This is a genomic window from Catenulispora sp. GAS73, from assembly GCF_041262085.1.
Taxonomy (GTDB): domain Bacteria; phylum Actinomycetota; class Actinomycetes; order Streptomycetales; family Catenulisporaceae; genus Catenulispora.
Map to the genome: position 1 here is coordinate 1 of NZ_JBGCCM010000013.1, position 115,343 is coordinate 115,343.

Annotated in this window: 99 protein-coding genes, 5 tRNA genes, 1 rRNA gene and 1 pseudogene (1 of these 106 running past the window's edge); 53 read left to right on the top strand and 53 right to left on the bottom strand. The window is 67.4% G+C overall.

The window, feature by feature from the left end; genetic code table 11:
- Positions 1 to 98: ribosomal RNA gene (rrf, locus tag ABH935_RS20395) — 5S ribosomal RNA — on the top strand; the annotation flags it as partial.
- Between the two features lie 61 nt (positions 99 to 159).
- Here the strand turns inward: rrf and ABH935_RS20400 are convergent.
- Positions 160 to 1,323 (bottom strand): serine hydrolase domain-containing protein, encoded by a 1,164-nt coding sequence (locus ABH935_RS20400; RefSeq protein ID WP_370379499.1) that lies wholly within the window; start codon positions 1,321 to 1,323, stop codon positions 160 to 162.
- A 976-nt stretch (positions 1,324 to 2,299) separates the two neighbouring features.
- On the opposite strand from ABH935_RS20400, the gene ABH935_RS20405 reads away from it, so the two are divergent.
- Together ABH935_RS20405 and ABH935_RS20410 are read left to right on the top strand one after the other, a co-directional pair.
- Positions 2,300 to 3,556 (top strand): tyrosine-type recombinase/integrase, encoded by a 1,257-nt coding sequence (locus tag ABH935_RS20405; protein WP_370379500.1) that lies wholly within the window; start codon positions 2,300 to 2,302, stop codon positions 3,554 to 3,556.
- 149 nt (positions 3,557 to 3,705) lie between these two features.
- Positions 3,706 to 4,065: an SUKH-3 domain-containing protein gene (locus tag ABH935_RS20410; protein WP_370379501.1), complete on the top strand. Its 360-nt coding sequence runs from the start codon at positions 3,706 to 3,708 to the stop codon at positions 4,063 to 4,065.
- A 986-nt stretch (positions 4,066 to 5,051) separates the two neighbouring features.
- Here ABH935_RS20410 and ABH935_RS20415 read toward each other — a convergent pair.
- Together ABH935_RS20415 and ABH935_RS20420 are read right to left on the bottom strand one after the other, a co-directional pair.
- On the bottom strand, positions 5,052 to 5,636 hold the full coding sequence (locus tag ABH935_RS20415) for an ImmA/IrrE family metallo-endopeptidase (RefSeq protein ID WP_370379502.1): 585 nt from the start codon (positions 5,634 to 5,636) through the stop codon (positions 5,052 to 5,054).
- Positions 5,633 to 6,166: a helix-turn-helix domain-containing protein gene (locus ABH935_RS20420; RefSeq protein WP_370379503.1), complete on the bottom strand. Its 534-nt coding sequence runs from the start codon at positions 6,164 to 6,166 to the stop codon at positions 5,633 to 5,635. The genes ABH935_RS20415 and ABH935_RS20420 overlap by 4 nt, the downstream gene beginning before the upstream one ends.
- Before the next feature lie 138 nt (positions 6,167 to 6,304).
- Between ABH935_RS20420 and ABH935_RS20425 the strand changes: the two genes are divergently transcribed.
- From ABH935_RS20425 to ABH935_RS20440, 4 genes are read left to right on the top strand one after another with little or no spacing between them, the layout of a single operon-like run.
- The gene (locus ABH935_RS20425; protein WP_370379504.1) at positions 6,305 to 6,763 is read left to right on the top strand and encodes a hypothetical protein; all 459 of its coding nucleotides are present in this window, start codon (positions 6,305 to 6,307) and stop codon (positions 6,761 to 6,763) included.
- Between the two features lie 5 nt (positions 6,764 to 6,768).
- Positions 6,769 to 7,251, top strand: a complete 483-nt coding sequence (locus ABH935_RS20430; RefSeq protein WP_370379505.1) for a hypothetical protein — start codon at positions 6,769 to 6,771, stop codon at positions 7,249 to 7,251.
- On the top strand, positions 7,248 to 7,820 hold the full coding sequence (locus ABH935_RS20435; RefSeq protein WP_370379506.1) for a hypothetical protein: 573 nt from the start codon (positions 7,248 to 7,250) through the stop codon (positions 7,818 to 7,820). Before ABH935_RS20430 ends, ABH935_RS20435 begins: the two co-directional genes overlap by 4 nt.
- On the top strand, positions 7,817 to 9,190 hold the full coding sequence (locus ABH935_RS20440; protein WP_370379507.1) for a hypothetical protein: 1,374 nt from the start codon (positions 7,817 to 7,819) through the stop codon (positions 9,188 to 9,190). Before ABH935_RS20435 ends, ABH935_RS20440 begins: the two co-directional genes overlap by 4 nt.
- Positions 9,191 to 9,826: 636 nt before the next feature.
- On the opposite strand, the gene ABH935_RS20445 is transcribed toward ABH935_RS20440, so the two are convergent.
- Positions 9,827 to 10,123: a hypothetical protein gene (locus ABH935_RS20445; protein ID WP_370379508.1), complete on the bottom strand. Its 297-nt coding sequence runs from the start codon at positions 10,121 to 10,123 to the stop codon at positions 9,827 to 9,829.
- Between the two features lie 847 nt (positions 10,124 to 10,970).
- Between ABH935_RS20445 and ABH935_RS20450 the strand changes: the two genes are divergently transcribed.
- The 5 genes from ABH935_RS20450 to ABH935_RS20470 are packed head-to-tail and all read left to right on the top strand — an operon-like array spanning position 10,971 to position 26,190.
- Complete coding sequence (locus ABH935_RS20450) at positions 10,971 to 16,199, top strand: DEAD/DEAH box helicase (protein WP_370379509.1); 5,229 nt, start codon at positions 10,971 to 10,973, stop codon at positions 16,197 to 16,199.
- A 14-nt stretch (positions 16,200 to 16,213) separates the two neighbouring features.
- Positions 16,214 to 19,057, top strand: a complete 2,844-nt coding sequence (locus ABH935_RS20455; protein WP_370379510.1) for a helicase-related protein — start codon at positions 16,214 to 16,216, stop codon at positions 19,055 to 19,057.
- A 5-nt stretch (positions 19,058 to 19,062) separates the two neighbouring features.
- Positions 19,063 to 23,040, top strand: a complete 3,978-nt coding sequence (locus tag ABH935_RS20460; RefSeq protein ID WP_370379511.1) for an N-6 DNA methylase — start codon at positions 19,063 to 19,065, stop codon at positions 23,038 to 23,040.
- Positions 23,041 to 23,065: 25 nt separating this feature from the next.
- Positions 23,066 to 24,937 carry an AAA family ATPase gene (locus ABH935_RS20465; protein ID WP_370379512.1) on the top strand — a complete coding sequence of 624 codons (1,872 nt, stop codon included), beginning with the start codon at positions 23,066 to 23,068 and terminating at the stop codon, positions 24,935 to 24,937.
- Positions 24,934 to 26,190: an McrC family protein gene (locus ABH935_RS20470; RefSeq protein ID WP_370379513.1), complete on the top strand. Its 1,257-nt coding sequence runs from the start codon at positions 24,934 to 24,936 to the stop codon at positions 26,188 to 26,190. Before ABH935_RS20465 ends, ABH935_RS20470 begins: the two co-directional genes overlap by 4 nt.
- A gap of 8 nt (positions 26,191 to 26,198) precedes the next feature.
- Here ABH935_RS20470 and ABH935_RS20475 read toward each other — a convergent pair whose 3' ends face one another.
- Both ABH935_RS20475 and ABH935_RS20480 read right to left on the bottom strand, forming a co-directional pair.
- The gene (locus ABH935_RS20475) at positions 26,199 to 28,316 is read right to left on the bottom strand and encodes a UvrD-helicase domain-containing protein (RefSeq protein WP_370379514.1); all 2,118 of its coding nucleotides are present in this window, start codon (positions 28,314 to 28,316) and stop codon (positions 26,199 to 26,201) included.
- Positions 28,316 to 31,717: a DEAD/DEAH box helicase gene (locus ABH935_RS20480; protein WP_370379712.1), complete on the bottom strand. Its 3,402-nt coding sequence runs from the start codon at positions 31,715 to 31,717 to the stop codon at positions 28,316 to 28,318. The genes ABH935_RS20475 and ABH935_RS20480 overlap by 1 nt, the downstream gene beginning before the upstream one ends.
- A gap of 494 nt (positions 31,718 to 32,211) precedes the next feature.
- Between ABH935_RS20480 and ABH935_RS20485 the strand changes: the two genes are divergently transcribed.
- A complete protein-coding gene (locus ABH935_RS20485; protein ID WP_370379515.1) occupies positions 32,212 to 32,940 on the top strand; it encodes a prepilin peptidase in 729 nt (242 codons plus the stop codon).
- Positions 32,941 to 33,243: 303 nt separating this feature from the next.
- Positions 33,244 to 33,765 (top strand): NUDIX domain-containing protein, encoded by a 522-nt coding sequence (locus ABH935_RS20490; RefSeq protein WP_370379516.1) that lies wholly within the window; start codon positions 33,244 to 33,246, stop codon positions 33,763 to 33,765.
- 68 nt (positions 33,766 to 33,833) lie between these two features.
- Here ABH935_RS20490 and ABH935_RS20495 read toward each other — a convergent pair.
- Together ABH935_RS20495 and ABH935_RS20500 are read right to left on the bottom strand one after the other, a co-directional pair.
- Positions 33,834 to 34,682: pseudogene (locus tag ABH935_RS20495) on the bottom strand (NB-ARC domain-containing protein); the annotation flags it as partial.
- A 119-nt stretch (positions 34,683 to 34,801) separates the two neighbouring features.
- On the bottom strand, positions 34,802 to 35,194 hold the full coding sequence (locus ABH935_RS20500; RefSeq protein WP_370379517.1) for a hypothetical protein: 393 nt from the start codon (positions 35,192 to 35,194) through the stop codon (positions 34,802 to 34,804).
- 361 nt (positions 35,195 to 35,555) lie between these two features.
- On the opposite strand from ABH935_RS20500, the gene ABH935_RS20505 reads away from it, so the two are divergent.
- Together ABH935_RS20505 and ABH935_RS20510 are read left to right on the top strand one after the other, a co-directional pair.
- Entirely contained in the window at positions 35,556 to 40,037 is a 4,482-nt protein-coding gene (locus tag ABH935_RS20505; protein ID WP_370379518.1) for an RHS repeat-associated core domain-containing protein, read from the top strand.
- Positions 40,037 to 40,660: a hypothetical protein gene (locus ABH935_RS20510; protein WP_370379519.1), complete on the top strand. Its 624-nt coding sequence runs from the start codon at positions 40,037 to 40,039 to the stop codon at positions 40,658 to 40,660. The genes ABH935_RS20505 and ABH935_RS20510 overlap by 1 nt, the downstream gene beginning before the upstream one ends.
- Before the next feature lie 157 nt (positions 40,661 to 40,817).
- On the opposite strand, the gene ABH935_RS20515 is transcribed toward ABH935_RS20510, so the two are convergent.
- Positions 40,818 to 41,714 (bottom strand): phosphotransferase family protein, encoded by an 897-nt coding sequence (locus ABH935_RS20515; protein WP_370379520.1) that lies wholly within the window; start codon positions 41,712 to 41,714, stop codon positions 40,818 to 40,820.
- Between the two features lie 43 nt (positions 41,715 to 41,757).
- Positions 41,758 to 43,149 (bottom strand): hypothetical protein, encoded by a 1,392-nt coding sequence (locus ABH935_RS20520; protein ID WP_370379521.1) that lies wholly within the window; start codon positions 43,147 to 43,149, stop codon positions 41,758 to 41,760.
- A gap of 254 nt (positions 43,150 to 43,403) precedes the next feature.
- Between ABH935_RS20520 and ABH935_RS20525 the strand changes: the two genes are divergently transcribed.
- The 17 genes from ABH935_RS20525 to ABH935_RS20605 all read left to right on the top strand — a co-directional run bounded on the left by ABH935_RS20525 (position 43,404) and on the right by ABH935_RS20605 (position 60,845).
- Positions 43,404 to 43,715, top strand: a complete 312-nt coding sequence (locus tag ABH935_RS20525; RefSeq protein ID WP_370379522.1) for a hypothetical protein — start codon at positions 43,404 to 43,406, stop codon at positions 43,713 to 43,715.
- 47 nt (positions 43,716 to 43,762) lie between these two features.
- On the top strand, positions 43,763 to 44,143 hold the full coding sequence (locus tag ABH935_RS20530) for an ATP-binding protein (RefSeq protein WP_370379713.1): 381 nt from the start codon (positions 43,763 to 43,765) through the stop codon (positions 44,141 to 44,143).
- Positions 44,144 to 44,246: 103 nt separating this feature from the next.
- Entirely contained in the window at positions 44,247 to 44,792 is a 546-nt protein-coding gene (locus ABH935_RS20535; RefSeq protein ID WP_370379714.1) for a helix-turn-helix domain-containing protein, read from the top strand.
- A gap of 262 nt (positions 44,793 to 45,054) precedes the next feature.
- On the top strand, positions 45,055 to 47,718 hold the full coding sequence (locus ABH935_RS20540; protein ID WP_370379523.1) for a cell wall-binding repeat-containing protein: 2,664 nt from the start codon (positions 45,055 to 45,057) through the stop codon (positions 47,716 to 47,718).
- A 271-nt stretch (positions 47,719 to 47,989) separates the two neighbouring features.
- Complete coding sequence (locus ABH935_RS20545) at positions 47,990 to 48,514, top strand: hypothetical protein (RefSeq protein ID WP_370379524.1); 525 nt, start codon at positions 47,990 to 47,992, stop codon at positions 48,512 to 48,514.
- Complete coding sequence (locus tag ABH935_RS20550) at positions 48,508 to 49,404, top strand: hypothetical protein (protein ID WP_370379525.1); 897 nt, start codon at positions 48,508 to 48,510, stop codon at positions 49,402 to 49,404. The genes ABH935_RS20545 and ABH935_RS20550 overlap by 7 nt, the downstream gene beginning before the upstream one ends.
- Positions 49,405 to 49,570: 166 nt before the next feature.
- Complete coding sequence (locus ABH935_RS20555; RefSeq protein ID WP_370379526.1) at positions 49,571 to 50,140, top strand: SAF domain-containing protein; 570 nt, start codon at positions 49,571 to 49,573, stop codon at positions 50,138 to 50,140.
- Positions 50,141 to 50,454: 314 nt separating this feature from the next.
- Complete coding sequence (locus ABH935_RS20560; RefSeq protein WP_370379527.1) at positions 50,455 to 50,871, top strand: hypothetical protein; 417 nt, start codon at positions 50,455 to 50,457, stop codon at positions 50,869 to 50,871.
- Positions 50,868 to 52,259, top strand: a complete 1,392-nt coding sequence (locus tag ABH935_RS20565) for a CpaF family protein (RefSeq protein ID WP_370379528.1) — start codon at positions 50,868 to 50,870, stop codon at positions 52,257 to 52,259. The genes ABH935_RS20560 and ABH935_RS20565 overlap by 4 nt, the downstream gene beginning before the upstream one ends.
- Positions 52,256 to 53,131, top strand: coding sequence for a type II secretion system F family protein (locus tag ABH935_RS20570; protein WP_370379529.1), 876 nt, complete (start codon positions 52,256 to 52,258; stop codon positions 53,129 to 53,131). Before ABH935_RS20565 ends, ABH935_RS20570 begins: the two co-directional genes overlap by 4 nt.
- On the top strand, positions 53,132 to 54,028 hold the full coding sequence (locus tag ABH935_RS20575; RefSeq protein ID WP_370379530.1) for a type II secretion system F family protein: 897 nt from the start codon (positions 53,132 to 53,134) through the stop codon (positions 54,026 to 54,028).
- Between the two features lie 45 nt (positions 54,029 to 54,073).
- On the top strand, positions 54,074 to 54,265 hold the full coding sequence (locus tag ABH935_RS20580; RefSeq protein WP_370379531.1) for a hypothetical protein: 192 nt from the start codon (positions 54,074 to 54,076) through the stop codon (positions 54,263 to 54,265).
- A 15-nt stretch (positions 54,266 to 54,280) separates the two neighbouring features.
- A complete protein-coding gene (locus ABH935_RS20585; RefSeq protein WP_370379532.1) occupies positions 54,281 to 54,667 on the top strand; it encodes a hypothetical protein in 387 nt (128 codons plus the stop codon).
- On the top strand, positions 54,660 to 55,091 hold the full coding sequence (locus ABH935_RS20590; protein ID WP_370379533.1) for a TadE/TadG family type IV pilus assembly protein: 432 nt from the start codon (positions 54,660 to 54,662) through the stop codon (positions 55,089 to 55,091). The genes ABH935_RS20585 and ABH935_RS20590 overlap by 8 nt, the downstream gene beginning before the upstream one ends.
- Positions 55,091 to 55,567, top strand: coding sequence for a hypothetical protein (locus ABH935_RS20595; RefSeq protein WP_370379534.1), 477 nt, complete (start codon positions 55,091 to 55,093; stop codon positions 55,565 to 55,567). Before ABH935_RS20590 ends, ABH935_RS20595 begins: the two co-directional genes overlap by 1 nt.
- A complete protein-coding gene (locus ABH935_RS20600; RefSeq protein ID WP_370379535.1) occupies positions 55,564 to 58,464 on the top strand; it encodes a BTAD domain-containing putative transcriptional regulator in 2,901 nt (966 codons plus the stop codon). Before ABH935_RS20595 ends, ABH935_RS20600 begins: the two co-directional genes overlap by 4 nt.
- Positions 58,465 to 58,904: 440 nt before the next feature.
- Entirely contained in the window at positions 58,905 to 60,845 is a 1,941-nt protein-coding gene (locus ABH935_RS20605) for a cell wall-binding repeat-containing protein (protein ID WP_370379536.1), read from the top strand.
- A 273-nt stretch (positions 60,846 to 61,118) separates the two neighbouring features.
- Here ABH935_RS20605 and ABH935_RS20610 read toward each other — a convergent pair whose 3' ends face one another.
- Positions 61,119 to 61,388 (bottom strand): hypothetical protein, encoded by a 270-nt coding sequence (locus tag ABH935_RS20610; protein WP_370379537.1) that lies wholly within the window; start codon positions 61,386 to 61,388, stop codon positions 61,119 to 61,121.
- Between the two features lie 597 nt (positions 61,389 to 61,985).
- Complete coding sequence (locus ABH935_RS20615; RefSeq protein ID WP_370379538.1) at positions 61,986 to 62,627, bottom strand: hypothetical protein; 642 nt, start codon at positions 62,625 to 62,627, stop codon at positions 61,986 to 61,988.
- Positions 62,628 to 62,929: 302 nt separating this feature from the next.
- Between ABH935_RS20615 and ABH935_RS20620 the strand changes: the two genes are divergently transcribed.
- The 4 genes from ABH935_RS20620 (at position 62,930) to ABH935_RS20635 (ending at position 65,803) form a co-directional block, all read left to right on the top strand.
- On the top strand, positions 62,930 to 63,571 hold the full coding sequence (locus ABH935_RS20620) for a MarR family transcriptional regulator (protein WP_370379539.1): 642 nt from the start codon (positions 62,930 to 62,932) through the stop codon (positions 63,569 to 63,571).
- Positions 63,572 to 63,589: 18 nt separating this feature from the next.
- On the top strand, positions 63,590 to 64,096 hold the full coding sequence (locus ABH935_RS20625) for an ATP-binding protein (RefSeq protein WP_370379540.1): 507 nt from the start codon (positions 63,590 to 63,592) through the stop codon (positions 64,094 to 64,096).
- 137 nt (positions 64,097 to 64,233) lie between these two features.
- Positions 64,234 to 65,124, top strand: a complete 891-nt coding sequence (locus tag ABH935_RS20630) for a hypothetical protein (protein ID WP_370379541.1) — start codon at positions 64,234 to 64,236, stop codon at positions 65,122 to 65,124.
- 115 nt (positions 65,125 to 65,239) lie between these two features.
- On the top strand, positions 65,240 to 65,803 hold the full coding sequence (locus ABH935_RS20635) for a hypothetical protein (RefSeq protein WP_370379542.1): 564 nt from the start codon (positions 65,240 to 65,242) through the stop codon (positions 65,801 to 65,803).
- Between the two features lie 35 nt (positions 65,804 to 65,838).
- Here the strand turns inward: ABH935_RS20635 and ABH935_RS20640 are convergent, their stop codons facing one another.
- The 18 genes from ABH935_RS20640 to ABH935_RS20725 form a co-directional block, all read right to left on the bottom strand.
- Positions 65,839 to 66,894, bottom strand: coding sequence for a hypothetical protein (locus tag ABH935_RS20640; RefSeq protein WP_370379543.1), 1,056 nt, complete (start codon positions 66,892 to 66,894; stop codon positions 65,839 to 65,841).
- Between the two features lie 211 nt (positions 66,895 to 67,105).
- Positions 67,106 to 67,852 carry a DUF2637 domain-containing protein gene (locus ABH935_RS20645; protein WP_370379544.1) on the bottom strand — a complete coding sequence of 249 codons (747 nt, stop codon included), beginning with the start codon at positions 67,850 to 67,852 and terminating at the stop codon, positions 67,106 to 67,108.
- Between the two features lie 146 nt (positions 67,853 to 67,998).
- The gene (locus tag ABH935_RS20650; RefSeq protein ID WP_370379545.1) at positions 67,999 to 68,139 is read right to left on the bottom strand and encodes a hypothetical protein; all 141 of its coding nucleotides are present in this window, start codon (positions 68,137 to 68,139) and stop codon (positions 67,999 to 68,001) included.
- A 75-nt stretch (positions 68,140 to 68,214) separates the two neighbouring features.
- Entirely contained in the window at positions 68,215 to 68,841 is a 627-nt protein-coding gene (locus tag ABH935_RS20655; protein ID WP_370379546.1) for a hypothetical protein, read from the bottom strand.
- Positions 68,842 to 68,918: 77 nt separating this feature from the next.
- Positions 68,919 to 69,245: a DUF317 domain-containing protein gene (locus ABH935_RS20660; protein ID WP_370379547.1), complete on the bottom strand. Its 327-nt coding sequence runs from the start codon at positions 69,243 to 69,245 to the stop codon at positions 68,919 to 68,921.
- Positions 69,242 to 69,658 (bottom strand): hypothetical protein, encoded by a 417-nt coding sequence (locus ABH935_RS20665; protein WP_370379548.1) that lies wholly within the window; start codon positions 69,656 to 69,658, stop codon positions 69,242 to 69,244. The genes ABH935_RS20660 and ABH935_RS20665 overlap by 4 nt, the downstream gene beginning before the upstream one ends.
- A gap of 96 nt (positions 69,659 to 69,754) precedes the next feature.
- The gene (locus tag ABH935_RS20670; RefSeq protein WP_370379549.1) at positions 69,755 to 70,165 is read right to left on the bottom strand and encodes a hypothetical protein; all 411 of its coding nucleotides are present in this window, start codon (positions 70,163 to 70,165) and stop codon (positions 69,755 to 69,757) included.
- A 173-nt stretch (positions 70,166 to 70,338) separates the two neighbouring features.
- Entirely contained in the window at positions 70,339 to 70,575 is a 237-nt protein-coding gene (locus ABH935_RS20675; protein ID WP_370379550.1) for a hypothetical protein, read from the bottom strand.
- A 90-nt stretch (positions 70,576 to 70,665) separates the two neighbouring features.
- On the bottom strand, positions 70,666 to 70,908 hold the full coding sequence (locus tag ABH935_RS20680) for a hypothetical protein (protein ID WP_370379551.1): 243 nt from the start codon (positions 70,906 to 70,908) through the stop codon (positions 70,666 to 70,668).
- Between the two features lie 396 nt (positions 70,909 to 71,304).
- Entirely contained in the window at positions 71,305 to 72,228 is a 924-nt protein-coding gene (locus tag ABH935_RS20685) for an NlpC/P60 family protein (RefSeq protein WP_370379552.1), read from the bottom strand.
- A 109-nt stretch (positions 72,229 to 72,337) separates the two neighbouring features.
- The gene (locus tag ABH935_RS20690; protein WP_370379553.1) at positions 72,338 to 73,198 is read right to left on the bottom strand and encodes a replication-relaxation family protein; all 861 of its coding nucleotides are present in this window, start codon (positions 73,196 to 73,198) and stop codon (positions 72,338 to 72,340) included.
- Positions 73,195 to 75,774: a type IV secretory system conjugative DNA transfer family protein gene (locus ABH935_RS20695; protein ID WP_370379554.1), complete on the bottom strand. Its 2,580-nt coding sequence runs from the start codon at positions 75,772 to 75,774 to the stop codon at positions 73,195 to 73,197. Before ABH935_RS20695 ends, ABH935_RS20690 begins: the two co-directional genes overlap by 4 nt.
- Positions 75,771 to 77,528, bottom strand: coding sequence for a VirB4 family type IV secretion system protein (locus ABH935_RS20700; RefSeq protein ID WP_370379555.1), 1,758 nt, complete (start codon positions 77,526 to 77,528; stop codon positions 75,771 to 75,773). Before ABH935_RS20700 ends, ABH935_RS20695 begins: the two co-directional genes overlap by 4 nt.
- A gap of 2 nt (positions 77,529 to 77,530) precedes the next feature.
- Positions 77,531 to 78,430 carry a PrgI family protein gene (locus ABH935_RS20705; RefSeq protein ID WP_370379556.1) on the bottom strand — a complete coding sequence of 300 codons (900 nt, stop codon included), beginning with the start codon at positions 78,428 to 78,430 and terminating at the stop codon, positions 77,531 to 77,533.
- Positions 78,431 to 80,155: a hypothetical protein gene (locus ABH935_RS20710; protein ID WP_370379557.1), complete on the bottom strand. Its 1,725-nt coding sequence runs from the start codon at positions 80,153 to 80,155 to the stop codon at positions 78,431 to 78,433.
- Position 80,156: 1 nt separating this feature from the next.
- On the bottom strand, positions 80,157 to 80,462 hold the full coding sequence (locus tag ABH935_RS20715; RefSeq protein WP_370379558.1) for a hypothetical protein: 306 nt from the start codon (positions 80,460 to 80,462) through the stop codon (positions 80,157 to 80,159).
- Positions 80,463 to 80,523: 61 nt separating this feature from the next.
- Positions 80,524 to 80,922, bottom strand: a complete 399-nt coding sequence (locus ABH935_RS20720; protein WP_370379715.1) for a pilin — start codon at positions 80,920 to 80,922, stop codon at positions 80,524 to 80,526.
- A 75-nt stretch (positions 80,923 to 80,997) separates the two neighbouring features.
- Entirely contained in the window at positions 80,998 to 81,819 is an 822-nt protein-coding gene (locus ABH935_RS20725) for a sigma-70 family RNA polymerase sigma factor (protein WP_370379559.1), read from the bottom strand.
- A 215-nt stretch (positions 81,820 to 82,034) separates the two neighbouring features.
- Between ABH935_RS20725 and ABH935_RS20730 the strand changes: the two genes are divergently transcribed.
- Together ABH935_RS20730 and ABH935_RS20735 are read left to right on the top strand one after the other, a co-directional pair.
- Entirely contained in the window at positions 82,035 to 82,364 is a 330-nt protein-coding gene (locus tag ABH935_RS20730) for a glyoxalase/bleomycin resistance/dioxygenase family protein (protein ID WP_370379560.1), read from the top strand.
- Positions 82,365 to 82,927: 563 nt separating this feature from the next.
- Entirely contained in the window at positions 82,928 to 84,979 is a 2,052-nt protein-coding gene (locus ABH935_RS20735; protein WP_370379561.1) for an NACHT domain-containing NTPase, read from the top strand.
- A 38-nt stretch (positions 84,980 to 85,017) separates the two neighbouring features.
- Here ABH935_RS20735 and ABH935_RS20740 read toward each other — a convergent pair whose 3' ends face one another.
- Complete coding sequence (locus ABH935_RS20740) at positions 85,018 to 85,788, bottom strand: hypothetical protein (RefSeq protein ID WP_370379562.1); 771 nt, start codon at positions 85,786 to 85,788, stop codon at positions 85,018 to 85,020.
- Between the two features lie 77 nt (positions 85,789 to 85,865).
- On the opposite strand from ABH935_RS20740, the gene ABH935_RS20745 reads away from it, so the two are divergent.
- The 4 genes from ABH935_RS20745 to ABH935_RS20760 all read left to right on the top strand — a co-directional run bounded on the left by ABH935_RS20745 (position 85,866) and on the right by ABH935_RS20760 (position 89,983).
- Entirely contained in the window at positions 85,866 to 86,834 is a 969-nt protein-coding gene (locus ABH935_RS20745) for a hypothetical protein (protein ID WP_370379563.1), read from the top strand.
- A gap of 456 nt (positions 86,835 to 87,290) precedes the next feature.
- Complete coding sequence (locus tag ABH935_RS20750; protein ID WP_370379564.1) at positions 87,291 to 88,187, top strand: TRM11 family methyltransferase; 897 nt, start codon at positions 87,291 to 87,293, stop codon at positions 88,185 to 88,187.
- Between the two features lie 56 nt (positions 88,188 to 88,243).
- Positions 88,244 to 88,516, top strand: coding sequence for a helix-turn-helix transcriptional regulator (locus tag ABH935_RS20755; RefSeq protein ID WP_370379565.1), 273 nt, complete (start codon positions 88,244 to 88,246; stop codon positions 88,514 to 88,516).
- A 63-nt stretch (positions 88,517 to 88,579) separates the two neighbouring features.
- Positions 88,580 to 89,983 carry a tyrosine-type recombinase/integrase gene (locus ABH935_RS20760; protein ID WP_370379566.1) on the top strand — a complete coding sequence of 468 codons (1,404 nt, stop codon included), beginning with the start codon at positions 88,580 to 88,582 and terminating at the stop codon, positions 89,981 to 89,983.
- Between the two features lie 171 nt (positions 89,984 to 90,154).
- Here ABH935_RS20760 and ABH935_RS20765 read toward each other — a convergent pair.
- From ABH935_RS20765 to ABH935_RS20800, 8 genes are all read right to left on the bottom strand, one after another.
- Positions 90,155 to 90,228 (bottom strand) — tRNA-Ala (locus ABH935_RS20765).
- 59 nt (positions 90,229 to 90,287) lie between these two features.
- Positions 90,288 to 91,142, bottom strand: a complete 855-nt coding sequence (locus tag ABH935_RS20770) for a hypothetical protein (protein ID WP_370379567.1) — start codon at positions 91,140 to 91,142, stop codon at positions 90,288 to 90,290.
- 150 nt (positions 91,143 to 91,292) lie between these two features.
- Entirely contained in the window at positions 91,293 to 92,015 is a 723-nt protein-coding gene (locus tag ABH935_RS20775) for a GNAT family N-acetyltransferase (RefSeq protein ID WP_370379568.1), read from the bottom strand.
- 35 nt (positions 92,016 to 92,050) lie between these two features.
- Positions 92,051 to 92,521, bottom strand: a complete 471-nt coding sequence (locus tag ABH935_RS20780; protein ID WP_370379569.1) for a molybdenum cofactor biosynthesis protein B — start codon at positions 92,519 to 92,521, stop codon at positions 92,051 to 92,053.
- A gap of 122 nt (positions 92,522 to 92,643) precedes the next feature.
- Positions 92,644 to 92,717: transfer RNA gene (locus ABH935_RS20785), tRNA-Phe, on the bottom strand.
- 102 nt (positions 92,718 to 92,819) lie between these two features.
- Positions 92,820 to 93,221 carry a YccF domain-containing protein gene (locus ABH935_RS20790; RefSeq protein ID WP_370379570.1) on the bottom strand — a complete coding sequence of 134 codons (402 nt, stop codon included), beginning with the start codon at positions 93,219 to 93,221 and terminating at the stop codon, positions 92,820 to 92,822.
- 165 nt (positions 93,222 to 93,386) lie between these two features.
- A tRNA-Asp gene (locus tag ABH935_RS20795) sits at positions 93,387 to 93,461 on the bottom strand.
- A gap of 118 nt (positions 93,462 to 93,579) precedes the next feature.
- Positions 93,580 to 93,652 (bottom strand) — tRNA-Glu (locus ABH935_RS20800).
- A 196-nt stretch (positions 93,653 to 93,848) separates the two neighbouring features.
- Here ABH935_RS20800 and ABH935_RS20805 point away from each other — a divergent pair.
- Positions 93,849 to 93,921, top strand: a tRNA-Lys gene (locus ABH935_RS20805).
- Positions 93,922 to 94,114: 193 nt separating this feature from the next.
- Positions 94,115 to 94,711, top strand: a complete 597-nt coding sequence (locus ABH935_RS20810; RefSeq protein ID WP_370379571.1) for a hypothetical protein — start codon at positions 94,115 to 94,117, stop codon at positions 94,709 to 94,711.
- Between the two features lie 46 nt (positions 94,712 to 94,757).
- Here ABH935_RS20810 and ABH935_RS20815 read toward each other — a convergent pair whose 3' ends face one another.
- Together ABH935_RS20815 and ABH935_RS20820 are read right to left on the bottom strand one after the other, a co-directional pair.
- A complete protein-coding gene (locus ABH935_RS20815) occupies positions 94,758 to 95,096 on the bottom strand; it encodes a hypothetical protein (protein ID WP_370379572.1) in 339 nt (112 codons plus the stop codon).
- Positions 95,096 to 95,896: a helix-turn-helix transcriptional regulator gene (locus tag ABH935_RS20820; RefSeq protein WP_370379573.1), complete on the bottom strand. Its 801-nt coding sequence runs from the start codon at positions 95,894 to 95,896 to the stop codon at positions 95,096 to 95,098. The genes ABH935_RS20815 and ABH935_RS20820 overlap by 1 nt, the downstream gene beginning before the upstream one ends.
- 117 nt (positions 95,897 to 96,013) lie before the next feature.
- Between ABH935_RS20820 and ABH935_RS20825 the strand changes: the two genes are divergently transcribed.
- The gene (locus tag ABH935_RS20825; protein WP_370379574.1) at positions 96,014 to 96,721 is read left to right on the top strand and encodes an SDR family NAD(P)-dependent oxidoreductase; all 708 of its coding nucleotides are present in this window, start codon (positions 96,014 to 96,016) and stop codon (positions 96,719 to 96,721) included.
- 13 nt (positions 96,722 to 96,734) lie between these two features.
- Here ABH935_RS20825 and ABH935_RS20830 read toward each other — a convergent pair whose 3' ends face one another.
- Complete coding sequence (locus ABH935_RS20830) at positions 96,735 to 98,351, bottom strand: MFS transporter (RefSeq protein WP_370379575.1); 1,617 nt, start codon at positions 98,349 to 98,351, stop codon at positions 96,735 to 96,737.
- 81 nt (positions 98,352 to 98,432) lie between these two features.
- Between ABH935_RS20830 and ABH935_RS20835 the strand changes: the two genes are divergently transcribed.
- Complete coding sequence (locus ABH935_RS20835; protein ID WP_370379716.1) at positions 98,433 to 99,086, top strand: helix-turn-helix domain-containing protein; 654 nt, start codon at positions 98,433 to 98,435, stop codon at positions 99,084 to 99,086.
- Between the two features lie 92 nt (positions 99,087 to 99,178).
- Here the strand turns inward: ABH935_RS20835 and ABH935_RS20840 are convergent, their stop codons facing one another.
- Together ABH935_RS20840 and ABH935_RS20845 are read right to left on the bottom strand one after the other, a co-directional pair.
- Entirely contained in the window at positions 99,179 to 99,982 is an 804-nt protein-coding gene (locus ABH935_RS20840; protein ID WP_370379576.1) for an SAM-dependent methyltransferase, read from the bottom strand.
- Between the two features lie 115 nt (positions 99,983 to 100,097).
- Positions 100,098 to 100,712 carry an LUD domain-containing protein gene (locus ABH935_RS20845; RefSeq protein WP_370379577.1) on the bottom strand — a complete coding sequence of 205 codons (615 nt, stop codon included), beginning with the start codon at positions 100,710 to 100,712 and terminating at the stop codon, positions 100,098 to 100,100.
- Between the two features lie 151 nt (positions 100,713 to 100,863).
- Between ABH935_RS20845 and sigJ the strand changes: the two genes are divergently transcribed.
- A complete protein-coding gene (gene sigJ / locus ABH935_RS20850; protein ID WP_370379578.1) occupies positions 100,864 to 101,814 on the top strand; it encodes an RNA polymerase sigma factor SigJ in 951 nt (316 codons plus the stop codon).
- A 7-nt stretch (positions 101,815 to 101,821) separates the two neighbouring features.
- On the opposite strand, the gene ABH935_RS20855 is transcribed toward sigJ, so the two are convergent.
- Together ABH935_RS20855 and ABH935_RS20860 are read right to left on the bottom strand one after the other, a co-directional pair.
- A complete protein-coding gene (locus ABH935_RS20855) occupies positions 101,822 to 102,040 on the bottom strand; it encodes a hypothetical protein (protein WP_370379579.1) in 219 nt (72 codons plus the stop codon).
- Positions 102,041 to 102,072: 32 nt separating this feature from the next.
- Positions 102,073 to 102,645: a helix-turn-helix domain-containing protein gene (locus tag ABH935_RS20860; RefSeq protein ID WP_370379580.1), complete on the bottom strand. Its 573-nt coding sequence runs from the start codon at positions 102,643 to 102,645 to the stop codon at positions 102,073 to 102,075.
- Positions 102,646 to 102,743: 98 nt separating this feature from the next.
- On the opposite strand from ABH935_RS20860, the gene ABH935_RS20865 reads away from it, so the two are divergent.
- Complete coding sequence (locus tag ABH935_RS20865; RefSeq protein ID WP_370379581.1) at positions 102,744 to 103,403, top strand: class I SAM-dependent methyltransferase; 660 nt, start codon at positions 102,744 to 102,746, stop codon at positions 103,401 to 103,403.
- 8 nt (positions 103,404 to 103,411) lie between these two features.
- On the opposite strand, the gene ABH935_RS20870 is transcribed toward ABH935_RS20865, so the two are convergent.
- The 6 genes from ABH935_RS20870 to ABH935_RS20895 form a co-directional block, all read right to left on the bottom strand.
- On the bottom strand, positions 103,412 to 104,263 hold the full coding sequence (locus ABH935_RS20870) for a hypothetical protein (protein WP_370379582.1): 852 nt from the start codon (positions 104,261 to 104,263) through the stop codon (positions 103,412 to 103,414).
- A gap of 272 nt (positions 104,264 to 104,535) precedes the next feature.
- Positions 104,536 to 106,587, bottom strand: a complete 2,052-nt coding sequence (locus ABH935_RS20875; RefSeq protein WP_370379583.1) for a cell wall-binding repeat-containing protein — start codon at positions 106,585 to 106,587, stop codon at positions 104,536 to 104,538.
- A 42-nt stretch (positions 106,588 to 106,629) separates the two neighbouring features.
- Complete coding sequence (locus ABH935_RS20880; RefSeq protein ID WP_370379584.1) at positions 106,630 to 108,636, bottom strand: cell wall-binding repeat-containing protein; 2,007 nt, start codon at positions 108,634 to 108,636, stop codon at positions 106,630 to 106,632.
- Positions 108,637 to 108,755: 119 nt separating this feature from the next.
- Positions 108,756 to 110,459 (bottom strand): LCP family protein, encoded by a 1,704-nt coding sequence (locus tag ABH935_RS20885; protein ID WP_370379585.1) that lies wholly within the window; start codon positions 110,457 to 110,459, stop codon positions 108,756 to 108,758.
- The gene (locus ABH935_RS20890; RefSeq protein WP_370379586.1) at positions 110,452 to 110,865 is read right to left on the bottom strand and encodes a DUF6542 domain-containing protein; all 414 of its coding nucleotides are present in this window, start codon (positions 110,863 to 110,865) and stop codon (positions 110,452 to 110,454) included. Before ABH935_RS20890 ends, ABH935_RS20885 begins: the two co-directional genes overlap by 8 nt.
- A gap of 101 nt (positions 110,866 to 110,966) precedes the next feature.
- A complete protein-coding gene (locus ABH935_RS20895; protein WP_370379587.1) occupies positions 110,967 to 111,905 on the bottom strand; it encodes a zinc-binding dehydrogenase in 939 nt (312 codons plus the stop codon).
- A 66-nt stretch (positions 111,906 to 111,971) separates the two neighbouring features.
- Between ABH935_RS20895 and ABH935_RS20900 the strand changes: the two genes are divergently transcribed.
- Entirely contained in the window at positions 111,972 to 112,355 is a 384-nt protein-coding gene (locus ABH935_RS20900; protein WP_370379588.1) for a winged helix-turn-helix transcriptional regulator, read from the top strand.
- Here ABH935_RS20900 and ABH935_RS20905 read toward each other — a convergent pair.
- Positions 112,345 to 112,893 carry a MarR family winged helix-turn-helix transcriptional regulator gene (locus ABH935_RS20905; protein WP_370379589.1) on the bottom strand — a complete coding sequence of 183 codons (549 nt, stop codon included), beginning with the start codon at positions 112,891 to 112,893 and terminating at the stop codon, positions 112,345 to 112,347. The two genes, ABH935_RS20900 and ABH935_RS20905, sit on opposite strands and share 11 nt — an antisense overlap.
- Before the next feature lie 64 nt (positions 112,894 to 112,957).
- Here ABH935_RS20905 and ABH935_RS20910 point away from each other — a divergent pair, with 64 nt between their 5' ends.
- The 3 genes from ABH935_RS20910 to ABH935_RS20920 all read left to right on the top strand — a co-directional run.
- Entirely contained in the window at positions 112,958 to 114,265 is a 1,308-nt protein-coding gene (locus tag ABH935_RS20910; RefSeq protein WP_370379590.1) for an amidohydrolase family protein, read from the top strand.
- Between the two features lie 56 nt (positions 114,266 to 114,321).
- Complete coding sequence (locus ABH935_RS20915) at positions 114,322 to 114,609, top strand: hypothetical protein (RefSeq protein WP_370379591.1); 288 nt, start codon at positions 114,322 to 114,324, stop codon at positions 114,607 to 114,609.
- A gap of 144 nt (positions 114,610 to 114,753) precedes the next feature.
- On the top strand, positions 114,754 to 115,343 hold the 5' portion of the coding sequence (locus ABH935_RS20920) for a hypothetical protein (protein ID WP_370379592.1). Its footprint extends 163 nt past the window's final position; only the first 590 of its 753 coding nucleotides appear in the window; its start codon is at positions 114,754 to 114,756; its stop codon lies beyond the right edge, outside the window.

Here is a 115,343-nt window from a genome sequence, read left to right on the forward strand (position 1 = left end):
GGGAAACGCCCGGTCCCATTCCGAACCCGGAAGCTAAGCCCGCCAGCGCCGATGGTACTGCCAGGGGGACCTGGTGGGAGAGTAGGACGCGGCCGGACTAAATTTAGAACTCAGGCCCCGAACCATACGGTTCGGGGCCTGAGTCGTTTTGGCGTGCCGTCACTTGCTGAGTAGTGCGCAGACCGCGTCTTCCTCGACCTTCCGCATCTGGTCGAAGACCATCTGATCGCTGTTCGGAGTGATCTGCGCGTTCACCGAGAACGTCATCGAGCGCGTGCCGTCCGGTGAGGCCGCGGCGAACTGCGTGTATCCCGACGTGTTGCCGGTGTGTCCGTAGACGACGCCGCACCGGGTCGAGTAGCGGAAGAGTCCGAGCCCGGCTGCGTTCGTGCCGGGCCCCGGAGGTTCGGACCCGCCGGGGATGAACGTCAGCTGCGCCTGGCGCACGCGCTCTGGAAGCAGCCGAGGGCCTGCGTAGGCCGCGAAGAAGGCGTTCAGCTCGCTCGGCGTCGACACGATGGCTCCGGACGCCCAGGAGGCCGATGCGCTGAACTCCGTGCTCACGTCCTTCAGCTGGCCGTCCCGGACCCCATAGCCGTGCATGTAGTGGGCCGGCATCTTGTAGCCCTTTGGAAGGGTCGTTCTGTAGAGCCCGAGGCGTGTGGAGAGCAGAGCACTCAGCAGCTGCTCGTACGTCCGACCGGTGGCAGCCGCGGTCATGAGCGCGACGGCGATGTTGTCGGAGTTGGAGTACTGATATCGCGTACCTGGTGCGAACCGCAGCGGCTCTGAGGCGACGAATGACAGCAGCTGGTTCGGCGCGAACACGTGATGGGGATCCGCGCTGAGCACGTCGTGGAACGCCGGCTCCGCCGAGTAGTCCGGGAGCCCGCTGGTGTGCTGCAACAGCTGGCGGAGCGTGACGGCGCCCCAGGCGGCCGGCAGCGTCGGGAGCCGGCGTGCGATGGTGTCGTCGAGCCCGAGCACTCCCCACCCGGCCAGCGTCAGCGCCACGGCGCCGCTGTAGGCCTTGGAGACGCTGGCGGTTCGCATGGCGTCGTACTGATCCGGACGCCGTCCTGTTGCGAGGTCGGCGACCCCTGCGCGGTAGACGCTGATGGCGTCGTGACTCTTGAAGGTCACGATGACCCCGGGTGGGCCGCCGGGCTCGTGCACCAGCGCTTCCAGCTCCTGCTGGAGACCGGGATCGTGGGTTGCCGGTCTCGCGGCGCCGGCCGCTGTCTCCGTCGCTGTCGTGGCGGAGACCGCCAGCAGGCCGGCGACGGCTGCGCAGGCCGCCACGAAACGTAGGTGTCCGAACATGGAGCAGATCTAGCCGGACGACTCCCGGGACAAACGCACCGGTCCGGGCATGCAGTCATATGCAGTAGCGCAGAGAAACGTATTGGGGCCTTCCAGACTTCTCTGGAAGGCCCCAATACGTTGTGTGGACCTGAGGAGCTATGAAAAAGCCTTGATACATGATCCCTGTGACCTGCGCCGCAGCCACAAGCTCCGGTACTGTTTACCGACCTGCCACGCCCATCCCCCGCGCGGTGAATCCGCACGGCGTCCGGTCGGCAGTCTGGCAGTGCAGGGGCGTCGCTGGCGCTGGTGGACGTCCCGGACGCGACGCTGCTGGACGTGTTCTCACCGGCTGCGTGGACCGCGGGAAGGCGTTGCCGCGCATCTCGGCAGGGGTCGCCCGCTGGTAGCGTCACGATATTCCGCCGCGTTCGGTGACGGTGGCCGAGACCCGCTGGCACAAGGTGCGTCGTGGCTGCGCGTTCGTCACGGCCGCTGCTGGCCCGGTGCCATCTGCGCCAGGCCGAACGCTGGTTCAACCTCGACCGGATCCTAGCCATCGAACCGGTGGAAGCCTCCGAGACCTGACCGCAGCCGGCGCGGCCGTAGGCCAGCATGGGTAGTCGTTTGGCTCAGGAGTCGTGGCGCCCGAGCGCGTCACCCACCTCGCTGTTGCCGATCAGATGGTCTTCCCCGGACGTAACCATGTCGGAGTCGGGCTCAGCCCCCAGTCGGGACCGGGCGCAGCCACAGGTAGGGATGAGGCGTAACGACCTACACCTCGAACAGCCAGGCGCGAACTGCCCGTTGACGCGGCCGCCGATAGAAGACACACAGATCATATCCAAGAAGCCTGTCACAGAATCCTACGATCAGGATTCTTCGCCTGAAGGTTCGGGGTCAGCATGTGCCACGCTGCCTAGCAGTCCCCGTTTGGCCTACTTATGTCACGCGCACCTTGCTTCGAATACTTACGAACGTCATGGTTTCGCCCATGACAAAGCAAGAGATCACCTCGTGGCCAGCCTCGACGCGTTCCAGAGCTGCCACGAGCACCTACTTCGACACAGTCATCAGCGCACCCGTGTCCCAACCGGTCGAGGAGCGGGAGCTGACGTGGTACCAGCACGCGATCGAGTTCAACGACATGAAGTGGCCATTCCTACAGTGCGGTTCGCGTCGCAGCTATGCGGAGTGCCTGGCCACCGTCACTACGGGCATCGTCACGAGCGAGGTCGGCGCACCCAACCCCAGGACGCTGTTCCGTGCGCTGGCGAGCTGGTCATTCAACAAGACCGCCAGGGAAGCCGGACCTCCACCAAGTAAGTACACCGACGCGATCGCCTGGATCGAAAAACACTCACGCCCGCTGACCGACCTGCTAGATCCCCGGATTGCTCGCGCGGCGTTTGCGACGACCTTGACCTCGCTGGATGGTCGGCCGTATTCATCGAAGACCCGCCGGAACAAGCGCTCGGTGCTCGTCTCCGCGCTCAACTACGCCGTGGAGCTGGAGCTACTCGACCGCAATCCGATGGACCGGATCAAAGAAGCCATCACCTGGCGCACAGCGGGCGTCGACCGGCGCTGCGTGGTCAACCCAGAGCAGGCCAGGGCTCTTCTGGACGCTGTCACCGCTCAAGGGTCTGAGGGTAAGCGACTGGTCGCGTTCTTCGCAACCATGTACTTTGCGGCCTTGCGGCCCAGCGAAATCATGGCCCTCCGGATCGACGACTGCTTGCTGCCGGAATCGGGATGGGGATGGCTGACCCTGGATGGCGCCACGCCTTACACAGGACCAGCGTGGACTGACAATGGGACCGGGCACCAACGCAAATCTCTCAAGCACCGCGAGGACGGCGACGAACGCCACGTTCCGGCCCATCCCGAACTGGTCAGGCACCTGCAGGCGCACATCGCCGCGTTCGGCGTCACCGATGATGGCCGGCTGTTCCGTAACACTCGGGACGAGCCATACATCTACTCCTCGTACAACAAGGTCTGGCACGCCGCACGGAACGTAGCTCTCACCCCGCCTCAAGTCCGGTCGCCACTGGGCAGGCGGCCTTACGATCTGCGACATGCTGCAGTTTCCACTTGGCTGAACGCCGGGGTGGCAGCTGCACAGGTTGCGGAATGGGCCGGCCACAGCGTCAAGATGCTGCTGGATGTCTATGCGAAGTGCTTAGACGGTCAGGAAGAAGCTGCGATGGCACTAATCGAGACACGGCTGGGCCCCGCCGGCCCGTAGCCTCGGACCTCCCGGCCCGAAACCATCTCGATCACCACACCGGTGTTCATCCTTGCTGCAACTGAGTGAGGCCACGGTGTCCGCCTTCTCCCCCCCCGAAACGCTGGCCACGCTGACTGACGCCAGTTGGCGGCCACGGCGCTCCGTCGATGTCGAAGCCTGGCGCGCACTTCGAGTCCTCGGACTGCATCATGAGTCCGGCTACGGAGGAATTCCTATCAAGATTCGGTGGGCTCGACGTAGGGAACAACGGCCCTGGACTGGAGCGAACTCGTGAACGGTTCGATCTGGAGCCGATGCTGTGCAGTGGGGAAGAGGATCGGTTCGTCGAGCTGAGCGGGCTGATGGAACGCGACCTGTTTCCCATCGGCACGTTCGGCGGACTCAGGTACTTCCTCGCCATCGACGGGAACGCAGAGGTCTACCTGATCGAAGCTGACCTCCAGACCATCGGTCACATGCCTGACGCGCTGGACGCGAAGGTTCTGGTCGAATCCCGTGCGGGCTGAGGCGGCGTGGCAGCAGGGCGGCAGTTGAGTGTGTACGCCTCGTCGCCTCGAGGATCGCAAGTCGACCGTGAGCCCGACGTCAGGCAGCCAGACCACGCTGTGCCCATGGACCATGTCGCCTCCCTTGGGGACGAGCGACCCAGAAGCGACCCCGAACCCAGCACCAGCGTCGATAGGCGTCACCACCGCGACACAGACCTCGGCGCGGATCCCCGGCCGGCCGTAGGCGGCTGTGCGGACGACGCAGTCATCGATGCGCTGGTGGTTGGGCGCACCGTGTTGTTCGGTCTCCACGCTCATCGCCAGAGTCAGTATCGCGACGGCCGATATGGGTCGCGGGGATCACCCTGAACCGCCGCGACCAGTCTGCTTGCAGATGCTGGAACTGCCTGGTGGACCGCGGCCGCCTTTGTCTGTGCTCGTTCGTCGGGCCGCGCGGGCCGCCCTGTCGGCCGCCGTTCGCGGTTCGCAGTTATACCGATCGCGCCTGTCGGCCCGCACGCGCCGCGGCCGAACGCCACCGGGACCCACGGGGTGCGACGTGCACGACCGGCCCTGTCGGTGTCACCGTACCGCCGCCCTGACGGTCGTCGGGCCTGACCCCGGTCGACGCAGCCCGCGCGGGTGGCCTGTCGGGCTGCTGGGCCGACACCGACCATGATCAGCTCGGGTATAGCTCGTGATCACGGAAAGACCTAGATCAACAACAGCGCAGAGTGAGACAGAGCCCTTCATCGAGTCTTGCCAGACGACTGGCCCGAGCTGCGCCGCGACGCCTCGACCAGCGGAAAGGCGCCCCCGAGTTGGAGGTTTCGAAAACGTGTTCGTGAGCGCGTGGGACTCGACATTAACAAGTTGCGAAACTATAACGAGGTTAGAGTGTTGAATCAAACATTGCATGTCGAGTCAATGTCGGTGGATGACGACCCGTGCGGCAATTTGCCGCACGGATGATCTTGCGACAGGCTGTCCGGCTATCCCGTTCTCTACGCCTTCGCACCCCAGGTGTTGGTGGTCCGGGAGCCGCGCACTTGTTGTTTGGCGACGCCGGTCGTGTTGTACCGGAAGCGCGCCATCTCGTCGGTCACTCCGTACTGGGCGGCGATCTGTTCGGGATTCAGCTTGCGACGGGCCGCGTCGAGTAGCAGGGTGCGGGGCAGCAGGATCGTCCCGCCGAAGGCGGTCGCCTGTTCTTCCTCGTCGGGCCGACAGGTGCGGAACGGCATTCCGTTGACCTCTCGGACCTCGGTCAGGTCGTGGCCGAGCATGATGTGGGACAGCTCGTGGGCCACATCGCTGGTTTGCCGTTCAGGTGCGCGAAGCGGGTTGGTCACAACGTAGCTCTGGTTGTTGATCTGGAAGGTCGCGGCGGAGAACGCATATGCCTGGACCCGTTCGAGATCCTCCAGCCGGGTCCGGTCGATGAGCCGGTCGGCGCTGACGACCTTGACGCCGAGATGTTCGGCGAGGGCTTCGACCTTGAGGGCATCGGTATCGCGTAGCCCGAGTTCATTGCGGAGGCGCAGCGCCTCGCGTTCTGCTTTGGCCTTGAAGCCTCGCGGCAGGGTCACAGCTCTCCCGCCTCCACCTGTCGTCGGAGTTCATCGTTCATGTCGGTGAGGATCTCGGCGAGTCTTTGGGGGACACCTGGGCGCATGACCGAGGCTGCGCGCAGGTGACAGGCAACCAGGGGCCGCGCAGGTGTGTCGTCGCGCGCAAGCGCGTTGTACATGTCGCGCATCACCGACGTGATCTTCGCGGCGGCATCCTCAGTCAGGCGCGGGTCGGTGTATAGGTGGGTGATCGCCTGGTCCAGCTGCGAGACCTCGCGCTCGACGACCTGGGTGAAGAAGCGACTGGCCGGCACTCCCAGCCACGCGCACAGCCGGGTAAACGTGGCCAGGTCCGGCTGGGCCCCCGCCTCGACCCTGGAGAAGGTGCTGAAGCTGACGTCGGCCTCGGCGGCGGCCTGCCTCAGGGACAGCGGGCCGCGGCGCTCCTTCAGGAGCCGGCCGAGCGCAGCGGCGTCGAACTGCTCCACAACCTCCGAATCACCCTGTTCGAGCTCGGGAAACGGCAGCAAAGGGCTGTCTGGGCTCATGTCGACACCGTACCGCGCAGCGAAAGAGCTTTGAAGCTTGACTGCAACACGTGCCACACCTCACACTTGAGCCACTGACACTTTGATGAAACAAGGGGTGTCAGCCTTCTATTCCCAAAAACGAGGGGTGAGCAGGCAATGCGAATCCACACGTACGCGGCGGGCAACGGCGGAGCACAGACCCGGGAGACCGAGCCGCAGACACGGCTTCGCGAGATCGTGGACGTAGAGGCAGAGGAGCACGCCTACCGCGTCGGTGACGAGGTCGAGCTCGACATCGACCTCACAGTGACCGAGCTTTTCGGTGCGGAGCCCGGCCACGTCGTCGTCCACAAGTGTCATGTGATCGCGGTTACCGTCTCCTACGGCGGCGTGGAGAAGGTCATCGAGGCACACCCGGCGACTCATCTCCGGAAGGTGCGCGCGAAGGCCATCGACGCGTTCAACATCCCGCCGGGAGATGCCGCCGATCTGGTTCTGCGTCTCCCGGAAGCCGAGCAGGACCTGAACCTGGCCGAGCCGGTTGGCGCAGTGGTCCCACTGCATTCGTGCGCCGTCACCGTCGACCTCGTCCACACGGTCCGGCCACAGGGATGACGACCATGCCCGAACCTGACAGCAACCCTTGCCTGACGCGTCTACGTTGCGACCTTGAGGCCGCGGATGTCGACGGCGGGGTCACTGCCGGACAGTGGCGCATCGTCGACCTAGCCTGGCCGACGCTGACAGTCGCGATACGCCTCGACAACGGCGCGGAGGTAGGCCTGCGGCTCACCGTCGACGACTACCCAGTGGCCGCGCCGGCGGGACAGCCGTGGGACCTGGCGGCGAACGCCCCGTTGCCGGTATCCCGGTGGCCCGTCTCTGGCCGGAACCCGGAAGTGTTCCGCCCCGACTGGTCGCCGGGCAACCAGAACGCCCCCTACATGGCCTGCGACCGGATCGGCCTGTCCACTCACCCCCATTGGGCCGACCAACATCGGGACCGAGCTTGGAACAGGAGCCGGACCATCGGGTTCTATCTGCGCGAGATGCACAAGGAACTCGCCCCCGCGCGTCTAGAGCCGATCAGCGGTGTCCAGTGAGGGCGCCACTGCTGACCTTCGACGCCGCGACCTTCAAGGAAATGATCAGAGAGCTCGCCGACCGCAGCCAGGGCAAGCGGGAGTCCGGGGCGTTCCTGCTCACCGACCGGCACCATCCCACAGACGCTCTGCCGCAGCCGGTGACCACCGTCGCGTACTACGACGACCTCGACCCGGACTGTCTGACCGGCGGGATCACGTTCCACGCAAACGGCTACACCGCACTCAACGCCCTGTGCCGCAGCAACGCCCTCCGCGTCGTTGGCGACATCCACACCCACCCGTATCGCAGCGTCGGGCAAAGCCACACCGACTCCGCCCACCCGATGGTCGCCCTCGACGACCACATAGCGCTCATCGCGCCGTTCTTCGCGGTCGATCTCACCAGCGCCGTCGACCTTGGCGTGCACATCCGCCAAGGAGGAGGTTGGGCGTCCTTCTATGGAGGGCAAGCCGCCGCGATCGTCCACGTCGAGGAGGTCCGTCCTCTCGCGGCGCGAGTTCCTTGGTGGCGCAGGTTGCTCACCCGCCTGGCCGTGCCACGGCTTCGATACCCGAGGAAGAAATGAGCATCACAAACATTGACTCGATTAGCCGCACCGCCCTGATCGGCGTCCACGACGGCACCCAACCGACATTGGAAGCAGCACTCGCCACCCACGCCTCCAGCGGCATCGTCATCGTCGCCGACCGCGACATCTGTCGCCGGGTCACGGGCCAGGCCGCCCTGTGTACGGCGATCGCCACCGCTGCGCGCGCCTTCGGCACCATCACTGTCATCACCGACGGCGACACGCTGATCTCGGCCGGCCCCTATCGCGGCCGCAGTATCGCCGCATTCGTTGCCGCCGAACGTGCCAACCTGGCAGGTGACCTGCGCAATGTGCCGAAGCACTGGCCGGTGGTGGTCATCGGCCCAGTCGCAGTTGAGCTGAGCAACGGTCTCGCGCAGCGCGCGGTCGTGCTCCGCATCGGCTGGAGCGGCTGGACCTCCTACGTCGGCCCTGCGACCGTTGCGATACCCACGCTGAACGACTCGACAAGGAACGTCATCGCCGCGATAAGCGCAGGCGCGATCGGGGTACACGAGGCGTTCGGAGCGGTACAGGCCCGACCGGGAAGCGACATCGGCTACCGCTCATACCGCATCAACCTATGGCGACCCGGAACCGACATCGATGACGGTCCAGAACTGACTCACGCACCGGCCGACTGGTGGCTGGTCGGACTGGGACACCTCGGCCAGGCGTACGCATGGGTCATCTCATGGCTCACGTATGCCAACCCGTCCAACGTCTCGATCGTCCTCCAAGACGTCGACAAGACTGTGGACGCCAACCACAGCACCGGCGTGCTCACGCCCCACCACCCCGGCCCACTCCGCAAGACCCGCATCGTCGCAGCAGCCCTCGACCCTCTCGGCTTCAGCACTTACATCCTCGAACAACGACTGGACGCAAACACCCGCATCACTACCGACGACGCCCACGTCGCCCTCATCGGTGTCGACAACCTCCCCACCCGCCGGGCCATCTCAGCGATCAGATGGCCACTCGCGATCGACACAGGCCTCGGCGCCGGGCCAGCTGACTTCAACGCGATACTGCTGCGCCGCTTCCCCGCCGACCAGAACAGCGACCAAGTCCCCGGATGGGCCGACTCGTCGCAGCACAGCACCGATCTGCCCGACAGCCCCGCCTTCGATGACCTGAAGCACCGCGACCCGTGCGGCGTGGTCCAAGTGGCCGGCACCGCTGTCGGCGCTGCCTTCGTCGGCGTGATCGCTGCATGCCTCGCAGTCTCGGAGGCATCCCGCGAACTGCTCGGCGGTTCCGGTTTCGACATCGTCAACATGCACCTACAGTCCGCAGACGTCGACACGGCACCGGCGAGCCGCACAGTAGACATCGTGCCTGCCCGGTTGTCCATTGACCTTTGATGGACACGTTTTGAGCGCCCAGCCGTCTCGACCCTGATGGCCCTCTGAGACCTAGACCTTCCCAGCCTCAATCTGACGTGGCGAGAAGAGTGCTGTGTCTGGCGGCGCCAATTCCGGATGGACCAACCGGTGATGCCGAGCATCTCGGCAACCTGCTTATCGGACAGCCGGTCTCGACTGACCAGGTCCAGGACCCTCCGGTGAAACTCGGAGGATATTAGCGACGAGCGAGGACGCCCAGTGGCGCCGGATGGACGGTTGTCCAGCGTGCAGACTCCACCAATTCCGGGGAACATCCCCTTAAGGAGGACCGGCTTCCGATGGCCGAGGCTACCGATACGCCGCCCGACGGGGTCCCAAGGTGCCAGCTTGCCTTCCGCCGTTATCGGCGACTTCTCGATCGCGAGGGATCCGCATCCCCAGCAGCGGCCTCGGACTAACAGAAACACATCCAGGACGATCGCCCGTGGTGACCGACAGGATGGTCGGTGCACCAGATATCAGCCGGACACGCTTCGTACGCTGGGCCTTGGCTGCACACCACCGTCGGAAATCGGCGCGGTCCGCTTTGGCCAGGAAGTTGGGCCCAGGAGCTGTAGAGCGGCGGCATAGCTGGCTGCGATGACACCGATCCCCCTACGTGACCCGGCACTTCTCGGCCCACCCGAAGCCGCGCACGACAAACTCACTCCCCTCGGTGCGTCCTGTGACGACGTACATGAATCCCTGGTAGACACGGCTACTCCCCGGCCGCACAACTCCGACACGTTTCAGGCCCGCCTCGCCTTCCTCGCGGTCCTTCTCCAAGACGTTGAAGGCGGAAGCGAGCGTGTTGCATTCGAGGCCCAGCGCGTCCTCGATGTCGCGCACCGCGAATCCAATGCCCTCGTATCTCTTCAGAAACTCCAGGCCGGCCTGCACCTTCTCGTTCATGCGCTCCCCCCTTTCACGAAAGTCAGTGGTCTGAAGGTACGCGCGCGCCGCGGTGATTGGTAGGTAGCCCCGTTGCTCTTGGCCCAGCTCCCCTGCTGGGCTTGGTGACTGCCTGGGCCGACCAGGAACTCGAATCCTGGCCCACTCAAGAAGAGACTGATCTTCTCCAGGTCCCGGCTCAGCTCAGTGGGGACGGCCAAGACCGCCGGGCTCCTCGTTACCGCCGCGTTCCTGATCTTCTAGGTGCCGTCAACGGGGCGTCGCGGCTGTCCTGCGTCTGACGGCGCTGTTCTACTCCGAACCCGTCGCCTACTCGGCAACCACACAGCCTTCCGCCTACGCCAAGGCCCTCAGCGAGATCTCTCAGGGAACAAGGACACCTCTGCTGCGCTTCGCCTCGTCACGGACGTCGACGACCAGCCGGCGTCGTCGGTTCTCGCCGATGTCGGCGTGGCCACTTGGAGCAGGTGCCCTACCCTGCTGGTCAACGAGGTCTCCAGAGACAGGCGATGCCAAGGTCATGATAATCGGCTTTGAATGCCTGCTCAGGAAAGTGGTACGACCGAACCCTCAGCGGGCTGAGTAGTCCGTCCCCCGACCCTCACGAAGATCTGCTCGGCCTGAACGATTGCTGGGCGGGCAACATCGCAGAACCTTTATCACCCCTACCGCGCCACTACCAGGTCGTGGCAGGATTACCGACAGCAAGGGGGGTCTTGCCTAGGGTGTCATTTTCCACCCGACTGGCCCCTGTCGATCACCCACTCGGTCGGCTCCTGATGGTCGCAGGTCGGGACTTCCCGCCCAGGCTCCTGATGATCGAGCGGGCAGGCGAGACAGGAGTGGTGTGGACATCTTTGGCGTGCGTGAGCGGCTGATCGACGACTACCGTGCATTCACGTCCGGGTCTGTCGTGATCCGTGACCAGAGGATCAACTCGGCGGTGCAGTCCGACCTCGATCTGGGCACGCAATGGCCGGATCCGTGGCTTTCGCTCAATCCGTCCTTCGCCTCCGGTGGCACTGTCTCAGAGCTGGTGTGTGAGGGCATTTTGCATCCGGAATGCGAGCGGATCTTCCGGATCGGCAAGTCCGCGTCCGATCCCGGCCAGCCGTTGACATTCCACCGGCACCAACGTGACGCGATCGCGGCAGCGGCCTCGGGCGGCAGTTACCTGCTGACGACCGGCACCGGCTCCGGCAAGTCACTGGCCTACATTGTTCCGATCGTCGATCAGGTGTTGCGGGCCCGCGAGCACGATGCGGGCCGCAAGGTCCGGGCGATCGTGGTGTATCCGATGAACGCTCTGGCGAACTCGCAGTTGAACGAGCTGTCGAAGTTCCTACGCGACGGGTACGGCGAGGGCCGCGAGCCGGTGACGTTCGCCCGCTACACCGGTCAGGAGTCCCAGGACGACCGCAAGGCGATCCTGTCGCAGCCGCCAGACATCCTTCTGACCAACTACGTCATGCTTGAGTTGATGCTTACCCGCCCGGAGGAGCGGCGCGGTCTGATCCGGGCGGCGCAGGGCCTGAGTTTCCTGGTCTTCGACGAGCTACACACGTACCGCGGTCGGCAGGGCGCGGATGTGGCGATGCTGATCCGCCGGGTCCGTGACGCCTGTCAGTCCCCGGACGTCCAGTGCGTAGGGACGTCAGCGACGATGTCCAGCGAGGGAACCATCGCCGACCGCAAGGTCGTCGTGGCGGACGTCGCGTCTCGCCTGTTCGGCACGCCCATCCCAGCCGAACGCGTCATCGGCGAGACCTTGGTCCGCGCGACGGCCGATCCCACGGCGGTGACCACCGACCGAATACGCCGCACCCCACCCACTTCCTTCGAGGATCTGGTGGCCGATCCGCTGGCTGCCTGGATCGAGTCGACATTCGGTCTGGACACCGAGCCGGAATCGCGGGCGCTGATCCGCAAGGCGCCGACCACCGTGGCGCGTGCTGCCGCTCAGCTGGCCGTCGCGAGCGGCGCGGCCCCGGACGAGTGCGAGCGGGCGATCCGATCGACGCTGCACGCTGGGTCGGAGGCGCGCGATGCCGCCGGCCGCACACTGTTCGCCTTCCGTCTGCACCAGTTCTTGTCCAAAGGCGACAACGTCTACGTCACCCTCCAGACGCCAGCCGAACGCGCAATCACCCGCACCTACCAGGTCACAGTCCCGGACGGATCGAATCGGGTGCTGATCCCGGTGGCATTCTGCCGGCAGTGCGGCCAGGAGTACCTGGTGGTGTGGCGGGAGGAGCACCACGGTGACGTGGTCTACCGGCCGCGCCGCACCGTCGACTCGCCCAACAACGCCGATGACGGGTACCTCTACGTCGCAGACGCCGACGACAAGCCCTGGCCGGACGATCTCGCGCAGATACTGACTGATCAGTGGCTGCCGGAGTCGTGGCTGACCCGTGACGGCGACGGCCAGGACGATATCGTTCCCAGCCGCCGCAAATACCTGCCGCGAACCACATGGGTGGACGAGTTCGGCACCGAGTTGAACCGGGGTTCCGGTCTGCGTGCGGCGTTCCTGCCGTCGTTCCAGTTCTGCCTGCGCTGCGGCGTCTCGTATGAGTCCCCACGCCAGCGTGACTATGGCAAGCTCGCCTCCCTCAACCAGGAGGGCCGCTCGTCGGCGACCACCATCATCAGCTCCTCGATCGTGCGGACGCTGAAGTCGATGCCACTGACCGAGCTGCCGCGTGATGCCCGCAAGCTGCTGACGTTCGTCGACAACCGCCAGGACGCGTCGCTGCAGGCCGGACACTTCAACGACTTCGTGCAGGTCACGCAGATCCGCGGGGCGCTGTATCAGGCGATGGCAAACGCCGGCGGCGAGGGGCTGCGCTACGAGCAGGTGGCCCGCGACGTGGCCTCTGCGCTCGGACTCCAGACCGAGGAGTACGCCGCCAACCCCGGCGAGATGTTCGGCGAGCGGGACCGCACGGCCAAGGCGCTGCGGGACGTCATCGAGTACCGCCTGTTCGTGGATCTGCAGCGCGGCTGGCGCGTGACCATGCCGAACCTGGAGCAAACCGGACTGCTGAAGGTCGGGTACGCCGACCTGGAGCAGATCGCCGCCTACGAGCCGATCTGGGAATCCGCCGCGCCGCAGCTGCGGGAAGCCGAGCCTGGGAACCGGGCCGCGGTGGCGGCCATCCTGCTCGACGAGCTGCGCAAGGGCCTGGCCATCGACGTGTCCTGCCTGACCACGGACGGCTTCGATTCCCTGGTCCGTAGTTCCCGTCGCCTCAACGACGCCTGGGCCATCGGCGACAAGGAACAGGTCGCGCTGGTCGGCACCGCCTTCGCCCGAAGCGGCCGCCCCGGCGGCTCGCGGGCCGATCTGCTGATGTCGGGCCGAGCCCGTTTCGGCAAGTACCTGAGCCGCCGCACTACCTTCCCGGCCTGGCCGGATCGGGTGGCTGTCGACGACGCTCAGCAGATCATCAGCTCTCTCATGCGGGTACTGGCCGAAGTCGGCCTGCTGTCGGTCGTGGTGCCGCCGGAGCACGGCGGCCCCGGCTACCGGATCAACGCGGAGAAGTTCATCTGGCAGGCCGCGGACGGCCAGAGCGGCGCGCCCGAGCCGCTGACCCGCACCCACGGTGCGGACGCCGCCCCGCGGGTGAACCCGTTCTTCCGCGACCTTTACAGCGGCGTGGCGCGGACACTCGGCGGTCTGCACGCCGCCGAGCACACCGCGCAAGTCCCGGCGAAGGTCCGTGAGGAACGGGAGGCACGCTTCCGCGGCAATCCGGATAAGGGGGTGACGCTACCGCTGCTGTATTGCTCACCGACCATGGAACTCGGAGTGGACATCTCCTCGCTCAACGCGGTGTCCATGCGCAACGTCCCGCCGACGCCGGCTAACTACGCGCAGCGCTCGGGACGCGCTGGCCGGTCGGGACAGCCGGCGCTGGTCACGGCGTACTGCGCGACCGGCAACAGCCACGACCAGTACTACTTTCGCCGCTCCGAGCGCATGGTCGCTGGCTCGGTGGCCGCACCGCGGCTGGACTTGGCCAATGAGGACCTAGTCCGTTCGCACGTCCACGCTGTCTGGCTGGCCGAAGTCGGGGAGAAGCTCGGCAGCGCCATGCCCGACGTCCTGGACATCTCATCGAATCCGGGAGGCGGTGCGCCGAGCCTTCCACTGCTACCGAAGATCTCGGACGCGATCGGCGACGTCAGGTATCAGGACCGAGCGGTCGTCCGGGCCACGGCGTTCCTGGCTGGTGTCCGAAAGGTGCTAGAGGAGACGTCCTGGTGGGAGGACGCATGGATCGAGCGCGCGGTCAGCCAGGCGCCGATCCGATTCGACGCGGCCTGTGACCGCTGGCGAGACCTCTATCGCGCGGCACTGGCCGAGCGGGAGATCCAGCATCGGCGCGTCGTGGACCATGCGTTGCCGGTCCGGGAGCAGCAGTCGGCCAAGCGCCGGCGGCAGGATGCCGAGGCGCAGCTATCGCTGTTGAAGAACGACGCTACGGACCAGGTGCTGTCCGACTTCAACCCCTACCGCTATTTCGCCTCCGAAGGCTTCCTTCCTGGCTATTCGTTCCCGAGGTTGCCGCTGGCCGCGTTCATCCCGGGGAGTGGACGCGGTGGAACCCTGGAGGGCGACTACCTCCAGCGTTCCAGGTTCTTGGCGATCCGGGAGTTCGGCCCCAAAGCCTTGATCTACCATGAGGGTGCCCGCTACCAGGTCACCCGCATTCAGGTGCCCAGCGAGGGCGGCGAGCTGACCACCACCGAGGCGTACCGGTGCGAGCAGTGCGGTTACCACCAGACACCCCGCCCCGGGCTTGACCTGTGCGAGTTCTGCGACACTCGCCTGGGCGCGAAGACCCGCAACCTGCTTCAGCTCTCGACGGTGTTCACCACGCGCCGGGAGCGGATCTCCTCCGACGAGGAGGAACGCCGCAGGGCTGGCTTCCGGCTGCGGACCTCGTTCCGCTTCACCGCGCACGGCGATCGCGCGGGCCGGATCGACGCCGAGGCCGCCGACAGCTCCGGGCCACTCGCGCGCATGTCCTACGGCGATTCGGCGACCATCCGGATCGCCAACGTCGGATACTCTCGCACCGCCGAGGAGGAGTCCGATGGCTTCCACCTCAACCCGCTGGACGGCCGCTGGCTGTCCACCAAGCAAGCCGACGAGCTGGCACGCGGCGGATCCGACGACGACGCGGACGGGTTCGTCGACGAGTCCCGCGGTATCAAGGTGATCCCGTTCGTGGAGGACCGCCGCAACATCCTCGTGCTGAAGCTTCACGAGGCATTGGAGCGTCCGGTGGCGTTGTCGCTGATGTACGCGTTGGAGCGCGGCATCGAGGCGGTGTTCCAGCTGGAGGACTCCGAACTGGTCACCGAGCTCCTGCCGCCGGACGCCGGACCGCGCGACCGGATTCTGTTCCAGGAGGCCTCCGAGGGCGGGGCCGGAGTGCTGCGCCGGTTCCAGGGTCTGCACGAGAACGACGCGCTGCGCCGCGCTGCGCGCGAAGCGCTGCGCATCGCGCACTACGATCCCGATACCGGCGCCGACGTCGGCGGCCCCATCGATGCGGACGGCCGCGTTACCGCTGCCTGCGAGCGCGGCTGCTATGACTGCCTGCTCTCCTACGGCAACCAGCTCGTCCATGACGAGATCGACCGCCGCTCGGTACGGGACCTGCTGCTGCGCTTCGCCTCCGCGACCGTCACGCCGGCCGGCCCCGGTACCACCCGCGACGAACACGCGGACACGTTGGTCTCGCAAGCCGAATCCAGCCTGGAGAGCGACTTCGTCGCGTTCCTACGGGCCGGCGGCTACCGGCTCCCTGACACCGCGCAGACCTCGATGCCCGACCTTCACACCCGACCCGACTACCTCTACCGGCTGCCGTCGATCAACGCCGCGGTCTTCGTCGACGGCCCGCACCACGACTACGAATCAGTATCCTTACGCGATGCCGACGCCCGCGAGCGCCTGGAGGACGCGGGCTGGCTGGTGATCAGCGTCCGCTACGACGACGACTGGTCGCAGCTGGTCGGCAAGTTTCCGTCCGTATTCGGCACCCCGGCTCGATAGGAAGGCACTCGATCGTGAGGTTCGAGATCGGCTCGCTGGTCACCGTGCGCAACCGGGACTGGGTGGTGCTTCCGGGGTCGGTCGAGGACTTCCTGGTGTTGCGTCCGCTGGGCGGCTCCGACGACGACGTCGCCGCGGTCTTCCCTGCACTGGAGCAGGTCCGGGCCGCGGAGTTCCAGCGGCCGAGCGCCGACGATCTCGGCGACTCGCATGCCGCGGGCCTGTTGAGGACCGCGCTGCGCATCGGGTTCCGGTCCGGCGCCGGGCCGTTCCGCTCGCTGGCCGGGATCGCCGTCGAACCTCGGCCCTACCAGCTGGTGCCGCTGCTGATGGCGCTGCGTCAGGAGACCGTGCGGCTGCTGATATCCGATGACGTCGGCATCGGCAAGACCATCGAGGCCGGGCTCATCGCCTCGGAGCTTCTGGCCCAGGGCGACGCGAACGGCTTGGCCGTGTTGTGCTCCCCGGCCCTGGCCGAGCAGTGGCAGGGCGAGCTGCGGACCAAGTTCGGGATCGACGCCGAGCTGATCCTGGCCTCGACGGTTCCAGGTTTGGAGCGCGGCCTGGACCTCGGCCAGTCGCTGTTCGACAAGTACCGGAACGTCGTGGTCTCCACCGACTTCATCAAGTCTCACCGGCACCGCGACGAGTTCATCCGCCACTGCCCCGACCTGGTGATCGTCGACGAGGCCCACACCAGTGTCGCCGCCGACTCCGCGCAGGGAAACCAGCAGGGCCAGCTGCGCTACCAGCTCCTGCAGAACCTGGCCGCCGCACCGAACCGGCACCTGGTGCTGGTCACCGCCACGCCGCACTCGGGCAAGGAAGAGGCCTTCCAGAACCTGCTCGGGCTGCTGGACCCGAAGCTCGCAGGCGTCGACCGCAGCGCGCAGGCCGGTCGGCAACTGGTCGCGCAGCACTTCATCCAGCGCCGCCGCGCGGACATCCGCCACTACCTGAACGAGGACACCGAGTTCCCCGACGACCGGTTCTTCAAGGACGAGCCCTACAAACTCACCGGCGAATACCGCGCCCTGTTCGACCACTGCCTGGACTACTCGCGCGAACGCCTGCGCACCGCCAGCGGGCAGCGCGAGGTGCGGACCAACTGGTGGTCGGCACTGGCGCTGCTGCGCAGTCTCGCCTCATCCCCTCGTGCCGCCGCCGCGACGCTGACGACCCGGGCCGCCACGGTCGCGGCCGGCACCGAAGCCGAGGTCGACGCGGTGGCTCGACCGGCGATCCTGGACTCCGGCGAAGGCGATCAGCTGGAAGGCGTGGACGCCGTCCCAGGAACGGCCGAAGGCGGTGACCCGACGCTGCTCGGGCTAGCGAAGTCGGCGAAGGCCCTGGAGAGCCCGGAGAAGGACGCAAAACTCAAACTGCTGATTAAGCAAGTCAAGGCCCTCACGGCCGACGGCTACCATCCGATCGTGTTCTGCCGCTTCATCCCGACGGCCGAATACGTCGCCGAGCACCTGGGGGCGGCCCTGGGACGAAACTCCACGGTCGAGGCCGTCACCGGAACCCTGTCCCCGCAGCAGCGCATCGACCGCATCGAGTCCTTGCACGCAGCCACCGAGGACGATCCCGCCGCCCGGCGCGTGCTGGTGGCCACCGACTGCCTGTCGGAGGGCGTGAACCTCCAGCACAGCTTCAACGCCGTGATCCACTACGACCTGGCGTGGAACCCGGTCCGGCACGAGCAGCGGGAAGGCCGCGTGGACCGCTTCGGGCAGCGCTCGCCCGACGTCCGCGTCATCACCATCTTCGGCGACGACAACGGCATCGACGGCAAGGTGCTGGAGATCCTGGTCAAGAAGCACCGGGAGATCCGCAAGGCCACCGGCGTCTCCGTGCCGGTGCCGGACGAGACCTCGGAGTCGGTGACCAACGCCATCTTTGAGTGGCTGCTGATGCGCGACCAGGCTGAGCAGCCGATGCTGGAGCTCGAATTCGACAACCAGGCCGCTCAACTCGACATCGACTGGAACTCCACCGCCGAACGTGAGACCCAGTCTCGCTCCCGCTATGCGCAGGGCACCATCCGCCCCGACGACGTCGCCCGCGAGGTGAAGGAAGTCCGGGACGCCCTCGGCACAACACGCGAGGTACGCGGCTTCGTCCGCGAAGCACTGACAGCCCTGCGTGCGGACGTCACCGGCGCCGAGACCGAGGGCGACTTCACCGCCACGACGTCCCCGCTGCCGATGGGGCTTCGGGACTCCCTGCGCGCGGTCCTGGGCGACCGCCGCGGCGAGGAGCGCCCGGATGTCCAGCTGCGGACCAACCCGGCCGTCCCGCGCGGAGAGATCGCGCTGGTCCGCACCGACCCCGCGGTCGGAGCCGTCGCACGCTTCGTCCTGGACTCGGCGCTAGACAAGGCGCTGCCGGAATGGCAGCGTCCCGCCCGCCGCAGCGGTGTCATCACCACTCGGGACGTCACGACGCGCACCACGCTGCTGCTGGTCCGATACCGATTCCACCTGACGCTGCCCTCGCGTGGCGAGGAACAGCAGCTGGTCGCCGAGGACGCCCGTCTGTTGGCCTTCGAAGGCAGCCCGGCGAAGGCCGTGTGGCTGGACGATGCGCAAGCCGCCGCGCTGCTGGACGCCAAACCCAGCGGCAACACCGCCGCCGAACTCGCCGAGACTGCCAGTAGCCGCGTCATCGACAACCTGGCCGACCTGGTTCCCCACCTGGAACAACGCGGCGATCAGCTCGCCGCGGAGCTGCGCGAGTCGCACCGCCGGGTCCGCGAGGCCGTCCGCGGCCGGCTCGGCGGCATCAAGGTCATCGCGCAGAAACCCGCCGACGTGCTGGGCGCGTACGTGTACCTGCCGGGCGGAGGGGCCTGACCACCATGACCACTCGAAATGCTGTGACCACGGCCGTCCACACCGTCGGCGGCCTGCTCCCGGCCGACATGCTCCGGCGAATAGCTGACAGCCGCGACCGCGATCTCAAGGGCACGACTGCCGGTGACTACCACATCGCGCTACGCGGGGTTACGGTCCAAGACGAAGCCGCGCGACACTGGTCCTACCTCAAGGGCGTCTGGCAGGCGCTGCGCGACCAGCTCGGCCGAGACGCCGCCGACCCCACTGGCATCGCGATCCAACAGTGGCTGCTGCCGCTGTTCACCGAACTCGGCTACGGTCGCTTGACCCCGCTCGGCGCCACCAACCTGATCTCGAACGACACCACACGCGTCTTTCAGATCTCCCACCGCTGGGAACACGTCCCCATCCAGCTGATCGGCTGGGGTACCGACGCGGACCGCCGGATCGACGGAGTCACCGGAGCAGCCGGCACCGCGCCGCAATCGCAGATGCAGGAACTACTGAACCGCTCCTCGGCCCACCTGTGGGGACTGCTGAGCAACGGCAAGGTCCTGCGACTCCTGCGCGACTCCACCTCCCTGATCGGTGCCTCCTACGTCGAATTCGACCTCGAAGCCATCTTCGACGGCGAACTGTTCAGTGACTTCGTGCTGCTCTATCGGCTGCTGCACGTCTCGCGCTTCGAACTGCGGGAGAATTCCGAATCAGCCGCCTCCTGCTGGCTGGAAACCTGGCGCAACGCCGCGATCAACGACGGCACCCGGGCTTTGGAGCAGCTGCGCGTCGGCGTCAAGAAGGCGATTGAGGCCCTGGGAACTGGTTTTCTGTCCGATCCGGACAACACCGACCTGCGCGACAACCTGAACGTCCGCGACTTCCACCACGCGCTGTTGCGCCTGGTCTACCGCCTGCTATTCCTGTTCGTCGCCGAGGACCGCGACGTCCTCATCCCCGCCGACGCCGACCCGGTCGCCCGGCAGCGCTACGAGAAGTACTACTCCACCGCGCGACTGCGCCGCACCGCACGGCGCGTGCGCGGCAGCGCGCACAGCGACCTGTGGGAGGCGCTGCTGCTGGTACTGCGCGGCGTCGGCCAGGAGGGCGGACTCCCGCAGCTCGGCCTGCCGGCCCTCGGCGGCATCTTCGAGGACACCGAAGACGATCGGCCCCTGACCAATGCATGGCTGGGCAACGAACCACTGCTGGAGGCGATACGTGCCCTGTCGGTCGTGCACGACACCACGGCCAAGCGCAACCGCGTCGTCGACTACCGGCACCTCGGCGCCGAGGAACTCGGCTCGGTCTATGAATCCCTGCTGGAATCCGTCCCGCGGCACGACCCCAGCTCCCGCGAGTTCACCCTCGCCGAACTGGCCGGCAACGCCCGCAAGATCACCGGCTCCTACTACACCCCGTCGGCGCTAATCGAGGTGCTGCTGGAATCGGCGCTTGACCCGGTCCTCGATGCTGCCCAGAAATGCGGCGAGCAGAACGGCGACATCGAAGCCGAACTACTGAAGGTCACGGTCTGCGACCCGGCCTGCGGCTCCGGACACTTCCTCGTCGCCGCCGCCCGTCGCATCGCCAAACGCCTCGCCGCCGTGCGGGAGGGCAGCCCCGAGCCCACGATCGAGGCCACGCGGCACGCGCTGCGCGAAGTCGCCGCGCGAAGCATCTACGGAGTAGATCTCAACCCGATGGCCGTGGAGCTGGCCAAGGTATCGCTGTGGCTCGAGGCGCTGGAGCCGGGCAAACCCCTGGGCTTCCTCGACGCGCACATCAAGCACGGCAACTCCCTGCTAGGGGTGACGCCGAAACTGTTGGCCGACGGGATCCCGGACACGGCGTTCACCGCGATCGAAGGCGACGACAAGAAGTTCGTCACCCAGTTGAAGAAGCTCAACGCCCGCGAACGCAGCGGACAGCACACGCTGTTCGACATTGACGAGGGCATCAAGGTCACCAATGCCGGTTTCGCGCGCGGATTCCGGAGCATCACCGGCGGACCGGCTGAGACGCTGCGGGATGTGCACCTGCAGTCGTCGAAGTTCCGCGCGCTGGAGCAGTCGCCGGAGTACCTGCACGCGCGCAACGTCGCCGACGCCTGGTGCGCGGCGTTCGTGTGGAAGAAGACGCCCGACGCACCGGAGCCGATCACCCACGGCAAGCTAATGGCATTGGAGGACGTCGAATCGGTCGGCATCCCCCAGGCCAGCAGCGACGAGGTCGTGCGGCTCAGCGAGGAGTACAAATTCTTCCACTGGCACCTCGAATTCCCGGAGATCTTCGAGGTCAGCGGGAGCAGTGAGGTCGATCCGCAAACCGGCTGGTCCGGCGGGTTCTCCTGTGTGCTCGGCAACCCGCCCTGGGAGCGGATCAAGCTTCAGGAACAGGAGTTCTTCGCCACGCGCGACGTGGAGGTCGCCACAGCACCAAACGCGGCGGCCCGACAGCGGCTCATTGCCGGGCTGGCGAACGACCGGCCCGAGCTCTTTGGCGAGTTCAGCGCTGCGAAGCGGCGGGCTGAGGGCGAGAGCCATGTCGTGCGGAAATCCGATAGATATCCGCTGACGGGTCGAGGTGATATTAACACCTACGCGATATTCGGTGAGGTTGCTAGAAGCGTAATATGCCCTACAGGGCGATGTGGGATGGTTCTCCCGAGTGGCATCGCGACGGATGCTACTACAGCACCCTTCATTGAGAAAATCATTGCCAGCAGTCAGCTTATCCACGTCTACGGCTTCAGAAATAATAAGGGCCTCTTTAGGGGCGTCGGGCATGGTGATGTGAGGTTTTGTCTATTTGCCTTTGCTGGACTAGATTCACCAATACCGGAGGCGCGATTCGCATTTGATATCGGAATTCCCGATGAACTGTCGCAAGGCGATCGGGTTTACAGCCTATCACCTCGCGAGATCCGACTCCTCAATCCGAATACCGGGACCTGCCCGACATTTAAAACCCGACGCGACGCGGACATCACTCTCGATATCTACAGGCGTTTCCCAGTCCTGTTTCGAGAGTCTGACCATAGCAATCCATGGGGCATCGCTTTCTTGCGAATGTTCGATATGTCCACGGACTCCAGCAGGTTTCGAACTCGTGATGAACTCGAGCGCGATGGCTGGGATCTCTCCGGAAGCGCTTTCATTCGAGATGTCGAAGAAATGATACCTCTATACGAAGCGAAGATGGTGAGCATTTTCGACTTCCGATTTGGCGACTATCGAAACCGGTCTACCGAAAGGGTGGATAGTGTACTGCCTCGGGCAAGTGCTGCGGAGAAGTCCGATCCCGAATTTTCGGTCCTTCCCCGCTACTGGATCCCGAAGGCCGACCTCGATCTGAGGCTGGCCGAGAAGGGCTGGCTTGATCCGTGGTTCTTGGGATGGCGGGATGTCTGTCGAGCCACGGATGAGCGCACCTTGATTACCATGGCCGTTCCGCGAGTCGCCGTCGGCCACAAGTTCATGCTGATAACCACCAAGGACAGAGCGCATTTCCTTCAGTCCGTTTTGTCGTCATTCGCCTGTGACTACGTTGTGCGGCAGAAGATCAGCGGGCTCTCGCTCGGCTATTTTATATTCAACCAAATAGCGGCGCCTCCGCCTGAAGAAATAGACGCCATATTTGTCACCCCTCGCGTGCTCGAGCTTGTGTACACCGCTTTCGCCATGGAGCCCTTCGCCAACGATCTAGGCGATACCGGAGCTCCGTTCCGCTGGGACGAGGAACGGCGCTTCAGGCTCCGCGCCGAACTCGATGCCGGGTTCTTCCACCTGTACGGGATCAAGCGCGACGACGTGAACTACATCATGGAGACATTCCCACTCGTCAAGCGCAACGACGAGGCCACCTACGGCACCTTCCGCACCAAGGACCTGATCCTCGAGGTCTACGACGCCATGGCAGCGTCGATCGCGACCGGCACCGTATACCAGACGATCCTCGACCCACCGCCCGGGGAAGGCCCTCGCCACCCCGTCCGTCATTAGCTCAAGTCCAAGGGGAAGCCAAGCAGTGCCCGAATATCCAGAGTTTCAGCTGCGCCTGCCGAACAACGGTCCGATTGCGCTCGGCCGTCTCCTCGACGAGCGCGGCACCAATGGAAGCAAGAGGTTCATCCTCACGGCTCACTCGCCGGTCCGCCACATGGGACTGGCGCTGCCTACCTATGAGACCGAGATGCTCGTCATCGACGCCGACGAGGACCTCTTCACACGTGACCTCGTGGAGTCCGGCACATATCCAGGCTGTCTAGAGACGACGCGAGATCTTGACTTCGGATCGCCGGGCGCCGCCGCAGAGTTCGTCACCGGAAGTGCGGCCAATAGTCTGGCTCGCTGGCAGACGGCGGACGGCCGACCACTCCAAGACTTCATGGATGTCTCCTGGCAGGGGCCGAGGACGGCCGCGTGGTTGGTCCGCGGTTCGAACGTCAACGGCCTCGACCTTGTCACGCGGATGTGGCTGCCGGACGGGTTCGTCTCGCTGTCGGCGTCGCGCCTCCGCTCGGGGATCGATGGGTTCCCTTCCAAGGAGATGATCCGTTCCTGCATCGAGGAGGACTATGACACCTCGGCGACCTACAACCAGAAGGTCGATCTCACCGAGGCGATCCACGCCTTCCTAGCTCGGATGAAGCCGGGCCACACCGTCGTCACCATCTCCGGCGGCCAGGTGTGGATGGGCACGATCTCCAGCGACGCGATCCAGATGGCGTCCGACGGCGGCAGGTCGAACCTGCGCCGTGCCGTGGAGTGGGCCGCGGCCTCGTTCGACTTCGACGGGCTTCCCGACGACGTCCAGGCCCGGCTGTCGGACCAGCATGAGGTCGTCGATCTGACCGGCGTCGCAGACCTCATTGACGCCCTGCGGACCGAGCCCTTCGACGACGACGCGGTAGGCGTCGAGGCCGCGGCCGAGACCGTCGAACTTCCCGTCTCGCCGCTGCGGGAGCTGGAACTCCCCGACTTCGACCAGGACGTCGCCGAGCGGCTGCATGTCGACCTGCTCTGGTTGACCGAGGTCCGTCAACTCCTAGAAGACGAGAAGCAGATCGTCTTCTACGGGCCACCAGGCACTGGCAAGACATACTTGGCCCAAGCACTCGCCGAGCACCTGGCCGGCGGCACCGAGAACGTCGAACTGGTGCAGTTCCATCCCTCCTATGCCTACGAGGACTTCTTCGAGGGTTTCCGTCCCCGGGAGGACGACAAGAGCGGCGAGGTGGCGTTCCGGCTGACCGCAGGTCCGCTCCGGGACATCGCTGAGCGCGCGTCTCGCGAGGGCAACCGCCATGTCCCCTATTTCCTGATCATCGACGAGCTGAACCGGGCCAATCTGGCGAAGGTCTTCGGTGAGCTGTACTTCCTGCTTGAGTACCGAAAGCGGTCGGTGCGTCTCACCTACTCGACCGAGACGTTCTTCTTGCCGCAGAACCTGTTCATCATCGGGACGATGAACACTGCCGACCGCTCCATCGCGTTGGTCGACGCGGCAATGCGGCGACGGTTCTCCTTCGTCGAGTTGTCGCCGGACGCCGAGCCGACCGCTGGACTGCTGCGGCGCTGGCTCGTCGCGGAGGGACATGACCTCGAGCCCGCGCTGTTGCTGGACGAGCTCAACCGGCGGATCGATGACAAGGACTTCCGGATCGGGCCGTCCTACCTGATGAAGAAGGGCGTCTACCGGGACGGCGGCTTGGAACGGGCCTGGCGGACAAAGATCCTGCCGCTACTCGAGGAACACCACTATGGCGAAGGCGTCGACATCGGTAATCGCTACGGCCTGCCAGCGCTGCGCCGGGCACTTGCCAGGGCCGAGGCTTTGGAAGCCGGCGCGGCGTCAGCGACCCACGCCGGGAGCGACGACGAAGCGGCGTCGGGGTGACTCGCCCCAGGTCGGTCGATCTGGTCGGACGCGTCGATCTGGTCGGACGCGTCGAGCTGATCGAGTTGGGCGAGCCGACGACGCACGGACTGTCCGCCGCCCAAGGGCGGGCGCTCGCCGCGTCGAGGCTCGTCGACGCCACACCTGACCTTTGGCAGGAGGATCTGTGGCGGCTGCGAGCCAGGGCGAAGGTCGGCGTGGCGCGGATCGCGGTTGCCGGCGGCGCTCCGATCGAGCTACGGATCGCCCCGAAGGTGCCGATTCGGCGGCTGTTCTTCCTGCTCGGTTACGCCCAGAACCCGAAGGGTTGGCGCGATGACCAGGTCGAAGTCGCCGAGCAGAGCGAGCTGCTGCCCGCGCTCGCCCACGCCTTCGAACGGCAAGCCGACCGCGCATTGAGACAAGGGCTTCTTCAGGGCTATCGACACACCGAGGAGTCAGCCCTCGTCGTCCGGGGCCGGGTCCTGGAGGCCGAGCAGATCCGGCGGCGGTTCGGGCGGCAGATCCCGGTCGAGGTGGCCTTCGACGAGTTCACGACCGACATCGCCGAGAACCAGCTGTTGGCCGCTGCCACAGAACGGCTGCTGCGGCTTCCGGGGGCCGGCGGGCCGGTGCGTCCTCGGCTGCTTCGTCTGCGGGCCCGGCTGGCCACCGTGACGCCGCTGGTTCGCGGGCACCGTGTGCCGCAGTGGCAACCCACTCGGCTGAATGTCCGCTACCAGTCGGCGCTGTACTTGGCCGAGCTGGTACTGCGGGGAGCTTCGGTCGAGCTTCTGGAGGGCGCGGTAACCGTCGACGGCTTCATTTTCGACACCGCGAAACTGTTCGAGGACTTCGTCACCGCCGCCCTGGCCGCCGCGCTGCAACCGCACGGCGGAACGTCAAAGGCACAGGCCACGCACTTCCTCGACGTCGCCGACGCGGTCCGGATGCGTCCGGATCTGGTGTGGTACGCAGACTCCGGCCGGCCGCTGAGCGTCGCCGACGCCAAGTACAAGGCCGAAAAGTCCGCCGGCTTCCCGGACGCGGACCTGTATCAGCTGCTCGCTTACTGCACCACCCTCGGCCTGGACGTCGGGCACCTCGTCTATGCCAAGGGCAACGAGCCTCGGGCAGAGCATGTGGTCCGCAACGCCGGGATCCGGATCGTGCAACACGCGCTCGACCTGGACCAGCCGCCGGAGCGACTGCTAGCAGACATCGCCCGCATCGCCGCCGACATGGCCGGGCGCTCGGCGTCGGCTGCTGCCTGAGCACACTGTCAGTCCAGCAGCGGGCTGGGCCGGCCGTGCCAGGACACGACGAGCTTGTCCCGGGCCCGGCTGCTCGCCACGTACAGCAGGCAGCGCTCCGCGTGCAGGTCACGGGCGGCGGCCGCCGGATCCCGGTCCGTCTGCTTGAACAGCCAGGGGGCCGGCAGCACGTCGGCGTTGACCGAGGCCAACACGACGTGGCTGAACTCCAGGCCCTTCAAGGCGTGCATGGTCCCGATGCGCACACCGTCGCCCTCGGTGTTCTGGCTGTCCAGGCGCGTGACCTTGATTCCTGCCTGAGCGAGCGCGATCAGCGTCTCGACGACGATCGAGTTGGTCCGCGCCGCGACCGCGATGCTCGGCAGCGGTGTGCCAGCCTTCTCCCAGTCCCTGATCTGCTCGGCGAGCTTGGCCGTCTCCTCCTCGGACGACGCAGACTTCCACAGTGTCGGCCGGACGCCGTGCCGGACCGAGCGGACGCCGAGGTTGTCGTCAGAGCCGCCTTCGAGGTCGTCCACATCGTCGTGGCCCAGCATCCGCAGTGAGTAGCCGAGGATCTCGCTGGTCGTGCGGTAGCAGATCCGCAGCTTCGCCGAGCGCCCGGCCGTCACGATGCCTAGCGACCCTAGTGAGACCTTGTTGCCGTAGATGCGCTGGTGCGCGTCGCCGGCGATGAACAGGTCGTCGGCGCCGGGCGCCACGGCGGCCCGCAGCATCCGCCACACGACCGGATGGAGATCCTGCGCCTCGTCGACGATGACATGCCGGAACAGCTTGACCTCGCGCTGTTGGAGGATCTGGGCCGCTTCATGGATGACCTCGAGGAAGGTACGCCGGGGATCGCGACGCAGGTCGCTGCGATACTTCTGGATCACGTCCCAGATCGGTTTGCGCTGCTGCGCTCCGAGCGCAGTGCCGCGGCCGTGACGCTGCGCGGCGGCGTACCGCTCCCAGGTCTCTATGCCCTGGGCGAGGACGACCTCCTCGTACTCCTCGTGCAGGAACTCCTGGGCGACGCCGGGTTCCGCCCTGAGCGCCGCGTCGCGCCAGCGCCCGATCGCCGCCTCCCGGTTCAGGACGACCGGCGGCTTCCCGTTCGCCGCGGACACGATCTCGTTGGCAAGCTTGTCGAAGTTCACCACCCGGACCTTCGTCCGATGCTGTTGGGGGATCAGGATGTCAGCATTCGCCGACAAAGCCGCGGCGAGGTTCCGGGTGTAGGTGGTGAGCAGAATCTCGTCGGGGCCGACACCGGGACGGCTGGCCAGGTGGTTCGCGCGGTGCAGGGCGACGACCGTCTTGCCGGTGCCGGCGCCGCCGGTCACCTTCGCAGGACCGGAATACGAGGCCCGGTAGGCCACCCGGTGCTGCGCCGGGTGCAGAAAGATCCGCCAGGCCGCGAAGGGACGTTCCAGAACCTCCCGCAGCTCCTCGGCGTCGTCGAAGAACGCCACCTCACCACTGGACCGGCTCAACGCGGTGGCCAGGTCCGCAGGGTCGACATTCAGCGCCTCGCCATCGGTGAGCGCCTTCCACGCCTGCTCGACCGTCATCCCCAAGGCGATGTTCTCCAGGACGTCCATCTGAGACGCCGGCATGGACCTGCGGACCCGGTCCAGCTGGTCGAGATCGGTCAACAGACGCGCGGTGGCCAGGATGTCGTCGTCGATGCCGAGCCGCCGGAAGTCGGCGTCGCCGACGTGCGCGAACAGCCGCCGCTCCGAACGTTCGGCCTGCGCCTGGAAGCCGGGCGTGAACTGGTCGAGGATGGCTTCGTCGCGGATCTCCAGCGAGCCGTCGACGCTGTTGACCGAGGCCCGGTACCGCTTGGCCCGGGAAATCGCCTCGTCATGCGGCAAGACCCACAGCAGCAGGTGCGAGCCGCCGGATTCGGGGGTCAGCACCACGCCGCGCCAGAACTCGGTGATGCGGATCGTGCGGATCCGCGGGTCGCGGGCGCTGGCGATCTTCTCCAGATGCAACCCGGCGTGCGAGTGCTGCTCGAAGCGTTCGACGGCGGCGACGATGGCGCGCTGGAGCGGTTTGTCGAATTGTGGGAGCTCCGCGAACAGGCTCCTGTGGAGGGCCAGCGACCTCTTCGGCGTTGTGTCGTCGGTGCGTGGCATCAGTTATTCCGGGCCTGGTTCGTCTTCGGCGATTCCGGCAATTGGGCGGCGAGGGTGCTGAAGTACCGCAGCTTCATCCACTGGTCGCGGTCGCCGATGACATACAGCCTTCGCTTCGCGCGCGACACGGCGACGTTGAGCAGGTTCGGCTTCTCGGCGGCCCAGGCACGCTGTCCCTGATTCCCGCCGCCGAGCATCAGGAACACGATGTCGGCCTCCTTGCCCTGCATCGTGTGGATCGTTCCCACGGAGTCGTTGACGGTCAGGCCGAGCTTCAACGCCTTGACGCCGTCCCTGACGTCGCAGAACGGGGTGATGACCCGGACTCGGGACAGGTCGACGCCTCTGCGTCGCAGGTATCCGACGATCTCCCGCAGCTTCTCACCCTCCTCGGGAATCCAGCTGCTCTTGCCAGCGGCCGCCGCCTGGACGTCGACCCAGCGGCTACCTTGGAGCCCGAGGTAGGGGTCCTTCTCCGGGGCGATCGGGGGCTTCCCGTTGACCATGAGCTCGCCGCCGTAGGCGATGTCGTTGCTGATGGTGAACATCGGGTCGTCGCAGCGGCGGTGCACTCGCAGTGGGGCTCCGACCCAGGTCTGTTCGGCGCTTCCGTCCCGGGTGGCAATTTCGAGGTAGGTGCCGTGCGGCGCCAGGCGGTCGGCGACGGTCTGGACGGAGGTCCAGCCGGGCAGCCATTCCTTGGCCACGCCGAAGTGCTCGCGTAGTGCTTGCTGCAGTGTGTGCGGGATCGTAACGACCGGCTCCAACTGAAGCGGGTCGCCGACGATGACCGCCCGCTTCGCGCGCCACAGCGCGCCCACGGCGTTCTGCGGCGTGGCCTGACCGGCCTCGTCGATGAACAGCCAGCCGAGGTCTTCGGATCCGAGGTGGGAGAACAGCCGGCCCATCGACGCGAACGTCGTGGAGACCACCGGGACGGCCAGAAACAGCGACTGCCAGGCTGCCTTGGCTGTCGCCGCGGCGATGTCCGGTGGCCCGTTGCCCGTCACGAGGTCGAAGGCCGCCTGGAGGTTCTGGCGCATGGTTCCAGCCGTGGCCAGCAGGAACTGCTTGTGGAGCCGTAGCGCTTCTAGGAACAGGTGGGTGCGGGCCGCAGCGATTTCGGGATCGTTCCACGGTGCCAGCAGTTCGCGGCGACGGTCGTCGGCCATCACGTCGGCGGTCGGGACATAGCCTGGCCAGTGTTCCAGTGCTGATTTCCACCGGGCTTCGGCCTGACCGAGCTGGACGGAGGCGTTCGCATGCTGATCGACCAGGTCGTTTCGCCGTCGATGAAGCTCCGCATACCTGCCAGTCGCAACCCGCGCGGCCGTTCGCTTCGATTCGTGAACGGCGTCAGCGTTGTGGATGCCGACCACCAGGGCTTGGTCTTGGTCGTACCATGTCCGCCCGGCTTTGCCCCGAGTTGAGATGGTTATCCACAACTTGGGTTGGGCCTGGAGGTGCCGGTCTCTCAGTTCAATGAGGTTGTTCAGGTCGGCCTGGGCGAGTTGGGCGTCGATCTTCGCCTGCCCGACTCCGGGTCGTGCGAGCTCGATCTCCTCGTCGAGCTGACTGATGGCATGGTGCAGGTTCGCGAGTCGCGAGTCGTGCTCCCCGATGGTCGCCGCGGCGTCAGCAGCGGACTGGCGGGCTGCGGTCAACGCGTCCACTGCACCCTTCGCGGCCTTGAACCGGGCCACGGCTGCCTTCCAATCGATCCGCTCACCATTCTTGTTCTGCTGCGACAGAATGTCGCCGAGTCCGAAACCGGTGGGGACCTTCTTGCGTCGCTCCCGCTCCGCTGCCACTTCCTCTTTCGCCGTCACACCCCACCAGAAGCGCTCGCTGAACTCCCTGCGCAGGCTCATCTTCCCCAGCGCGGCGGCAACCGCGGCCCAGGCCTGTTTGTCCGGCTCGACTTCCTCCAGTCCCAGGACGATGGATGCAGCGTCAGCGAAGTAGCCGACGTCGCGCGCGTCTTCGCGCCAGGCAGCGTCAATCCCGTCCGGCCCCGGGAACTCGTGAGTGATGTTCTTTGCCGCTCCGTTGCCCGCGCAAGCCACCACAATCTCGAAGCCGGTCAGCTCTGGGCGCAGCGGCCGGACCGACCTGCGCCACGACTCGGTGCTCCACGTCAGAGTCGGGCCGGCAAAGGCCGACTGCGGTGTCGTCAAGGCTGCCAGCCTCGTCGCCCGCTCGACGACCAGCGCCGCGATCACGTCGCGCAGCATCGTCGTCTTGCCAGTACCGGGCGGTCCGTTGACCGCGAACACCGGTACAGACCGTTCGGTCGCCGGGTCCAGAAGCCGGTTCACCGCGAACTGCTGGCTCAACGCCAACGCGTGCTCAGCGTTGGTGACCCACCGGCCCTCCGGAGTGTTCTCAGGAACGGCCTCAGCGAGAACGGTGTATGGGTCTTGGCGGACATCGACCCGGGAGTGGAAGTCGATTGCGCTTACCGGCCGGAGAAACGCCTTCAATGTCGCCGTCGTGTCGCCCTTGGCCAAGACGCCGTGGACACGCTCCAGGTCGCGGAGGATAAAACTGTTGAGGAAGTCGTTGTCGGCGGATTCCTCGCTCTTACGGTGAACCAGCTTGCTGGCCACCCAGATCTCCGACGGCGCTAGCGCCTCCGCGATGTCCAGCAGTTCGCACTGCTCATCGAGAAGCTCCAACAGGTCGAAGACGGTCAGCGGCCGGCGCTTGTCAGGAGCCTCTTCTTCTTCCTCTCCGCTCATCCACTTGTCAAAGTCATCCATGGAATCCGACCCGCCCGGCTCGATGACGTTCTTCGCGAAAACCCCGGCAGCCTTGCCAACCGCCCCGCCGACCAGTGGCCCGGCGATGGACGTCGCGGCCGGCGTAGCAATCGCGGTCACGCCGGTACTCGCCGCGTTAGCCGCGGCCGAACGTATGCGGCCGGTCAGATCGTTTGCTTCGCTCTCCGCGAGCCCGGGAATCGCGGGGCCGCCGAGAGCCGCCGTGCGCTCTGCGAACTGCTCGCACGCAGTGTCCCAGTCGACGCTGCTCAGCCAAGCCCGGCGGCGCGGACCGACTGTCAGCGTATTGCCGACCGCCCACCCGCAGGCCGAGAGCACCTCGGACCCGTCAATGAGCCGACCCGACGCGTTGAGCGAGACCGCGAACACCGCGGAGGATCCGGTCAGCCGCTCGTCGCGGTAGCGCGCATCGTCCCCAAAGACGCTGACGATGACGTCACGGAGCCGTTCCAACCCGAAGACTCCGCCGTAGACGGTGTGCTGCCAAACCTTCCCCGGATCGATCCGAATCCGGGCCAGCGGATGATCGGGATGCCAGGGCGGCACTTCGTTGATGTCGAGCTTGAACACCTTCTTGTCCCATGAAGGCTCATCGCGGATCGGCGGAGGGGTGAACATCTCCACAGCCCGCCAGAATCGCACCACCTCGGAGTCAGCACCATCCCGCGCCATATCCGCCCCCTCGACCGCGTCGCCGCCCCGCGAAACACTGGTCTGATCAGAGTACAGATCTGCGACGACAACACCACGGGCCGTGCGCGGCCTGCGAGGCGGGGCGGACGGTCGAAGTTCAGCGACGTGGACTGATCCTGCTTTCGAACGCGGTCCTGTCTCTGCGCCTGCGGGGCGTCGGCCAAGTCGCCGCCGTCCGGCAGCAGCCGCCCAAGGATCGCGGATGTATGTCCGTCGGCCTCGGCAGACGCGTCGTTCGCGTTCATCCACCCGTTGTCGGGTGGATCATGGGTTCACCCGATCGTGTAACGGCCTGCACGACACGGCAGCTGCTCCGGTCAGGACACGGCCTGCCCCTTCTACGGTGGCTCAGTCCTCCGGTTGATACCGGATCGCACCGCCGGCGGACCGCCGGGTGAGACCGCAGGGGTCCCTGAAACATGTCGAACCGTCTCTTGTCGCGGGCTGCGAACGCCTCGCCGCAGACCCGCCGCCTGGCCGACGCACTCGTACAGGCACGAAGCGCCGGCACCCAGGTGTCGGAGCTGGCCCCCGCGACCCGTTCGGCGTTGGACCAGATCGCGGAGGCCTACATCGATCGCGGCATGGAGCCCGACGTCGCGAATGGCGGACGGCGTCGGGTCCGCATGTCACGCTGGGGGTGGATCGCCGCCCTGGCGTGCATTGACGTCGAACTGTTCCTGGTGATCGTCCGGCTGAATAGCGATGACCAGTTCATCGTCTACGGCTATTTCGCAATGGTCGGCACCCTGCTGGCAGCGATCGATATCGCCGTGATGCGGCTGCCGGACTGGCTCACCCTGCCGTCCTATCCGGCGATCCTGGCGCTCCTGGGCCTCAACGCCTACTGGTTCGGCGACGACGCGGCGATGGCCAGGGCGGTGGAGGCTGCCGGGGTAGTGCTCGGATTGTTCCTGCTGCTGTGTCTGTTCACGGATACCGGACTCGGGGATCTGAAGTTCGCCGGACTCATCGCTCTCACGCTCGGGGCGCGGAGTTGGGGATCGGTGGTTGAGGGGTTCGTCGTCGCGTGGGGGATCGCGACAGTCTGGGGCGTCGTGCAGTTGTTCCGCGGCCGGTTGACGAGCCGGATCCCGCTCGGGCCGTACCTGACCGCGGGTACCATGGTCACCCTGCTGTGGCTGTGACCGACTCCTCAGCACGAGAACACGGCACGCTTCTGCCAGAGGTAAGCAGGACAGTGCAGCCAGGTACCGGAAGGCACCCGGCCAGGCACGGCGGACGACCTTCGACCTTCCTCACCTGCCGCCAGAACCGGCGTAACTCCCCACGCTGGCTACGAACCCGGGTCCGAAGCACAATGGCTCACTGCAAAGCCGAATGGGTGACGTTGATGGTGAACAGTCGAGTATGAACTCGGGTGACCTCGCCGGCGGCGCGTTAGCCTCGATGAGGAGTAGCCAGCGGGTCTCGGAGGGCGTGGCGTGTCGGTGAGTTTCGAGCAGGACATGGCGGCCGAAGGTGAGCCGGAGGTCGAGTTCGATCCGGGGATTGCCGCAAGGCTGCCGTACAAACGTGTCGCCGCCGGCGCACTGTTCCGTGACAGCCGGGGCCGAATCCTCATGGCCGAGCCGATCTACAAGCCCACCTTGGAGATTCCCGGTGGCATGGTCGAGGCTGACGAGGCTCCGCTGGATGCCTGCGTCCGCGAAGTCCGGGAAGAGCTTGGACCGGACCTTCCGATCGGGCGGCTCCTGGTTGTGGACTGGAAGCCGCGCCATGGTGTCTGGGGCGAGACCATTTTGTTTATCTTCGACGGTGGCGTTCTCACCAACGAACAAATCGCCGCTATCAAGCTGCAGCCCGATGAGCTCCGTGCAGTCCATCGCCTCGCACTCACGGACGTCGCTGGTCGAGTAAGGCCCAGCATGTACCGACGGATCGCACAAGCAGAGCATGCCGCGGGACCTGTACCGAAGAGGGCCGCTGCTGCGTCGGTGTCGATCTCGTGACCGACATGGAGACCCAACAGCCGGAATGCCTGAGCCCACGAATCAGGCAGCGCCTGGGACCACGAGAAGACCGATCGCACTGACTCCTCAGCACCGTCCACCCCTTCGAGACGATGGCCTTCCTCCGTGAGTTCGTCCACGAGGTCGGTGACCGTGGTGAAAGGGTGGGTGGCGAGGTGGTCGCCGGCGATCCGCAGCGCGAGCGGCAGATGTCCGCACAGTAGGGCCAGCTCACGGGCTGGGCCGGGCTCGGCGTCGATGCGCTTGGGTCCGGCGGCGGCGCGTAGTAGTGCGATCGCCTCGTCTTCCGGCAGGACCATGAGATCCAGCCGTGCGGCACCTTCCCGCGCGGTCAAGCCGGCGAGTCGGCTGCGGCTGGTGACTACAGTGGCGCAGCCGTGGGTGCCGGGCAGCAGCGGGCGGACCTGGTCGGTATCAGCGGCATTGTCCAGTACGACGAGCATGTGCCGGTCGGCCAGCAGCGACCGGTACAGCGCCGCCTTCGCGTCCGTGTCGGCAGGGATCTGTCCCGCTGGGACGTGGAGCGCCCGCAGGAACATCTCCAGTACCGCGTCCGTGGACGGTCGAGCGCCAGGGTCGTAACCGCGGAGGTTGACGAAAAGCTGCCCGTCCGCGTACCGGCTACGGTTGCCGTGGGCCCACTGCAACGCTATCGCCGTCTTGCCTGAGCCAGGGCCGCCCGCGATCACAGCAATCCCGGGCCCGGACTCGGCGGCATGCTGGTCCAGTGCAGCCAGCTCTGCGGCCCGGTTCACGAATACCGCCGCGCGTACGGGCAGCTGCTGAGGCACCGGGCCCCAGTCGGCCGCGGCGTGGAAGTGGACTCCACCGCTCATCGACCGAGCTTGTACCGCATGCCCTGATACCTTCCCGGACAGATCGTTCGTGGCTGACATCGGGACGATGGACTGCGGATCTTCAGGCACAAGCTCTCCCGTGGCGGCTGCTAGGTCGGACTAGAGCGGCGCTAAAGCTGCAAATAGGTACTTTCTCAGTGTGGATCGGCGGCACGGTCTCACATGTGAAGTCCGCCATGAACGTCGCCGTCGACCTGCGCAAGCTTCGCAACCTGCCCGGTGTTGATGTTGCCTACTGTCACTTCCGACGGCCTGGGGGCCGGGTCCAGATTTACGAGATCATGCACCCGCTCGGGCTCGCCGTGGGCCAACGCCGCGAGGTATCCAGCAATGAACGCGTTCAACAGCGCCTCATCGGTCTGCCCACTGCCGAACAGCGCCAGAGCGCGCTCCCGTGAATTGTCGAGCTCTGTGGCGGCCTTCTCGGTAGCGGCACGATCACCGCGCCCCCAGCGCCGAGCGAGGGCGTCGCGCGTCAGGTTCCAGGCATCGCCAAGCATGGCTTGAGCGAGCTTCTGGGCTCCAGGAAGGAGCAGGGTCGAGATGTCCATGAAACGGCAGGCCCTCCAATGCGTCGGCATCCACACCATGCGGCCGGCATCAGGCCTCTGCGACCGTAGGTAGGGCCGGTGTCCTGATGCTGCGAACAGTTCGGGAGGTGCTCGACGGCCGAACAGGGCGGTTATCGCTATCCGCTACCGTCGTCGAGGCGATTCGGCCGCGGCACTCCCCTGAGGCTGACGCCCAAGGCAGGGACGGTAAGTGACTGATTCGTACTCTGGGGTTACCAGGGTCGTGATCGCTTTTGTAGACTCGGTTCTCGCTGAGCGGGGAGGCGGGGGGAACAGTGTCGGATGCCAGCGCCGAGATGAGCGCGGTCTCTGACGCACAAGCCATACGGGGAGGGGACTGATGGTGCGTCCAAGCGGCTGGGATGTCCTGGGTCTGGATGGGGATCCGACTCCGGGTGTGGTGGAGTCGGTGCAGGCCCTGGCCAAGGCGTTCGGCGACTTCGCGCATGATGTCGAGTCGGCGTATCGGAGCTTGAACTCGTTCGGCTCGGACACTACTGCTTTGCAGTGGGTGGGTCAGACCGCTGACGCGTTCAAGGGCCAGTTCGGTCCGTTGCCGGGTCGGTTGCAGAAGCTGTATACGTCCTACAGCGAGGCGTCCGACGCGCTGACTGCTTACGCGCCGCAGCTTCAAGCTGCGCAGTCGAAAGCCGACGCGGCGCTACGTCAGGCCCAGGATGTCAACGCTGATCTGCAACGCGCCACCGCCACCGCCAACAACGCCGCCACTGATCTGAAGACGGCCCAGCAGAACCACGCCGTCAGCCCCAACCCGCAGGCTGTCACCGACGCGCAGACCGCGCACGACACCGCGCAGACCAACCTGAACAACACCAAGGCCCACATGGCCGCCCTGACCGCTCAGGCGAATCAGGCGCACGACGACCGCATCGCCGCAGCCAAGGCGTGCGCCAGCGCTATCCGCCATGCGCAGTCTGATGGCATCCACAACAAGCACTGGTGGGAGCACATCGGCGCGGACCTGGCTGAGTGGGGCGGCAAGATCGCTGAGATCGCCAACGACCTCGCGCCGTTCTTGGACGTGCTGGCACTGGCGACCTCATGGATCCCCGGTGTGGACGTCATCACTGCGGGCCTCGCCGAAGCCGACAACCTCATCGCACTCGCCGGCACCGGCTTGCAGATCGTCGGTGACGGCATGCAGGGGCACTGGGGTGATGCCCTCTTGTCTGCCGGAATGTTGGCGGGGACGTATCTCGGCGGCAAAGCGCTCGAGAAGGTCGGCGGGAATCTCCTTGGCCGCCTCGGCAACAAGGGATGCACCCGCGCCGGCGATCCCGTGGACGTGGTGTCCGGCAGGATGATCAGTGAAGAGGTGGATCTTGAGCTGGCCGGTGTCCTGCCGGTGGTTCTAGGTCGCGCCTATAACTCCGGTTACGAGACCGGCCGACTCTTCGGGCCCGGCTGGGCCAGCACGATCGACCAGCGCATCGCCATCAACGCGGCTGGCATTCACTTCGTCGGTGACGATGCCGAGACGCTCACTTACGCCAAACCCGGCGCTGACGGCTACCCGGTCCTGCCCGTCGAGGGTCCTCGATGGCCGCTTGAGTGGGATCGAGAAGCCGACGAGATCCGCATCACCGACCCGGAGACCGGCTGGGTTCGCCACTTCCCAACGATCCACTTCAGCGACGAGCGGGGCCAGATCAGGGACCTGATCGCCTTGTCGGACCGGAATGGGAACCGCATCACGTTCGTACGTGCCGAGGACGGGACGCCCATCGCGGTAGAGCACGCCCGGTACCGGGTGGCAATCGACACCGTGGCCTACTCCAACGGCCTCCGCATCTCCGCGTTGCGCCTGCTCGATGGGACTGATCGCGGAGTCCCGATTAAGGAGTACCGGTACGACGACCGCGGGCGGCTCACGGGCGTCGTCGACTCGTCCGGCCTGCCCTTCAGGTATGAGTACGACGAGGCGGCCCGGATCGTGGCGTGGGTCGACCGCGTCGGCTACCGGTACAGCTACCATTACGACGCCGACGGCAGAGTGGTCCGCGGGATCGGTAACGGCGGTTACCTTTCCGCCACGTTCGAGTACGGGCCGGGCTCCCAGACCACCGTAGTCGACTCGCTCGGTCATGCAACCTGCTACCGGTACGACGCCAATGGCAGGGTCGCGTCTATCACCGATCCTCTGGGCAACGCCATCCACACCGAGTACGACGTCGATGGTCGCCTACTGTCCAGCATGGATGCGACTGGCCACCGGACGACGCACGAGCTCGACGCTCGGGGGAACACGACACGAACCCGGTACGCGGACGGTCGAGTCATCGAGTTTGAATACGGCGACTTCGACCTCCTCACCACCATCCGCACCCCGGACGGCGCGGCCTGGCACCAGGGATACGACGATCGCGGGAACCTGACGACGGTGACGGACCCCACGGATGCTGTCACCTCGTATGAGTACCTCGCGAACGGTGCGCTTTGCGCGTTCACTGATGCCACGGGCAACACCACGCGGTTTGACACTGACGCTGCCGGCCTCCCGGTGGCGGTCACCGACGCCGTGGGAGCGAGGACAGAGACGGTACGCGACGTGTTCGGGCGGGCTGTCACGATGACTGATCCCCTCGGCGCCGTCAGTGGGAATGGCTGGACGATCGAGGGTCTGCAGACGTGGCACGAAGGCCCGGACGGTGCGCGAACTGAGTGGAGTTATGACCCCGACGGACGGCCGATCGCCGAGCGCGACTCCCAGGGCGGCGTGACCTCCTTCGAAATCGGGCCGTTCGGCCAGACCATCGCCCGCACTGATGCCGGAGGATCCCGACACCAGTTCAGCTTCGACACCGAGCTCAATCTCGTGTCCGTCACGAACGCTGCCGGAGCGGTGTGGACCTACACCCATAACGCGGCCGGTCAGCTGGTCTCCGAAACCGACTTCATCGGCCGCACGCTCTCCTATCGTTACGACTATGCCGGACACTTGGTGGAGCGGGTCAACGGCGTCGGGCAACGCATAGTCCTGACCCGTGACGTGATGGGCCGGGTTGTCACACGACAGACCCCCCAAGGCGACTACAGCTACTCCTACGACGCCACCGGCCGTGCGTTGGCCGCAACCGGCCCGGGAACCGCCGTGAGCTACGCACGGGACGAGGTCGGACGCGTCATCCGCGAAACGGTTGACGAGCGGACCGTGACCTACGAATACGATCTAGCTGGCCGTCGAATCCGGCGTGCCACTCCCGCCGGATCTGTGACCACCTGGTCATATGACGCCGCCGGGCGCGCGGGGGGCTTGGACCTCGGGATCGGCACCCTGGCGTTCGAGTTCGACGCAGCCGGGCGGATCAGCAGTACCTCCCTGGCCGACGCGCGGATCGCGGTGTCCCGTGACGTTGCGGGTCGTCCCGTCGGTCTGGCCCTGTGGGCTGGCGCCGAACCTCAAGGGGCGCCGACCATGCAACGCAGCTGGACCTACCAGCGGGACAACATGCCCGCCGAGGAGACGGACTCGCTGCGTGGAACGCGCCGTTTCCAGACTGACCAGTTGGGCCGGGTGACAAGCGCTGTCGCGGACGCCTGGAGCGAGTCTTTCGCCTACGACTCGTTGGGGAACCTGGCTCGTGCCGAGACCCCGGATGCCGACACCAGCGGCGCCCGGGAAACGGACAGGACCCTGACGCGAGTTGCAGGTCGCACGTCCTACGAACACGATGCCGCCGGACGTTTGGTCCGTACAGTGCGCCGCACCCTCGATGGCCGTCGCCGAGTCTGGCAGTACGAGTGGGATGCCGAGGACCACCTGGTGCAGGTGTCCACGCCGGATGCTGCGGTCTGGCGGTACACGTACGACCCCATGGGTCGCCGTACTGGCAAGTTCCGCGTCGCAGCGAACGGGGAGACAGCCGAGAACGTGCTGTTCACCTGGGACGGCATGCGGGTGGCGGAACAACATGTGCATGGCCCGGACGGTTCGGCGCAGTCCCTCACCTGGGAATACGAGCCGGACAGTTTCCGCCCGGTCGCCCAGATCCGGCGGAACTGGGCTGCTGGCGCTGACCAGCGTCTGATCGATGAGGCGTACCACGCGATCATCACTGACCTGGTGGGCACGCCGACGGAGTTGGTCGGGGAGGACGGTGCCGTCGCCTGGTTCATCTCGACCGGCGTGTGGGGCCGCACGGTATCGGTCTCCGGCGACCGCGGTGTCGACTGCCCGCTGCGATTCCCCGGGCAATACCTGGACGACGAGACCGGCCTTCACTACAACCTGCACCGCTACTACGACCCCGATACTGCCGCCTACCTGAGCCCCGACCCGCTCGGGCTGGTTGCCGCACCCAACGACCACGGGTATGTGCCCAACCCGTTCACGTGGATCGACCCCTTCGGTCTGTACGGGGCCGGCGGCGGAACCATGTGCGGCGCCGCCGACATGGCCTTGCGTGCCAAGAACCTGCAGAAAGACGTGGGTTGGAGCGGCACCACCTCGGTGGTCCGCGTCCGTAAACTCGCGGCGAACGCCGACGGCACCTGCGATGAGCAGGTTTGGGTCGCCAGCAACAAGACCTACATGCCTACAGGCTGGAGGAACAAGGGCAGCCTGCGACCGGATGAGATCTTCGTCAAGGGCGAGGGCCACGCCGAGGAAACCATCATCAACAACCTCTTCAACAAGAACACCGGCGTCCAGGAATGGGGCATCGTCGAGGGCGGTACCTCGACCGGGATATGCTGGGGCAACTGCTTCCCCGACCTCACCGGCAACGGCCTGAAGGTCGGCGGGCCGAGCTTTAGAGCCAGCAAGAACAACTCCCCTTGGCGCATGTTCTGGAGTCCGTGATGCCTGCAACGAACCCATGGCAGGAAGTCAACCAGCAGCTTTGGCAAGCCACTCCGGCCGGAGCCGCTGTCGTCGCACTCTCCTGCCTTCGCCAGGCCTCGGCCGTCTTCGAAGCTGCCACTGTCCAAACTCCAAGCTCGGCGCCGTTCGGTGCTGGCAGCCTCGCTCACGTTGACCTGCACGCCCCTGCCAGCGAACTCCTCGTCCCGGTCCTGGCCGCGCAGCCAGAGGTGGCGCGGTTCGCAGCAGACCCGGAGACCGGCGAACTCCCGGAAGACGAGGAGAGTAACCGGGGCGAATTGCTCGGAATGGCTGCGGAAATGGTGATGCGTACCGAACCCGAGATGGATGAGGACGCGGTTCGCGAGTGGGCCGACATGTGCTCCACCATAATCAGCGATATCTGCCAGCACCTTGACATGCTGGACTATGAAGATGTCCGTGACGCGCCGGACAATGACCCGCCGGGGCCACTGTCGGCTGGTGTGCTGGACCTTCAGCGGGAGATCCTCGCGCTGGTGGCGACTCCAGACGAGACGACGATGGAGCAGGTGTCGCAACTTGTTGAAACGGCGCATGGGCCACTGTTGACAGCAGTCCGCGACGCTATCGACAACGAGTAAGGAACGTCTCGGCGCCTGTGTTCCGGAAGTCTCAATCAAGCTGAGCGGGAGTCGGAGACTTCCCTAAAGCTCGCAATCGTCGCTTTTGTAGCTGGGGCGTGCTTCATAGACCGATCAGCGCAATCGGCCGCAAGAGCATGGGTGTCACCACGGTGTCCTATAGCAGCCGCCAAATACGTTCGTCATCGCCGCGACGCAGAGCTGCAGTACGGTGGAGGACCTCTTCGGCGGCAGGTGTTCCAGACGCGGACTTCCAAGAGTTCGTGGTTATCATCCGAAGCTCGCGAACAGCGGCAAGAACTCGATAGCCAGGCCAGGCACGGATGTCGCGCCCATATCGCGTGGCGAACTCTTCGTATTCGCCGAGGGGGTGATCAAAACGTCGGCAGTGCACAGCCACAGTCACCAGGTCCCACTCCGGCGGACCTAGACGGGCTGACTCCCAGTCTGCGAGGACAGGGCCGTTCGGCCCGACCAGCATGTTGCTGTGGTGCGCGTCTCCATGAATGAGGCAGCTCGGTCGCTCGAAGTCGAGTGTGGCGTAGTCCTCTGCCAGCTGTCCGGCGTAGTCCTGCAAGAACCCCAGGTCATCAGAATCAAGCACGGTAGGTCGCGTCAACGAGTCCGCGATCGCGCCAAACGGATCAAGTTCCGGCAAAGCGGGAAGCACTTCTGGATCAAGGTCGTGGAGTCGGTGCAGTGGTTTGGCAAGGTCAGCAGCCACGGGTCCACGAGTGGCATCGACGGCCATCCAGAACGTGGCGTAGCTGTCGGCGACTGCGAGAGGCTGATTCAGGCTGGGCCACAACTGGACAGTTGGAACCCCCGTGCGAGTGAGAACCTCCGCGACAGCGACGGACCGGGTGGAACGGTCCCGTCCGCTTCCAGGACGGGTGATCTTCACGACGACGGGGTGGTGGGCTAGGCGGTAAACGGCATTCGTGTGGTGGCGCAGTAGATGCGCGTCGCTGGGGTCGAGGCCAGCAGCGCGGCAGGCGGCATGCAGGAGTTCGAAGCCCATTTCGGGTGTGAAGGTCGCCGAGCGCAGGTTCACACCATCGAGTCTGACAGGCGCACCGATGCCCTGAGGAACGTGGTCAACTGCCGGGCGGAAGCTCGAGCGTCTCCTTGAGACTCCGAACAGGCCGACTGCGCCGGTAGTTCTCGGGTAGGACGGCGATCAGATCCGCAGTACGGGCCAGAACGATGCCGGTGCGGTGCAGCAGGCCCATGGAGTTCAACGTAGCTGTGGCAAGCTCGCAGCCGTCGTCCAAATTGCCATTGCTGGCCAGGCAGATTGCCTGGTCAAGTCGGATGAGCACCGGATCGATCCCGTCGTCGTCGCGATAGCGGGTGAGTGCAGTGGCCTGTACATCGGCGGCACGACGGGTGGCACCCAGGTAGGTCAAGGTGCCCGACAAGTACAGCAGGAGGCGGCGCTCGGTAAATCGAAACGCCATCTCCTCATCCGGTTCGGACAGTTGGTCGAAGACTTCTTGGCTGCGACGCATCGCGGTCTCAGACTCCGCTGCCTGGCCAAGGCGGGCCAGAGCACGGGCTTCCGCGGCAGCCGCCAGAGCGGCGGCTGAACACGCACGTCCGCGGGTGAGCATCTGGGCTTCGCGAGCCAGCCGGACCGCTTCAGCGAGGTGGCCGTAGTAGTAGGGCAACATCGCCGTCTGGGCCCGGACTTGCGCTCGTATTAGAGGCTCGCCAGAGTCGTCGGCGGCAATGGTGGCGGTGGCGTACCAGGCGTGGGCCGACCGTTGCTCGCCGAGCTTCATCAAAGCGTCGGCGATCAAGGTGGCATAGTTGGCGGTCAGTTCCGACAGCCGGCGGGCGATCGACGCCGGATGATGGCCGGCGGCGAGATTCTGGATCTCATCGCATTCGGCCAACAGGATGTTCAGCATCGGAACGGGTGCTGTCGCGCAGTATTCGCGGCGCCGCCAGGCGAAGGTGTCGGTGTACAGGTCGATTCGTTCGTGCGACACCGTCGAGGGTGTGAGGTTCTTGTCGGCGGCCGTGCGCACCCTGTCCGCCAAGACCAGAAGCTGGCCGCCGACTGCGGTCGGCAGCCGGCCGCCGACTGCGGGAGGCGCCGTGGATACTGCCACGGTTCCGTGGTCAGAAGGGCTGTAGTCCACTCCAAAGCCGAGCCGGTCAGGTCTGGTCGCGTACACCCGACATAGCCAGTCAAGTGCGGCAGGGCGGGGCCGCTCGTCTCCTGATTCCCAGCGGGACAGTTGCTTAACGGTAATCGCCACCGACTCGCCGGGAACCTGCTCAATGCGGTCAGAAGCAGCCACTGCATCCGCGAGTCGCCAACCATAAGCGAGCCTGGTCGCCTTCAGCAGGCTGACACCGCAACACTCGGCGATCGCCTGCGCGCACTGCCACGGGTTCCAACCGTGCGCCGCCGCATGCGCTCGCCATGCGCGGGCGTGAGCCCTGCTGTGCGCTCCCTCCATATCGGCCACCTCTGCCATGCCGGGTATGTGACCCTTCCATATCCGCCACGGTAGTCGAACCGTCACGGTCGATCAGGGCTGATGCGCGAAACCTGACACGGTTGATCCCTTCGCGTTCCCCGCAGAGCCGGGATACATGGCAGCAGCGGCCCCGCCAGTCCCCGCGTTGCGGGGAAAGACGCAGCTAACCGCGCTGTCCACGTCTTGCTTGCACCGCCAGAGCGGAGAAATGCTGACGCTCCGTTACCGCAGTTGATCGTGGAGGGTTGTTCATGGCTGAGAGCGGAAAAACGGCGACCCTCAAGCGGGTCATGGAAGAGGGCCACACTGGCGGCTATGGAACGCTGCTACACCTGACCGCCGTCCTTTGGCTGGGTCCGGAGGCGTTCTACTCGACGTACGGCGAGGAGCTCGCGGAGTGGTGCGGGCATTTCAAGGGGCTGAAGGCTGCGCTGCTGTGTTTGGCGATGTACGAGCGGCAGCTTGGTCCGGAAGAGGCCGCGATGGCCGTCGACCGCCACATCGAGGCCGCCATGGACGATCTCGAGCATCGTGACGGCACCAAATCCGGGAGCATGCGGTGACGTACTGGTCCAGGAGCTTCGATGGGATACCGGAGTGCGTGTCGGAGGTGCGTGAGCACACACGCGGACTACTCGGCGGCTGCGAAGGGGCCGACTTGGTCGAGTTGGTCGCGTCGGAACTGGCCGGCAATGCGATCCGGCACAGTGACAGCGGTGAGCCGGGCGGACAGTTCACGGTGCACTTGGCAGCCTTCGCCGACCGATGGCAAGTCCGCGTGGACGATGAGGGCGGGTCGACGGTGCCGCACGTCTGCGAGCTGCCACCGATCGAGACTGTCGAAGACCTCGATCGTTTCAGCAACGAGGTGGAGGACGGGCGGGGGCTGGCACTGGTCGCTGCCGTTTCCTCGGCATGGGGCGTGTTGGGAGATCAGGCCGCCCGCGCGGTGTGGGCAGAAATCTTGATGCCGGGAGAGGTAACGGCGTGAACTGCCTGTGGACGCTTTTATGGATCTGCGCTTTGGCAGTCTCCTCATCGCCCAATAGCCGGGAGCGCCGATGACGTTGCACGTTGACTACGTGGCGAAGCGGATGTTCGCGCAGGTAGTCGGTGATTTGCGATCTGCGCGACGGGACGCCGGGCTTTCTCAGAATGCACTGTCAGCTGGCATGCCGGTGAGGGGTAGAGCGATCTCCGAGTGGGAGACCGGGGCAATGGAGCCCACCTTGGGCCACCTGATCCAGTGGTCTCGTGAGCTTGACCGTCGCCTCGTGATCATCGGCCCCGACGGCATGCTGCGGCACGGACCCATGCACCCGAGAGCCAACGAAACACGGCAGTCCTTCGAGCAACGACGGTTAACTGCCCCGTTGCGAAACCGCCGCGTGGCCTTGGGCCTGGCACAAGGAGAGCTTGGCCGGCTCCTCGGCGTCAGCCGGGACTCGGTTTCGCGGTGGGAGCTTCTTCGCGTGCCCCCTCGGCCGATTGCGCTGATCGTTTGGGCACAGAAACTCGATTGCTTCGTTGCCATCCGGCCGATCGGCACCCCGGAAGGACACGCATCGAAGACAGGCCACGGACAACTACGCGCAGCGCGCTATCCACGGAGCGATGTCAAAGCTGCGAGAGCCGCTTGAAGTCTTATGAGCCTGAGTAAAGATCTGTCACAAACGACGAATACGGAGACATTCGTAGCTCGAGCGTATTTCCGACAGCAAGATTACCCCTAAGGACATGACCCCGAAAGGCCGCTTCACCTGCCTGACCGCGTGATCGTCGGACGCTGAGAGGGTCTCGCAGAACTCTGACTAACACTGGCAGAATGTGCGGCCTTCGGGGCACGGGGTTATCCCACTTGGGGGGAAAATGATCTCATTCCGTCCATCCGTTCCTGCACGCTTGAGCCTGGCTGGACTCGGTGTGCTCTCACTGATCGGGGCTGCCGTTTTGGGCGGTCCGAGTGCTACTGCCGCGAGTGGTTCGGGTGCCAGTCTGCTGCTGACCCGGTGGCAGGGTCCTGACCGCTATGGCACGGGTGCGGCACTGGCCGAGGCCGCCTACCCGGACGGATCGGCGAATGTTGTGGTGGCCAGCGGCGAGACCTTCCCCGACGCGCTGTCGGCGAGCTACCTCGCGGGCTACCTGCACGCACCGATCCTGCTCACCCAGACGACGTCGCTGCCTCAAGAGACATCGGCGGCGCTGGCACGGCTCGGCGCACATCACGTCTACCTCGTCGGCGGGACGGCGGCGGTCGGCAACGCCGTCGCCACCCGGTTGCGTGCTAACCCGGGCATCACCGATGTCAGGCGTCTATCGGGGCCGACTCGCTTCGACACCTCGCTGGCGGTCGCCAGCCTCCCACCTGCATCGGCGGTCGGGCAGGTGAACGGGGTTCCGACGGCCTTCCTCGCGTCCGGGGCCACATTTCCCGATGCGCTGGCCGGTTCGGCCGTGGCGGCCGGCGCCGGTCTGCCGATCCTGCTGACGGACCCGCATACGCTGTCGCCGCAGGTCTCCACCGCTGTCCACCGGCTGGGTATCCGGCAGGTGGTGATCCTCGGCGGTCCGGCCGCGGTGGCGCCGGGTATCCAGGCAGCCCTGGGCCGGGAGGGGGTGACAACCAGACGACTGGCCGGTGCCGATCGCGGGGCCACGGCCGCCGCGATCGCTGGCTTCGCTGTGGGCACGGTCGGATTCAGTCCTGCCGGGATCTCCTTCGCCCGCGGCGACAACGCCGGTGGCGGCGTTGACGCCCTAGCCTTGGGTGCACTGGCCGGTGTGCGTCGGGAACCGTTGCTGCTGACCGACTCACCGACCGTGGCCGGATCGGCGACAGCGACATATCTGAGAGTCGCGGGCGGCTCGATGACGGCGGGTGATGTGGCCGGTGGCCGATCGGCAATCAGTGACGCCTTGATGGCACAACTAATCGCCGACGCAGGGCAGGCACCGCCGTCGTCGACGTCGCTTCGGGTGCAGCTGATGGATCTGCCCGCAGGATTGAGCGGCAACCTGACGGTCACCGGGCCCAACGGCTACCAGACTCATCTGACGTCGACTGCGACGCTCAGCGGTCTGGTTCCGGGAGCCTATGAGGTCACCGCAGGTATGGTGAAAGATTCCGCAGGAACCACTTACGCCGCGACGCAGTCCACGCAGACCCTCGCAGTGACCGCGGGTTCCGCCCAGACCGTGACTGTCGACTACTTCGACCAGATTCCGGCGACCACTAAGGCAATCGATCCAGGAACCGTGACCGCGGTCGGCGCCACCAGCGTGACGCTCACCGGCGCGTCGGCCGTGGCAGCCGGGGACACGATTGCGGTGGGCATCGGGCCCGCCACGCCTGACGGCCTGCTGGTCAAGGTCGACAGCGTCGCCAACAGCGGTGCCGGGGTCCAGAACCTAACCACCGAACCGGGCGTGCTCACCGACGCCATCACGCAAGGAGACTTCTCGGCGGACACCACGCTTCCCGAGGAATCACCCGGCGACCTGGGCCCGGCTCCAGCGACGAACGCTTCAGTGAAGCGCTCGGCAGCCCGGACCGACGTGGGCCCTGGTGACTTGAACGACGTCCTGAACTGCGGCGCGAACGGATTCATCTCGCTGTACGGTGAACTCGATGCTGGAATTCACCCGGCGATCCATGCGAACTGGTCGCTGTTCCACGGGATCAGTGTGACGGCGACCGCCACCGCCTCGGAAACAGCGAGCTTCCAGGCCGACGCGAGCGGAGATGCGACCTGCACGCTCGAAGTCCCGATCAGCCCCCAGGTCACCATGGGACGCATCGTCTTCGACGTGGGCCCGATCCCAATCGTCATCGTCCCCAAGCTCCAGTTCATCGCCCACGCCTCGGCGTCGGTCAACGGCGACGCGAACAGCTCGATCACTCAAAAGTTCAGCGCGACCGCCGGTCTAGCCGTCAACGGAAGCTCGGTGAGCCCGATCGGCTCGATCTCCAACTCGATCACCTACGTGCCCCCAGGCCTGACCGCGAACGCGTCGGCGAAAGCATCGGTCGGGCCGGACGTGACACTAGCGCTGTACGGGATCGCCGGACCGGTCATCAACGTCGACGCCGGGCTCGACCTGGAGGCGAACACCAACACCTCGCCCTGGTGGACACTCGACGGCACGCTTCAAGCCGGCGCCAGTCTCAAGATCCCCGCGCTGCACATCGACGCCTCCGATGACCATGTCATCAGCCTGAGCAAGCGGCTCGCCCAGGCTGAGAGCATCGGCATCATCCCCACGGAACTGGTGCAGGGCGCACCGATCGGCCAGCCGTACAGCCAGCAGCTCACGGGGATCGGCGGGACTGCGCCCTACACCTTCATCATCACGAACGGCAGCCTGCCGCCCGGCATGTCACTGAGTCCCGGCGGACTCATCTCCGGAACACCGACCGCCTTCACCGGCGGGCCTGTGGACACGTTCACCGTCACAGTCCACGACGCACACGGAGCCCAAGGCAGCCAGCAGTACGTGCTGTACGAAGGCTGCGGCGGCCTGGCCATCCCACAGTCGATGAAAGCAACACCAGACGGGTGCTGAGTAACCCATCAATGCTCACGGTGTCCGCTGCTCTGTGCAGTGGACACTGTGAGCCGTTTAGTAGCGGTGACGGCGCCCACGTCACGACCCGTCCGGTTGCTCGTCCAGGTTCGCGTAAATCTGTTATGAAGTTCCATGATCACTCTCAAAGGTGACCCTGCGCTCAATGCTCGGCGTGTCGCGGCATCACAGTTATCACCTGATGAGACGGTCTCGTCCTGGGTCGAAGGGCGAGGCGAGGGATACGGACGTGAGACGAGCACATGGGGCGATGTGGATCGCGACAGCGATCACCGCCTGGGCCTTCGCCAGCGGCTGCTCGACCACGGCCACAGTGAAGCCCCATCCTGCTTCATCCAGTCCCACGGTTCAGGATCCGGCCACCGCGACCAATCAGGCAATCATCACGGGGTACGACGGCATGTGGGACGACTTCACGCACGACGGTCTCACCGCGAACTGGCAGGACGCCGCGTTGGCGCATCACGCGACCGGAACCGCTCTCCTGCACCTTAACCAGAGCTTGTTCCTCATCAATCACCTCGGCGAAGTAGCCCGAGGCACCCCTGCGTTGAACCCGCGGGTCACGACGCTGACGCCCTCCGCGACATCGCCGAACGAGGCAGAGGTAACGGACTGCGTCGACATGACCGATTACCAGGACTACGCCGCTTCGACTGGAAAGCTGGTCAACACCGGCCCCTCTGGTAAGCACCGGGTCATCGCGAAGCTGGTCATCAAGGACGCTGTGTGGAAAGTCTCCGAGCTAACCATCAACGGAGTCAGTTCATGCTGAGGCGCACTCTCGCGTCCGCCATCGCGATCGCTGCGATCGGAATCATCAGCGCATCTCCGGCCTCTGCCGATGCCGCTGCCCGCATAAATTGCAGCAGCACGGACGACCTGGACGGCGGACAGCCAACCACGACGTCGATGGGTTGCGCGGGTTCGGTGATGGATTCGTCTGCAGCTTCCAGCCCCAGTCACGGTCCTGGATCGAAGGAGCCGCCTCCGCCGCCGTGCGCGGAAGAAACGGTGCTCAGCTATCACGCTCCGGCCTTCGCCGCCCCGTCGACTCAGCAGCCACAACAGTACGACGTACGAATGATGATCTGTCCGAACGGAGTTCCAGCAATCGGGCCGGTGCCGGTCGCTCCGATCTCGATCGTGCCGGTTTCACCGGCAGTCTCCACGAGGGCTCTGGTGGACCAAGCCCGCAAGAACATGAATCTACCGTTGCCACAGATGGTGATGACACCGGCAGTGGATGCGACTCAGTTGGTGTCGTTGCCGATCTGGCTTCAGCTGCAACCGTCGTCGTGGGTGTCGAAGTCTGCGACAGTTTCGGCGGGCGGAGTCTCACTCACCATGGCTGCCGTGCCGGTATCGGCGGTGTGGTCGATGGGCGACGGAACGTCCGTAACCTGCCCCGGGCCAGGTACTCCATATCCGGTAGAAAAGCCGAAGGATCCGGTGGCCGGCTCCCCGAGCTGTGGGCACACCTACACCGCACCCTCGGAGTCGCTGCCCCAGGGCTCGTATCCAGTGTCGGTAGTGGTCCGCTGGAAAGTCAACTGGTCGACGACAACCGGGCTGTCTGGCGCCGAGCCAGATCTGACTGCCGTCTCGTCAACCCGGCTGCGGGTCGCTGAGATCCAGGCATTGGTGACCAAAGTCGGCTCCTAACCCGCAGCCCTTCCTTGTCCCGCCCTTTGGCGTTCGCATCGAGTACTTCGAGGTCTTCTTCTCTGTGTCTCGTCTTTCGTTTGCCACACGCGCTGATCGGTCTGTTCCGGCCGCCCGCACGTCTCCCGATGCGGCACGTGCGATGTCCAGCAGGCATGTGCGCAGCGTGCCGCATGTTGTCACAGGCCTCGCGATGGTGCTCGTCGCGGTGGTGGCGATCGTCGGTTCCTTCCTGCACATCGGAGGCCGCCAGTCGGTGCTGGTGGTGGCCGCGCCGGTGCAGGTCGGGCAACTGGTCACAGATGCGGACCTGAAGGTCGTGGAGATCGCGCCAGGCACGGGGACCTCGGTGGTCTCGGCGGACGACGAGGCGACAGTAGTCGGCAAGCCGGCGGCGGTGCCGCTGGCAGCGGGCCAGATCCTCAGCCCGCAATTGGTCGGGGCGGCGCAGTTCCCGCCAGCGGGGGACGCTATCGCGCCGTTGTCGTTGAAGTCCGGCGCGCTCCCGGCAGGGCTGGCGGTCGGCGGACACGTCGCGGTGGTGAATCCGGCCTCGGGGAACACCGCGGCTCAGGTGCTGGCACAGGATGCGACGGTGACGTATGTCGGGCCGACGGACACACAGGGCCTGACAGTAGTGAACCTACTGACGGACGGGGCAACGGCGAAGGCGATCAGCGCGGTGCCTGAGGGACTGACGCTCTTCGAAGTGCCGGTCGGCGGAGTGGCGGGCTGAGGCGGATGTTGCTCGGGTTGTTCTCGTTGAAGTCGTCGCCGGGAGTGTCGATGACGGCGTTCGCGCTGTCAGCGGCCTGGCCTGGCGGTGACGCGCGGCCGACGGTGATCGAGGCAGATCGGCATGGTGGGGACGCGGCGCTGCGGTTCGGGCTGACGCCGGATCCGGGTCTGCGGTCGCTCGCGGCGGCGGCACGGTCGAGCGCTGATACCGCGTTGCTGGCTGTACACACTCGCACGGTAGGGGCTGGTGCGGTGCCGCTCGTGGCGGCACCGGAGCTCGCGGAGCCAGCTGGGTCGGCAGTGTGGGCGCTGATGCCGCTGCTGGAGAGGCTGGCCGAGTCCGAGGATCCGGTGCTGCTGGATCTTGGTCTGGTGTGCCCGTCGGATCGTGAGACCGTGCAGCTCCTGGAGCTGTGCGAGGTGCTGCTGTTGGTGGCGCGGCCGGATGCGGCGCAGCTGGGGCGGGCGCGGGCTTCGGGATGGCTGCGCGAGCAACGGTTCGGTGTGCGTGCCGTGCTGGTCGGCGAGGCGGACGCCGACGAGGTCGAGGCACTGATCGGAGTGCCGGTCGCGGGTGTGCTGCCGCTGCTGCCGCCCAAAGGCTCGTGGGAAGCGAAGGTTTCCGGTCGCTCGACGGCCCGGAGGTTCAATCAGGCGGCATCGGTCCTCGCGACGAGCGTCGCGAAGCTCGCCGCCGATCGGTGTGTACCGGCAGGAGCGGCATCATGACGATCGACGAGAGTCTGATCCCGGCCATTCCATCGCAGAACCCTGGCCGTGGTGCGCCGCCCGATCATGCGGCTGCGTTGGAGATCACGGCGGCCGTGAAGGCGCGGCTTTCGGTCGTCGTGCGAGCCGAGGAGCTGGCGACCGGCAGGTCGGTAACCACTGAGCGCAGCGACGAGCTCGCCGAGGCGCTGCTGGAAGAAGAGGTGGAGGCGTTCGCCCGCGCCGAGTTGTCGGCGGGCCGGAAGCTGCCGGGCGCCGACGCCGAGGCAGCCTTGGCGAAGACGGCGCGCGACCACCTGTTCGGACTCGGCGGGCTGCAGGCCTATCTGGAGCGCGATGACGTAGAGAACATCAGCCTGATCGGGTGTGACCGGGTATTCCTGCAGCTGACCGACAACCGGCGCGAGCGGGGTGAGCGTCCCGTCGCGGCCTCGGATGAGGCGTTGATCGACCTGATCCGCACCGAGGCCGCTCGTTGCGGGGAAGAGGAGCGGCGGTTCGACAACGGCTCCCCGATTCTGAATCTGAAGCTGCGGGACGGTTCGAGGCTGAACGCCACCATGGCGACGTGTAAGCGTCCGATCGTCAGTATCAGGCGCCATCGTCACCCGAAAGCATTAATTCCTGACATTATCGGCCTGGGTGTGATGGACGAGGATTTGGCGGCGTTCCTGGCGGCTGCTGTGCGGGCCCGTCTGAACCTATTGCTCGCCGGCGGTCCCGGGACAGGTAAGACCATGCTGCTCCGCGCTCTGGCCGGCGAGATCGGGCAGGAGGAGAAGCTGGTCACGGTCGAGGACGTCTTCGAACTGAATCTCGACCTTGATGCCGAACGGCATCCGCATGTGTACGCATACCAGGAGCGGATGGCGAACCTGGAAGGCGAGGGCGCCATCACCGTGGCCGAGCTCGTTCGCAATAGCCTGAGGCAGTCTCCGGACCGTGTGATCGTCGGTGAGGTCCGGGGGCCTGAGGTCAACGAGATGATCGCGGCGATGACCCTCGGAGCCGACGGCTCAATGGGCACCATGCACGCCCGGGATTCCAGAGATGTGGACCGTCGCCTTGCCCGGTACGCAGCCATGGGCCCGGACGGCGTGGGCAGGGCCGAGGCGATGGCCGGGATCGCATCGGCGGTCGATCTCATCGTGTATTTGGGCTATTCCCGCCCCGGACGCAAGCGTGTGGTCTCCTCAGTGCGCGAGGTGATCAACGCCGAGGGCGAGCAACTGATCACAAACGAGGCGTACGCGCCCGGCCCGGACCGTAGGGCGGTACCGACCGGAATGTTGTCGGACCGGCTGGCCGAGGTGCTGACCGACGCCGGGCTCGACCCGCGGATTCTTCGGGTCCCGGACGCGACGTCTCTATTGGGGTGGTCCCGGTGAACGACACCGGCCTGTTGCTGGTCGTGACCGCGGCATCGGTCGTCCTCGTCGCTGGGCTGTATGTACTTGCCTCCGGGTTCCGCGAGCGTCCGCCCCGACGTCCCGGACCCTCACGACTGCGCGCGCTGGATCTGCGTGCGGCGATCGGCCAGCGTAAGCGGCTGGCGGTTGCGCTCGTGGTCGGCGTGGTGTTCGGGGTGTGGACGGGCTGGCCGTTGGCTTTCGCCGCGGGAGTACTGGGCTGCTGGCATCTGCCGCGGCTACTCGGGCCGGATACGGCCGCGGCCGAGCGGATCGCGACAGTCGAGGCGATCGCGGCCTGGACGGAGATGCTGCGTGACACGCTGTCCGCGGCGGCCGGGCTGGCGCAGGCGGTGCTGGCGTCCACCGGTGTCGCGCCGCATGCGCTGCGCGAGCCGCTGGGGCGGCTGGGTGCCTCGCTGCGGGCACGGGTGCCGTTCACGCAGGCGCTGGAGGCGTTCGGCGAGGATCTGGCCGACCCGATCGCCGACCAGGTGGTCGTGTGCCTCGTCCACGCCCACAGTCACCAGGTCAAACACCTGTCCGATCTGCTGTCAGAGCTGGCCGAGGCAGCGCGCGCCCAGGTGTCCCTGGCCGTGCAGGTGAACGCCGAGCGTGCGAAGCATCGGACGTCGATGCGCACGATCACCAGTATCTCGTTGGCGATGGCAGTCGGGTTCTCGGTGTTCTACCCGCCGTTCGTAGCCCCGTACGGCACGGCAGCCGGGCAGGGTGTTCTGCTGGTCGTGATCGGGCTGTTCGCGTTCTCGTTCGTGCTGATGCGGCGAATCTTCCGGCCCCGGCCGACGCCCCGGCTGCTCGTGCTCGCCGATACGTCGCAGGAGGCATAGATGCTGGTCTTGATCGCGTCTATCGTGCTCGGGGTCGGCGGCTGGCTGATCCTTGTCGGCCTGGACCCAACCAAGCCCACCCTCACACAGCTGGTCACGGCATCGCAGGATCCTGTTGTAATCGCGACGGCACCAGCACCGCCGCCGGTCTCCGGCTCGTGGTCGGTACGCTACGGTGCCCGTGCCACCGGGCTGCTGGCGCGGCTCAGCCTTCCTGGTCCGAAGGCGCGAGCCAACCTGGCGTTGTTGGAGCGTGCTGTGGAGCCGCACTTGGCGCAGAAGGCGTCGGCGGCCGTAGCCGGCGCCTTGATTCCGCTCATCGTCTTCGGGCCCGTAGCCGCGCTCGGGTTCCGTATGCCGCCGCTGCTGCCGCTGGCGGTGTCCGCGGCGTTCGCCGGGTTGATGTTCGTCGTGCCGGATTTGGCGCTGCGCGACGAGGCCGAACGGTTCCGCATGGAGTCCCGCACGGCGGTGCGCTTGTTCCTGGACCTAACCGTTGCCTCGCTAGCCGGCGGGGCTGGGATCGAGCAGGCCATGAACGCCGCCGCTCGCAGGGGCCGCAGCGTTGCATTCCGTCGTATTCGCGAGGCCATGGCCGAAGCCCGCCGTCACCAGGCTGCCGCGTGGCCCTATCTGGACGCGCTCGGCGTCGAGCTGGGACTGCGGGAACTATCCGAGCTCGCCGCGACCGCCGCCCTGGCGGGCTCCGAGGGCGCGAAGGTCCGCGCATCGCTGGCAGCCAAGGCTCGCTCCATGCGCGAGCGCGAACACGCCATCATCATCGCCGCCGAGGCCTCAGCCACTGAGCGCGGGTCACTACCTGGCATGGTCCAGGGCTTGGCGCTGACCGTGTTCATCCTCTACGCCTCGCTGGCCGCCGCCGCGACTGCCCTCTGACCGTTATCCACACCCTGTTAACAACCATCCGAGGAGAGAACAATCATGGAGTATCTGCTCGTCTCACTGACCGCCCGCCTCGCTGACCTGGCTGCCCGTTTGAAGGCCCGAGAGGACGACGGCAGCCAGATCACCGAGACTGTTCTCATCATCGCCGTGTTCGCTGCCCTGGCGATCGGCGTCGGCGTGGTCATCACAACCCTCGTGATGGACAAGGCACACAGCATCCACCTGTAAGCGATCATGATCCGCTTGCTGCACCGACTTCGAGGCGACGACGGCGCGGCTGACGCGATCCAGGTCACACTGTGCTTCCCGCTGGTGATGCTCGTTATCGTCTCGATCATCCAAGTCGGGGCCTGGTGCTTCGCCGTGGACACCGCGCAGACCGCCGCTGACCATGCGGCCTGGGCCGCCCGCGCCGCCGACGGCACTCCCGACGGCGGGCAGCAGGCGGCCGGGCAGGTGCTGCACCAGCTCGGGAACCGATCGCTGCGCGATCCGCACATCACAGTGGACCGCACTGCGACGCAGGTCGTCGTCACCGTCACCGCGCTCGGTCCGCACTTTGTGCCGTTCTGGCCGGAGCAGATCCGCGCTGTCGCCACTGCTCCCGTGGAGGTGGAAACCCATGCCTGAGCTGCGAAACGCCCGCGATCGGGACGCCGGGAGTGGGACGGTCGAGACGATCGTCCTAATTCCGGTACTGATGCTGGTCCTCCTGGTCGCGGCTGGTCTTGGCGTGTTGGAACGGGCTCGGCTGGCGGCCGACGACGCTTCGGCCGCCGCGGCCCGCGCCGCATCGCTGGCCCGCACCGCGACCACAGCCCGGGAAGCCGCACGAGCCGAGGCCGACCGCGACCTCGGCGCCGGCGGCATGCCCTGTCGGAGGCGGGACGTCGTCCTGGACGTCAGCGGCTTCAGGCCCGGCGGCACGGTGAAAGTGTCCGTGAGCTGCCACGCCGACCTTTCCTTGTTGCCCGGAGTCGGATGGCTGCCGATCCAGACCGTCGAGCAGTCCACATCGGTGTCGCCAGTCGATGTCTTTCGCGAGGCAGGATGATGACGCGCGATCTCCGCGACGACGACGGGGGGATTCTCCCGTTCGTCGTCCTCATGGTCGGCACGCTGATGCTGGTGATCGGGCTGTCCGTGGACGGCGCGGCGGCAATGGCCGCCTCCGGCAAGGCACTGGACGAGGCCAGCAGCGCCGCCCGGCTGGCTGCGCAGCAGATCGACGTGGACCGGCTGCGCCGTACCAGCGAGGTGGTGCTCGACCCAGCCGCCGCAATGGCAGCCGGGCAGCGGTTCATCGCCGCCACCGGCGATACCGCGAGCGTCGTTGTCAACGACGACGCGGCAGGCTCTGCGGGCAACCGCCCTCAGGCACGCTCTTATCAGCCGCCAGCTGAGCCGTCCGTGACGGTCAAAGTGACCCGCACGGTCGCCACGCAGTTCCTGCAGTGGGTCGGGATCGGTTCGTTCACCGTCACCGAGACCGCCACGTCGAAAGCCGTCGTCACCGGGAGCGCACCGTGAGCCTTGCCGCACGTCTGCTTCGCGCGCTCGGCGCGCTTGCCGTAACGGTTGGGATGAGCGCCGGGATCCCTTGGGGCCTCCTGACGTACGTCGGCAGCCCGATCCCGAAGCACGTGCCAACCGTCGCGAAAGCGACGGAATGGCTGACGGGTGGCCGGTTCGACATCCATACCGCGCTGGCGATCACCGTCTACCTGCTGTGGGGCTGCTGGACCTTCTTCGTCGCTCAGATCGCGATGCAGGTACCGGGGATCGCTGTGGACGTCGTGCGGGTGCTGCGGCACTGCGAACCCCTGCGCCGCGACGCGATCGGCGGTCCCGGTTCGGCACTGGTTCGTACGCTGATCGCCGCGTTCACCATCGCGTTACTCACCCCGCGATCGGCCGCGCCACAGCCAGTCGCGAAAGCCGCGGATGTCTTCCATGCCATACACAACCGGCCTGTGGCCTCTGGCCTCGCGGTGCCTGGTGCCCGCGATGCTGCCACTCCCGCTGAGTCCGTCCACACAGTGCAGCGTGGCGAGACATTGTGGAGCATTGCTGAACACGACCTCGGCTCGGGAACACGCTGGACGAACATCTACCAGGCGAACGCCAGCCGCGAGCAGCCCGACGGACAGACGCTTCACGACCCAAACCTGATCGAGCCTGGTTGGACTCTCGCCATCCCCAGTATCGCGCGGACGAACACGGCAAACGGCGCAGGCACTTCCATGCCCAGCCCCGTCGCGACCGTGGTGCCGGACAGTGCTGCTCTGCTAGCGGTTCCGGTCCCCGCACCGCAACCTGTCGAAGCTCCAACCACCGTTCCACAGCGCGTCGCAACGCAGCCTGCCGAGGGACCGGTCCCGCATAACGCTTCGGCCAACCCGACCGCTCTGCCCTCCGTAGCCCGCGCGCGCTCGACCCCAGGCCCTCCGGTCTCCCACGCGACGCATACAGCGCCTGCCGCATCCGCTGGACGCTTCATCGCCGCCCGTGACCGCCATGGGATCCACCTGCCGACCGGCGGATTTGTCGGCATCGGCCTCGCCTCATGCCTCGGCGCGGCGATCGCTGCCTGCCACCTCCTCAACCGGCACCGAGCACGGCTTGGAACCGGCACATTAGCGGCTGAGTTCGCACTCCCCGAACCGGCCGCAACGCTACAGAAGGCGCAGCTTGTTGCTCTCGCACCACCCGGCGTCGGCTATCTGCAGGATGAATCCGATTACGAGGATCCCTATCCAACGGCTGAGGAGAGCACGGCACTGTCCCCCGCACCTGCCGGGACGGAATCACCGCAGTGGTCCACTGCGGCCGAGCCCGCACCCCATCAGGCCATCCCTAGCCCGGCCACCGACTGCACACCGGACCTGGACGAACAGCTCGCTGCGCTGGACGCCCCTACTGAACTGCACCTGGGTCTGCGTGCCGGAGTTCCTATCCCGTTGGCCACGGCCACTGCAGACGGCCTGACGCTCATCGGGGACGGTGCCGACGCCTGCGCCCGCGCGCTCCTCGTTGCCGCCGTAGCTGCCGGCGGCCCTGGTCCGTTACGACGCGCTGCCGTCGTCTACACGACAAAGGACGTCGCAACACGCCTCCTCGGCCCGACGTTCCCCGAGCAAGACTCAGACCGATTCACGACCGTCGCGGACATGAAGACGCTGCTGGACCTCCTGGAGCTAGAACTCGCTGAGCGTGAGACTGTCCTGGCCGACCACGAGTACGCCGATGCCGCGCAGCTACGCCGGTTCCTCCCAGCCGCCGCGTTCTGGCCCATTGTCGTCCTGGCCCGCCAAGATGAGCCGCGGCTGGCACATGTCGTCGCCCGCGCATATCGCCGCGACGTTCACGTCCTCATGCTCGGCGAGCCAACGCTCGGCACCGTGGCGAGTATCGACGCCTCCGGCCTGACGACTGCGCGCGGCGCACGCTGCCCGGCGATCGACAGCATGCGCGCCTTTCAGCTGACTGTTGCCGAGGCCAAGGTCCTGCTCGACCAGCTGAACGCCGCCAGGCCGGAAGCCGTCACGACACCAGTCAAGCCATTCACCGACGACCCGGCCCTCGACGGCGCCCCGCCCACACCGGAAGACACCGTCTCGGTGGTCCTGCTACCGCCGATGACCAGCACTACCACCATCACGCGCGCCGTCGCCCCGCCGGGTATGGTCCGCGTCGACTTCCTCGGCCCGATCACCGTCACCGTTGGCGATACCAATCACACGATCGCCTTCCAGAACTCCGCGCGCACACTGATGACCCGCCTGGTCGTCGAGCCGCATGGGGTGTCCCGCGACTCTCTGCTCCACGACCTGTGGCCCAATCCGAAGCGCCCCGGCAAGCCTGGCACCCTGCACCAGCTCACGTTCCGGCTCCGCGCAGCGTTCGCTACCGCCGCGGGCCGCACCGACGCGTTCATCGTCGAGGACACCGCCACCAACCTGCTGCGCCTGAACCCGGCTGTCATCGCCACCGACATCGACGCGTTCGACGACCTGAAAGCACGCGCCGATATGAGCAAGGACCCAGAGGAGCAGATCGGATTGTATGAGGCGGCGATCGGCTTGTATCGCGGGCCGCTCGCGTTCGGCATCAACGCCGACTGGCTGCTCCCGCATCGTATGGACCGCCAACGCGACTACGCCGACGCCGCCACCCGACTCGCCCGCCTGTATGGCACCACCGACGCCGAACGCACCCTCGCCATGCTGGACGCGGTTCTCAAACGCGACCCACTCAACGAGGACTTGTACCGGCGCATCATGCGGGTGCAGGCGAAGCTCCAACGTCCTGACGCGGTCAACCGCACCCTTCAGTTGTTGGAAGCCCGCTGTGAGGAGATTCAGAGCACCCCGGACGCGAGCACCTACGAACTAGCAAAGTCCCTGACCCGCTCAAAAGCGGCGTGACCCGCCGCCGCCCACGCCAGCGCTGCGCAATCGTCGACGGGTTCATCGGGCCAGCGAATGTGCTGAACCGAGCAGCCCCTGGGTGGGCCAGCGAATCTGGTCTCGTTCGGGCGACGCATTCGTGGCCAGCCTGTTCCGCCGTAGCTCGCGGCAGTCGGGCGGCGTTGTGAAACTTCTTCTGGCACCAAGCGGCGGCAGGATCGTGGCGTCGATCGCTTACACCGTTCTCCGACGTTGATTTCCGACAAGTGCCGTCGACGATTCCGGCCTGGGACAACGTCGCCGACCTCCGTGTGTCGACGAACGTTCGTTTGCCGACAGCGCCACCAGGCAAAACCCTTAGTTCAAGCTACGCCGAACACATGATCTCCGTCGACATCGCTCCGCTATAAAGTTGCCGACCGACCTGGAATCACCAGGTAGGACCACGAGGGGGTTCCATGAGCCGCGCGACCCGGATCACCACGATCGCGTTGTCGACAATCGCGGGCGCCAGCGCCTTGATGCCGATCAGCGCCCACGCCACGTCGCCCGGGACCATCGGGCGGCTGTACTACGCCTCCAGCAACGACGGGGGCCCGAACTCCTACGTCGTGCAGGACAACCAGGGCAACTGGGTTACCCACCCGTCGCCGCTTCCTGACACCGCGACCTCCTTCTCGCCGGATGGCAGCCTCGTCGTCGCCAACGGCAACAACATGGCCGGCCAGCTGGTGACGATGCGGCCTGATGGCACCGGCGAGACGCCAGCGACCTGGACGACGCCGGGCTCCTCCACCCCGATTATGGGGGCTTTCGCGGGCCAGTGGATCGACCAGAGCCACCTCGTCTTCGTCGGCCCCTACATCAAGCCGGGGAACGGCACCTACTCCAGCGGCCACATCTACGTCTCCGATCTAGCGGGCAAGACGTCGAACGCCCTGTTCACGAATGACCCGAGCTGCGGCGAGCACGCGATCAGCGTCAACCCGGTCAACGAAGACATCGCCTTCGACTGCCAGGACAACGGCCACCAGATCTGGGTGAGCCACCACGACGCGGCGACTGGCAAGTGGGCGGACCCGGTGCTGCTAATGAGCGGCGCCTTGTTCCCGGACTACTCCCCGGATGGGCAGCACATCGCTTTCCAGAACGCGGCCGGGATGCCGGCAACCGCCAATGCCGACGGAACGAACCCGACCCAGCTTGCCAACGCGCCAGCCGGCTATTACGTGAACGCCAAGTGGTCGCCGGACGGGTCTCTCATCGCCGCCGACGAGCGGACGCCATCGAACTCCGACGTCATCCAAATCATGGACCGGACCGGAACCGTGAAGGCAACAGTGGGCGACGCCCAGCACCTTGCCTCCGCACCGATGTGGCAGCCGCACCCCTGGACGCCGCCGGCTCCGCCCACTCCCACCCCCACGCCGACCCCGGCTCCCTCCGGGCCGAAGGTCTACCGCGACGCCGGCTCCGACCGGATCCGCACCGGGATCACCATTTCCCAGCAGCGCTGGACGGCCAGCGGATCGGCGAAAGCCGTGGTGCTGGCCACCAGCCTGAACTACCCCGACGCGCTCTCCGGCGGACCGCTGGCCACGAAGAAGGGCGGCCCGCTGCTGCTCACCGACGGCTCAGCCACCCATCTCGACCCGCGGGTGCTGACCGAGATCCAGCGGGTCCTGCCCCGCGGCGGTGCTGTTCACGTGCTCGGCGGCGATGGCGCGATGAAGCCGGCCATCGTCAGCCAGCTCAAGTCCTTGGGCTACGTGGTGACGCAGTACAAGGGAGTCGACCGCGCGGACACCGCATTGCGGGTGGCGCGTGATGGCATGGGCTCGCCGCAGCACGTGGTGCTGGCCACCGGAGCCGGATTCGCCGACGCCCTGGCCGCCGGCCCCTACGCCGCCGGTCCGTTCGCCGACGCCCCCGGCGCCCCGGCCGCGATCGTCCTGTCCGACGGCACCCATCTCGACTCTGCCACCGCGGCGTTCCTGAAAGGCAAGACCGTGGCGACCGTCGGCGCCCAGGCCGGTCACGCCTGGCCAGCCGCGGCGAAGTCGTTCTCGGGCGCGGACAGGTTCGACACTGCGGCACGGGTAGCGCGCGAGTTCACCGGCGCATTCGCGAACACCCAGGTCGGCATCGCCAACGGAGTAGCCTCGGCCACCAACCCCGGATACCCCGACGCCCTGACCGGTGGAGCGTTCATGGCCGAGTCCAACGGGCCGATCGTCCTGGTCGATGGCATCAACAGCAACGTCCCGACCGAGTCGGCCGCGGTCCTCGCCGCTCGAACGGGTAACGTCCGCGCCGACATCTTCGGCGGCACCAGCATCATCACGCCGAGCCTGGCAGCGTCCATCGTCAGTCTGCTCCACGGCACCGCCCAGTTCTAACATCCAGACCCCGGGCAAGTCTCGGGCCGGCCACCAGCCTGCCCGAGACACCGGGAAACGATCACAATTAGCCCGGGAACCAAGCCTCAGGCATGGGCTGCGAGACCAGCTCAAGACGGTCTCGTCGGTACCCGCTGATCTCGCCTCTCACAAACGAACGTAACCAGACGATGATCCTGCGGTAGGTCTTCAGACATACCGCGCGTCCCTCGTCACTCTCCAACTGACAATTTCCCGGGGCTATACGACCTCGGGCATAAGCGGTGCTGCCGATCAAAACCACGCGTGTGCGAATACCCGGCCGATCGGATCGCCGGTCGAGTTGACGATGTTCCACCCACCTGCGCCGAACGCGGCATCGGCCGCGCCTGCCATGGCGGACGAGCCGGCCAAGCCGTTGGTTCCGGTAGCAACCAGGGCACCGACACCGGGAGCCAGCTCTTCAGCGGCACTGCCGTCCGTGGGAACCGACATGATGGCGGTGCCGCGGGAGACGAACAGAGTCCTGCCGTGACCGGAGAACGCTGCGTTCGTCGCACTCACTGCCGCCCGGGTGGGTTAGCCGCATCGCACCAGTGCCGTCTGCATTCGAGATCCACAACGCGCAGCCGGTGGCAGCGAACGCGGCCTTCGCACCGTCAGGGGCTGAACACGACAGATTCCACCGCGGAACCCGGAGCCAGTGTCGGACCAGTAGGCGTGACGAGGTGATAGCCGCCGTTGTCCGAACCATCCGGATTGATCTCGGCCCAGCCCCCGCCGGCAGCGAATGCGATGACACCATTGTGGACGGCGGAATTCGTCACCGCATCGGCACGTGCCTGCCCCGCGAGGCCTCCTGCGCCGACCGTCACAGCGGCGAAGGCGGCTGACCCGCGCAGTCCGATCCGCTTACTTCCCATGGATTCCCCTCCTGGACCCGCGCCCTCGCCTGCATCTGAGGCGCGCCAGATATTAGAGCCCCAAAGAGATCGCATCGCGATGAGGGAGGAGAGCTCAACGGTACGACGTGAAACCCGGGAAACGATCAGGATGGACCTGGGAGCCGAGACCGCTGGTCTGCCCAACGTCCCAGCTCGTACCCACCTTGTCGGTACCCTAGTAGGTCCGACTAACCCGTCGACTCTTGCACACCCGGCCTCAAACGGCGTCACAGGGAGCCGACGCCACCGTTGCCGCCGTGATCCGACGTGAGGCTGATCCGGTCAGCGTGACAGCGGCGGCCGGAGTGCGCTCTATCCACGGACGCTTCGCCGTCTCATCTCCCTGCTGGACCTCGAACCCGAGCGGGGCGTAGAAGTACTCGGCCAGGCGCCTGTTGCCAGCCTGAAGAAGCAGCGTCGCGCCGGACTCGTCGGCGGCTGCCAGGACGTCCTTGATCAGGCTGCGGCCATAACCCTGGCCGATGGGCCAAGCCCAGAAGCGGACGATGGTCCAGCACACGCTGTCGTTGCCTACGGTCGGCAACACATCGAGGCCCGCGTGCCCGTCCCGACGACCGACCGCGATGCCCTTCGTGCTCACGTCAACGAGCATCTGGGATAGGCCGCCGGAGAGCACCATCCCGATCGCGATGAAGCAGCGCCACGCACGGCTGCCCTCGGCGCGGAAGCGGATCGGGGTGCTGGCCAGGTTCAGCCAGCGACGGCCTCGGAGGCGCCGTCCCCAGCGACCGACGTAGAGCCCTTCATGGGCTGAAAGCGCCGACAGGAATCCGTCAGCGGGGTCGCGGTGCCGACCGACAGCAAAGACCGTTCGCAGCCGGACAAGCTTCTGATTCATCACAGGCACCAACGAGACGGTACCGGCGGTTCAGCGACGACCCGCCCAAGATCGCGAACGATCCCAGCAGGTTCACTCGGTCGCGCGACACAGTCAAGGCCTGGTCACCCGGAACGGTCGATGTCCTGATGTTTCATCGCGAACCAGTTGAAAAGCCTGGACAAGGCGGAACCGGTCGAGCGGTGATGGTCGTAACCGCACGAGCGCGGCGGGCGGTTCAGCTCCCCGTCGGATGCCGTCGTCGCTCGTGCGGCCGCCCGTCCGAGCCCTCGTCGATTTCCCGCCCGACAGGAGAGTCCTGCATGAACGAGAACCAGATCCCTGAATCTGCAGAAATCCTCTCGCCGGGACGGCGCGCTGTTCTGGCCACCCTCATGGAGTTCCCGGAGACCACGGTGAACGCGTTGTCCGACGCGGCGCAGGTGCCGCGTTCCAGTACTGCCGCGGCACTCAAATACCTGGAGGATCGTGGCTTGGCGACACGCAAGATCTTCCCGATCCTTGACGGTAAGCCCCGCCCGGCGGACATCTGGTCCGCGACGACAACAGCCGGACCGCTCCTCTCTGGCGACGTCGGTACGGGCGCCGAGCAGGACGACGCCGCGCCCGCCTCAGAACAGGAGCCGATGCCGGATCGCCTCAACGAGGCGCCGGAGCACCATGCCGCGTGGTCCGCTGCCCCCGTCGTATCTGAGTCGACGTCCGACGGAACCGTCACGGCACTGCCGACGGAGCACATGGGCAGGGGCGTGCTACGTGAAACCGTGCTGCAGCACCTACTGGCCAATCACGGCAAGGCGTTCACGCCGACTGCCTTGTCGAAGGCGCTTGGCAAGAGCGCCGGAGCCATCTCGAACGCGTTAGACGTCCTTGTAGCTCGCGGCACCGCCGTCATGGTGCTGGAGAAGCCGCGCACGTTCCAGGCGTCCGAGCCCTCGTCCTGATCCGGAGGAGAGAACACGATGAACCGCACGCCTGACACCGCCAAAGCGTCCTCAGTTCCGGTGATACCTGTGGTCTTCGGGCCGGTCCCGCCGCGCCCGGCCCACGCGCCGTTCCTTGACGTGGTTACCCAGGGCTTCGCCGCAACCTTGACCGCTCCGCGCTGGGCCAGACGCCATGCAGCCGCCGTACTTGCAGACTGGGACGTCGGCGAGTTGGAGCCGGTGGTGGTGCAGATCGTGTCTGAGCTCGTCGCGAACGCGGCATCGCGGCCGGTCGTCGGGGGCGCGGTGCCGTACGTAGTGCACCTCACGCTGCGGTTGCTGCCGCACCGGATCAGCGTCGAGGTGTTCGACCCGGACCAGGCCGCTCCCGTCCTGACACAGGCAGCAGATGATGACGAGCGGGGCCGGGGTCTAGCAATCGTGCGAGCGCTGTCTTGCGGTCTCGGTGTCGTGCCGCTGGCAGACGGCAAGCTGGTCGTTGCCCAGGTGCGGCGGCCTACGCGGATCGGCGGCAACCGGTGAACCTGCCGGGCCCCGCCCTGCCGCGACGGGTCCCAAACCGCCTCGCCACGGCGCAGACGATCGCCTGGCCAAGGGTCAGCACGACCGAGATCTCGACGCTGATCGAGCAGATCTGGAGCCCAAGCCGGATTCGACCAATGGTGGTGCTCTCGCCAGTACCCGGCCACCGATCCCCGCTGTTGCTGGACCCGCAAGGCCTGGCGGACATGCTCGGCGACGATGCTGAGATTGCGGCGCTCGCGGACCACGATGCGACGCAGGCACTGTGTGCCCTGCTGCCCGACCGGCTGCGGTTCGGCACTGGATCGGCGCGTATCTTCTTCCCGGGCGCGGGTCGGGATGACCACCCGCGCCGCCACCCATGGATCTACGTCGATCGTGCGTGGCCGGAGCGCGCCGCGCAGACGATCGTCGCCTTCCTGCGGCCGGAACCAGTGGCTGTGTGGTGCAGCACTGACCGACGGCAGCCGATCCCGTCAGACCCGCTCTTCGAAGCACGGAAAGACCTCGCCGAGGCGCGCGCCCGGATCAGCTCCCTCACGGCCGAGCGAAAGCGGCTGCGGCGCGACCTCGCTGAACTACGTTCCTGCTCGGACTACCGCTATACACCGCCAGCCGTGTACGCCAATCCGGCCGTCCAGTTCCGCTACGAAATCGAGCAGCACTGGCTTCACACGTTGCCGGAGAAGGAGCGGGACCAGTGTCCGCTCGCCCAGTACGACCTCGGACCCGACTTCCTGGACTCGCTGGAGACTCTGCAGGTAGTCGGCCGTAGTGCCATCCTGACCGCTACGGTCGACGTCCTGACCGGTCAGGCGTCGGCCAAGAACGGCCGCCGTGCCCACCGTCAGCGTGTCAGCCGAGGCGGGAGCACCGCGCCGCTGGTCCGTGCTGACGGTGCGTCCGGGTGGCGCTGCGACATCCGAAGCAACACCCCGGCCGCGCCGCGGCTGTTGTGGTGGGCGTTGCCGGACGGCCGAATCGAGTTGGCCAGGGCCGCCGTCCATGACGATCACGCGATGCGGTAATCGGGTCTGCCGATGTATGCAGTAGCGCTCCGATCGCCCCCCGCCTGAGGCGCGGCATCCGACGTCAACATCGGAAGACTTCACGGAGCACTTAAATCATAGTACTGAGATAGACATGTCTTCCGAGATCATCACCGGAGTAGTCGGCCTGCTGGGAGCGGCTATCGGCAGTAGCGGCACGTTGTCGACGGCTTGGGTCACGTCACGCGGTGACCGCCGCAAGGCTTTGGAACAGCAGGCTCAGGCACGCAGCAGCCAAGAGCGCCAACTACTGCGCGACAGCTGTACCGCATTCCTTAGCACGATGTCGGAGTACAACACGACGCTGTGGGCATTAGCTGATGCACTGGCCAACGGCTACCTTGACGATGCGGCCGTGACAGCGTTGTACCAGCGCGTCACCGGCTGCTACCACGAGGTGAGCCGCGCCAAGGTCACGCTGGCTCTCGTTCTACCCGAGGATGTCCAGGCGCAAGCCGTTGACGCTGTGAACGCCGTGCTTGCGTTGGACGACACGGTCGTGCGCCCTTGGTACCTCGCGTGGAACGCCGCGAAGGCGGACGGCAAGAAGCTGAACAACCGCTGGGGACCGTTTATCGACAAGCGTGCCGCGGCCGACGAAGCGCTGACGACAATGGGCGATGCCGTGAAGAAGGTGATTGGCGCGGCCGACTCGTGAACGGTCACCTGCTCTGGCCGGTCGACGGTGATCGGCTACGCCGATTCTTCCTCAAAGTTGGCGACTGCCACGTATGAGCTGCCAGATGACGGCTCCGCGGAGTGCTCCTGACGGATCAGCCGCCACGTCTCGGCAAGTTGCGGCTCCATGAAGTAGCTGGCGTACCCGCCGGGGAGCCACTGCACCGAGGCGGGCCAGTAGCGCTGCGCAAACCCGTTGTTGGGGTTGCGGAGCTTCATGGTGAGGCCGGCGAGTTGCCCGCGAACTGCGCCCGCGGTGATGCCGGCGTGCGCGGCGACTTCTTGAACGCCGATCTCGCCAGGTTCTTCGGCCGAGCAGAGGTCCAGCAGAGCGATCGTCGCCCGGTTCGCGATTTCGGCCAGGCGGCGCAGGGACGGCTCGTCCCACGGCGCGCCCGGATCGTCGTCCACCGCGGCGTTCTCGGCGCGGCGGCCGATGGTGAACTCCTCCACATCCGGGATCGGGAACGTGCGGCTGAAGGAAACCACGACCCGACCATCTGCCAACCGGTACGGCCGGAAGCGGATCAGCCACAAGTCCACGCCCTGCTCGGCGAGCCACACCACGCTGGCGGTGACCGAGGCCGGGAAGTCGGAGGCGACCAGCACGATCCGCGGGCTGCGAATCGTCTCCGGCGACAGCAGGAAGTCGGTGGTCAGCTTCTCCAGCGCGGCCTGAGCATCCGTCGGTCGTCCGGCCCTGGTCTCGGTGGCTGCGTAGAGCTCTGCAATATCGGCCGGGGTCAGACGGCTGACCATCGCGGCGTAGTTGATCGCCTGCATGTGGACGGTGTGCGGGGCGGTGTCTCGCTTGAGCTCGGCGACGATCAGCTTGCCGTCCGGGGTGACGGCCAGCAGGTCCAGCCGGTCGGCCACGGCTTGGCCGGTCGCGGTCTGCCAGCGGTCGAACTCGCTGGCCACGATCTGTACACCGGGCCCGAGGATCTCCGGGTTCGCCTGGAGCCACTCCTGTAGGTGCGCGCGCTCCTGCAGGTCCAACTCCGGTAGCGATGCACGGGCCACCGCCGTGGCGTCTGGGCCGTCAATGGTCAGCAGCATCTCGTCATACACCGGAATCCCGCCCCATCCGCATCAATCAGTGAGTGCTTGCGCCCGCCAAGGCTATGGCATCCCATGCGATGCAGGAGGCTGGTCGCCAGCTGAATGGCTGGCATGCCTTCGCGTATCCCGACTCGAGCCAGCAGCCGCCGGCCTCCGCCGGGGAGACCGCGATCCCGAGCACGTGTCGAAGGCCCATCAACAACGAGCACGGGCGGGACTGTCAGCGAGCTCTCGTGTTCGTGTGCTTCCGCCTTTCGCGGTCCTCGACGAGCGCTCGGACGCGCTTGGCCGTCGACAGTGAGATCGGCCGGACGACATCGTCACCGTCCACGCCGTCGCCTGCCGCAACACCGTTTGCGGACATCGCCTCGGACAGCGCGGCGTGGAAGGCGCTCTCCGTGGGTCGCCTGCCGGTCTGCTCCATCAGCGCCCGGTAGACCGGATTGGCAAGGGCCAGCCATCGCTCGTCGTCTGGGCGGGTACGCGTCGGCCGGGCCGCATCCGCTGTCGCGTGACCGGTCAGGCCGGAGTCGTCCTGCTTGTGGCCGACCAGGTTGTCGGCCACGGCGGTCTGCGGACAAACCGTCTCGGGGGCGTTCAGGCGATCGTCACCGACGAGAGCCGTCTGTAAGTGCAGCAGCCGTTCGACGATCAGCGGTGGCAGGGAGGCTACTGCGACAAGCAGCAGGTCTCGGACGTGGCGGGTGAGCAGGTAGCCGGCAAGGTCGAGCAAGTGGTCCAGGCCATTGCAGCCAACCGTGAGCGCCAGCGCGAGGCGCGCGGTTCGGCCAGTGGTGCGGCGTGCGGGATGGCCCAGGGGCAGGCGATAGGCCACGAACAACGCTGACGCGGCGAAGGCGTCAGTCGCGATAGGGAGCAGCGCGGCCAGACCGTGCAGGCCGGCATGGCGCGCCAGGTCGCATAGCGCGTTGAAGCTCAACGAGGCCGCGGCTGCCAGCGCGAGCACGCCGCCGAGGCGAGCAGCGAGAAGGGCGGAAGCCGGTGTCGGGGCCGCCGTCTGCGTGGTGCCGACGGAAGGTGGGGATGCCGTCACGGATACCTCCGAAGGCCGGTGTGGACTTGTGCCTGAGTGTTGTCACGGTGAGCCGGGAGCTACCGGTACCGCTTGAGGAGAACCGCTAGGGCGAGGATCGCGGCGGGTAAGTCGCCGAGGAACGCGGCCACGAGTAGGTAGGCGAGCACGCCCCACACCTCGTCGGCGAGGTCCGGGGTAGGGCGGGGTTCGGGGTCCATAAGGCGTTCCGTTCGTGGCACGGGCGAGGGCTGCCTCGGCATTTCAGCCGTGGCAGCCGCAAACGGGGATAGAGATCACCGTCGGTCCAGGCGATGGATGTGGCCGGTTAGCGCGGCTGCGGCAGCTGGGACCCGCTCGGGGGCGACACCGGCCTCGGCGACGGCCGTACCAAGGGCGTTGACGGCAGCCGACAGAGCGGCGAGGTGGTCTGCGGTGGCGTCGGAGGCAACGTGGTCGGCGGCGTCCAACACTGCGCGGGCCAAGGGCACGATGGTGTCGTCGTCAGCCAGGTAGGCGATCAGCGCCGGGGCTGCGTCCTCAAAGCTGTCCTGTCCGGCGCTGTCCGTCTCGATCGGCACGCGCCGATCCGTGACGGCGCGCGGGTCCGCTTCGGGTCCGTGCTGCTCGATAGCCGCGCGGAAGAGCCCCAGCGCGCGGCGCAACCGCAGACGCCTGTGGTGGACGGACGGCGCGGCCAGCCCGGCCCAGCAGCCAGCGGCTGCGGCGTCGACAAGACGGTCCGGGTCCAGCCTCAAGGCGCTGATCTGCCGGAGCTCAGGTTCTGCGCCGAGCTCAGCCAGGGCGACGCGGACCGTGGCGTAGTAGACAGCGGCTGCGGCGTCAGCGCGGGCTCGCTCTTGCCACCAGGCCAGCAGGTCGGCAGCGGACGGTCCGGCAGGTGCCGGGGCGTATTGGGTCATGGCTGCGGAAGTCCTTTGCGGTGGGGCCGGGCGGGCGCGGGAGCCGTAGCGCCCGCCCGGCGGTCTACTGGGTGGTGTCAGACGAGGTCGTCGTCGAGTTCGACGTCGTCGCCGAGCAGTGTGCAGAAGGCTGCGATGAGCTCGGCCGGAGTGTCGTCGGTGAAGGCGGCCCGCCATGCCCGTCCGGTATCGCCATCGGCGGGCCGATAGTCGATGAGCCACAGGGGCCGTCGTGGGACGGTTGGTGTGCGTTCGGGGTGGAACTGGACCTTGAGGCGGTGGTCGGCCGACTGGACCGTCACGTTGCTGCCATGAGCATCGCAGGACCATCCACCACCGATCAGCGGGTCCAGGACAGTGCCCGGCTCGCCTGGTCCCGAGGCGCATCTGGGGACGGTCGTCATGACGACGCCTCCGCCTGGCTGGTCAGGGGCGCGGCCGGGGCGGTTCGGAACGTCGAGGCGGCTTTGGCAACAGCCTCCAGGGTGAGCAATACCTCGTGGTAAGTGGCGACCAGTGCCGGGATGTCGCGCAGCGTGCCGGTGGCGACCTCGACCCGCAGGCCGTGTGGAATGTCCCGGGCCGCGCTGTTCAGGTCGTTAACGACCATGGCGACGTGGGATTGGAGCCGCTTGGCGGCCCGTTCGACACGGCAGGCGTTGGCGTGCAGCAGCTCGATGAGGATCGCGGCCGGGTGCCCGGCGGTGGCGTGGGCGAGGTCGGCGACCGTCAGCTCAGGGCCGAGGTGGCGGACCAGGATCGCGTCCACCGCCGGGTGGTATTGGGCCTTCGGGGCGTTGGGCGTGGTGGTGGGCACGGGAATTCCTCCGGGAAGCGGGTGCTGTCAGGGATCGGTTAGCCGTGAGGCCGAGGCGGGTGCCGGGCGGGCGAGGCCCCGGCACCCGTCGTTTGCTCAGGCGGCGGCGTCGCCGTGGCTGCCGAGGTCGCCGTAGTCCAGGCCCACGGTGTGGGCGGCGATCTGGAAACCGACCAAGGCCGCGTCCAACGCGGACCGGGAGGCGTTCACCTCATCGGCCGCCGTGGCGACGTTGGTCATCTCGGCGTACAGGTTGGCCGGGTCGTCCGGGGATCCGTACTCAGTCAGGAACCGGCGGGCGGTGTCGATCGCCGCTGAGACGAACATCAGGAACCGGTCGTATGCGGCCTCGGCCTCATCCGCCCAACCGATCGCGTCGACGATCTCTCCGGCCATCAGCCGGAACGGGTCGCAGGGGTCGCCGCCATCGGCAAACACGGACAAGGACTCGAAGTCCATCCCAGTGATGCCTTCAGCGCGGTCACGGGCGAACGTGGACTCGGACATGGTGGCTCCGTTTCGAGGGTGTTCTGCGGTGGCGGGCAACCGGTTTCCGGCATGGCTCCGCCCCGGACAGGGCTTGAACTCGCGGTTTGAGGGCGGCCGCCAAGCCGATGAAGTGCAGCTTGATTGCGTGGCGACCGGTCAGATAGTGCGGGCGATTCCGCGTGGGAGCGCGTCTACAGGTCGTCGTCAGACAGGCGCTGGTCGGGGAAGTCGGGGCCACCGGCCCAGGCCATCGGGATGAGCCCGCCGCCGCTCAGGTCGGTATCGAGCGCGGTGAACCGGGCCGCCATGGACTCAGCGCGGTGACGGTACGCGCATTGATTGTCGGCGCAGCCGTTGGGGTTCTTCGCCGCCCGCGTGGCGTTGCCAGCGAGATCCCGCATGTCCGCCAGAATGTCGTCAGGGTTCACGACAGACTCCTCTGATCTTCACAGGGTTGGGTGTTGTTGGTCGGGCCTGATTCCCGGCGGTGGGGCTGGACCCCCGCCGCCGGGGCCTCGTCAGGCGTCCGCACGTTCCGGCAGGACGCCGGAGGCGTGCGGTGCGCTACGCAGTGGCTCACACACTTCGTTCGGACCAATCGCGGTGTCCGTCATGTCATGGCTCCCTTTTTTAAATAGTTCGGGGCGGTTTTTCATTAACCACCACCTTTCACTTTCTGACATGCCCATGATGTCTCGACAAAAACGCACCAGGCAAGCCGAAACACCCCATTTCATCACCCGTTTGGCGTACGGATTCACCTCTTTTTCGGTGCACCTCAGCGACAATTCAACCGTCTTTCCTCCACCACCTTTCCGCTCGCCGGCTGGCCTCTTGGACTAACGCCGTGCACATCGCGAAGAAGTGAGGCAGGGGTACTCGAAGGCGGGGAGGAGGAGATGGATGAAGACGGTTGACAGGCCGGGCTAAGGCACGCCAGGGCCGTCATGCACGCGCGAACGATCGGGAATGCCCGATCGGTCTGAGCAGCCGCGCTCCCCTCACAATCGGCCCTGGCCTGGGAAGGTAAGCCTCCGATCGGCGCTCCGATCGAAGGGGTGGCCAATGGAGCGGGTTCGGAGCGGGCAGTGGAGCACCATCGGGGAGTATTGCGCCGCAGCCGAGCTAAAGCAGGCCCCGATGACGATTGTGACGGCTCAGCCCTCGCGGACCGCTCCGGCGTAGTCGGGCGCGTCCACCGGGTCCAGACGAACGTGCGCTCCGGGCCGCGGAGCATCGATCGCATATCCATCACTCACGTACATTGCCACGTGGTGCAAAAAGACTCCAGCAGTTCCATAGAAGACTAGATCGCCGGGAAGGAGACTCTCCCTCTCCACTTTACGGCCCGTTGAGAATTGGGCTGTGGCGGTTCTCGGAATCTCGATTCCGGCGGCTTGGTACGCGCTTTGCGTGAGACCGGAGCAGTCAAACCCGGCCTCGCCAGTGCGGTCAGGACCGTCGCCGCCCCACACGTACGGCTGACCGATCTGCGCGGCGGCGTAGTCCAGCGCCATCCGCGCGGCATGGGACGGCGCCTGCCTGGCTGCGGCGATCACCAGGGCGTCGGCGACAGGAGGCGGCGTGGCAGCGTAGACGTCGGCCAGTTCCAGGACGCGGGCGACGTAGCCGCGGTCGTGGTTATAGGCGAACACCGCGCCGGGCACGTCCCGGCCCCGTGCCGCACCATCGCGACACAGTATCCGCGCAGCTGCGAACGCCGCGTCAGCCGGGTCCCACGGCGAGGCCGGCACGGCTCCGCCCGGTGGCACGGGCAGTGCATAGGCGCCGAACATCGCTGGGAGCATTTGCATCGGGCCGAGCGCACCCGCACTGCTGACCTGCACAGCGGCGCGTCCGTGGTCGGATTCGACCTTCCCGATTCCGGCCAGCACCGACCACGGCAGGCCGGGACACCCGGCCGCCGCTTGATGGTAGAGGGCGAACATCCCGGACGGGATCTCCCCGGCGGCGTCCGAGAAGCCGCCCTTGCCGGAGCCGAACAGGTCGTCCAGCGGCGAGGTGACTGCGGAAACGACCGCAGAGGCCGCCGCCGACAACAACACGACGAGAAGCAGCACAGCGCCGCCTGCGGCTACCGCGATCCGAGTGGTGAGCGTCATCGATCCCTTCCCCTCGCGATCAGGCCGGCGGACCGAAGCACGGTGCCTCGGCCCGCCGGCGATCCTGTCAAGACGCTGTCACCAGCCGGTCCAGGTCGATCAGTCGGGCTCGGCCGCCTGAGCAAGCAATCCGCCAGACCGGCCCGGATGGGTCAACAGTGGCCGCGTCGCCGGTTGCTGTGGCGACCGGGACTTTCGGGTTCGCCGCCGTCAGCCTCCCGTGCAGTTCGCTCTCCCGCTTGGGCGAATGCAGCCAGAACAGGACCGGGCTGGTGCGGCCGGTCGCAGCCTGCAGCGCGGCATAGCCGTCGAGCTTGGCCACAACCTTGGACTGCGGCTCGGTCCCGGTGTCGTACTCCAGGAAGAAGTCGACGCTACGGCCGCTCTCACGCCAGCGGCCGAAGCCGTCGGGACGGACCAGCGCACCCCATGTGCGGGTGCATGCCCGCTCCGACCACCACAGTTCCAGTTCGCCGTCCGCCGAATCGCGCGCGGCGGCCGTCAGCGAGCAAAAGACGTCGTTGACGCCCAACAGATGCCGCAGATCCAGCCGGGCAGCGAGCCTCACCACTGAATCGCTTGTGACCGGTGCGGCGTGTTGCGCGTCAACCAGGCCGACGACCGCCATCGCCCCGAGCGGAGTGAGGACGGCGTGCTTCGGGGAGCTGCCGGCCGGCAAGGTCGGCCGGAACACGTCGATCAGGCCGACGTCCTCCAGCACCTCCAGTCGATGCCGCGCCACCCGAGGACAGGGAATCAAGGCCCTGGTGATCTGGTGTGTTGTGAGGACCTGGTGCTTGGCCAGCAGCACCAGCAGCTGCCGGTCGCGGTCGGTAATGCGGGAGAACGCTGCGAGCCGACTGCGGCGAGACACTGCCCCCTTTCTCGCCTGCTTCTTCTTGGTGATGGGCACGGCGGGAGTCGTCATGCGGCTCGACCTTCCTGGCGAGGAGTAGGCGCAGGCTGCTCAGGCTTGGGGGCGAAGCGTGGATCGGTGCCGGTCATCGTCACGACCTGGCCAGCGGTCTCGGCCGCGGTCGCGGGGTGGCGGCGGGCCGTGTCGCGAAGCACCTGCTCGGCGCGGCCTTCGATGACCGGTGGTAGCGGCTTGGTACGCAACGTGAACGCGGCGGTCTCCTGCCCATCGGCGACCAGCCGGGCGGCAGCCTGATAGCCGCCCAGGTGTGATAGGTCGTGGGCGAGCAGCGACGGCTTGGTGTGTCGTTCCAGGTCCCGGCCGTCTTCCGGGGAGACGGAGAAGAACACCTTGGAGCGGGCGTTCGCCGACACGCCCTCGCGAACGTCCACCGGAAGCTGGGCGAGGTTCTGATGCGCGAGCACCAGGGACAGCCGATAACCGCGGGCCTCAGCAAGCATGTCCTCCAACGGATATGGAAGCGTCAAGAAGTTGTGACACTCATCCAGTGTCAGGGAACTGTCGAGGCGTCGGCCCTCGGTTTGGCCGACGCGTGCGGACGCAGCCTGCCAGACAGACGCCACGATGAAGGAGCCCAACAGCCGCACCGTCTCCTCGCCCAGCAGGCCCTTGGGTAGCCGGGCGAGCAGGACGCCGCCGTTGAGCACGTCGGCCATGGCGAACCCGGAGACGGGAGCGGCGACCGTGCTCTTCACGAAATCCCGCAGCAGGAAGGCCCGCAGCTTATTCATCAGCGGGCCTACCGCCTGAGCGCGGGAGCCATCCGACAGATCGCCGTACCAGTCCCAGAACCCGGTCAGCACGGGATCGGACAGTCCCTCCAGCATCGCATCCCGCTTGGCGGCATCGGCAAGCAGCAGCACCGGGATGTCGGTGAGCGTCACCGATTTCGGGGTTCCGCCGGCCTTCCGCTTGGCTGCCTGCACCTTCAAAAGCGACAGTGCGGCCGAGCGCATGATGTCGTCGGTGCGCGGACCCCAGTAGGAGGTGTAGATCTTTCGGAAGATCCCGACCAGGTTGTCCACGACCAGCTGCGTCTGCTGGTCGCTCTTGGCTGCTAGGACGTTCAGCGCCGGTCGGATGTCCTCGCGTGCGGGGTCCAACAGAATCGTCTTCTCGATGGCTCGTTTGGGCAGCCGCGCGAGGATGTCCGGTACAAGGTCGCCTTTGGGGTCGATGACGACCGCGCCGCGTCCGGCAGCGATGTCGGCAAGCACCAGGTTCGCCATCAAGGTGGACTTGCCGGAGCCGGTCGCGCCGATGATGTGCAGGTGGTGCCGGGAGTCCGGGATGGTCAGGCCGACCTGGCGGTTTCCGCCGGCGTCTGCGATCCCGAGGGGTTTGAGCCCGTCGCCGAGCCCTGTGTAGATGTGCGGCGGTGGGGCGGTGGCTTTCGCCCCGGCTTTCGCGACGCCCGGCGCGGCGTCATCGAACGGCAAGTGCGCGACCGCTGCCAGCTCGGTCAGGGACAGCAGGTTTCCGTGTCGAAGCCGCCGCTGCTCTACGTCGCGGCGCAGGCGGAACACGGGGCGTCTTGCCCACCAGTTCCGCTCCGCGTGGATCGCGAAAGACGACGCGACGCCGTGCGCGATCCCGCGCAGCCGACCGTGATCGGATTTCCGCTCAGCGCGGCTCGTCGCCTCCGGGCCGGTGGACGCGGCGGCATAGAGGACCGCGACCTCCCACAACGGCCCGACCGACTTCACGAGCGCGGCGCGGACCGCGGCGGCGTGCTCCAGATCCGAGCGCATCGCCGTCGGCTTCGCGACACCGCCGGGGGTGACGATGTCGAACCCTGCGGACAGCACCGAGGCGCGGCCTGGCGCCTTACGGAAATTACATAGCAGCCTGCGATAGCGGCGTACCCGCAGCCCGGTCGCCGGGCGGGCGAGGACCTGCACTGAGGCGTACTCCGTGCGGGCCAGGCCAGTGCCGGCGCCCAGCAGCGGGCGCAAGGGATCGGTGTCGAACTTCGATGCCAGAGGATGCACGTCGCCCCGCGCGAGGCGAAGCCTGCCTCCGGTGATCGGCGTCGGCGTGAGGACCGAGATGCGGGCCTCGGACCGTACGAGCCTGGTCAGCGGCGCCGGGGCCACGGTTTTCTCGGCGACATGGGCTTGGGCTCCGGGCCAGGCTGCCTCGATCGCGCGCTCCACGATCCCCGGCGGCACTGTGCCTGGTACCCAGATCGAGAGCGTCAGCCCGGAGTGGGTAAAGGCGTACTCGAACGACAGGTGCGGCTGCCCGGAGGTAACGCGCCGCCACGCCGGGCGCAACAGCCCGTGCAAGTGCGCCCAGAACGCCTGCCCCGCCGACGCGTGAACCGACGGCGGCACGAGCACGGTAATCAGTCTGGCTCCGTGATTCATAGCCTCCGACCGGCGGCGCAACACCTCGCCCCGGACCGCGATGCAGGTCGTCGCAACCCCCACGGCGGCGAAGACGACTGACAGCCACCAGTGCTCGGCGACGCCGGAGAGCGTCGTCCATACCTGCTTCCACCAGGCGTTCGGGTCCTTGAGGAAGTCGATGAACGGCTCGTGCGGGGCTGGGCTCGGGGTGTTCACAGGTCGTCCTCCCCATCATGGCTGTCTTCGTGGCCGGTCATGGCTTGTAGCTCTGCGGGATCAGTTGTCGCGATCTTGTTCTCCGCTGGGGAGGCAGCGCTCTGGAACGCAGCTCTGGCGCTCGCGCCGAGGATGATCAAGCCCTGTCCCCTTGTCGCGGACAGCAGGAATCCCCGCTCCCCGGCCGACAGCCGGAACGCAGATGCGACTGCATCGATCGCTTGCGGTGCCTGGCGCAGCAGGATCTGGGTGGCGGCGTTCGCCACCACCGCCTGCCCGAGCTCGGTGCCGAGTAGGTCGGCGGCGTCCTGGGTGACTACCGCGAGCCCGGCCCAGTGTTTTCTGGCGGCCTTGGCCATGCGGAACAGGAACTTCGCGCCCTCCGGCTCCTTCATCAGCAGCCACGCCTCATCGACGATCACGAGTCGCCGTTGGCGCGGCCCGGTGGCGACCTGCCGCCAGATCGCGTCCAGTACCAGCAGCGTCCCAATCGCCTTCAGCTCCTCCGGCAGCGCTTTGAGGCTGAAGACCTGCAGATGCCCGGCAGCTGAGGTTGTCGTCGGTCCGGTGAACAGTCCGGAGAACGAGCCGGTGGTGTGCGGTGCGAGGCGTTCGGCCAGCGATCGCGCCGTCTCGGTGCCATCCGCCGCTAGCAGCGCGGCGACGTCTTTGAGCGTTGGGGCAGGCCGAGTGTGGGTCCGAACGTCCTGAGTGATCCCAGCCTGTGCATAGGCGGAAAGAATCGCAGAGTCGAGTACGGCCCGCTCAGCACCGGTCAGCGTTTGCCCGAGCAGCACCGCGATGACGGTGTGGACGAACAGCGCTCGACGCCGTACGGCATCCGACTGCGTTGCGGAATGCTGCGGCAGGTCCAGCGGATTGATTCGTACGCCGGGCTCGCCGAGCGCGACGTAGGTTCCGCCGACGGAATCCGCGAGCCGCGCGTACTCGTCCTCCGGATCCACCACGAGAACCTGTACGTCCTGATACAGGCTGCGCAGCGCCTCCAGCTTGGTCAGGTAAGACTTGCCGGCACCGCTGCGGGCCAGGACCACGGAGTTGTGGTTGTCCAAGGCCCACCGATCGACCATTACCAGTCCGGACCCGGTGGCGTTCGTTCCGAGGAGGAGTCCGCCTGTGGATGGAACCGGCAGGTCCGGGGAGGCGAACGGGAAAACCGTCGCCAGAGCCTCGGTGTCGAATGTTCGGCGGATCCGCATCGGATCGATGCCGAGAGGAAGCGTTGCCGTCCATCCCTGCACGGCGCGGAACGTAGCCGGGACCAGCCGCAGCAACATCCCTTCGCACAGCGACCGCACCCGCGCGGCTTCTGCGGCAAGTTCCTGCTCGCTGCCCGCGTGAACCGTGAGGTAGATCCCGACACGGAACAGCTTCCCGGCCCCGCAAGAGACGCGGTAGGCCAGCTCCCGCGCATCCGCCGCTGCCGCTTCCAACTCGGGGTCATCGAGACGTTCGCGGGCCGCGCCGTGACGACGCGAGCTTTCCAAGCGCGCTCGCTGCCTCCGCAGCCGGTCGGCAGCCTGCGCGTTCGGCACGGGGTCGATGTGGATCGCGACGTCGAGCCGCCCAGGGTAGGCGAACAGCGGCTCCAGCCACCCGGCCATAACCTCGGCTGGATAGTCCGCCACAGCGAATGACGCCGCCCATCCTTCCCCGATCCGCACATGTCTCGCGGCGACTTCGATACTGTCCGGGCCAAACCATGACATCGTCCGTGTCTTCTTGGCTCTCATCGTCAGGCCCCTTCTTCGGCACGCAGGCGGGGGTTGAATGCGGACTGGATCGCCACGGCCGTCCAGGCGGCGTCCAGAGGCGTGGTCGTGACCTCACACGCGGCAAGCTGCCCTTTTGCTTCGGCGACCCGGCGGCCGAGGCGTGGACCAGGCTCGGGAGCAACTTCGTGGGCTGCGAGCAACACGTCGCGGTCCAGGAGGCGGCCGTAGTCGGCTAGGGACTCGAGGAAGTCGGCGTGCTCGCGCGCGGCGGCCTCCAACGCCGGATGTGGCAGGCTCGGCGCTGTGGCGCGAAGCCTGATGCTGCGCTCGGCCAGTTCGACTGGCCGGGAGATACGGCAGATCTGGGTCGGACCGGTCAGAGCGTTAAGCCAGCGCCCGAACCCGCCGATCAGGACGTCCTGCTCAGCGCCGGTGCGAAGCGCGAAGTTCACCGTCGAGCACCTCGCGAGTGCACTCGCGCCGTCCCGGCCGAGGTCCAAGATGCCGTCGACGCCCACCTGCCTGAGCGGCGACAGATACGGCGCCAGTGAGGTGGTGCTCCCGCTCATCGCTTCGGCCACGAACTGCGGAGGCGCCTCAACCCCTTCGGGCGCGAGCACTTGGCGCTTCGGCGACCGCAGGTGTCGCAATGCGGCGACGCCTAGCAGATCCAGACTCAAGCCGTCTCGGTTTACGGTGACGGCGACGGTCACGATCACCAAAACCAGTACTGCGAGAGGGCCGAAAATCAGCGGCGGCAGCAGCGGCCGTGAGGCTTGGAACAGCCCATAGAGCACTACGGCGGTCGCCGTGAGGATCCCAGCCTGCCGAGCCGTCAAGCCCATGACAACACGGTCAGGCGCGTCGACGTTTCCGGGGATGCGAGCAACCCGTGGTCCTTGGAAGTCGTTCTCTGCCATCTACGTCGTCTCCTGTTTCTGCGGGTTCTGGGCGGACGACTTGGGCGGGGTGGCATGCGGGAGGGGCGTGAGGGTGGTCGGGGAGAACAGCGCCGGATGCACGACCCCCGACCGGCCGTGCGCAACGGCTGGCCCTGGTGGAGGCAGCGGCGGCTCTGGCCGGACTGTCGGTGCGGGGTGCGGGAACAGGCCCATCTGCCGACCGCGCAACTCCGGCCCGGTGCGGGCGAGCATCCGGCCGAACGGTCCGGGCGGCAGTTGCGGTGGGGTTGGGACCGGCGGCAGCGCGGTGCTGTCCGGCGGGCCGTGTGGTCGTGGCGGACGTCTGGATGCCGGAGGATGCGGGTTATTAGGTGATCCCGAACCGCCACGTGACGGATCGCCGGGGTCGGTCTGAGTGACGATGACGGATTCCGGTCGCGGCTGCCATCCGCCCAGGCCGCCGCCACCGGTTCCGGGTCCGGGGCTGGGACGCCGTGGCGCCAATCCGGTTCCGGGGGACGGCGGGGCGGGCGGCGTCGGATGTGGTGGTGTCGGGAACAGCCGGTGCCGGATCGCCATCCCGAGATAAGGGGCGGCGGCCCGGATGCCTTGGTAGAGGACCAACTGCCGTGCGATACCGGAGAGCGGGGAGCCGTGGAACGGTGAGCGTCCCATCACGATCCGGCGGACCCAGCCGGGAATCTTCAGCAGCACCGTGAACAAACACAGGCAGATCAGCAGATCCAGAAGCGTGCCACCGTTCGGAAGACCCAAGATGGTGTTGGCCTGCGGGTCGAAGAACACTTGGACTGCAGTGACCAGCACCAGGGCCTGCAGAGTCTGCACCGCCACGCACCCGAACACCACACGCCACCACAGCTTCGCGATCCCCTCGGTCTGAGGCAGGGCATGGCAGGCAAGGGCCAGGGGCGAGCCGGCGGTGAGGACCACGAGAACGGCGGCGCGAGTCAGGTAACCGACCAGCAAGGCCGCCCCGAGTACCGCCAGCACCAGTCCGACCAGCAGGAAGAACAGGTTCATCGGGCCGCTCGGCAGGAACAGCTTGGCGACGATCAGCGAGGTGAGCATGTTGCCGATGCCGTCGGCCGCGACACGGCCGTCCATCAGCGCGCTGCTCAACGCGTTGCCGATCGCGACGACCTGGTTGACCGTCCACAGCGAGGCGTTGGAGGCGACCACCCCGATCAGCAGCCGCGGCGCGATCTGCTTGAGCGAGTACCGGGTCTGCACGGTCTCGTGGCTCATCACCGTGACGCCCGCGACGAGGACGAAAAGCACGTACAGCGTGTTGGCGGTGATCAGGACGCCATCCCACACGTGTGCGATCCGGCTGTCAGTCAGATTCGGCGACGACAGCAGCGTCGCCCCGAGCAGGTGCAACACCGGGTCCAGGGCAAGCTTGACCAGCTTGCCGAACCACTCGTCGATCGCCTTCTCGATCTGCCCCGGGATATCCAGCAAGCCCGGATCCGACGGCGATGGTGCCTCCTCGCCCGGCACCGGGCCCGATGGGGCCGGGACGTTCGAGTCTGGTGAGAATCCGGGTCCGTAAATCCCCGGCAGGCTCGGCGAAAGCGTTGGGTTCGTCGGGGCGGTGATGATCGGCGGCGCGGGCGTCGGGGCCGGGTCGGCGACAGCCGCACCCGCCATGCCCAGCACCAGCAGGACGGACGCGCCGGCCAAGGCCACGCCCCGGCCGGCGCAGACCGCATGCGCGGACACATCAGTTCCCGAACATGCCGCACAGGGCAGTCACCAGTGGCGCGTAGGGCGGGACGACCGTCTGGCTCATCGGGCGGCTGGCAGCGCCGTTTGCCTTCGAGACGCTCTCGGTGAGCACCGCGGCGTAGGCCATCCGCCACGGGCAAAGAGTGGCATCGACGGTATCCGATACCTGGTCCGGACTCGAGATGGTGATGACGTTGGTCGGCGGAACCGGTGTCGCGGCGTCGGCAGGCAGCGCCAGACCCCCGGCGAACAGGCAACACAAGGCGGCCACGGCGGCGAAGCGAATCAGAGCACGTTTCATCGAAAGCTCCTTGCAGAAGAGGTTGAAAGCGAGAGGGAAAGAGGGACGAGCCCGGTGCGGCTCAGCCGGCGCCGACGATGCCCTGCAGGATGGAGACCAGGGCCGGGGCCAAGACAGCCAGCACGTAACCGACGGCTGAGGACTTCAGCGCGCCCTTGGCCTTCTCCACCTCGGAAGGGTCCCCGCCGGCCATGACGTAGCGCAGCCCGCCGATAGTAAGGAACAGCGTGGCGACCCCGGCCAGGATCCCGACGATCCAGTCCCGGATGTTGGAGATGACCTGCGGCAGCGTCGCAGCCGCCAGGTCCTGCACGTGGTCGCCGTAGGTGGCGGCCGGCGAGTTCGTCGCGGAGACCAGCATCGCCACGGCGCTGGCGAACAGCACCAGCGCGGCCCGGCGACGCCGATACACCGAGGCCGGGACCGGCCGCTGGGGCGGCTGTGGCTTAACAGGGTTCATGGTCATGATGCGGACTCCCGTCGAGGCAGTGAGTTGTGTCTCGACCACATGGGCCGGGAAAACGACCTCGAAGGGTCACGCCGCGATCGGTGACCCTTTCTGCGACACACCGGCGACGGATCGGCCGCGGGCTTCCTTCAGCGCGGTCCGCGACGGCACGGGCCGCCCCGTCAACCACGCCACCAGCCGCGCCTCGGCGCGCTGGCGGCGGATCTTCGCCGCGTTCACGGTGATCCCGAGCATCTCGGCGGCCTCGGCCAAGTACACGTCCTCCAGTCGGGTCGCCCCGATCAGGTCCGCCTCGGCCTCGGTGATCGCGCCCTCGCCCACAGCACGGTTCAGGACCAGGTCCGGGTGGCCCCAAGGCGACTTCGGCGGCGCGGACTCAGCATCGGTGTGCGACTTGCGGTGAGTGGCGTCGGCTTTCGCGGCCCGCTCGCCGGCCCGCTGGGCGGCGTAGCGCAGCCGGTGCAGGATCGCCGGACGGAAGGTGTCGATAGTGGCCAGGTGCTCCAGGAACCCGGTGAGGATCTCGGCATCCAGGTCATCGCGGTCGCCGTCGAAGTCCGGGGAGTACATCCTGGCCACCCACTTCAACGCCGGGGCCGCCATCCCAGCTGCCGCGACCGTCCACATCGCCCCCTCAGCGCGGGAGCGGTCGACGATCTCCCGCCACACCGCGTCGCACACGTGCAGGTCGTACTTCTTGGTGATGAGCGCCTTGCGCAGCTCGTCCAGCGGGATCCAGCTGGCCAGCAGTTGAGGGTGGACGGCCGCGCCGAACAGCGCCATAGGCTTCGGCTCGGTGCAGAGTGCAGCGAACGCCATCTCGACAGAGTGCAGGGGCGAGGACTCGCGCGTGGTGTCCGCGGCGCAGGTGTTAGTGGTGCTCGACATGGCAGGTGGCTCCGTTCAGAAGCGTTGTGAATCTGTCACCAGCCGCTTCGTCGGGCCGTCTTAGCCATGGCTTACGTGGCGCGTAGCCACACCTCGCCCCGCACTCGCCCCGCCCCGAGTTGTGCCTTACCTCCGCTGCTCAGGGACTTGAGAAGAACTTCGAGCGCTCGCTATCCGCAGGTCCGTCACCGCTGCGGAACCGGCAGAATGAGCACATGAATGCCGAGCCGTCAGGGACCCGGGTATCGCTGATCGTCCTGTACACCGAGCGCGTGCAGGAGTGCGTCCGCTTCTACCAGGCGCTCGGCCTGGACTTCACCGCCGAACGCCACGGCACCGGCCCGGAGCACTTCGCTGCCGTGCTTGCCGACGGCGCTGTCTTCGAGATCTACCCACCGCGTGACGGCCACACGACAGGGCCACTTTGGCTCGGTCTGACGCTCGCACCATCGCAGAGCAGGGCCCTCATCGCGTCCGGGACGCACATACTCACCGACCCGGACGGGCGCGCCGTCCAGGTGCTCGCCCCGGAACCAGAAGCGTGACAGTACCGGCCTTCAGCTGGGAATCTAAGCGCCAGCTAAGGCTGCTGGTACCCCCAAACCACCCTCGTGGCCATCGATCAGGCCGAAGAAACGACTAACGAACAAATTGTTCACACGGTTAGGGCTCTCCGAATTTGAAGCTCGGAGCCGCCCGGCGCCGTGATGTACGGGCCGCTGGCGTAGTGCCCTGCCGCTAGGAGGAGACGCTTCGTACCCAACCATCGACGTCCCGGCGAGGCGGCAGCGTGCGGAGTTGACGGGGCCGGGACATCCGCGCCGCCTCGGGACCCTGACCTGCGATCGGGCGAAAGGCGCGGGATGCGCCAGCGAAACGGTGCCTTGCATGTGCCTGGAGGCCCGACACAAGACAATCACGCCTGAGACGTGACGGTGTACCTCACCGCGATCCTGCCGTCCAGCGCATGACCTGTCGCGGACTAACACGCCCTCCACGCCTTCGCATCGGCGACAACACCATGGCGGCCTCCCTCGCACGATTCGTCGACGCGCGACCTCGGGCACGCACCCTCGACGCCCGTCGGCCCGGACGGTTAGATGAGCCTATGGTAAGCAGGATCCTGCGAAGCATCCACCACCTGGTGTGGGTCCCGGTCGCGGTCTTTGTGATCTTCGCGTTCGCGGAGTGGGGTCCCGACAGCCTCAAGACGTACTCCTCCCTGCTGACCAGTCTCGTCGCGGTAGTGCCATATCGGGACACCATCAAGAAGTGGTTCAACCAAGACTCCGCCGTAGCCGACCCGGACCAGCTCGACAGTGCGGCCGCGGTCCTGCGCAACCAGGTGAAGGTGCAATGTGCGGAGGACGTGGGGCTTCTGCATCTGCGTGAGCCACAGAACATCATGACCGTGCCCTGGGAAGCGGTGAACAACAACTTGACCAGCACCGATCCGCGCACCGTGACGGCGTTGGTTGATTCGTTTGCGCGGGAAGCAAGAAGGCTGATCGTCGAGGGTCCTGCGGGAAGCGGGAAGACATCGTTGAGCCACATGATCGCCGCACGGCTGTCACAGGATGACGAGCGACCGCCGATTCCGATCCGGTTCAGGCTGTCGGCCTGGCGACCCAGGCCATCCGGCGCTGTGAACCAAGACAGCTTCCTCAGGTGGCTGAAGCACAGGATCCGCGAGGAGAACGATTACCTGGGCAATCCAAAATACGGTATTGGCGTGGTGGAGACACTGCTGAAGGAAGGCCGGATCGTCGTCATCCTGGACGGCTTGGACGAACTCCCCGCAGAACGTGCACGGGTGGTGATCGACTCCCTCGAGGAAAGGCCGGAATTCGCCGACCGCTACGTCCTCACATCTCGTCCGGACCAGCTACGAGCCGCGCTCAGGGGTCGGAACCTCCCGAACGTGGAGCGGATCCGATTGCTTCCGATGGACGGCAACACCGCAGGTTCCTACATCGAGGCGCAGTCGGCCGACGACACGGAGAATTTGTCGGCCTGGAACCGCGTCGAGCATGCGATTCGCCGGCAACCGGACAGCCCCCTGACGCTGACGCTATCCAACCCGCTGATGGCGCGGCTCGCCATCGACGCCTACCGCGGCATGGAGACGAGCCCGGACGAGCTGCTGGACACCGCCAGGTTCCCGGACCGCGCCACGATTGAGCGCCATCTCCTGGAGCGCACGCTGCAGGCCGCGTACGTTCCAGATCACTCCAAATACAACACTGGCAAGCCGAAGATCGGCTGGCCCATTGAAGACGCGCTGCACTACCACCGGCGCATCGCACGGCATATGGCGGACAGCGACATCAATGAGCTGAGTTGGTGGAAGCTGCACGAGATCGTTCCCCGCAAAGTTCTGGTCCTCACGCCGATGATCGTCGGCGCCCTGCTGTGTATGCCGCTGGGGACCCTGCTCTTCGGCGTGTACGGCCACCCCGCCCTTGGCGTCGCGCTCGGCGCGGCCGCGGGGCTGGTCGGCGGCTCGATCGTCGGGACGCTGCCGGTGGAGCCACCGCGGCGCTTCGCGCTGGCCGCCGTCCGCTTCTCGGATTTGACCAGCCGCGGCGCGTTCGCGCGCAACCTGGGATTCGCCCTGGTGGGCGTGATCAACGGCGGGGTGCTGGTCGGGCTGCTGTATCCACCCCTGGCCGCCGCTGGCGCGGCTCTGGTGTTCGGCCTCGTGTTCGGGCTCGCCCGCCTGGCCACGACCCCGATCGAGCCCAAAGAGCCGGCGACACCCATCGGCACAATGGTCCAAGACCGCCGCGCAGTGCTGATCGGCGCCGGCTGGGGTGCGGCCGCCGGGGCAGTGGTCGGCGGCATCGGCGCGCCGACGTTCACGCCCCGGGTGCATATGGCCGTCCACCTAGCAAAGCCTGGGCTGGGACTGCTCGGCGCCGGCCTCGGCGTGCTGCTGGCCGGGGCTGGGTTGGGCCTCATGCTCTACAGCACCAGCGCATGGGGCAGCCTGACCACAGTGCGCTTGTGGCTCGCTCTGCGCCGCTTCACCCCGTTGCGGCTGATGACCTTCCTCCATGACGCACACGAGGTGGAGATCATGCGCGTCTCAGGCAGGCACTACCAATACCGACACCTGCTGGTGCAAGAGCTGCTTGCCGAACAGGCCAGGGCCGAATGACCAGGATGTCGGACCGCCGGGTCCGGCCGTACGCCCGGTTACCAGCTCGGCACGACCGCCGACACCGCGGGTGTCCCCAGTGTCCAGAACGTCTCCCTCGCCGGCCAGTTCCGGCCTCTCCAGCCGATCGCGGGCCTCGCGTGATAGCAGGCGTCGGGGAAGACGACGACAGCGTGCACCAGCCGCGCGGCCGTGGTCCGCAGCGAAAGCTCGTCCAGATCGGACCAGGCCTCTTCCACGAGCCGCGTGCCACCGTCCCCACCGTCGTAGCAGAACTCGATAACGACGCGGGACCCCGCACGCCCGGACCGGCGCTCGGCGGCCTGCCGCGCCGTCAAAGCCCGGACGTCGTCCGGCTTGGTGAGGTCATATGCCGCCGCATCCCAGACCGTGACCATGCCCGAAGCCGGCGACGGCACGACGGTGAACCGGATGATCTCGAAGGCGGTCCGACGCAGGGCCTCGGTGCGGGTCAACAGCCATCGCTCTTGGAAACGTCTCTGCCGCCGCTCGGCCCGGGCCAGCGCGGCCGCACGGATCGCCACCACGCCCACCGTTACCCCCGCAACGGCGTAGATCCACGGCCGCACCACGCCGACCATCGCGAACCGGCCGACTGCCACTACGGTGAACAGCACGGCACCAGTGCGCACGGTCAATCGGTGGGCCTCGGCGAAGGCGGGTGTCCGCAATCCTGTCAGCGCCGCGCGCACCAGCGCGGCCAGACCGTGCTCCGGCGCCAGCGGGATAGGCAGATCGGGACGCAACCGGTCGGGGAAAGGTCCGGAGGACTCGGGGATCGCGTTCACGTGAGTCCTCCTTCAACGCCTCGCACAGCCCACTCACTTCCCGGATACCCGGCCCGTCGCCGTGGAGAACGGGTCTGATGTGCGTGCGCTCATACCGAATCGACGCCGTGCGCTGTGTTCCGTCACCACAGGCTCTGGCCGCCCTGTCAGTCTACGTAATCCGTGACATTCCGCGCCTGGCACGGGCGTTCGAGCGGGTAGTCGACCCCCTGCTCGACCACAGGCTTTCCGACCCCGGGTTTCGCAAACACGTCAGGTCCCGGCTGCTGGCGACCGGGCTGAAGGTGGGCCTGGCGATGTGGGGCTACGCCGGCGCGGCCGACGTCTGCTTCGACCTCGAACTCACCATGCTCGGTGGTGCCTTCACCAGGCTTTACGACGACTTGATGGACGACACGCACCGTCCCGGCTTCGACCGCCGCTTCGCCACGGGTGTCCCGGACGAGGACTCGGAACTGGAAGCACTGCTGATCGCCCTGCTGCTGACGATCGCCCGCCACCTGAACCGGACGAACGACGATCCGGTGTTCGCAATGGTCTGGCGCGTGCACGAATGGCAGGTCAGATCGCTACGACAGCGACAAGGAGATATCGAGGACGCCGAGGTCGCTGCGATCACCCTGGGCAAAGGCGGATGGGGTGTCGCGACACTGTGCGCGCTGCTTCGCCCGGGGATGCTGGAGGAAGAGCAGGCAGTAATCGTCCGGCTGGGCGGACTCCTCCAACTGCTCGACGACCACTACGACTTATCCTTCGACCTCGCTCACGCAACGTCGACTACGGCGACGCGGAGGCTCTATTCCTTCGGCGATCTGGTCAACGAAGCGGCCGCCGTGCGCCGTGAACTGCGGTCACACTACGCCCCCGGCCGCGACCGGCGATTGGCCGCTGTGATGGCCGCGATGCTGGTGATCGTGCCCAGCCTGCGGATCCGTGAACGCCTGGCCAAGCACCCGCCGGCCTCGCGCCGCGCGTCGGGCCTGCAATACAGCCCCAGAATGCTGTTCCTGCGCCGCGCACACCCGATCGACGTTCAGGGCCGGTGAATCAACGTGCCCCTAGTAGGGCCCCTGGGTGGCAGACGTGCGCATAGACGATTCCGTCTGTGCGGGGGTGGGGTACCGCAGGCGTCCGCGGGACGAGCAGTCTGAACGTTCCGCCCAGTCCCCGATTCACGGGCTTAGGCCAAGTTACGGTTCGACTGCGCCAAGCCCTTCGTTCTTAAGCCCGCGCCCGACATACCGGTTCACAAAAGGCCGGGCCTGCCGGGACTGTGAAACGCTTCAGCCAACGCGGCAGCCCGATATCAGTGTCCCTATATCAGGTACTGATTCAGCGCTCCCCGCGGCGGAGCCGCCGACAACAGCAACCCAACGGTAGCGCGGCACGAGGGGTCACGCTTTATGCGGTGACCCGAAACGCCCGTATTTCCGGCCCATGTGGTTGACCTGCATCGCAACCGGCCGAAAGTGATGCACCGCTCAACTGTGTGGGAGACCGCCTTGACGATCCAGCCCGCCCTGCCGTTCTCCGAACTCGATCCGCTTACCGCCGATCTGCCGCTGTCGGTGTGGGTCACCGGTCAGCAGGACTCCAGGACCCAGCGCCGCGGACGCTACATCCCAGCTTCCATGGCGCATCCCGGCAAGATGCTGCCGGCCATCGCCCGGCACGCCATCGAGCACTACACCAAGCCCGACGACCTTGTCATCGACCCGATGTGCGGAATCGGTACCACGCTCGTCGAGGCGATCCACCTCGGTCGGGACGCGATCGGTGTGGAGTACGAGCAGCGCTGGGCGAACCTGGCGCTGGCCAACATCGACCACGCCGCAGACCAGGGCGCCACCGGCGGCGCGACCGCGATCCGTGGCGACGCCCGGCACATCGACGAACTCGTCTCGAAGGACGTGCTCGGCCGGGCCTCGCTGGTGCTGACCTCGCCGCCGTACGGCGACTCGCTGCACGGGCAGGTGCGCACCACCCGCGATTCCGGCCGTCCGAACGTCGAGAAATACGACAACCACTACAGCCGCGACCCTGGCAATCTCGCCCACCGCAGCCTCGAAGAGCTGATGGAGGGCTTCACCGAGATCCTCACCGGCTGCCGCAAGCTGCTCAAGCCCGGCGGGTTCCTGGCGATGACGGTGCGGCCGATCCGGCGGTGCGGCGTGCTCGTCGACATTCCGACACTCGCACTCGCGGCGGCGGCCGACGCCGGGTTCACTCCCTGGGAGCGGTGCGTCGCACTGCTCGTGCGCATCGGTGAGAACGCGCTGACCGCGCGGGCGTCCTTCTTCCAACAGGTCAATACCGCCAATGCCCGCAAGAACGGGCAGCCTCTGCACCTCCCGGCCCATGAGGACGCGCTGATTCTGCGCTCTATGCCGCTGGCCTGAACTTCTTTAATCAAAGCCTTGATCTAGGTGGCGCGACCGAGCGTCACTGGGAACCAATGCCCGTCCCTGAGAACGAACAGGACATCCGCGTGAACCAGAACGACACTGACCAGGTCAGCTTCAGCCGCCGCCCCTCGATGACCGCCGACGAGTTGCTGAGCGTCAACGACGTCATCGCCGAGCTCGGCATCGCCCGCGCCACCTTCTACCGGTGGCGTGCGATCCGCAAGGGCCCTGAGGCCCTGCGCCTTCCCAACGGCACGATCCGCGTCCGCCGGTCCGCGCTCGACCGCTTCCTTGCCGACTGCGCCAAGCGCGACCGCGTCTGACCATCCGAACCACCCGGCCGGGGCCGTCCTAGTACGGCCCTGGCCTACCCGGCAGGAGAAACAGTGAGCAGCACCTTCGACGTGCACATCTGGGAGATTCGCGCCTACAAGGGAACGCGGAAGACCACCTATACAGTTCGCTGGAAAGTCGGCGGACGCGAGGCCAGGAAGACGTTCGACACGAAGGCTCTTGCCGAGAGCTTCCGCGCCGAACTCATCCGAGCGCAGCGCCAAGGAAGCCCCTTCGACATCGCGACCGGGCTTCCGGAGTCCCAGCTCCGAGAGCAGCGAAACCGGACGACCTGGTACCAGCACACGCTGACGTTCATCGATATGAAGTGGCCCACCCTGTCAGGCGGATCCCGGCGCACCGTCGCAGAGTCTCTGGCAACCATCACCTGCGGGCTCGTCGATGACCCCGGCGGCTACCCCGACAGCAAGCAGTTGTTCCGCGCCCTCGTCCACTGGGCATTCAACCTCCCTGCGCGGACGGCCGGAGACCCGCCAGAGGATTACGCTGCCGCGATCGCGTGGATCGAGCGCCACTCGATCCGGCTTAGCACGTTGACCGAGCCGAGGATCGCGCGTCTCGCCTACAACTGCACCCTTAAGGCAGCGGACGGTACGCCGCTGAAGCAAACCAGTGCTGCCACCAAGCGTCGTGCTCTATCCGGCGCGATCGGCTACGCCGTCGAACTCGGCCTGCTGGAATCCGACCCGTTGCAGAAGATCAAGATTCCCAAGCAACGCAAGGCCGACGCGGTCGACCGGCGCGTCGTCGTCAACCCTTCTCAGGCCCGTCTCCTGCTCGATGGCGTCTCGGCGCAGGGTGAGGCTGGGAGAAGACTCGTCGCGTTCTTCGCGACCATCTACTTCGCGGGGCTGCGCCCGGGTGAGGTGATTGCCCTCCGTCGAGACGACCTATACCTCCCAGACAAGGGCTGGGGTGAGCTGCGGTTCTTCGAGTCCAGCCCGTATACCGGCGCGGCGTGGACCGATAGCGGCGAGGCACAACCCCGCAAGGCCTTGAAACACCGTGCCGAGCAGGAGTGCCGGATCGTCCCAGCACACCCGGAACTCGTCAGGCACCTGCGTCAGCACCTGGAGACGTTCGCTACGACGAAGGACGGCCGGTTGTTCGTCAACGGCAAGGGCAACCCGCTCACCTACGGCACCTACAGCTACATCTGGGAGCGTGCCCGCAAGGCCGTGCTCACTGAGTCGCAGGCGGCGTCACCGCTCGCTGGACGTCCGTACGACCTCCGGCACGCTGCGGTATCCACGTGGCTCAACGCCGGCGTACCGGCAACGCAGATCGCCGAGTGGGCCGGCCACAGCGTCGAGATCTTGCTGAGCACCTACGCCAAGTGCGTCGACGGCCAGGAGGAACAGGCCCGCAAGCGAATCGAGGAGGCGCTTGGCACAAACGACGCAGACAGCGACGACACGGACCCCAGCAGCCCCTGAAACCTTCGCCGCGTATTCGCCGCGAACGACCGTAAATCATGATCGACATCAGGGCTTGATGCGACGAGGATACCTGCGGTCGATGCCGTCAGGCATGGCGCTGACCAGCAACAATGCGATTCTGTGAGACGAAAAATACCCCCGATCATAAGATCGGGGGTATTGCTCTTGTGGACCTGAGGAGATTTGAACTCCTGACCCCCTCGATGCGAACGAGGTGCGCTACCAGACTGCGCCACAGGCCCTTCAACGAGTCTGAAATCTATCACATGGGCCGACCCGTTCTGAAACCCGTTTCCCAGCGCTAGCCGTTCGCTGCCCGCCTGTACTCGTGCGGAGACTGCGCGGGCCGCCACACCGTGGATTCCGGTTCGCGCACCACCGCGTCGACGGGAGCCGCCTGGGACGCCGGCGCGGACGTCCGCTGCTCGGCCTGGCGCTGCCGCTCCCGGCGCCGTTCGGCGACCAGGGCGGCCTGGCGGCGGCGGAAGCGCTCGCGGGCACGCTGCTTCTCGTCCCGGCGGATGTAGACGACGTAGCCGGAGAACAGCGCGGCCGGGGCCAGCATGGCCCAGATGTAGTCCAGGCCCAGGAAGGTGCTCACGACGGCGCCCAGGGTCGCCAGCGTGAACAACGCGGCAACCACGCGGCGGCGGCGCATCAGGAGCACGCCGCGGCGCCGGGCGGCGGTCGCGGCCGTCGACGCCGTTGACGCCGGGGACGGCTTGGCGGCGGGCTTGGCTGCGGGCTTGGTGACCTTCGCGACCGGCTGCTGGTGCTGCGGCAGGTGCGCGGTGACGCCCTTGCGCGGCTGCGCGGCCGCAGTCGGCTTCGGCTTGAGCGCGGGCTTCTGCTTGACGCTCTCGACCGATGCCGGTGTCGGCAGGACAGCTGTCTTGCGCGGCGCGGGCTTCTCCGGCGCGCTTCCGTCTCCGGCACGCGGGCCGGGCGCTCCGTCGGTGCCGGTGGCCGCGAGCGACTCCTCGGCGAGTACCTTCTTCTCGAAGCGTTCGCTGCGGCCGAGGGTGCGGATGGCAGCGGCGTATCGCGCCTTCTCGCGCGCCTCGTTCAGCTGCTCTTCCCGACGCAGCCACACTGGGACGAGGTACACGGCCCAGGCGCCGACGATTCCCGCGTAGATGAGGCCGCTACTGCTCACAACACAGCACAGTAGAGGGGCCGACGATCATCAAGGCGCATTCTGTCGGCGTGTCGTTGAGGTTGTGACGAGACTGTTGTGACAGATGGGGCCAGTTGATCAGTCTAGGGTGTCCGCTGTTCCCCCATCAAGCACGCTCCACACCATTTGTCACCCTGCCGGAGTAGTCCCGGTGCTCGAAAGAGTGACGTGCCAGCGGGCGAGCAGCCCGTCGGGCACCTCCTCGGCGGTCAGCGCGAACGCCTCGTGGTCGCGCCAGTCGCCGTCGATGTGCAGATACGCGCGGCGCAACCCCTCGGAGCGGAAACCGAGCTTGTGGACCACGCGCAGGCTCGCCGCGTTCTCCGGCCGGATGCAGACCTCGATCCGGTGCATGCCGGCGGCCCGGAAGCAGTGGTCGACGGCCAGGGCGACGGCGGTCGGGGTGATGCCGCGGCCGGCGACGGTCTCGTCGACCCAGTAGCCGACGTTGGCCGAGCGCAGCGAGCCCCAGGTGATGCTGGAGACGGTGAGCTGGCCGACGAGGCGGTGCGCGGCCGGCGCGGCCGGTTTACCGGCCGGTTTGCCTGCGGGGTGGCGTCCGCGGCGGGAGAGCCCGGGCAGCTCGTTCTCGGCGAGCCCGGCGGCCGGCAGGTCACCGGGGTCCGGCGGCTCGGCGTAGTCGATGGCGAACGGCAGCATCCGGCCCGCCAGCGCCTCGGTGCGCAGCCGCCGCACCATCTGCCGGAAGGTGATCCGCCCGCTGGTGTCGCCGGGCGGCACCGTGGCCTCCCAGCGGGTCAGCCAGGCCCGGTTCCGCTCCTTGAGCTCGCGCCAGGCCGGAGCGTCGGACAGCGCCAGCGGACGCAGCCGCACCGGTCCGTCGCCCAGCACAGCCGGCCAGGCCGCGCCCCACCCGGCGGGCCGGTTCAGTGGTCGCCCCCGTGCAGCTGGTCGAGCGCGTGCGCCAGCACCCGCCCGAGGACGGCCATGCCGTCGCGCACGCCGCCGGGCGAGCCGGGCAGGTTGACGATGAGCGTGTTCCCCGCGACCCCGGCCGTGCCCCGCGACAACGCCGCGGTCGGCACCTTCGGCAGCCCCTCGGCGCGGATCGCCTCGGCGATCCCCGGTACCTCGTAGTCGAGCACCCGCCGCGTCATGTCCGGGGTCTGATCCGTCGGCGAGATCCCGGTCCCCCCGGTGGTGACGATCACGTCGTACCCGAGCGAGAGCATCCGCCGCAGCGCGGCCTCCACCGGAGTCCCGTCAGGGACCACCTCGGGGCCCGCGGCCGCGAACCCGAGCTCGGTCAGCCGCTCCACGATGATCGGGCCCGTGGTGTCGGCGTAGACGCCCTGCGCCGCACGGTTGGATACCGTCACGACCATCGCGCGCCGCATCGCGTTCCCCCTGTTCGGTTGAGTGTCGCCCGCCAACGGTACTCACTTTCCTCTCCATGGGAAGCTGGAAACGAAAGAACCCCGCCGGTCACCCGACGGGGTTCTGCAGTGGTACTCCGAGGTGGCCAGGGGCGGGGTCGAACCGCCGACCTTCCGATTTTCAGTCGGACGCTCGTACCAACTGAGCTACCTGGCCCTACCGCGAAAGCGCCCGGTCTCCCGGACACCTCGAACAGCATACCGGATGGCGGGGGGTGCCTCCCACCGAGTTCAGCGGACCCACCCGGCGGAAGCGCGGTCAGCGGTATCCGTACCGGTAGTCGGCCTGCTGGGTGGTGACGATCTCCTTGCCGAGCGGGGCCAGCGAGACCGGGATCAGCTTGAAGTTCGCGATGCCCAGCGGGATGCCGATGACGGTCAGACAGAGCAGGACGCCAGTGACCGCATGGCCGATGGCCAACCACAGGCCCGCGACGATGAACCAGATGACGTTCCCGATGAACGACATGGCGCCGGCGGTGGGCCTGGCGACGATGGTGCGCCCGAAGGGCCACAGGGCGTAGTTCGCGATGCGGAACGAGGCCAGCCCCCAGGGGATGGTGATGATCAGCACGCAGCAGATGATCCCAGCCACCACGTAGCCCAAGGCCATCCAGAAGCCGCAGAGCACCAGCCAGATGATGTTCAGGATGAAGCGCATGTCTCCCCGTTTCCCCTCGCGCAGGCAGTTCGAACGGTGAACGGCTGAGCCGATCATCAGGTTCCACCACATCGACGGCCTGCAGCGCAGGACGTACGGCCGCTCGGGTGGCCGCCAACAGCGGAAGGAACGCAAAAGAGCCGCCTCACGGCGGCTCTTCGTATGCGGTCCCGACGGGATTTGAACCCGCGGCCTCCACCTTGACAGGGTGGCGAGCACTCCTAGCTGCTCCACGGGACCTTGGTATGTACTTGTCTTGCGTTGCCTCACCAGTTCGGCCGATCCCCCGACCGCCCGCTAGAGCATATCGGATTACCGCCCCGGTTCATAACCACTCCCGGGCCCAACTGGTACCGCGTACCCCCAACGGGATTCGAACCCGTGTTACCGCCTTGAAAGGGCGGCGTCCTAGGCCTCTAGACGATGGGGGCTGGTCTGCCCTCAACGTCCATCCGTCCGTCGGGGACGACTTGAAGCATAGAGCACGATCAGCCCGGGAGCCAAAATGATTAGCGGGGCCCCCGCCCGCGCCCACCCGGCGAGCAAGCCGCGAGCGAACCCGTAACCGGTTCTGCTAACGACGACCGACCCGCTACCCTGGTACGCGACACACGCCAGAGCGTGTGTGGGGCGCTAGCTCAATTGGCAGAGTAGCGGGCTTTTAACCCGTGGGTTGTGGGTTCGAGTCCCACGCGCCCTACGAACATGTTTGCGGGCGTCCCCGATTCGGGGGCGCCTTTTTGCTGGTCGGGGCATCGCGGGGCGGGTCGGGGTGGGTCTTCTGGCACGACTCGGTCGAGAGATGTGCCCTGCTTCATATCGCCAGTGGGCAGGACACTGCGGACGACTCGTTCTGGTCCGGCGTCCGGCCTGCACGGCAGTATCTTGGGCGCATGGCCCGTCGCAAAGCCCGCCGCACCCCGAAGCCGGTTTCCGGTGGCCCGTCCTTCCCGCTGCGCAGTCCCGCAGAGTACCTCGCATTTGCGAAGGCGTTCCGTATCGACGGCGATGAGGACCCCGGATCGAGGGCCCAGAACTACACCGAGGCCGCCGAGTACTACGCGATGGCTGGGGAGGCGGCCACTGCGGAGGAGCTGTACCGGGCTGCGATCGACGATGGCGGCTTCGTCGCGGGGAGCGCGCACGCCTTCTTCGCCGGGTTCCTGTTGGAGCAGGAACGGGACGAGGAGGCGCTGGCGGTCGTCGAGGCGGCGCGCAAGTTGGGTTCGGACGACCCGGACATGTTCGCCTTCGTCGTCGAGGTCCTCAACCTGCACGGGCACCCCCGCGAAGCCGCGGCGTGGGCGACCCGCGGGCTGGTCGCGCTGTTCGGCGGTCTGGCTGAGATCACCGCGGACGACGTGGACGAGGAGCCGGACGGCAAGCTGCTCGCCATCGAGCGGATGCGAGCCCGTCGGGCCATGGGTATGCTCGCCGATCACATTGACGAACTTGTAGTCGTTGACGCTGGAGACGACGACGAGGCCTGATGGCCTGCAACGCGACCGTCGCGGTTTGCGCTGCTCCGTCGGCAGCTCATGTCTCGTCCGGCAGGGACTCGATCAGCTCCCTCATTTCCGGAGGGCATTTGGTCAGGACATTGTGTGCTGAGCCCTTGACCGCACGGATCGCCGCGATGACCACCGGGTCGGCTGCGCGGTCCTGCAATGCCTCGCTGAGCATGGCGAGAGGCGTGAGCAATTCGACCTGCACCGGGTCGGGCAGGGTGTCGATGTATGCGCTGTCGTCGGTGAGTACCAGGTTCACCAGGGTGGTTGCGGTTGCTCGGACAGCGTTCATGTCGAGTCCGGCGGCCTGGGTTGCGTAGGCCTCAAGGGCGTCCGGCGGAAGGCTGAGGCTGTTGTAGCTCGGCACTAAGGCACCTCCACCCGGGTCAGTTGGCTCAGGATGTGCGCGGTGGGGGTGTCGGGGTCGGGGGTGATGAACACGATCTGTTGGTCGGCGTCGGCGATGGGGATCACGTCGCAGTTCACGCGGAGCGGGCCGAGCTCGGGGTGCAGCATCGACTTGGTGCGATGGCCTGGGAGGCGGACCTGGTTGCCGGTCCATAGGGCGCGGAACTCTGGGCTGCCGGCGGTGAGTTGTGTCAGGAGGTCGTGGAGGTGCTGGCTGCGGGGGTAGCGGTCGGCGGAGGCGCGGAGGCGGGAGACGGCTATTTCGGCGAAGTCCTCGTGGCCGTCGGTGAGGACTTGGTCGCGGTCGAGGAAGCGGCGGCGGGCCAGGTTGGGGCGGGTGTCGAGGTCGCTGAAGAGGGCCTGGGCCAGGGGGTTGAAGGCCAGGACGTCGTAGGCGGCGGAGGTGACCAGGGCTGCGGTCAGGGGGAGGCGCCGGAGCAGGTCCGTCACGTGCGGTGTGACCTCGCGGGGTGGGTTCTCGGGGGAGGGCAGGTTCTGGCCGGCGAGGGTGAATAGGTGGATGCGCTCGGCCGGTTCCAGGCGGAGGGCGCCGGCTAGTGCGTCGAGGATCTGCGGGGAGGGGCGTGGGCCCCGGGCCTGCTCCAGGCGGACGTAGTAGTCCAGCGACATGTTCGCCAGGTCGGCGACCTCTTCGCGGCGCAGGCCCGGGGTGCGGCGCTGAGGTGAGGTGACGGTGGTGGGCGCGTGAAGCTGCTCTCGGCGGTCGCGTAGGAAGCGCGCTAGTTCGTCCCTGGCCATTGCTGCTCACCTCTATCCCCATCTGACTGTTGCCTGCGTGGCAGCCGTAGCTGCCATGCAGCGACCTGGTACTAATTGTCCCTGGCTGCTCCTTCGGAGGCGAGTGAGCCTGGAATCATGACTCAATTGATCGCACTGGTCACCGGCGCCAGCCAGGGGATCGGCAAGGAAATCGCCCGCCAGCTGGCCGAGGTCGGCCTCACTGTCTACGTCGGTTCCCGGACCGCCGACCGCGCCGAAGAAGCGGCGACGGACATCGGCGTGAACGCCCGGCCGCTGGTCGTGGACGTCACCGATGCGGCGAGCGTCGCTGCGGCGGCGAAGCAGATCGAAGCGCTCGACGTCCTGGTCAACAACGCCGGCGTCTCCCCCGCCGAGGGCCGTCCCGCGCAGGACGAGAACGCCGACACCTTCCGCGCCGTCTTCGACACGAACGTCTTCGGCGTCGTCACCGTCACCAACGCCTTCCTGCCCGCGCTGCGCCACGCCGCGCGTCCCCGGATCGTCAACATCTCCAGCGGCACCGGCTCGTTGGCCCTTGCGACCGGAGACATGGCGAAATACCAGGGCGCTTACGCCTCCTACCGGGCCTCGAAGACGGCACTCAATGCCCTGACCGTCCTCTATGCACAGAGCCTGGCGAGCGACGGCATCAAGGTCAACTCTCTGGCTCCCGGGCTGCGTCGCACCGGCCTCAACGCTGCGGCGGCGAACGGAGGGGACCCGTCCGAAGCCGCCGCCGCAGCGGTCCGGCTCGCGCTGTCCCCGGACGACACCATCACAGGGACCTTCATCAACTGGGACGACACCGCTCTGCCCTGGTAGGCAGCAGCGAACGTCACCGCGCCTCGGCGACGAGCTCTTCGCTCGCCGAGGCGTCGGTGCCTGAGGACTGCGGCTGCGGCTGCGTCAGCGACTCGGGCCGCCGCCGCGAGCCCGGCATGAGGATGACCACGAACACGATCGCCATCACCACCGCGCCGGCCCACATCGCCTGCTGCCAACCGCTCACGAACGACTCGCGCGCGGCGACGGTCAGCGCGCGCTCCTGCGGCCCGGCCTCGTGCGCGGCGGCGAGAGCGTTCGCGACGCCTTGGCGAGCGGTGTCGGCGACCTGGGCTGGAACCGCGTGGAGCCGCGAGCCGATGGCGCTCCGGTAGCCGGTGGTGACCAACGCGCCGAGCAGCGCGACGCCGAGCGCCGTCCCGAACTCCCGGGTCACGTCGTTCAGCGCCGAGCCGACGCCCTGCTTCTCACGCGGCAGCGAGCCCGTGATGGCCTCGGTCGCGGGCGTCATCGTCAGGCCCATGCCGAGCCCCATCGCGAGCATGCCGGGCAGGATCGACAGGTAGCCGCCGCTGACGGAAACCAGCGCGGCCATGAGCACCAGCCCGCCGCTGCTCAGCAGTATGCCGACCGCCATCGTTGCGCGACTGCCGATGCGCGGCGCCAGCCGCGGGGCCAGGCCGGAGGCGGTCATCATCAGCAGCGCCATCGGCATCAGGGCCAGCGTGGATTCCAGGCCCGACCAGCCGAGCACGGCTTGGAAGAACGGGAACAGGACCACGAAGATCCCCGCCTGCACCCCGAAGACGGCCAGCAGCGACACCGAGCCGCCGGCCAGGCCGCGCTGGCGGAACAGGCGGACGTCGAGCAGAGGAGCCGCGCTGCGCAGTTCCCAGACCACGAACATGACCCCGGCGACCACCCCGACCACCGCGCTCAGCAGCGTCGCGGTAGCGGTCCAGCCGTCGGCCGGGCCCTCGTGCAGGAAGTAGACGAGCCCGACCACCGCGACCAGCGAGGTCAGCGCGCCGACCAGGTCGAAGCGGTGCGTCGGCAGCTCGCGGGAGTTCGGCACGGACCGTAGCGTCATCGCGCCGGCCACCACGACCAGCGCGACCGGCAGTACGAACAGCCACCGCCAGCTCGCCAGGTCGACCAGGGCCGCGGACAGGAACATCCCGAGGATGCCGCCGCCTCCGGCCACGCCGGTCCACACCCCGATCGCCTTGGCGCGCTCGGCCTCGGGGAACGTCGAGGTGATGACCGCGAGCGTGACCGGCATGATCATCGCCGCCCCGACGCCGCTCAGGAAGCGGGCGCCGAGCATGACCTCCGGCGAGCCGGCCAGACCGGCCGCCGCGCTGGCCACGCCGAACGTGAGCAGGCCCGCCAGCAGCATCGGCTTGCGGCCCCGGCGGTCGCCGAGCGCGCCGAGCGGCAGCAGCAGGGCGGCCAGGGTGAGGGTGTAGATGTTGATGATCCACAGGACCTCGGTCTGCGAGGCGCCGAACGAGGCGGACAGCTCCGGCTGCGCGACGCTCAAGCCGGACACCGAGGCGATGACCGCCATGAGCGCGATGCAGACGGCGGCCAGGATCGTGCGGCGTTGGCGTGGGTCCTGAACGGCCGTATCGAGGCCGGAGGTCTGGGGGGACCGGTTGGTCGGCATGAGGCTTCCCTTTCGCGAGCGGTACGCCGTCAGAGTGCGGACCGCGTCGCCGAAGCGCAAACCTTCTTGCCGAACGGCAAAATAGAGGTCATGGAGGAACATCGCGATCACCATGAGCACCGCGAGACGCTCGACAATCCCGAGAGCCCCGATGGCCACGACGACATCGACCGCACCCTGGACGCCGTCGGACCGCGGCTGAAACGCCTGCGCCAGCGCAGCGACGTCACCCTCACCGACCTGGCGAAGCAGACCGGCATCTCGGCCAGCACCTTGTCCCGCCTCGAAGCCGGCCTGCGCCGCCCCACCCTGGAGCAGCTGCTACCGCTGGCCCGCGCGCACGGCGTCACCCTCGACGAGCTCGTCGACGCGCCGCCAACCGGCGACCCCCGCCTCAACCTGCGGCCCATCCCCTGCGGCGACGGCTCGGTCGTCCTGCCGCTGACCCGCAGGCCCGGCGGGATCCAGGCGTACAAGTTCGTGCGGCCGACCGGCCGCGACGACGACGCCCCGGACTTGCGGACGCACGAGGGGTTCGACTGGGTCTACGTGCTGAACGGGACGCTCCGGCTGGTGCTCGGAGAACACGACCTGCTGCTCAAGGCCGGGGAGGTCGCGGAGTTCGACACCCGGACCCCGCACTGGTTCGGAGCCACCGCGGCCGGGCCTGTCGAGTACCTGAGCCTCATCGGCCGCCAGGGCGAGCGTGCTCATATCCGGGCGGTGAGTCGGTAGTCCGTGAGTCGCAGTCCGCGAGCCGGTAGTCAGTGCGCTCGTAGTCAGTGCGCTGGTAGTGCCCGCGCCGGTCATCGACGACGTGCTCACGGTCAGGGCTTGCGCGCGACCCCGCAGTAATACCAGATCCGCTCGGACCCCTCCGGCGGGTCGCCGTCCGGTCGCCACCAGGGCAGGTGTGCGACGCCGGGCTCGACCAGCTCCAATCCGTCGAAGAACTCTTCGACCGCCGCCTGCGGCCGCAGCACGATCGGCGCGGTGGCCTTGTCGTACGCCGCCGCGGCCGCCCGGGCCCGTTCGGAGTCGAAGTCGTCGGTGACGTGCGAGATCGCGAGGTAGCTGCCGGAGGGCAGCGCCTTCAGCAGCCGGTCGAGGATCCCGCGCGGGTCCTCGCGGTCGGCCACGAAGTGCAGGACGGCCACCAGCATCAGCGCGACCGGCCGGTCGAAGTCGAGCGCGGCGCGCACCTCGGGGTGGTTCAGGATCTCCTCGGGGCGGCGCAGATCGGCCTGGACGATCGTGGTCGGCGCCAGGTCCGGCCGGACCAGCAACGCTCGCGAGTGCGCCAGCACGATCGGGTCGTTGTCGACGCACACCACGTGCGAGCCCGGCGCCACGGCGTGCGCGACCTCGCCGGTCCCGCCGGGCCCCGGGATGCCGGTGCCGATGTCCAGGAACTGCCGGATCCCCGCGGCGGCCAGGAACCGCACCGCACGCCCCAGGAACTCGCGGTTCGCCTGCGCCATCGCGAACGCCTCGGGATAGAACTCCAGGACCTTCGCCGCGGCGGCCCGGTCGACCGGGTAGTTGTCCTTGCCGTGGAGGAAGTAGTTGTACATGCGCGCCGGATGGGCGATCGAGGTGTCCACCTCGGGCGGCGCCCATCCCTGGCTCACCGGGCTCACGACATTGTGCTGCGGCAGTTCCGACACCGGCCCGCCCCCTCGATCTCGACGCCGGCGGTGAGCCGGACCGCGGTTCGATGGCACATCGTACTCTGACGTCAGACGGTCAGAATCCGACGGCCTCGCGCAGGAGTAGCACGGTGCCGCGTCCGGGGATCAGCTCTCTGTTGAGCACCAGCATGCGACTCACCGTGCTGGGCGATTTGTACGCCTGCATGGTGCGCGCGCTCTCCAGCGGCAGGCAGTGTTCCTCGACCCGGCGCAGGGCCGTGGCCAGGTCGGGCACCACCTTCTGCGCGCCGACGATCCAGATCGCGTGGGCGGCGCCGCCGGCGTTGGCCGGCAGTTGGCTGCCGGTGCCGGAGGCCAGGACCAGCGAGCCGGTCTCGGTGACCGCGGCGACGCTGTTCACGACGTAGTCGGGAGTGGCGCTCATCCTGCGGATCGCGTCTGCCTCGGTGGCGCGGTCGGCGGCCAGCACGCGCGGCCGGACGGCGTCGTACCGGCCGCCGGCGTTGATGTCGTCGTCGATGCCGGACTGCCGCAGGGTCTCGCTGGCGCCGGTGAAGACGGTGGCCCGGTCCGGTATCAGATCCTTGACGCGGATCCGGGCGGCGGCGACGTCGTCGAGTACTTCGACGACGAAGCCGCGGGCGCGCAGCGCGGCGGCGGTCCGGTCCAGCTGCTCCGGGCTCGCAGGGGTGGCGAACGACTCGTTCACGGCGGTCTCCTGTCTTCTCGTCTCATGTCTTCTGGTCTCATCACTTCGACAAGACAGCCGCCTGGAACGTCAGGTGTGTCGCCTCACACTTCGCCGCGCTGCCTTGTCGTCATGGGTAGAGAGACAGACACGACCGAGGAGGTGGGGGACCATGACCACGCAATCCGAGCTGGGTCATGAGCTGGAAAACGGCGGACCCGATCCCGCTGTCAGCGCGATCATGGGCGAGCGGCGCTCGCTGATCAACATCGGCTACCGGCTTCTCGGCTCCCTCGCCGACGCGGAGGACGTCGTGCAGGAGGCGTATGCCCGCTGGTACGCGATGTCCGCGCAGGAGCAGCAGGAGATCGCGTCGCCCGGGGCCTGGCTGACCACGGTCGCCAGCCGCATCTGCCTGAACCTGCTGGCCTCGGCGCGGGTCCGGCGGGAGACGTATGTCGGCGAGTGGATCCCGGAGCCGCTGCCCGAGCCCACGGAGTGGATCGGCGGGCACCGCGCGGCCGGCGGGGGCGACCCGGCCGACCGGGTCACCTTCGACGAGTCGGTGACGATGGCCTTCCTGGTTGTCCTGGACGCGATGACGCCGGCCGAGCGCGTCGCCTTCGTCCTGCACGACGTGTACCGCTACCCCTTCGGCGAGGTCGCCGAGATCGTCGGCCGCAGCCCGGCCGCCTGTCGCCAGCTGGCCTCGTCCGCGCGTCGTCGCATCCGGACCGCGCGGGCGCCCGCCGGCCCGAGTGCGGAGCAGGCCGCGATCGTGCGGGACTTCAAGGCGGCGTGGGCGACTCAGGACATCGACGCGCTGATCGGCCTGCTCGATCCCGAGGCCACGGCGACCGCCGACGGCGGCGGGTTCGTCCCCACGCATCCGGAGCCCATCGTGGGCGGCGTGGAGATCGCCCACGCCTACGCCGAGCTCGCGTACGCGGTGGCCGACCGTGCGATGTTCGTGGAGTACACGGTCAACGGGCTGCCCGGACTGGTCGCACAGCAGGACGGCCGCACGCTGAGCGTGTTCGCGTTCGAGGTCGTGGACGGACGGATCCGGCACATCTGGGCGGTGGCGAATCCCGAGAAGATCCGTCCGTGGCAGGCCGCGTGACCGCGCGTCAGCCGAGCGGGTCGGGCCATTCGTGGGCGGGCAGCAGCTCGCGGAGGAGCGCCGCCCGCCCGCGTCCCAGGACCACCTCGGTGTCGATGCACACGCCCGCGTAGACGTTGCCGTCCTCGGTGATTAACGCCGCGCCGACGTCGCCGAACAGCCGGTCGCCGACCCGGTGCGGATGGACGATGGCCTGGGCGGCGGCGATGAGGTCGTCGTTCGGCACAGTGATCATTGAGGGGAAGCCCGATCCGCGTGTCAGGCGGTACGCACCTTGAGATGCGCGCGCTCTCCCTGCTTCCCGAACAGGATCAGGAGTTCGACGGTGCGCTCGCCGTCGGCCCCGAGCCAGTGCGGTACCCGGGTGTCGAACTCGGCGGCTTCGCCCGGCTTGAGGACCAGGTCCTGGTCGCCGAGCAGGAGGCGCAGCCGGCCGGCGATGACGTAGAGCCACTCGAATCCCTCGTGGGTCTTCAGGTCCGGCTCGGCGTCGGGCCGCGGTGGGATGAGGAGCTTGTGGGCCTGGACGCCGCCGGGGTGGCTGAGCGGGATGTGGGTCATGCCGTGGCGCGTCACCGGCCGTGGGTGGATGCGCGGATCGCCGGTGCGGGGTGCGCCGACGAGGTCGTCGAGCGGGACGGCGTAGACCTCGGCGAGGGGGAGGAGGAGCTCCAGGGTCGGTTTGCGGGTGCCGTTCTCCAAGCGGGACAGGGTGCTCTCGTTGACGCCGGTGTGCTCGGCGAGTTCGGCGAGCGTCATTCCGCGACGGTGGCGCAGGTCGCGCAGGCGCGGGCCGACGGCGTCAAGGATGTGCTGCTTGGTGTTCGGCATGACTTCAGATTGCTGAAACGGCATGAAAGATTGCAAGTTCGGCAGGGCGCGGCGCAAGGTCGTCGGTGCCGGACCACGCTGCGAAAAGGAGACCTCAGGTGCACAGCGACCTCGATACCGATACCGACTCCGCGACCTTCTGGGAGAAGCACTACGCACGGCTGAACGCCAACTGGGGCACCAAGCCCAACGTGGTGCTGAAGGATCTCGTCACCACCTTCGCCCCGACCCCGGGCACAGCGCTGGACCTGGGCTGCGGCCACGGCGGCGACGCGATCTGGCTCGCCGGCCAGGGCTGGGACGTCACCGCCGTCGACGTCTCGCAGACCGCGCTGGACCGGGTCGCTGAGGGCGCCTGGGCCGTCAGCGTGGCGGACCGGGTCCACCCGGTCCGCCACGACCTCGCCGAGAACTTCCCTTCCGGCGACTTCGATCTGGTCTGCGCCACGTACTTCCACATGCCGCTCGAATTCCCCCGCACCGAGGTGCTGCGTCGGGCGGCGCGCGCGGTGGCGCCGAACGGCCTGCTGATCGTGGTGGAGCACGCTTCGGTGGCGCCGTGGTCGTGGCAGGCCGGTCAGGACGTGCAGTTCCCCACGCCTGAGGAGGTGGTGGCGTCGCTGCGGCTTGACGAGGGGTGGCGCGTCGAGCGATGTGATGCGCCGCAGCGGACGGCCACCAATCCGCAGGGGCAGACCGCGATGGTCACCGAGAACGTCATCGTGCTGCGACGCCTCGTGACGCAAGGCCAGAACTAGAGCTAGAGCTAGGACAGCCGGGTCGCGGTGTAGTTCTTGAACAGGATGTAGGTGTCGATGATGTCCGAGGGCGCGCTCTCGATCGAGCGGTAGATGCCCCACTTGGGCCGCACGTACGAGGTGTTCGCGGGGATGACCACGTTCTTCAGGCTGCCCTTCATGTAGACGGGGGAACTCGGGTCCGTCCCGTTGAGCAGTGCGAAGGTGGCGGCGCCCCGCTGGCCGATGGTCAGGGTCCACTGCACCGTGACCCACCGGTCCCGGAGGGGCGCGAGGCGGCCGGCGGCGATGTCGGGCGCTCCGGGGGTGCCGTACGCCCTCGCGTTGATCATCTCCGTGCCGCCGGAGCCGCGCGTGAGGTCGAGGGTGCACCAGGGGCCGGCGTCGGGGTCGACGGTCTTGGTCTGGAAGATGTGCGTGAAGCGGCTGGTGCCGTGCAGCGTCGAGGGCATGTACATGGCGTAGTCGATCTGCCAGGTCTGGCCGTTCAGCATCTTGAAGGCCGTGCCGTTCTGCACCATTCCCTTGACCTCGGTGCGCTGGCGGTCGTTCGAGCCGGTGGTGTCGAGGTCGTCGTGCCAGATGTTGAGCCGGTAGTGGTCGGCGTTCTCGACCAGGGCGTACGTGCGGTCCGGATGCCGGTGGCCCCGGTCGGCCTCGACGCCCTCGAAGGCGTTGAGCTTGTCCACGGCCGGGACCGGATGCCACAGCGGCGTCGCGGCGGGGCGCGATCCGGTGGCCCAGGCGGGCACTTCGCCCAGCGCGCTGAGCGCTACCGGTGCGGCGATCGAAGAGACCGCCAGGGATCGGATGACTGTACGCCTGCTCACGATCGTGGGGCGACGGGTGGGGTCTGTCATGATCGTGACTCCTTCCAGCTCAAGGGGCGAAGAGAGACTTCACAGCGGGTTCGCGCGGGGGTGGCGTGAGGTCTCATACATCTGATATCTCGCCAGGTTAGTTAAGTTTCCTAACTCTGTAAACACTCGAACGCCGAGGGCGCGCCCGGAGCGATCCTGTGCGGATCGTCCGAGCGCGCCCTCGGCGTGTCAGGGTGCGTCGATTACTCGACGAATCGACTCATCGACTACGAAGTCATCGGCTGCGGCATCGGCTGCGGCTACGGCATTGACTACGGCAGCGCCGGAGCATCCCGGTCGACCGCCGAGTCCCAAGCGCCGGCGCCGAACGCGTTGTTCGCGATCGCGCTGAGCGCGCCGTTGCTCACGACCGAGGTCCCGCCGAACACGACGAGCCCCTTCAGATGCGCGCCGCTCACGACAGCGGCCTGCGAACCGGGCGTGCCGCCGGCGTCCGCGAGCAGCAGCGGGCCGCCCTGGTTGCCGATCAGCGCGCCGCCGGACAGCGCGTCCGGCCAGTTGCCCGCGGTGGCGACGCCGACCATCGAGTAGCGTCCGGCCGCGCCGGAGCCGAACAACGGCGAGGCGGCGACCTTGGCCGCGGTCTCGTAACGGTTCGCGCCGGCCAGCGGCGTGACGCCGGTCCAGGACGGGAACGCCGCCGCGACCGCCTTCACCGCCTGGCCGCCGACCGCGTAGACGCGCTGGACGTGCGGGTCGATCCACTTCAGGTAGTCGGCGGTCTCCTTGGGCATGGACGTGCCGTCGGTGAGCACCACCACGCCGCCGTTGAGGCCGTTGGACTCGCCCGGCCCGGTGTAGCGCTCCTGCCCGGCCGCGACGCCGGCCGCCAGGGCGTCCGGGTAGTCGACGCCGGTGGCGATCAGCACCGAGCTGGTCTGGTGCGGCGTCCCGCTGATGTCTTGCGCGATCGCCACGGCGGTCGCGTAGCGGTTGTCGCCGGCGACCCGCTGGACGTAGAAGCCCAGTGCGGTCAGGCGGTTCGCCACCGCCGGGCTCAGCGCCGCGGTCCCGCCGAGGACGAACACGGTCGAGTGCGGCTGGAGGATCCGGGTGAGCTCGGCCTCGACGCCCTTGTTCAGCGACGCCGTCGGGGTGAGCAGCAGCGGACCGTTCTCCTGGATGGCCAGCGCGGTGCCGCCGAGCGCGTCGGCGAAGGTGTCGCTGCGGGCCAGGACGGCGGAGGAGGCCTTGCGCCCGCTGCCGTTCTTGTCGTCGTAGGTCCACTTCGACGCCGCGATCGACGTGGCGATCCGGTCGCTGCCGCCGACGCGGTCGGCGACCGGCCGGGAGCCGAAGTTCGCCGAGCCGTCCACCCAGTCCACGAACTGCACCGGCATGATGTTCGGCTTGGTGCCGACGATCGTGGCGACCGTGTGCGGGGTCTGGTTCGGCCGGTCCGGCACGGTCTGGATGGCCGAGGTCCAGGTGTAGTTCCCGGGACCGGTCTGGGCGGAGGACGTGTCCGTGTAGACAAGGCTGCCGGACGCGCCGTACGCGAGTGCCTGCATGGTGTGGTTCGCGGCCAGGCTGACCGTGGGGTGCATGATGTCGTCGCTGTTCACCGGATTGCCGAACAGCGTTTCGGCCGGCTGGGTGGAGCCGGGAGGGGCCAGTGGGTAGTCCATCGCGTACCGGGTGCCGTCGGGCGAGATCGCCGAGGGCGTGTAGTTGTTCCCTCCGGTCGGCGCGGGCAGCAGGTCGCCGGGGCGGTGGATCGCGTAGCCGCTGTACTGGGCCGGCGAGCGGCCCGAGCAGACCCGGGCGAAGTAGATGTAGCCGTTGTGTGTGGTCTGCGGCGAGGTGTCTTTGCAGTCGCCCGAGTCGGTGAACGCGACCGTCGGGGTGCCGGAGCCGTCCGCCTTCGTCTGGAAGATCTGGCCGTTCGCGGAGTAGTAGACGAGCTTGCCGTCCGGCGACCAGGCCAGGCTCGTCCGGAAGGTGCCGTCGATCGCGCCGACGACCTTGTGCGCGCCGCTGCCGTCCGCGGCGGACACCCACAGCGCCGACCCGCTGTTGCTGCTGGCCGCGAACGCGGCCTGCGATCCGTCCGGGGAGTACTTGAGGCCGAACACGGACATCGTGCTCGGGTCGTAGCCGCCGCCGCTCGGGGTGATGGCGTGCTGGTCGGAGCCGTCCGCGTTGACGACCGACCAGCCCGGGCCGGTGCCGCCGAACGCGATGAACGAGTTCTGATAGGCCGGGGCCGCCTGCGCGGCGGGCTGGGACACGGCCAGCATCCCGCCGACGGCTGCCGCCGCCACCGCGGCCGCACCGAGGCGGACGCGCATACGTGAGGTCATTTCTTGCCGATCCTTATAAGCAGACGAGAAGAGGATTCAGAACTACTTGAGCGCAGGAGCCTGGCGGTTCAAGCCCGCGTCCCAGCCGCCCGCACCGAACGCGGTGTTCGCCGTCGCGTTCAGCACCGTGCCGGAGACCACGGACGTGCCGCCGAACACCGCGATCCCGCCGAGTCCGGGCGTACCCAGGACACTGGCTTCCTGCGCGGTCAGACCGTTGGGTCCGGCCAGCAGTAGCGGCCCGTGCTGCAGCCCGATCAGCGCGCCGCCGGACAGCGCGTCCGGCCAGTTCGCGGCCGTCGCGATCCCGACCTCGTGCAGCGTCGGACCGAACATCGAGTGCGTCGCGACCTGGTAGGCGGTCTGGTAGCGGTCGGCGCCGGCCAGCGGCGTGGTCAGGCCCTTCCACTGCGGGAAGGCCTTGGCCACGGCGGTGGTCGCCTGGCCGCCGACGGTGTAGACGTGGGTCTTGGCCGGGTCGAGCTTGGCCAGGTAGGCCTGGGTCCAGGGCAGCAGGCCGGTGCCGTCGGACAGCATCACGACACCCGTGCCGTTCGGGTCCTGAGCCGCCGCCGCGCCGGCGGCCAGCGCGTCGGGGTAGTCCAGGCCGGTCGCGACGAACACCGAGTGCGGGGCGGAGACCGGAACCCGCACGCCGGCCTTCCAGCTGTAACCGGTGATCTGGTCGGCGATGGCCTGCGCGGTGCCGTAGCGGTCGTCGGCGTAGGACTTGCCGTCGCCGGCCACCCGCACCGGCGTGAAGCCCAGCGCACCGACCTGGGCGTCGATCTCGGTGCTCAGCGCCTTGGTGCCGCCGAGGATGTAGACGTTCGCGCCGTGCGGCAGGATGCGCGTCAGCTCCGCGCCGATCCGCGGGTCGAGCGAGGTGGTGCCGGTCATGAACAGCGGACCGTCCTTCTCGGCCGCCAGCGCGTTGCCCGCGAGGGCGTCGGCGAACAGGTCCGAGCGGCTGATGACCGCGCTGGCCGCCTGGCGGCCGCCGGTGCCGGTGGTGTCGAAGGACCACTGCGAGGCCTTGACCGAGGTGTCGACGCGATCGGCGCCGCCGATGCGGTCGGCGACCGGGCGGGCCGGGGCCGTGCTCGCGCCGTTCTGCCAGCTGGCCTCAGAGGTGATGTCAGAGCCGGTCGCGATCGGCACCAGCGGCGAGCCGGGCTTGACGGCGACCTTGTTCAGCACGTTGATCTGCGGCGAGGAACCGTTGGGCTTGCTGGTCCAGGTGAGCAGGCTCGCTCCGTCCGGGGACCAGGCGATCGGGCCGCCGACATTCTCGGGACTGATCTGGACCGGGGCGCCGCCGGCGGCCGGGATGATGTTCAGACCGGTGCCGCTGGGGGTGAAGAGCGAGATGTACGCGATCCACTTGCCGTCGGGGGAGAAGGCCATGGACGACTGCGGCCGGAAGCCCAGCTGGCGCAGCGAGGTCGCGCCGGGATCCAAGGCCACGGCGATCGGCCATCCCGACCCCGGACACTGCTCGGAGAACGCGACGAGGCCGTTCGGTGCCACCGTCGGCGAAGCCGACACGCAGTTGGTCTGCCCGGGCAGCACGGACAGACCGGAACCGTCCACGTCGATCACGTTGACCTGGCCGCCGGCGTACTGCGCGTGGTCTGCGACGAAGTAGATCTTCGTGGCGTCCGGGGACCAGGCCAGGCTCTGCACATGTGTGAACCCACCGATGACGCGGTGCGCGTTCGCGCCGGAAGCGTCGGCGATCCACAGCTCGGCCGTCCCCGGGACGCTCTTGGAGGTCACCACGAACGCGACCTTCGCTCCGTCCGGCGAATACTCGACCTGCGACACCGCGCCGGTGCCCGTGTACCCACCACCGCTCGGGGTCACCGCGTGGGCGTTGGAGCCGTCGGCGTTGGCCTCGGTCCAGCCGGCCGTGTTGTCGGGCCAGGCGATGTGGCCGTTGACGTGCTGTGCGGCCGCCTGCGCGGCGGTCGACGGCAGCGCCATGACCCCGGCCGCCGCGGCGAGCACGCCGACCGAGGCGAGCACGCGGGACCTGCGTCGAGACATGGAGGATCCCCCCTCTTGATGGACTTGAGGGGATCTTGGGGCCTGGAGGATCGCGTCGGGTCCCGCAACCTGCGTATTCAAGGGACGCACAAAGTGTCTATACGCAGGTTGCGATGGGGTCAGTTGATGCAGGGAATCCCGTTCTGCGAATCGGGCCCGTTCCCGGCGATCGTCCCACCGTTCTCACCGTTGCCCGAATCGGTCGTCGTCGCTGAGGACGACGGCGTCGAACTGCCCGACGTCGTGCTCGTCGTGCTCGTCGTCCCCGGCGTCGTCGGAACCGTCCCGACCGTCCCGGCGACGATCGCGTCGCCCTTGTCCGTACCGATGAAGACCTGCACCGCGCCGGCGCTCAGCGCATCGCTGGCGGTCGGGGTCACCCCGCCGCCGAGCTGCGCGGCGACGGCCTGAGCGGCCGCCGAAGCGCCGCTTCCGTACAGCACCGTCGTGTGTTGGTGGTAGGGGCGGATGTTGTTGCCGACCGAGGTGGTCAAGCCGAGGGCGGTCAGGGCCGCGGCCTCCTTGGTGGCCGCGTTGTTCACGCCGGAGGCGTTGAACACCACGGCGGTGCCGGTGACGTGCGGGGGAGGCGTGCTGGTCGCGCTGGGGGTGGGCGCCGGGGTCGGCGAGGTGACCGGCGTCGTGGGAGCCGGGGCGGTGGCGTCGCTGCCCGCGAAGGCGTTCTTCACGAAGGACTGGACCGTCGGGATGTCGATGGCGTTGCCGACCTCGTGGTTCTTGCCGATCCACTTCCACTCCGAGTCGGTGACGATCGGGGCGGTGCGGAAGGAGGTGCTGCTGTCGGACAGGCTGGAGGCGTTGCCGGCGAAGTCCAGCAGGTCCCAGCCGCTGTCGATGATGACGTCCTTCTCGGCGGTGCCGATCAGGCTGTCCATCTTCGACAGGTCGCTGAGTATGCCCTGGTCCTTGAGCTTCTTCAGCACCGCGGTGATGTAGGCCTGCTGGCGGTGCGTGCGGTCCAGGTCGCCGTTGGGCAGGTCCTCGCGCTCGCGGACGAAGGACAGCGCCTGCGTCTGGGTCTGGAGGGTGAAGACGCCCGCCGGGAAGTCCGCGCCGGAGTTCTCGTCCTTGGTCGGCCGCTTCAGGCAGACCTGGACCGGGCCGACGTCGCCGGCGACGTCGTAGAACCCCATCAGGTTCACCTCGGCGAAGTGGTCGATCGGGATGTTCAGCAGCGCTTCCAGGGTGGCGATCTGCGCCTTGATCCCGGCGGCGTGGCCGATCTTCGCAAGTTGGTGGACGTCGGTGGTGCCATTCGCCGAGGCCTTCTGCGTCGCGTAGTAGTAGGCGTTGCCGTAGGCCTCCTTCACCTTCATCGTGCCCATCGAGTTGCCGTCGCCGTCCTGCGCGTCGACCCAGTCGTCGCGCGGGATCGACACCGCGGTCGGCGTGCCGTTGTTCGCCGGGATGTGGAGGATGATCTCGCTGTTGGCGTTCTGGCCGCCGAGCAGGTCGGAGGCGGAGCCGGCGTGCAGCTCGTCGTGCACGACGCTGTCCGGCAGCGGGTCGCCGTTCATCGCGTACCGCGAGTCGAGGCCGACCAGCAGGACGTTGACGGACTTGTCCAGGCCGGTGTGCTTGGGCGCCGGCGCGCCGTGGGACAGGTGCACCTGGCTGGTGTCCACGGTCTGCACACCACTGTCCAGCTTGTGCACGCCGTACCAGGCCACGCCCGAGCCGGCCAGCACGGCGGCCCCGGCCAGCGCGAAGACGCTGCGCGCGGCGATAATCGCCGGCGGGGTCCGGCGTACCGCGGTGCCAGCCTGCGCAGCCTTCTCGTCTTCTTTCCCCGTCTTAGCCACGGTGCGCCCCGGCCGACTTCGGCTCCCCGCCCCGGCCGACGGCGGCCTTGAGCAGCGCCACCACGATCACGGCCCCCAGCGCCACCAGCGTGATGACGAAAGCGTGGTGCAGCGCGCTCACGGCATCCGTGCCCATCTTCGTGCGGTTGGTCCCGCTCGGCTCGGACAGCAACATCCCCAGCACCGCGGAGGGCACCACGATCATCGGCTGCGCCGGCACCAGCCACCACAGCCCGCGGCGGGTCGCCAGCAGCGTCGCCGCGCACGCGCCGAGGACCGCACCGGCCTGGAACACCGGACCGTCGCCGCTGCCGCGCATCCCGGCCGCGATGCCCGCCGCGACCGGGATGCCCACGGCGAGCAGGGCTGTCAGCCCCGCCCGCGCGCGTTCGTCGAGCCCCGCCATGTCTTGTCCCCCGTCTGTGCTGAGGTTCTCCCTTGTGGGGGACGCATGGATGTTCGGGGTGGTTCCCGGCTGAGACGAATTCGTGACGACCGTGCGGGTGGTCAGCCGATCGTGAGCACCGCGTTGCCCTGCACCCGGCGCTCGTAGACGTCGACGAGGGCCTGCGCGGTGTCGGCCCAGTCGGCGACGCGCCCGACCTCGGGGTGCAGACGGCCCGCGGCGACCAGGCGGACCAGGGTGGCGATGTCCTGGCCGTCGGTGAACGGCGAGATCCAGTGCGGGAAGTGCTTGATGGTCAGCGGGGTCGAGGCCATCAGGCTGAAGAAGTCCAGGGTCGGCGCCTTCAGACTGGCCTGGCCGTACCAGAGCACCGTGGCGCCGGGCGCGGCCTTGCCGACCGCGTCGGCGAACTCCTGGCCGCCGACGGATTCGAAGACCAGGTCGAACCGGCCCTCGGCGTCGGCGGCGCGCTTCACCACCTGCGCGGCGCCGAGCTCCCGCAGCCGGACCGCCCGGGTGTCGTTCGACGTCACCGCGACGATCTCGGCCCCCGCGCCGACCAGCAGCTCGGTCAGGAAGAAGCCGACGCCGCCGGCCGCGGCCGTGACCAGCGCGCGGCGCCCCACGATGTCGCCGGCCGCCCGGACCAGCCGCAGCGCCGTGAGCCCGGCGAGTGGGAGGGCTGCCGCGGTCGGCGCGGAGACCGCGTCGGGCAGCTCGGCGAGCCTGCCGGTCGGGACCGCGACCTGCTCGGCCCAGCCGGTGCCCTCCGGGTGGCCGACGACGCGGGCGCCGACGGCCGGGCCGGAGCCGTCGGCGGCGGCCCGGACCACCACGCCGGCGATGTCCTGGCCGGGGCGCCAGCCCTTGTCCACGGGGCGGCCGTAGGCGCCGGTCAGGAACAGGGCCTCGCCGCGGTTGACGGAGAAGGCTTCGACCGCGACCACGGCTTCATCGGCCTGCGGTTCGGGCTCGGGGACGTCGGCGATTTCCAGAGAGTCGGCCAGCACGTTCAGGCCGGTGGCGATGACAGCTTTCATGCCTTCGACGTTAGGCACCCAGCTCTCCCATTGAAAGAAGGCACCTGCCAGTTGTATAGGTACCTGGTGGAAACCATCGAGGTAAAGGCCTGGAACGTCTTCGAAAGCAACTGTCCGTCCCGGCAGATCTTCGAGCGGATCTCTGACCGCTGGACCGGCATCGTCCTGATGGCGCTGGAGGACGGGACCCTGCGCTTCTCGGAGCTGAAACGGAAGGTCGAGGGCGTCAGCCAGAAGATGCTGACCCAGACTCTGCGGGCCCTGGAGCGCGACGGACTGGTCAGCCGCGAGGTGTTCCCGACCGTGCCGGTGACCGTCGAGTACACGCTGACCAAGCTCGGAACCAGCCTGCTGGCCACCGTGCAGCAGGTTCGGGCGTGGGCCTACGCCAACATCGAGGAGATCGACGCGGCGCGGGGCGAGTACGACCGGCGCGCGCTCAGTTCCTGACGCGGCGCACCCGCGCGGCTGCCGGCTGGACCGCGACCGCACCGGCCGGCGGCGTGGCGGGGATCGCGCGCAGCGCCCGGGTCGCGGTCTCGACGACCTCGGGCGGCAGCCCGGCGAACACCGCCTCGTGGGCCGCGCTGGTGGCCCGGACCGCGCGCTCGGCGAGGGCCACGCCCTCCGGGGTGAGGCGGATCAGGGTGCTGCGGCCGTCGGCGGGGTCCGGTTCGCGGTGGACGAGGCCGTCGGCGGCCAGCCGGTTGATGACGTTGCTGGTGCCGCCGGTGCTGAGCATGAGGTCCTGCGTCAGCTCGTTGGAGCGCAGGCGGTAGGGCGCCCCGGCGCGGCGGAGCGAGAGCAGGACGTCGTAGGCCGCGACGGTGAGGCCGAGGGCCGGCAGTTCGGCGCGGGTGGCCGCGTCCAGGCGGCCGGCCAGGATGAGGACGCGCTTGGTGAGCTCGGTGCTCGGCCCCAGGACCTCCGGCAGCTCGGCGCGCCAGGCCGCGATGAGCTGCTCGGCGCGGTCGGGAGGGCTCGTCACGCTTGACAGCGTAGACCCCTTCCCCGATAGCTTTTAATAAAGCTTTCTTTGGAGGGGTTTTCTCATGGGCGCTTCCCGCCTGCTCGTCTCCGGCATCGCGTGCCTCATCGACTTCGACGACGCCGCTCTGTCCGGACCGCCCGCTTCCGCCGTCCCGACCGTGCGCTCCGGCGTCGACCTGCTGATCGAGGACGGCCGCATCGTCGAGGTCGGCGCCGGTCTGCCGGCCGGGACCGCCGAGGTCATAGACGCCTCGGATCGCGTGGTCCTGCCCGGCTTCGTCGACACCCACCGCCACCTGTGGCTGACCGCGTTGCGGGCACTGACCACCGAGACCGACCTCGGCGGCTATCTGGAGTCGGTCGCGGGCCGCCTCGGACCGCGGTTCACGCCGGACGACCTCCGCGCGAGCGCCTACTTCGGCGCCCTCGAATGCCTCGACGCCGGGGTCACGACGGTGCAGGACTACGCCCACGCGATGCGGTCGCCCGACCACGCCGACGCGGCCGTGTCCGCTCTCGAAGCGTCCGGCATCCGCGCGGTGTTCGGCTATGGCTTCCCGGTCTTCAGCACGGCCCGGGACCTCGTCGACATCCGCCGTGTCCGCGAACGCTACTTCCCGGCGGACGACGGCAGCCTGCTGACCATGGCGCTGTCTCCGATGGGGCCCTCGTACTCGCCGATCGAATCGGTGCGCGAGGACTGGAAGTTGGCGCGCGAGCTGGCTCTGCCGATCGCCGTGCACGTCGGTGCCGGGCCGGTCGCCCAGCGCCCGATCGCCACTCTGGAGCGCGAGGGCCTGCTCACCGCCGGCACGGTCTACGTCCACGCCAACTCCCTGCCGGACGAGGAACTGCGTCTGATCGCGTCCTCCGGCGGCTCGGTGGCGATCGCCCCGGCCGTCGAAGCGCAGATGGGCCACGGCGCCCCGATGATCGGACGGCTCCGGGCCGCGGGGATCGGCTACGGCCTCGGCGTCGATGTGGTCACCGCCACCGCCGGCGACATGTTCACGCTGATGCGCGCCGCCCTGGTCACCGGCTACCTGGGCGCGGGCTCGCGGCCCTCGCCGGCCGACGTGCTGCGGGCCGCGACCCTCGGCGGAGCCGAGGTTCTCGGCCTGGCCGGGCGGATCGGCTCGCTGCGCGCCGGCAAGCGGGCCGACCTCGTGCTGCTTCGCGCCGACGCGCCGAACCTGCTGCCGCTGCATCACGACCCGGTCGGCACGGTCGTTTCGTCGGCGCACCCCGGTAACGTCGACACCGTGATCGTGGACGGTCGCGTCGTGAAGCGAGACGGGGCACTGGTCGCCGGAAGTCTTCCGGCGGCGCGCGAAGCTCTGCTCGCCGCCGCGCACCGTATCGCCGGGTGAAGTCGGCTTATACACTCGTCAGGGACGTGATGGGTTGAACACGAGGGGGGCGTGAAATGCCGGATCTTGCTGTTGACGTCGATGCGCTGGACACTTTCGGCGGGCAGTTGGAGTCCATCAGGACACGGATGAACGCGGCGCGCGACTGGACGCACCAGTACGACGGACAGATGGGCGCGGCGGAGGTCGAGAACGCGCTGCACTCGTTCTCGTCGGGGTGGAAGGACGGCCGGACGGAGATCGACGGATCTCTGAAGGCCCTGTCCGACATGCTGAAGAACTCGGCGGACAACTTCCGGCAGCTGGACACCGATCTGGCGAAGCCGCTGCAGCAGAAGCAGTAGCGGCCCGGATCCGACGCGGCGTCGGCGGCCGGGAGTCGTCGGCGCCGCCGGTTGAACGCTGTTGGACAGTTGAACGCCCCGTGGAAATAAGAGCAGCTGACGGTACTCTGTCAGCTGCTTGTCAGACGTACGGGGAGGGAACCGATGACCGAGCAGCCGAACAACGGTTGGCCCAACAACGGTCAGCCGTACCAGCAGCCTCCGCAGGCGCCGTACCCGTATCCGCAAGGGCAGGGGCAGCAGCCCGCGCAGCAGCCGTATCCCTATCCGCAGCAGCAGCAGGGATATCAGGGTCCGCCGCCGCAGCAACCCTCCGCGAATCCGCACCCGCAGCAGCCTTACCCGCCGCAGCAATACGGGGCGCCGCAGCCGTATCCGCAGCAGCAGCCGTATCCCCAGGTCCCGCCGCAGCAGTACCCCGGCCAGCAGCCTGGCGGCCAGCCGTACCCGGGGCAGCAGTACCCGGGACAACAATTCCCGGGCCAGCAGTTTCCCGGCCAGCAGCCCTACGGTCAGCCGCCGCAGGGCCCGGACCAGGCCCAAGCACAGGCGGCGCCGAAGCCGAAGAAGAAGCACGGCGGCTGGTGGTACTTCTTCGTCATCCTGTTCAGCCCCCTCATAGCCGTCGCGTTCGTGCTGTACGGCCTCTACTGGACCCTCTGCTGGGTCCTGACCCCGGTCGCGCTGGTCCTCCACTTGGTGTTCTGCGGCCTCGGTCTCATCTGGTACTCGGG

Excerpts from the sequence above, each read along its gene's own strand:
- ABH935_RS20400 (WP_370379499.1), bottom strand. The coding sequence starts at position 1,323 with ATGTTCGGACACCTACGTTTCGTGGCGGCCTGCGCAGCCGTCGCCGGC.
- ABH935_RS20405 (WP_370379500.1), top strand. The coding sequence starts at position 2,300 with ATGACAAAGCAAGAGATCACCTCGTGGCCAGCCTCGACGCGTTCCAGA.
- ABH935_RS20410 (WP_370379501.1), top strand. The coding sequence starts at position 3,706 with ATGTCGAAGCCTGGCGCGCACTTCGAGTCCTCGGACTGCATCATGAGT.
- ABH935_RS20420 (WP_370379503.1), bottom strand. The coding sequence starts at position 6,166 with ATGAGCCCAGACAGCCCTTTGCTGCCGTTTCCCGAGCTCGAACAGGGT.
- ABH935_RS20425 (WP_370379504.1), top strand. The coding sequence starts at position 6,305 with ATGCGAATCCACACGTACGCGGCGGGCAACGGCGGAGCACAGACCCGG.
- ABH935_RS20430 (WP_370379505.1), top strand. The coding sequence starts at position 6,769 with ATGCCCGAACCTGACAGCAACCCTTGCCTGACGCGTCTACGTTGCGAC.
- ABH935_RS20440 (WP_370379507.1), top strand. The coding sequence starts at position 7,817 with ATGAGCATCACAAACATTGACTCGATTAGCCGCACCGCCCTGATCGGC.
- ABH935_RS20445 (WP_370379508.1), bottom strand. The coding sequence starts at position 10,123 with ATGAACGAGAAGGTGCAGGCCGGCCTGGAGTTTCTGAAGAGATACGAG.
- ABH935_RS20460 (WP_370379511.1), top strand. The coding sequence starts at position 19,063 with ATGACCACTCGAAATGCTGTGACCACGGCCGTCCACACCGTCGGCGGC.
- ABH935_RS20475 (WP_370379514.1), bottom strand. The coding sequence starts at position 28,316 with ATGCCACGCACCGACGACACAACGCCGAAGAGGTCGCTGGCCCTCCAC.
- ABH935_RS20480 (WP_370379712.1), bottom strand. The coding sequence starts at position 31,717 with ATGTTCACCCCTCCGCCGATCCGCGATGAGCCTTCATGGGACAAGAAG.
- ABH935_RS20485 (WP_370379515.1), top strand. The coding sequence starts at position 32,212 with ATGTCGAACCGTCTCTTGTCGCGGGCTGCGAACGCCTCGCCGCAGACC.
- ABH935_RS20500 (WP_370379517.1), bottom strand. The coding sequence starts at position 35,194 with ATGGACATCTCGACCCTGCTCCTTCCTGGAGCCCAGAAGCTCGCTCAA.
- ABH935_RS20505 (WP_370379518.1), top strand. The coding sequence starts at position 35,556 with ATGGTGCGTCCAAGCGGCTGGGATGTCCTGGGTCTGGATGGGGATCCG.
- ABH935_RS20510 (WP_370379519.1), top strand. The coding sequence starts at position 40,037 with ATGCCTGCAACGAACCCATGGCAGGAAGTCAACCAGCAGCTTTGGCAA.
- ABH935_RS20520 (WP_370379521.1), bottom strand. The coding sequence starts at position 43,149 with ATGGCAGAGGTGGCCGATATGGAGGGAGCGCACAGCAGGGCTCACGCC.
- ABH935_RS20525 (WP_370379522.1), top strand. The coding sequence starts at position 43,404 with ATGGCTGAGAGCGGAAAAACGGCGACCCTCAAGCGGGTCATGGAAGAG.
- ABH935_RS20535 (WP_370379714.1), top strand. The coding sequence starts at position 44,247 with ATGTTCGCGCAGGTAGTCGGTGATTTGCGATCTGCGCGACGGGACGCC.
- ABH935_RS20545 (WP_370379524.1), top strand. The coding sequence starts at position 47,990 with ATGTGGATCGCGACAGCGATCACCGCCTGGGCCTTCGCCAGCGGCTGC.
- ABH935_RS20550 (WP_370379525.1), top strand. The coding sequence starts at position 48,508 with ATGCTGAGGCGCACTCTCGCGTCCGCCATCGCGATCGCTGCGATCGGA.
- ABH935_RS20560 (WP_370379527.1), top strand. The coding sequence starts at position 50,455 with ATGCCGCTGCTGGAGAGGCTGGCCGAGTCCGAGGATCCGGTGCTGCTG.
- ABH935_RS20565 (WP_370379528.1), top strand. The coding sequence starts at position 50,868 with ATGACGATCGACGAGAGTCTGATCCCGGCCATTCCATCGCAGAACCCT.
- ABH935_RS20575 (WP_370379530.1), top strand. The coding sequence starts at position 53,132 with ATGCTGGTCTTGATCGCGTCTATCGTGCTCGGGGTCGGCGGCTGGCTG.
- ABH935_RS20580 (WP_370379531.1), top strand. The coding sequence starts at position 54,074 with ATGGAGTATCTGCTCGTCTCACTGACCGCCCGCCTCGCTGACCTGGCT.
- ABH935_RS20590 (WP_370379533.1), top strand. The coding sequence starts at position 54,660 with ATGCCTGAGCTGCGAAACGCCCGCGATCGGGACGCCGGGAGTGGGACG.
- ABH935_RS20595 (WP_370379534.1), top strand. The coding sequence starts at position 55,091 with ATGACGCGCGATCTCCGCGACGACGACGGGGGGATTCTCCCGTTCGTC.
- ABH935_RS20605 (WP_370379536.1), top strand. The coding sequence starts at position 58,905 with ATGAGCCGCGCGACCCGGATCACCACGATCGCGTTGTCGACAATCGCG.
- ABH935_RS20615 (WP_370379538.1), bottom strand. The coding sequence starts at position 62,627 with ATGAATCAGAAGCTTGTCCGGCTGCGAACGGTCTTTGCTGTCGGTCGG.
- ABH935_RS20620 (WP_370379539.1), top strand. The coding sequence starts at position 62,930 with ATGAACGAGAACCAGATCCCTGAATCTGCAGAAATCCTCTCGCCGGGA.
- ABH935_RS20625 (WP_370379540.1), top strand. The coding sequence starts at position 63,590 with ATGAACCGCACGCCTGACACCGCCAAAGCGTCCTCAGTTCCGGTGATA.
- ABH935_RS20630 (WP_370379541.1), top strand. The coding sequence starts at position 64,234 with ATGGTGGTGCTCTCGCCAGTACCCGGCCACCGATCCCCGCTGTTGCTG.
- ABH935_RS20635 (WP_370379542.1), top strand. The coding sequence starts at position 65,240 with ATGTCTTCCGAGATCATCACCGGAGTAGTCGGCCTGCTGGGAGCGGCT.
- ABH935_RS20650 (WP_370379545.1), bottom strand. The coding sequence starts at position 68,139 with ATGGACCCCGAACCCCGCCCTACCCCGGACCTCGCCGACGAGGTGTGG.
- ABH935_RS20655 (WP_370379546.1), bottom strand. The coding sequence starts at position 68,841 with ATGACCCAATACGCCCCGGCACCTGCCGGACCGTCCGCTGCCGACCTG.
- ABH935_RS20660 (WP_370379547.1), bottom strand. The coding sequence starts at position 69,245 with ATGACGACCGTCCCCAGATGCGCCTCGGGACCAGGCGAGCCGGGCACT.
- ABH935_RS20670 (WP_370379549.1), bottom strand. The coding sequence starts at position 70,165 with ATGTCCGAGTCCACGTTCGCCCGTGACCGCGCTGAAGGCATCACTGGG.
- ABH935_RS20690 (WP_370379553.1), bottom strand. The coding sequence starts at position 73,198 with ATGACGACTCCCGCCGTGCCCATCACCAAGAAGAAGCAGGCGAGAAAG.
- ABH935_RS20700 (WP_370379555.1), bottom strand. The coding sequence starts at position 77,528 with ATGAGAGCCAAGAAGACACGGACGATGTCATGGTTTGGCCCGGACAGT.
- ABH935_RS20705 (WP_370379556.1), bottom strand. The coding sequence starts at position 78,430 with ATGGCAGAGAACGACTTCCAAGGACCACGGGTTGCTCGCATCCCCGGA.
- ABH935_RS20715 (WP_370379558.1), bottom strand. The coding sequence starts at position 80,462 with ATGAAACGTGCTCTGATTCGCTTCGCCGCCGTGGCCGCCTTGTGTTGC.
- ABH935_RS20720 (WP_370379715.1), bottom strand. The coding sequence starts at position 80,922 with ATGAACCCTGTTAAGCCACAGCCGCCCCAGCGGCCGGTCCCGGCCTCG.
- ABH935_RS20725 (WP_370379559.1), bottom strand. The coding sequence starts at position 81,819 with ATGTCGAGCACCACTAACACCTGCGCCGCGGACACCACGCGCGAGTCC.
- ABH935_RS20730 (WP_370379560.1), top strand. The coding sequence starts at position 82,035 with ATGAATGCCGAGCCGTCAGGGACCCGGGTATCGCTGATCGTCCTGTAC.
- ABH935_RS20735 (WP_370379561.1), top strand. The coding sequence starts at position 82,928 with ATGGTAAGCAGGATCCTGCGAAGCATCCACCACCTGGTGTGGGTCCCG.
- ABH935_RS20745 (WP_370379563.1), top strand. The coding sequence starts at position 85,866 with ATGTGCGTGCGCTCATACCGAATCGACGCCGTGCGCTGTGTTCCGTCA.
- ABH935_RS20755 (WP_370379565.1), top strand. The coding sequence starts at position 88,244 with ATGCCCGTCCCTGAGAACGAACAGGACATCCGCGTGAACCAGAACGAC.
- ABH935_RS20780 (WP_370379569.1), bottom strand. The coding sequence starts at position 92,521 with ATGCGGCGCGCGATGGTCGTGACGGTATCCAACCGTGCGGCGCAGGGC.
- ABH935_RS20790 (WP_370379570.1), bottom strand. The coding sequence starts at position 93,221 with ATGCGCTTCATCCTGAACATCATCTGGCTGGTGCTCTGCGGCTTCTGG.
- ABH935_RS20810 (WP_370379571.1), top strand. The coding sequence starts at position 94,115 with ATGGCCCGTCGCAAAGCCCGCCGCACCCCGAAGCCGGTTTCCGGTGGC.
- ABH935_RS20820 (WP_370379573.1), bottom strand. The coding sequence starts at position 95,896 with ATGGCCAGGGACGAACTAGCGCGCTTCCTACGCGACCGCCGAGAGCAG.
- ABH935_RS20825 (WP_370379574.1), top strand. The coding sequence starts at position 96,014 with ATGACTCAATTGATCGCACTGGTCACCGGCGCCAGCCAGGGGATCGGC.
- ABH935_RS20830 (WP_370379575.1), bottom strand. The coding sequence starts at position 98,351 with ATGCCGACCAACCGGTCCCCCCAGACCTCCGGCCTCGATACGGCCGTT.
- sigJ (WP_370379578.1), top strand. The coding sequence starts at position 100,864 with ATGACCACGCAATCCGAGCTGGGTCATGAGCTGGAAAACGGCGGACCC.
- ABH935_RS20860 (WP_370379580.1), bottom strand. The coding sequence starts at position 102,645 with ATGCCGAACACCAAGCAGCACATCCTTGACGCCGTCGGCCCGCGCCTG.
- ABH935_RS20870 (WP_370379582.1), bottom strand. The coding sequence starts at position 104,263 with ATGACAGACCCCACCCGTCGCCCCACGATCGTGAGCAGGCGTACAGTC.
- ABH935_RS20875 (WP_370379583.1), bottom strand. The coding sequence starts at position 106,587 with ATGACCTCACGTATGCGCGTCCGCCTCGGTGCGGCCGCGGTGGCGGCG.
- ABH935_RS20880 (WP_370379584.1), bottom strand. The coding sequence starts at position 108,636 with ATGTCTCGACGCAGGTCCCGCGTGCTCGCCTCGGTCGGCGTGCTCGCC.
- ABH935_RS20890 (WP_370379586.1), bottom strand. The coding sequence starts at position 110,865 with ATGGCGGGGCTCGACGAACGCGCGCGGGCGGGGCTGACAGCCCTGCTC.
- ABH935_RS20895 (WP_370379587.1), bottom strand. The coding sequence starts at position 111,905 with ATGAAAGCTGTCATCGCCACCGGCCTGAACGTGCTGGCCGACTCTCTG.
- ABH935_RS20910 (WP_370379590.1), top strand. The coding sequence starts at position 112,958 with ATGGGCGCTTCCCGCCTGCTCGTCTCCGGCATCGCGTGCCTCATCGAC.
- ABH935_RS20915 (WP_370379591.1), top strand. The coding sequence starts at position 114,322 with ATGCCGGATCTTGCTGTTGACGTCGATGCGCTGGACACTTTCGGCGGG.